Below are 115,343 nucleotides of genomic sequence, written 5' to 3'. Positions count from 1 at the left end.
CAGAATAAAAATCTGCCACCTTTATCTCGTAACAAAAAGAATGGCGCGTCACACGCCACTCCTACAGGAAAAAGCGCATTATGCGCTGTCAGAGACAAACAAGACCCGCTTTCCTTCTTGAATGAAGCAGGAAAACTGGCTTGTGTCTCGCCTGAGGAAAGGGCGTGAAAAGACACGTCATTCTTTTTTTGAGTCAGGTCCATTCTGAATCATAAAATTTCGAGTAACGCATTTTCAGAGCAGACTTGTAACGAAAGCTGTTTTTTCATTCCTTGATCAAATGAAATTTCCAGCACATCGTCAACCAGGTGCAAGACAGTTCCGGGACCAAATGCTGTATGCGAGACACGCATGTTCTCAGTGATCGGAAGTGGAGGAACGCTAGCTCGCGCTGTAACAGCAGTTCGCTTGCGCTCTACTTTTCGTTTTGCAGCATCAGGCGTGACGAGGCGATGGACGTCTTCGACGAATGGTGAGACATCAAATGATTTCGATTTAAAACGATAGGACAGGAGATGTAGTTCGTGTCGCGCCCGTGTCATGCCGACGTAAAACAAACGTGCAGCTTCTTCCATATCATCGAGTTGTCCATTCTTGTACGCCTTGATCGTATCAGCTGATGGAAGAATCCCAGAAACGAGATCAATCATGAAGACGCGATCGAATTCAAGTCCCTTCGCACTGTGAAAGGTCGAAAGGGTGACCGCATTTTGATTTTTATTTTGTTTCGCATCACGCATCAATTGTTCGAGGTGCGTGATCCGTTCACGAAAGGCGAGTAGTGTCGGTACATCACTTGCGATGTTATCGATCGTATTCAATGTTTCAAGCAGGTGATCGAGACTAAAACCGAGACTCTCACTCATTTTTCGCAAATTCTTTTCGTAACCCAGTTCATGACGAATCAGAGAGAGGGCGGCAGAGGGGCGAACGGTTTGGATGGAAGCGAATGTGCGCTTCATTTGTTGAAGTTGTTTCTTTTGATAAAACTTCATCTCGATTTTGTTTATGAGTAGATCAAATACAGATTCACCCGTACCGAACTGTTGCAATTGAGAAAGTTGCGCTTTTGAGATATACCCGGCGAATTTCGTATGAATAGTTGCTAGCACATCGATATCTGTCGGATCTTGTGCGAATGTCATGAAGTTTAAGATATCCTTCAAAATCCAATGACTGAAGAATTTATGATCGACATCCTTAATATAAAACGGAATATTTGCTTGATCCAAAGCATTCATCACATTGATCGATGAGGCATTGTTGCGATATAAGATGGCTACTTCGCGGTAATTCGTCTCTGTCCGTAGTTGATTCAACAGATAGCGGGTCTGATCCTCGTAAGTTGGTAACGTCTCTAAGATAATCGGACGAACAGCAGCGTTCTCCGTGAACATCTGTTTCGGATAACGTGCTTTATTGCGCTGAATGAATTGGTTTGCGACGGATACGATGTCTTGAGACGAACGATAATTTTGTTCCATGTAAAGAATCGTCGCATTCGGATACGTATCTTTGAAGTGCAAAATTTTAGAGGCATCCGCGCCACGCCAACTGTATAGCGTCTGATCATCATCTGCAACGACACAAAGACGGTTATGCGGTAAGGCTAACTTCTCGACCAATTGATGCTGGACGAGCGACGTATCCTGACTTTCATCCGTTAGGATATAGTCGAAGCGTCGCTGATAATGTTGCAACAGACGACGGTCTTGCTCCAAAATCGTATTCGCATACGTCAACATATCATCAAAGTCGAGTAACGGATGTAAGGGATCACGCGACTTGAATTGTTCATATGCCACATAGATATCAGGGAAATGTTTGATCGTCGTCGGTACTGCCTTGATCTCCTTTAAAGAAAGAAGACGGTTCTTGACGAAGGAAATCATCCGCAATAACTCATCCATCTGGTCGTCTGTAATGACACTCCGATTAATTTCCTGGAAAATACGCCGGAGTAACATGCGTTTATGTGGCACATTCGGATGTTGTTGATCCATTGGTCCCTCAATGATCGTATAGGAGAGACGTTGCTGGGATGTATGATCCCGAACGACTTGAAAAGCAAAGCTATGAATCGTCGAGAATGCCGCTGTCGTTCCAATTAATTCGTGAAATAGATGATAAAAACGATCCGCCATCTCGCGAGCTGCTGCCTTACTGAAGGTCAGCCCTAAAATACGATGTGGTTCAATCTTTTTTTGTAAAATCAAATAGGCAATCTTAAAATTAAGCGTCGTTGTTTTTCCAGAGCCGGGTGAGGCGAGTAACAGCAACGGACCATGGTCATGTTCGATTGCCTGTTGTTGGACAGGATTCAGTTGAATGCCGGTCAATCGCTCCATCTGTTCGAAAAAATCTTCATGCATGATACAGTTCACCTCGAGCGTATTTATTTCGCGTTCAATAATCGAACTTTCCCTAGTGTATCATTTTTAGTGTCAGGATTGGATTAAGGAAAGAAGAACCGTGGAATAAAGAGACAAGAGCCTATTGGATGTTATGTAAGACGAGTACCCTGAATGACTAGGCAAATGGACACAAAAACATTAAAATGGGAATAAATGTAAGAGAGTACTCTCTTGTCCTGTACAAAGAGGGAAGGCGGAATGAGAATGTCTGTAGTGAAATTACACATGTATACGAATGAACATTATGAACAATGTGATGCGTTCATTCTTCCTGAAGAACAAGTCCAGTTTACTTCTTTTCCGACGGATGTCGTCGCAGATGCGGTTGCCCATCCAGATAAATTCCCGGTTGTCATCAAAAAAGACGATTTAGTCGTCGGATTTTTTATTCTTCATCTTAATCCCCCTAAAACACATCGAACACATGAACACAGTGTCCTGTTACGTGCCTTTTCCATTGATGTACGCCATCAACACCAAGGATATGCGAAAGAGGCAATGATGCAGTTGCCAGAGTTCGTGCATCATCATTTTCCAGAAGTCACAGCGATCACACTAGCGGTCAATAAAAAGAATATTGCTGCAAAATCACTGTATTTCAAAACGGGATACGTTGATACGTTACAGTCCGTCATGGGTCCAATTGGGGAGCAGCACATCCTTGCATTTGATCTAGAAAAAGAATCACGATTGAAGCATTGAAGCAAAAAAGCATTTTCCTGATTCTATTCAGGAAAATGCTTTTTTATTTAAGATAAATCGTAGAGTGATAAATGCGCACCTGCTTCACCAGAGAAGACAATACCTCGACTGGATGTTTTCGGGAAAATCCGTCCAGATGCAACGGCTTCTCCGTCATTTAGAAAAAGTTCAAACGAAGAACGATCCACGAACAGACGTAATGTATGCAAGTCCTTCGCAAGAATCGTCGATCGCGAAGTGCCGAATGATTCAGCAGGTACTTCTGCACCTGATCGGCTTCGATCGATCGTAAATTGACGTGATACAGCATCGTAATGGAATACGGTTTCTTCTGTGGCGTCTTGACGAATCGAGAAGCGGAACGAGTCCGACGACAGTTTCAAGTCTGTCATCACGAGCTCGAAAATCTCGGCTTCCGCAATTGTCACGTCTTGTTCGAAAAGAATCGTTTCGTCAAACAGCGTCTCTTTTCGTAGCTGTGTCAGTTCATTGACAGGTCGTTGACGAAGTTGTCCCTGTTCGATCGTTAATTCACGAGGCAATGTCAAAGCATGTGCCCAGTTATAGATGTCAGAAGGATAACTGATATCCGGTAACCCCATCCAACCAACAAGAATCCGTCGACCATCTGCCGCCTCAGTTGTTTGTGGCGCGTAGAAGTCAAATCCGAAATCGAGTTCTTGGAACGATTCGTGTGTGAATGTTAAGTCGGGTAAAGCTAACGGTTCGCCGATGAAATAACCGGACTGGAAAATGTTTTGATAGTTCGTACCATCTGGTTCAATCCCTTGAGGGCTAAAGAGGAGGATCCCTTTTCCATCCAGCTCGAAATAATCAGGACATTCCCACATATAACCGAATGTCGAGTAATTCGTCTGTAACTCACCGAGGAATGTCCAGTGCTCTGAATCTTGAGACTGATAGATGACAGTACAACCCGTCAAGTCACTACGCTGTGCACCAATGATGCAGTACCAAATGCCCGATGCATCTTGGAAGACTTTCGGATCACGGAAATGTTCCGTATATCCTTCAGGAACGTTTGGAATAGCAGGTGGTAAATGTTTTTCGATTCGTCCATCCGAGCGGAGATGACCGACGATTTGGCTCGTATGGCGATTCCAATCCGCATCCCGTTTATTACCGGTGTACATGATGTGCACTTGATCATCTTTAATGAAGCCACTACCGGAATAAGCACCGTGTGAATCAGGATCGTTATTTGGGATCAAGGCAGCTCCTTCATCGAACCAATGTACAAGATCTTTTGATGTCATGTGATACCAGTACTTCAGCCCGTGTACGGGTCCGAGTGGAAACCATTGATAAAACAAATGATAGAGACCGTCATGATAGACGAAGCCGTTCGGATCATTCAAAAGTCCGGTCGGAGGTTGAATATGGTAAGAAAATCGCCAAGGAGATGTTCGAACTTCTTCCTTCATCGCTTGGTAGACGCTCGGATCGACATCCGAGAGGGGACGGTATCGTGCTTCACGTGTCCATTGATTCATGTTGACAGCTCCTCGTTGAAAAATTATACGCTTCTCTCGTTCACCTTACGGAGGAGAGCTGCGCTTGTCAATCCTCCGTCCTGAATGGTCAATGAACGGACATACATCCTCTGCCATTTTGCTTCGAACGATAGAGCGCTAAATCAGCGCGATGCATGACTTGTTCGAGTGATTCTCCTGTCACCTGTTCGGCGACTCCGATACTCATCCCGATGTGGACGGTTTGTTCTTCTAAGTGATACGGCATCGAGACGTGAGCGATCCATTGTTCACCTAAGTATCGTGCTTCTGTTAAGGATTGAGTCGTCAAGACGATGATGAACTCATCGCCGCCCAGACGAGCTACGAATCCACCAGGTGGAAGCAACTGTTCGAGACGTTGACTGACCTCGATCAGCAGGAGATCACCTAGCGCGTGACCATACGTATCATTGACTGCTTTAAAGCCGTCTAAATCAAGGCAAAGATAGATAGAATGCGTTTCTGCAGGCAATTGTTCGATGTATTGAGCGAGACCGTTGCGGTTCGCGAGACCCGTCAGGCTATCGCGTTGTGACAAGCGTTCAAACGTTAATTTCTCTTGTTCGGTATGTAGCAAGCGATGAATCAGTCGTTGTAAGGCATCCGTCAGTGTCTCGATTTCTCGGATTCCACGATGATTCGGGAGTGATTTTGAGGGATCATCCTGCATCTGTTGGGCGGCATATGTGATTTTTAATAATGGTCGTGTCAATAACTTCGCTAACATCCATCCGAGTACGGCTGTGATGAAAGAGGCAATCAATCCGGCGATAAAAATCGTTTGACGTAAAGCGTCGGCATCAGCGAAGGCAATCGAAGTCGGTTGACGCACGAGAACCGTCCAACCTAATCCATCGTAATCCTTGTAACCTCGGCTTGTACTTTGACCAGAGACGAATTCTTTCCCTTGCCAAGAAGCGGTCGCAGAAGCATTCGAAGTCAGCGTTACGCTATCAGGTAATGTTTTACCGCTCCATCCGTTCGGTCCAAGCAAAATCGTCTTTCGATCTTGACTAATGATGAAGACATCGACTTGTTGGAGAGAGGACGTGGCGCTCTGAAAACTTTGTTCGATCGCTTTTGCCCATTCGAAGCTGAGATGTGTCGCAAGGACACCAGAAAATCGCCCCTTATCGTACAAAGGTGTACTAATATCGACGAATTGTAACGGTTCACCGCTTGGGTTTGGCAATAATTTTGCGAGTAGAACAGCTTCATGGACATCCCCGATGAATGGTTGTGATAAGGCTTGTTGGAAGACGGGGCGTTCCTTGATCGATGTTCCTTCAAGAATCTGATTCGTTGACGCAACGACTTTGCCTTTCGCATCTAAGCGACCAATCCAAGAAAAGTCAGGAATCTGTCGTTGTAACTCTTCGAGTGTCTGCCGTGTTTCTGCTTTTTGTTCTGTTTGTTGAATCGTTGATAAAGAACCCAGCAATTTTACTTCGGCATAACGTGACCACATGTAATGATCAAGCTTATCAGACAGTTGGTGAGCAGTCGTTGACAGATTCATCCCGACTTCCGATTGGAGTCGGTTTGTTGCATGTTGACTAATGAAAAAAGTTAATCCGAGCGTCATGCTAAAAAATAGCAGGGAAATCAATCCCGCTAACAAAACATCAAAGCGAAGTGAAAGTCTGAACATTGTGCGATACTCCATTCATGCGTTTTCATTTTTTTTACTTACATCATACACGTAGACGTCTACCTGTTGTTCGCGGTTCGAGATACTCGTTCGTACATATCGAAATTCGTGTTTTTCCCAAAAACGACGGGCTCTTAAATTATCGGGTAAGACCGCGAGATGAATGTGAGGTTCCTGACTTAGAAACTGATCACAAAAAGCAGATAGTAACCGACTGCTAGTTCCCGTACCGTGCTGAGAAGCATCCAGTAAAAATAGACTGATTCAAGGTGTACCGTCTTTTGGATGCTTCGGTAGGTAATCAATCAGTAAGACGGGTTCTCCGTCTACATACCCAATCAGCGATACGGTATCGGGATTTAAAAACTCTTCCTGTAAGGTCGAATCAGAGAGCGGGAGCACTCGTTCTTCTAAGAGCGCATATGCAGGAACGCTCGCGTACAACGATTGGATGATCGGAAAGTGATCATGTGTTACTTGTTCAAAGCGAATCATCTAGCGACTCCATTCTTTATTTTTAATATAAAATTTCTGTTGTTACGCCTTTTTAATTGGAATCAGATTACATATTTGTAAGAAATGAAACTTATCCTTTAAAATCACGTACACTAATAGCATAGACAAAATATGAATGAGGAGGAAGAGCAGATGTTAAAGATTGAAAATATCTCAAAGCGTCTCGGAAAAGAGCAAATTTTAAAAGACGTCAGTTTTGAGGTATCCCCAGGAGAAGTGTTCGGCTTCCTCGGACCGAATGGAGCAGGGAAGACGACGACGATTCGGATCATCACTGGACTACTCGAGCAGGATGCAGGGAAAGTCACAGTCAATGGATTTGATGTCGTAGAAGAGCGTTCGAAAGCGCTGACGCAAATCGGAGCAATCGTTGAAAATCCAGCGTTTTATCCTTATCTGACAGGAAAACAAAACTTAGTTCATGCAAAAAATCTCATTCCGGGACTCGGTCAAGTGGATTATGATGCACTAGCACGACTCGTTGGTCTTGAAGGAAAGCTTTCAAAAAAAGTCGGAGAGTACTCACTCGGAATGAAGCAACGACTCGGAATTGCTCGTGCCTTGCTACATAACCCGCGCGTCTTGATTTTAGATGAACCGACGAATGGTCTGGATCCATCCGGAATTGCAGAGCTTCGTGAATATTTACGCCAAATGGCGCGTGAGCAAGATATCGCGATTTTAATTTCAAGCCATATGTTGAGTGAGATGGAACAAATCAGTGATCGTTATGCGATCATCGATCAGGGTGTCATCAAGTCGGTCGAGTCCGTTCGTAATGAAACTGGAGCGAAAATCGCTCTTCGTGTCAATGCAGAAGCGATGACAGAGGTACTCGATGCCCTTCGCGTCGCGAACTACCCATCAGAAGTACTCGAGAATAAAATTATTATCACCGCACCGGAAAGTGAATGTCCAGCTATCGCTCGACTCGTCGTGCCGATTGCCGATTTACATGAACTGACCGTTAAACGTTTGACGCTTGAGGAACAATTCCTGCAAGTAACGAAAAAAGAGGGGGATTCACATGCTTTCGCTCATACAAAATGAATGGATGAAATGGTGGACGACTAAAAAAGCGAAAATCGTTTTAGCACTATATGTCGTTATTGCAGTTGGTATTATCATCGTTGCAAAGACGAATGATTTTGAGTTCACACGTTATGATTATTATTCATCAACGTTCCTTTTACTGACATCTCTATTAGGAATCATCACGATTGTCTTCACGGCAGAAGCCATCGGGAATGAAGTACGTTATGACACGATGAAACACTTATTAATGAGTCCGTATTCCCGAATGACGATTTATTTCTCGAAACTTATCTTTTCGATCTTGATCATGTTGTTCCAATTCGTGTTCATCGCTGCGATCGTCTACGCAGGCTCATTTGCGTTTTCAGAGGCAGGAGATCCAATTCTGTTCCGCGATACGATCGTCGAAGTTGTCAGTCCGATTTTTACAATATTCATGACGTTATTCTTCTCATTGTTGTTCCGTTCTGTTGGAATGATTATCGGCTTCACCGTACTAGCACAGTTCTTTACGAGCATTGCGGGTAACTTACTGGTTGGTTTCAAACCAGCAATCGCTAAGTGGATCGTATTCATGCATTTAGACTGGTCAATGTATTTCAAGGATTCTATGACCTATGGTACGAGTGAAGCGATGGGAACAACTTTGACGTTCTCCGCCCTGTTCGTATTGGCTCATATCATCGTCTTGTTAGGTGCATCGATTCTTGTCTTCCAAAGAAAATCATATACGTAAATGAAAGAGCTGCTATTGATAGATGAATTTGTCTATCAATAGCAGCTCTTTTACAGTATTCAAGAACTTGTCCGTTTAGGTGGACGTGCTGTAATCGGGAACAATCGCTGAAACCATTCGATCAGTGGACCGTTCAATAAGAGAAAAATGAAAGTTCCGACTCCGATGCCGATCAGTTCGCGTTCAATCAGTGAAAAGAGACAAGCAATCAAAAAAGGAATGCCGAGGCTGATTGTTGCTCCGAGCGAGGTACTTTTAAAGCGACTGATCAGTGACTTCATCAAGTAATCCGGTGGCATCAATACGAATCCGATTTGTAGATAGAGAGCGAGTCCAAGTGAAATCAATGGCATGCCGATCAACATGTACACAACGCGCATCCAAAGTCCCTGTGGTGTATAAATCAATTGATGGATCGATAAGAAGAAATCAATCGCAGCGCCGAACAGGACGACGAGTGCGAAACTGAGGACGATCGTCCACCAACTAAATCGACTCCCAAGAGAGAGTGCCGCAATCAAAGCGAGCACATGTAAGACGATGATCGCTAGTCCGACAGTTAAAGGGGAGATGGCCGCAACGGCTTCACTCGCTGATGTCCAAGGTGCACTCCCGATCGAGGCGGTCACCATGAAGCTGTTTCCTAAGGCGTTAATTAAAATAGAGAATAAATAGATGACAATCCGTTTTTGCTGACTCATTGACGTGCACAGACGGTAGGACTGCGCGTTCACCTCCTGAAAAGAAATCGTTTCGTTAAGCTATACCCTAATCGTAGCGCTCTTTTCACTTATTTTCATGAAAAGAGCATTGCCTATTCCTTATGTTTCACGACATACTTAGGACACATTACGAATCAGGGGGAGAACATATGACATATTTTGGACAGAAGATCCTGCCTTCCGTTAGAAAATTAGAAGACTTTGAAAAGATGCTGAAGAGTCCATATGAATATGGGGTCTTACTCGAAATGCATGTATCGCGTTTAAAAGCGGTCTATGAGATGGCGCATCGTTACGACAAAAAAATGTTTTTGCACATGGATCTCGTTCAAGGGTTAAAAAATGATGAATATGCCACAGAATACGTCTGCCAAGAATTGAAGCCGTATGGTGTCATTTCGACGAAGGCGAGCGTCATCTTGAAAGCACGTCAAAAAAAGGTCAAGACGATGCAACGCATGTTCTTACTTGATTCCAGTTCACTCGAAAAAAGTTATCAACTCATGGAACGGACGCAACCTGATTACATCGAAGTGTTACCAGGGTTAATGCCAAAGTATATTCAAGAAGTGAAAGAAAAGACAGGGCGTCTCGTATTCGCCGGTGGACTCATCGATACGGTCGAGGAAGTGGAACAAGCGATTGAAGCAGGTGCCTCAAGTATCACTACATCGAATAAGGACTTGTGGCGTCATTTTGAACCACGCTCTTAAGTTGATTGTGAGGAAAATCATTCGGATTATTTGACAGCGTTTTCACTGATTGTTATAGTGATATCAAGTTGATACAAAGTGACGGAGAAAAGGGAGATTCACGTGTGAGTCCTGCTTGAAGAACATTCAAGTAGGAACTGACGTGGATCTCCTTTTTATGTTGCTTTTTTCACATAACCAAAAGGAGGAACACATATGTCACCCATTTTAGCGGAATTTTTAGGCACAGCTTTGCTTGTCGCGCTTGGGAACGGTGTTGGTGCAGGCGTTAGTTTGACGAAATCGTTTGCGAAGGATGCAGGTTGGATTGTCATCACGTTTGCATGGGGTTTTGCCGTGGCGATTGCAGCGTATGCCGTCGGTCAATTCAGTGGAGCACACCTTAACCCAGCAGTAACGCTTGGTTTAGCCTTTGACGGTTCATTTGCATGGGCAGACGTACCAGGCTATATCGTCGCTCAAATTGCCGGCGGGATACTTGGTGCAAGTCTTGTTTTCGTCCATTACTTACCACACTGGGCGGAGACGAAAGACCCAGCAACGAAACTCGGCGTCTTTGCGACGTCACCAGCGATTCCACATACATTTGCCAATCTAATAAGTGAAATGATCGCGACATTCTTGCTTGTCATTGGGTTGTTATCAATCGGAGCAAATAAGTTCTCAGATGGTCTAAATCCATTGATCGTCGGTTTCTTGATCGTCAGCCTCGGTATGTCATTCGGAGGAACGACAGGATATGCGATGAATCCGGCGCGGGACCTTGGTCCACGTATCGCCCACTTCATCCTACCGATTCATGGAAAAGGATCATCGAACTGGGGGTACTCTTGGATTCCGGTTCTCGGACCAGTTCTCGGTGGAAGTCTTGGCGGATTGTTTTATCGTTCGGTCTTCACAGGGAAAGATACACCGGCTTTTTGGATTGTAGGACTTGTGACAATCGTCATATTAGGCTTATGCTATAGATTCGGTGTTCGTCCGAACAAAACAACGTCAGTGGAGTCAAAGTCAGCTTAACTTATTTAGATACAAAAGGATGGGGAAGAGATGGAGAACTACATTTTGTCATTGGATCAGGGAACGACGAGTACACGTGCGATCCTGTTTAATCGTGCCGGCGAGATCGTCCATTCAGCACAACAGGAATTCACGCAGTATTTTCCGAAACCAGGTTGGGTCGAACACAACGCAAACGAGATTTGGGGAAGTGTCCTTGCTGTCGTGGCGACTTGTCTGACGGAGGCGAACGTAAAGCCGTCGCAGATTGCTGGTATTGGAATCACGAACCAACGTGAAACAGCTGTCGTCTGGGAAAAAGAAACAGGGAAACCGATTCACAATGCAGTCGTGTGGCAATCGAGACAAACGGCTGAAATCTGTGAAGCGCTTCGAGCAGCCGGTCATGCCGAGCTCTTCCGTGAGAAGACAGGTCTATTGATTGACGCTTATTTCTCTGGTACGAAAGTCAAATGGATTTTAGATCATGTCGAAGGAGCACGGGAACGTGCTGAACGTGGTGAACTATTGTTCGGTACGATCGATACGTGGCTCATCTGGAAATTATCCGGCGGAAAAGCACATGTGACCGACTATTCGAATGCAAGTCGTACGTTGATGTATAACATTCATGAATTAAAATGGGATGACGAGTTACTCGACATCTTAGATGTCCCGAAAGCGATGCTTCCAGAAGTACGACCATCTTCTGAAGTGTACGCAGAGACGGCAGGGTATCACTTCTTCGGAGAATCAGTTCCGATTGCTGGAGCAGCGGGCGATCAGCAAGCCGCATTGTTTGGTCAAGCGTGTTTTGATACAGGAATGGCGAAGAACACATACGGTACAGGCTGCTTCATGTTGATGAACACAGGGGAAGAGGCTGTTAAATCAGATCACGGATTGCTGACGACGATCGCGTGGGGCGTCGATGGAAAAGTGGAGTATGCTTTAGAAGGAAGTATCTTCGTCGCAGGATCTGCGATTCAATGGTTACGTGACGGATTACGTCTCATTGATGATGCCAAAGAATCAGAAGGATACGCAACACGCGTCACGTCTTCAGACGGTGTCTACGTCGTACCAGCATTCGTTGGTCTTGGTACACCTTACTGGGATTCAGACGTTCGTGGTGCCGTCTTCGGTTTGACACGTGGTACGGAAAAAGAACACTTCATCCGCGCGACACTTGAATCACTCGCTTATCAGACACGCGACGTCCTATCTGCGATGGAGCAAGATTCAGGCATCGAGATGAAAACGCTCCGTGTTGATGGTGGAGCAGTTAAAAACGACTTCTTGATGCAGTTCCAAGGTGATATCATCCAAGCACCAGTTGAGCGTCCGGAAATCAATGAAACGACGGCATTAGGTGCAGCGTACCTCGCAGGTCTTGCTGTTGGATTCTTTGAGAACCGTGAACAAATTGCGACGCAATGGAAAAAAGAACGTCGCTTCGAGCCGAGCATGGCAAAAGAAGAGACGGATGCGCTCTACGGTGGATGGCAAAAAGCTGTTCAAGCTACGATGTTGTTCAAATGATGTGACGTATGTTATAGTAAGGTCAAGTTAATAAATCGGTCGGAGAATATGGAGAGACCACAGCAGCAGTTGACATAGTCAGCGTGTTTGTTGTGGTCTCTTTTTTTTTTCGAACCTAAACAGGAGGAACTATTCATGGCTAACCAACCATTCTCAAGCAAAAACCGTGCAGATGTCTATAATCGATTAACACGTGAAGAACTCGATCTACTCGTCGTAGGTGGCGGTATCACAGGTGCGGGGATTGCCCTCGATGCAGCGTCACGCGGTATGAAGATTGGCCTCGTCGAAATGCAGGATTTCGCGTCCGGTACGTCTAGTCGTTCAACGAAATTAGTTCATGGTGGTCTACGTTATTTAAAACAATTCGAAGTTCAAATGGTCGCGGAAGTCGGTAAAGAACGTGCGATCGTTTACGAAAACGGACCACACGTCACGACACCAGAGTGGATGTTGCTTCCGATGCACAAAGGCGGTACGTTCGGACCGTTCAGTACGTCAATCGGTCTTCGTGTTTATGACTTCTTAGCAGGTGTTAAACGTTCGGAATGGCGTACGATGTTATCTGCGAAAGAAACATTAGCGAAAGAACCACTCGTCAAACAACAAGGTCTCAAAGGTGGCGGTTATTACGTTGAGTACCGTACAGATGACGCCCGTCTAACAATCGAAGTTATGAAAGAAGCGGTTGAACACGGTGCACGCGTCGTCAACTATACAAAAGCGGAAGAAATCATCTACGATGCTGGAAAAGTCGTCGGCATGCGTGTGACAGACCTCTTGACAGGTGACGTACATGAAATCCGTGCGAAAAAAGTCGTCAACGCGACAGGTCCATGGGTTGATGAATTACGTGAAAAAGATGGCTCTAAAGTCGGGAAACAACTTCGTTTGACAAAAGGTGTCCACGTCGTCATCGATCAATCGAAATTCCCACTTAAACAAGCGGTCTATTTCGATACACCAGACGGTCGGATGATCTTCGCGATTCCACGTGATGGAAAAGCATACGTTGGTACGACAGATACGTTCTTCGATAAAGATACTGCACATCCGAAGTTCACAGTCGAAGACCAAGACTACGTCTTAGACGCGATTCACTATATGTTCCCAGAGGTTAAAGTGACAGCAGAAGACGTTGAATCAAGCTGGGCTGGTGTACGTCCATTGATTTATGAAGAAGGAAAAGACCCTTCTGAAATCTCTCGTAAAGATGAAGTATGGCAGTCTGAGTCAGGTCTCATCACGATTGCGGGTGGGAAATTGACTGGATACCGTAAAATGGGTGAGCACGTCGTTGATCTCGTCGCTAAACTTTTGAAAAAAGAAGAGAACGTCGCGTATGCACGTTGTTCGACGAAAAACATGCCAATGTCTGGTGGACACGTCGGCGGAGCAAAAGGATTTGCTGAATTCTTAAAAGCTCAAACAGCAACGAACGGTCTAACGACAGAAGAAGTTCAATTCCTAGCAAAACGCTACGGTTCGAACTTACCGAAAGTACTGGAATATGCAGCAGCATTCGATGCAGCAACGACAGCTCTTCCACGTTCTGTCTATGCACAACTCCATTACAGTATCGAACATGAAATGGTCGCTCGTCCAATCGACTTCTTCATCCGCCGTACAGGTGCTGTCTTCTTCGACATCGCTTGGGCTCGTGCGCACAAAGATGCCGTCATCGAAGAAATGAAATCTGTCTTGAACTGGACAGCAGAACAAACAGATGCTTATACGAAAGAACTCGATATCGAAATCGAAGATGCAGCACATGCACTCGTGACAGAATAAGCTCTCTAACTCATCAAGGAATCAAGATCAATATGATCTTGATTCCTTTTTTGCATATTCGTATTGGCGCGGGCGGAAAGATTGCAACTCTGTCTAGAGGCGACTATGCTTAATGTATGAAATTACACAAAAGGAGAGAACACAGATGAAAGTAGAAGTATGGTCGGATTACGCATGTCCGTTTTGTTATATTGGGAAGCGTCGCTTAGAACAAGCGATTGCGAACGAAAAGTTAGATGTCGAGGTCGAATTCAAGAGCTTTGAACTCGATCCAGATGCACCAGCAGTACCGACACAAGGCTTATACGAAATTCTTGCGTCAAAATATGGAACGACTCTCGAGCAAGCACGGAATATGTCGCAAGGTGTCGTTGATACGGCACGTCAGGAAGGTTTGCACTACGAGATGGATCGTATCATCCCAGCCAATACATTCGAGGCTCATCGCTTGACTCAATTCGCTAAAAAACATGGTAAGATGAATGCAGTATCAGAAGCCTTGTTTACAGCGTATTTCATGAATGGAGAAGATTTGAATGATTCAGCCATTCTGACACGGATCGCAGTAGATGCTGGACTTGCTGAAGCAGACGTCACAGCGTTTCTTGCGTCAGAAGAGCTGGCGACAGATGTTCGAGAAGAAGAAGCGATGGCACAACAACTCGGAGTTCGTGGTGTACCATTCTTCGTCTTCGACCGGAAATATGCGATTTCAGGCGCACAACCAGTAGAAGCATTCGAACAAGTCTTCGCGAAGATCCGCCAAGAACAAACACTTGAAGTCATCGCTGAAGGTGATGCGTGTGGTGTTGACGGCTGTAACTGATCACATTATGATTCCATCACAAAGGAGCACGAAACCCTTATGAAATTCATCTTCCATCCTGAGATTCGCGATGCGCGAATCAATCTCGCTGTCGAAGAATTCATCTTGAACAACCTGAACGTCAATGAAGAAGACTATTTCTTGTTTTATATCAACGGTCCATCGATCATCGTCGGAAAAAACCAGAACACGAACGAAGAAGTCAATTTGAAGTATGTCGAGGAAAACGGCATCCACGTCGTCCGTCGTCTTTCAGGTGGTGGCGCGGTGTATCATGACGAAGGAAACTTGAACTTCAGTTTCTTGACAAAAGATGACGGTGATTCGTTCAACAACTATAAAAAGTTCACGGAGCCAGTCGTACAAGCGCTGCATAAACTCGGTGTCGAAGCGGAGCTATCCGGACGAAACGATATTCATGTCGGAAGTCGGAAAATCAGTGGGAATGCCCAGTTCACGACGAAAGGACGGATGTTTAGTCACGGTACATTGATGCTCGATTCGAACATCGAAGAAGTCGTCAATGCGCTTGTCGTCAGTGAAGAAAAGATGCGCTCTAAAGGCATTAAATCGGTCCGAAGTCGTGTCGCGAATATCTCGGAATTCCTGTCAGAACCGTTGACGATGGAACAATTCGTCGATCATCTCCTTGCTTCGATCTATGAAGGAAAAGAGATTGAACGGTATATCTTAACCGAAGAGGACTGGGATAAAGTACGTGCCATCTCAGCAGAACGTTATGGCAACTGGGAGTGGAATTTCGGAAAATCGCCGAAATTTGATGTCATTCATAAAAAACGCTTCCCGATCGGTACGATTGATTTCCGGCTGAACGTCAAAAAAGGCATCATTGAAGAAGCGAAGATTTATGGCGACTTCTTTGGTGTCGAGGATGCAGAAGAAATTGCGCGGGCGCTCGAAGGTTCACGCTATGATCGCGCGTCTCTTCGCGAAGTGCTCGGTCGGTACGAATTGAAAAAATACTTCGGCGCTGTCGAACTAGATGAAGTGCTAGACGTTTTAGCGTAAGTCTTTATGGGAAAACTCCTTCTATCAACTGCATAGGGGGAGTTTTTTTCATGGGCTATAATAAAGATAATTTTTTAGAAGGTTCGTTGACGGACTTTATTGATTTTGAACGGATTTCAGAAGGATTACCAAAAACGGAGGATGAACAGCCGTTACCATATTATGAGCGTGATGATTATAAGGCAGCAGGAAAATTAGAAGGAAAAGTCGCGATCGTCACGGGCGGCAACTCTGGAATCGGGCGTGCTGTCTCAATTGCTTATGTCCGTGAAGGAGCAAAAGTCGTCATCGCCTTCTACGGTGATCAAGAAGGAGCGGAAGAAACAAAAGCACGACTTGAGGAATTAGGCGGCGAAGTCCTACTTTCTAAAGGGGATATCGGAGATGCAGATTACTGTGAAACACTCGTCCAAAAAACAATCGATCGTTTCGGTCGCTTAGATATCATCGTCAACAATGCGAGTATGCAAAAACCAGAAGATAGTCTGAAGGACATCACAGACGAGTCGATGGAAAAGACGTTCAAGACGAATATCTTCGGAATGATGCGTCTTGCCCGTGCCGCGCTCCCGCACCTTTCACTCGGTTCTGCCATCATCAATACGACATCGTCGACGGCATACGAAGGAAACGCGCTTTTGATTGACTATTCTGCGACGAAGGGTGCAATCGTCAGCTTCACACGAAGTCTTTCGATGAACTTAGCGAAGGAAGGCGTTCGTGTCAATGCTGTCGCACCGGGTCCGATCTGGACGCCGCTCATCACGGAAACGTTCCCGCATGAATCAGTCAAGACATTCGGGAAAAATACACCGATGGATCGCCCAGGGCAGCCGGCTGAGATGGCATCAGCATATGTTTTCCTCGCGTGTAACGATTCAAGTTATATGACAGGACAAGTCCTTCACTTAAACGGTGGCGTCATCGTCAACGGTTAAAAAGAAACTCTGTGAAAACGTTTCCAAAAAGTGTTACACTATCCATACGGTCGCTTTTGACTACGTATGGATTTTTTTTACGTAAAAAATGAATAGTCATTCATTCGAAAGGGGAATTTTGCTCATGCTTGGATTGATTCAATCCGTCGAAGAAACTGCTCGAACACATCCGGATTCAACGGCGTATGTGTTTGAGGACACGCAAGTCAGCTATCGTGAGTTTGTCGAGAAGTTTCACCGGGCAGCCGGTGCGCTTGAAGCGAACGGGATTCGAAAAGGCGATCATGTCGCGCTGATTTTAGGGAATAGCCCAGCATTCCTAGTGGCATATTACGCCATCATGAAACAAGGGGCAATCGCGATTCCGATCAACCCTACATACACACCGGATGAAATCGGGTATATCCTGATGAACGGTGATGTGAAGGGGATTTTAGGGATTGCACCGCTCGTCGAAGCTGCAAAAGATCGTCTCGTGCATTTACCGAATCTTAAGATTGTCGTCTCTGTTCCTTACGCGGATCAAGAAGGACCAAACGAAACACATCAACAAGTGACGTTCATCACGCTCGATCGCTGGCTCGAAATCGAACATCCCTTGACCGAAGTGACGAATGAACTGGACGACATCGCTGTCATTCTCTATACGAGTGGAACGACAGGAAAACCAAAAGGTGCGATGTTATCCCACCGTAATCTGACGTCGAATGCGCGCTCGATTGGGGATTATCTACATGTATCCAGTAACGACCGGACACTTGCCGTATTACCGATGTTCCATGTCTTTTGTTTGACGGTCGTCGTCAATGCGTCACTCGCACATGGAGCGTCAATCATCATTGCTTCACGTTTTTCACCACAAGAGACGTTTGAGTTAGCGAAAAAAGAACAGGTGACGATTTTTGCGGGTGTACCGACGATGTATAATTTCTTACTGCAAACCGTGAAGGCTCATCCGGAATATGCGACCTATTTTGAATCAACACGTTTGTTCGTCTCAGGAGGAGCGAGTCTTCCAGTGCCGCTCCTTGAAGCATTTGATCGAACATTCCAATGTCATATCCTCGAAGGATATGGTTTATCGGAAGCATCACCCGTCACTTGTTTCAATCCGGTCAATGGTGTTCAAAAACCAGGCTCGATTGGAACATCGATCGTCGATGTCGAAAACAAAGTCGTCGATGAACTCGGACAAGAATTACCAGATGGTCAAGTCGGAGAATTGATCGTTCGGGGACCAAACGTCATGACCGGTTATTACAAGATGCCGGAAGAGTCGCAAGCGACGTTACGCGATGGCTGGTTATATACGGGTGATTTGGCTCGTCGAGATGAAGACGGGTATTTCTATATCGTCGATCGCAAAAAAGATATGATCATCGTCGGTGGGTACAACGTCTACCCGCGTGAAGTCGAAGAAGTCCTCTATCAGCATCCGAACGTCATTGAAGCCGCCGTCATCGGCATACCGGATGAGGAGATGGGCGAAGCTGTCAAAGCATTCGTTGTTGCTCGTGAGACGATGACGGAAGAGGAAACGCAGGCGTTCTGTGCTACATCACTCGCGAAATATAAATGTCCGACACAGATTGAGTTCATCGATCAATTACCTCGTAATACGACCGGGAAGATTTTACGGACCGTGTTGAAGAAACAACCGACGAATTCATGAGTGTCTCAAGAACTTCAGGTTTCTGAAGTTCTTTTTCTGTGCATAGACAAGAAGGAGGGGATACGAATGAATATCGCTTTGATTGCACATGATGAGAAAAAGGATGAGATGATGGGCTTTACACGGGCTTACGCCGCATTCTTTAAGAAAAATACATTATACGCGACAGGAACGACGGGGCAACGGATCATGGAAGCAACCGATCTGCACGTCCATCGCTGTAAGTCAGGTCCGCTTGGCGGAGATCAGGAAATCGGAGCGCTGGTAGCACAAGGAAAAATCGATATCGTGATTTTTTTACGCGATCCACTGACGGCCCAACCGCATGAGCCGGACGTCTCGGCACTCATTCGATTATGTGACGTATACGATTTGCCGCTTGCGACGAATGTCGGAACTGCTGAAATTTTAATCAATGGCCTCGAACAAGGACAATTCGATTGGAAGGAAATCATTCGAAAACGCCATGAACTGGAACAACAAAAGTTTTTAGACGATTAATTTCATGAGAACGCTTCTCATTTTCGTTTGAGCGTGATATAGTCAGTTTGAGGATGATACTGATTATCAATTGCGATGGAAAAGGTGGCGAAGAAAATGGAGATTCTATTAATGACGGGTGTAACGGTATTGCTAGGAGGCGGCGTTGGATTTTTAACGCACGTCGTAAAAATGGAACGTCGTCAACAGGCAACACCTGTGACTTCAAAGAACGAGCAAGTAGCGTATCCAGCGCTCCGTCTCGTCAAATAATAGAAAATTTATGACTTCGCCTTTCTTTTCTTTTGAAAAGAAAGGTTTTTTTGAATTATTATCCACTCTCCCATAATTTTGCGGAATTCCTTTGATACACTGAAACAAAGCACATTAGTCGAGGAGTGAGAGCCATGCATACAATCTATTTAGTTGATGATGAAGTGAACTTGAACCGTGTACTCGTGAAATATTTGGAGCAAGAAGGATGGCAAGTGAAATCATTTACGTCTGGTGAGGCAGCGGCCTCTGCCATCGTTGAAAAGCCTGACTTATGGATTTTAGACATCATGCTACCGGATATGGATGGTTTTCAATTGATTAAACGGATCAAGGCACATGATGAGACGACACCTGTCATCTTCATCTCGGCTCGGGATGAGGACATCGATAAAATCATTGGTCTTGAGATGGGATCAGACGATTACATCGCAAAACCATTCCTTCCGCGAGAACTCGTCATCCGCGTCAAAAAGATTTTGGCACGAACGTATGCGACACCAAAGAGTGGTGTCATCCAATACGGCGATTATATGATTTATCCAGAGAAACGAATCATCGAAGAGAATGGTCAAGAAATCGATTTGACGTCGAAAGAGTACGATTTGTTGATTTTATTCGCTACACAAATTGGGACGCCGATGTCACGCGAGCAGATTCTTGTCAGCGTCTGGGGTGACGATTATTTCGGTTCAGACCGAGTCGTCGATGATCTCGTTCGTCGCGTCCGTAAAAAATTATCGAAGCTTGAGCTCGAAACGATTTACGGGATCGGTTATCGCTTGGTGTCTGCATGAAAAACCGCAGTCTCGGATTCCAGATTTGGGCGATGTTTCTGCTCGTCATCGTCACGCTTTCTGCGGTCATTCTCCTGGTCATCCGTTCATCGATTGGAAATTTCATCGATGAACAGGTCTATGCGACACTTGAGAATAGTGAAGTCTTCTTCTCGAAAGATGCTTCTGTCATCGAGATGTTACAGGATAATCCGATCGAATTCGACCGCCGAAAACAGGAGTCTCGTTCTGTTAACATCTTACTCCTTTCTAAAAACGGAAAGCTCTATTACGGTGGAGCGCCACAACAACTGATCAATCAGATGTACCGTGATGCGATTGATCAAAAAACAGTTACGGCAAAGTATACAACGCGTCTTGATAAAGAAGACGTCTATTACAGTATTCGAAAAATCGAGGATAGTGGTGAAACCTACTATCGTGTCTCTTATGTTTGGGATGCGTATCGGCAAGAACTGATTACGCAGTTATTCTCCAAAATCGGATTCGTCGTCATCATTGGGAGTATCTTTACGTTATTCATTGCCTTTTGGTTAGCGCGACGTTTGACACATCCACTCGTTGAGATCGAGGGAGCGGTTGGGAAAATTGCGGCTCAAAAGTGGGATACACCACTTCCGCTTGACCGTGGGGATGAGATTGGACGACTCGCACGATCGGTCGATGCGATGCGAATGGATCTTGAAAAACAAGATAAGGCACAAAAATCATTACTTCAAAACATCTCCCATGATTTGAAGACGCCGATCATGGTCATCCGAAGTTATGCCCAGTCTATCTCAGACGGGATTTATCCTGATGGTGATTTGACCGGATCCGTATCCGTCATTGATGAAGAAGCGGAACGATTAGAGAAAAAAGTCGCGGCTTTACTCTACGTCACGAAGCTCGACTATTTCGAGCTCGATCGTTCGACGTGGGACAATGTTGACATCGACCGGATGGTGCATCTGTTGAAAAATCGCTTTTCCGGGACGAAGTCACTTGACTGGCATGTCAGTGGAGAAGCAGGAATCGTTCTTGGTGAAGGAGAGCAGTTACGTGTTGCGCTCGAAAATGTCATGGACAATGCGATTCGTTATGCCGAAACACGAATTGATATTCGACTGTCCGGAACAGCGGATCAGGTTCATATCGAAATCGAAAATGATGGACCACCGCTTGACGCCTCCTCGCCACTGTTCCATCAATTCTCACGTGGTAAGGAAGGGAAGTTCGGTTTAGGTCTTTATATTGTCAAACGGATCGTCGAGCGTCATGACGGGACGGTCGCAATCGAGAATCGCTCTGCGGGAAATGGAGTCGGAAAAGTTTGTGTGATTTTTAATTTTCCAAGGCACTTCATCGAACAAATGGAGAATCAAAATGAAAGTAAGACAGAGAAATATTAAAAACGGGATCTTTGGATCTCGTTTTTTTCATTAGGAAATAACTAGCAGGACTAAACAACATAACTGATTATTTGATATAACCAATGTAGTCCAGGAAGGGAGCGAAGAATATGTCATACCCAGTTACGGAAGAAACGTTAGCCTTGATCCCGCAATATGGTCAGTACGGAGAGCCGCAGACACTCGTTATCAAGGAACATTCTGAAAGCATTTTAGATGGTCATCCGATTAAATTAATTGAAGAATCCTGTTTGTATTTTGGTTCGTCGATGCGTGGAAGAATTGAAGCAGCGCGGCATATTCTTGGTCCGAACCGAAAGACACCTGTTTTAGTGGATTGGCAAGCACAGACGATTTTCTTTCCAACGACCGCAAAAGAAAAGGCAGAATGTATTTGGATTAATTTTAAACAGATGAAGACTGTTCAGAAAAAATCGGGAAAAGTACAAGTCGAATTTCAGACCGGGCAATGTATCGATACGGATGCCTCGGCATACAGCATCGAGCGACAACGGATTAAAACGCTGGAACTGGCGTATGAAATGCAACGTCGTTTTCAATTGCCGGAGTTTAAGAATCGGTGAAAAGTGGAAACACATAACAGGAATCTTACTTACGTAAGGAGAAACAGTAGAGAGAGAAATCATAGGGAGGTGAAGCGGTAACTTTTACCGCGACACGATGAATGAATCATACGAATGGTTAAATCGCCGAAAACTACAGCCTGGATTTGGTGCGACTGGAGGCAGACGCTTTATCAGTTCCCGCATCGTACGTCCGGAAAATACACCGGGTAAACGAATCAAAGGAATTAAACGGGCACGACAATTGGTCGTCGATGATGCTGGAAATCGCCGTTGGGTCACGAAACGTATCGTTGTGACGGATGCTGCGAAACACGTCACGATGAACCGTCGGACATCTATCGCCTTGAAGGAGACGAATGAGTCGCGCCTAGAGCAAGTCAAACAAAAACTAGCATCTAACAAAAAGGTCTTATTACCGATCTTAGCGGCAACAGGGATCGCTGTCGCAGGTGGGGTCCTTGCTTACGTCCTTCGTCGGAAGAAAAAACAATCTGATCAATAAAAATAAGCCGTTCTCCAATCGGAGGACGGCTTATTTCATGCATTACAAGAATCGTTTTCGTAAAGAAGTCGAGAGTGCTTTTTCTGCGATTTCTTCTAGTTCCGTCAAGTTTGTCGGATCAAAGCTATCATTGTAGAAACGACCTACGAAGTCGACACGGTCGTAATCGAGTTCCTTGAAAATCAAGTGTTTATGGTCGTCATAAAAAACGACACGATAGTAATCAGATCCGCGTTCAAGGGTTACGAGACCTTTGATGTGATCCAATTTTTTTTGTTCTTCGGTTTGCTCTTCCTCGAGCGTGTCATCCTCGTTCGTCGATGCTTCGGCTTGCTCGATCGCATTCTTTACGAGTTCAGGTCGTTGTTCTTGTTCTTCCGTCATGTTTTATCGCCTCCATTTATTATTTTACATGGAAATGGACAGATGAGAAAGAAAAATCCCTCAGTCCATCTGGTGTGCTTCACAAACGCGTAGTACATTCATCGCGCCAATTCGTAATCGATCGAGTAGTTGAAGTCGTGCTTCTTCATTTGGAATTGTATCAAGAGCAGCTACTTCCATCAGTTCCAACCAACGGATGGCATGTTCTTTTTGAATCGGTAATAACCGGTGAATCATCGCTAAACTCGCCGGCGGTTGATCCGGGTCGCGCGGTCCCCCTGTCAATTGGGTCAAGAAGACGAGTTGTGCCTGTTCGACACGTTGTCGATCGTCAGGGAACAACGGTCGCAACAGTGAATCATGGTAGACTTGATGATAGAACGAGCGAACCAAGGATGTGAGTACATGCTCGCCTCCGATGGTTTCGTAAAGTGACAAGGAGCATCACCTGCCTTACATAGGATGTGTCCTAATTATAGCAAATTTATACGTAGAAGACATGCGCCAAAAACAGTACATTTGTTCTTGTTTGTGAGATACTAAGAGTAAAGAAAAACGAGGAGGAGGTTTTCTTGATGAACCATATGCATATTGGTCGTGCCGGTAGTGGGAAAACGACACAATTGATCGAGCGCGTCGTACAAGAACTCGAGCAACGACCATTAGGGGAGAAGATGTATTTCATCGTTCCAGATCAGATGTCATTTGAAATGGAGCGGCGGATTGCGACAGATGAACGGATAGCAGGTCTTGTTCGTCTTGAGGTCATGAGTCTACGGCGCTTTGCGTTTCATATTTTACGCGATTACGGGAATCAAGCGATTCCATTTCTTGATGAGACGGGGACACAGCTATTACTGCGACAGGTCGTTGAGGAATCAGAAGACGAACTGAAGATTTTTAAACGAACTAAAAACATGCCAGGATTTTTCCAAGGACTTGATGAGCTCATTGCGTCGTTTAAACGTTCGTTGATTGAGCCAGACATGTTGCGTCAAGTGAGTGATCGCTCTCTCGAACGGTCACCGAAATTATACGACCTTGCGTTGATTTATGAGCGCTTTACGGAACGAATTGTCGATAAAGCACTCCATGCAGACGATTACTATACGACGTTACTCGAATTACTTCCCAAAGCGCGACTGGATCAAGCGACGATCATCGTCGACGGATTTTATGAATTTTCGCTCCAGGAACAACAAGTTTTACTCGCCTTGATGCAACAAGTGGCTGAAATGCATATTAGTTTTACAATGGACGCAACGGATCCTTATGCGAAACAAACTTCTTTTGGTGTGTCTCAGCGGTGCTACATGCAATTGATCGGTCAGATGCAGGAACTGTCGATTCCATATGAAGAAATTTTGTATGATCAACCAATCAAGTTTCAATCAGAAGGACTACGACATTTGGAGCAGGCCTTGTTGAAGCCGGGATATCCTCCTGTCGATCATGACATTGAGGGCTTTCAGATGACAGCTGCAGTTAACCGTCAAGTTGAAGCGGAATCAGCCGTGCGGAAAGCGATTCAACTCGTTCGACAAAAAGGGTATCGGTTTCATGAGATGGCATTCGTCGTGCGACATCTTGAGCCGTATGCGGATCACTTGGAACGAGCCTTCCACATGTATGATGTTCCATATTTCTTGGATCAACGTGAGTCGATGGTTCACCATCCGCTCGTTGACTTGATTCAATCTGCTTTAGACATCGTAACGTCGGGTTATCGGGAAGAAACGGTCTTTCGTTTACTGAAGACGGAGCTCTTGCCGATTCCAGCAGAAGATGCGCGTCTAGCGCTCGATCGTTTCGAGACGTTCGTGCTCGAACGCGGCATCAAAGGATCGATGTGGCAACAACCGTGGCAATTAAAGCGACGCCTAGCAGAGGAAGTTCGCTTAACGGAAGAAGAGCTTGCGCAAGAAGAAGAACTGAACCATTTACGAACCTTCGTCGTCGACTTGATTGAACCGTTGCACCGTCGATTGAAGCAGGCAAAGACGATGAGCGCGTATACGAAAGGTCTTTATCAATTCCTTGAAGAACAGAAAATTGCAGAACGTTTAATGGAATGGCGTAAGCAGGCACTAGAGCAGGATCAGTTACTTGTTGCTCGAGAGCATGATCAAGTGTACGAAGCGATACTTCATCTATTCGAACAGCTAGAAGCTGCTGCGCCTGAGCATACGTTATCGACGGATTTGTTCGTCCAAATGGTCGAGACAGGACTTGAGAGCCTTCGTTTTGCACTTGTTCCGCCATCGCTCGATCAAGTCATCGCGACGGACTATGTCCGTGGACGATTACAACGAGTAAAAGTCGTCTTTTTACTAGGAGCGAATGATGGTCTGATTCCGTTCGTTCAAGATCAATCAAAGTTACTGTCTGAAAATGATCATGACTTTTTACATGAGCATGGTATTCCGGTCGGAAAAGCGTCTCTTGATGTGTTTGATGATGAGCTGTTTTACCTGTATCAAGGGATGATGGCTCCAAGTGAAGCATTGTATGTTAGTTACGCACTTGTCGATGAAGAAGGAAAGGCGCTTCAGCCGGCAGCGATCACAAAACAATTAAAGCGACAACTGTTGCTCGATCGTCCGATCAAAACACACTTTGCGGAAGCTGGAGAACACGCACCACAAGAACAACTTGATTTCGTGACGAGTCCAGATCGCGCGGCAGCAGCGACAGCGATTGAACTCCGGCGTCTTCAACGACGTTATCCGATTCAACCGATTTGGTTCGAAGTGTATAACACACTTCTCGAAAACGGACAGGGACGTGAACGGATGGGATTATTCTCGAGTGCCTTGTTCTATCAAAATAAAGCGGAAGCCTTGCCGGAAGGGTTGGCGCATCGTCTATATGGTGATTCACTGCAAGCGAGCGTTTCGCGTTTTGAGACCTATAACGCCTGCTCGTATAAGCATTTTGCTCGATACGGACTTCGTTTACGCGAGCGGAAGCTGTATAAATTTGAAGCACCGGACATCGGGAATCTGTTCCATGGCGCATTAAATGATTTGTCGCTCAGTATTAAAGCTTCTGGACGACACTGGCGAGAGCTCGACGGCGAAACGTGCGGGACACTGGCGAAAGAAGCTGTCGAAAAGGTGACACCGGAAATTCAGAATGCGATTTTGATGAGTTCGAGTCGGTTCGGGTATATCAAGAAAAAATTGACGGATGTCGTGGAGCAAACAGCTAAAATGCTTGTTGAACAAGCAAAACGAACAGACTTTGAACCCGACTTATTTGAAATCAGTTTTGGGAACGCGACGTTCCCACCATTACGCTTTACGTTACCAGACGGAACAGAAATTGAATTCACGGGTCGCATCGACCGGATTGATCAGGCGACGATTGGTGATCAGCTATACGTTCGAATCATTGATTACAAATCGAGTGCTCGAGGACTGGATTTTGCGGAAATCTATTATGGGCTTGCCATTCAGATGCTTCTTTATCTGAAGACGGTCGTGGAACAGTCGGAGTTGCTCTATCAACAGCAGGCGAAACCAGCTGGTGCGTTATATTTCCACGTCAAAAACCCGATGTTACGGGGCGATTTATCGGCTGACGAAGAAGAGCGCAATCAACTGTTACTCGAGTCCTATCAAATGCAAGGCGTCATCCTCGAGAATGACGAGGTACTACGAGCGATGGATCATATTGCGTACGATGAACGAAAAAAATCACCGCTCGTCAAAGTGACATTCACAAAAAACGGACTGCATAAGACGCAGACGAAAGGTGTCGTAAAAGAGGAAGATTTATCAGCGCTGATGGATCATGCATGGGAGGCATTAAAAGACAGCAGTCAAGACATCTATGATGGGGATATCGCCATCAATCCGTTTGATTATCAAGAGCGGACACCGTGTAGTTTTTGTGAGTATCGTTCAGTCTGTCAGTTCGATGAATCGCTTGGGAATCAGTATCGCCCATTAAAACCGATGTCTGAAAAAGAGGTACTGGAACGGTTGAAGGAGGAAGAAGAATGAGCGTGCGTTGGACGGAAGAACAACAACAAGCCATTTCAGCTAGAGGTGGACATATCCTAGTCTCAGCGGCTGCTGGATCAGGGAAGACAGCCGTCCTCGTTGAACGGCTGACGCAACGATTGATTGATCCCGAAGATGAGTTGTCGGCAGATCGGATTCTCGTTGCTACCTTTACGAATGCGGCAGCACGTGAGATGAAGACGCGGGTCATCGAGGTCATGGACCAGCGCATCAAAGAGGCACCTGATGATTTGTATTTGAAAAAACAGCGTCAATTGATGAACCGGGCACAAATTACAACGATTCATTCGTTCTGTTTGTCGATTCTGCGCGAGAATTATTACCGGATTGGTTTAGATCCTGCGTTTCGAATTGCCGATGAATCTGAATTACTGTTATTGCAAGACGATGTCTTAGAAGCGGTCTTTGAGTCCTTTTATGCTTCTGAGGACCCGGGATTCTATGATTTGATTGATAGTTATACGTCAGATCGCGATGATCAAGCGATGCTGACACTGATTTCGAATCTCTATCGGTTTTCCCGTTCCTTACCGGATCCGGAAGCTTTTTATGCACATTTAATCAGTCAGTACGATCAGCCGATTGACCCGGATGATTCTCCACTCATGCAACGACTAGTCGAATTAGAGTGGGAAAGTCTCTCGAATGTATTAGGACGTTACCGAGAACTTGCTTTTGAGCTGGAGCAGTCTGGTTATACGGAAATGGGACAGATGATGCTTCAGGACATTGCTCCTTTTACCTCGCTTGAGACGTCGGCACGCCACTGGTCGATGGTTGCGCTTGCTTTTCAAGCAGTAGAGTTCGGTCGCTGGAAGAGTCCACGCGGGGATGAAGGAATCAAACCGTTTCAAGCAGAGCGGACGCGACTCGTAGCGGAGTTCAAGAAAATGAAAGAGCTGTTCGTCCAAAAGACTGGTGTTGATTACTTGGAGGACTTGCGGTCGCAGCTTCGACACGTGGAGACGATCGTGACACTCGTACGTCAATTTGCAAGCGATTATCTCGAAGCGAAACAACAACGTGGTATCGTCGATTTTTCGGATCTTGAACATTTTGCATTAGAGATTTTGACGGACGAAGGACAACCGTCAGACGTGGCAAAACTTCTGAAGGAACGCTTCGTTGAAGTACTCGTCGACGAATATCAAGATACGAACGAGGTTCAGGAACGCATCATCCAATTGGTCTCGAAAACGGATGAGGCGACAGGAAATCTATTCATGGTCGGTGACGTCAAACAATCCATCTATAAATTTCGTCATGCAGAGCCAGGATTGTTCCTTGAGAAATTCAAACGATTCCAACAGACCGACGTTGGAACACGGATCGATTTAACAAAAAACTTCCGCAGTCGTCTTGAGGTGCTGGATGGAACGAATCAAATCTTCCGCCAAGTGATGGATGAGACGGTCGGGGAGATTGATTACGATGAAGCCGCGCACCTTCGACTCGGGAATCTGAGTTATCTCGAATCGGAGCAAGTGGCGCCTGAATTACTCTTGATAGATCCACTTGATAGTGAAAAGGAAGAGGTTGAAGCACGAGCGATTGCGACGCGAATTTTAGAACTCGTTGATTCGAAGCATCCACATCTAATCTATGATGCGAAAGCCAACCGATTCCGGACCTGTGAATACCGCGACATCGTCGTCTTAGCACGGTCGCGTGGTAAGCGTGTCCAAGCGCTTGTCGAAGTGCTCGAACAGTATGAGATTCCGGTCTATGCGGATACGACAGGTGGATACTTCCAAGCGACGGAAATTCAAATCATGATGGCATTGCTCAAGACGATCGATAATCCGCTTCAAGACATCCCATTCGCGAGTTTGTTACGATCGCCGATTTTTGGGGTGGCGGATCGAGATTTAGGACGGATTCGAGCAAAACAAAAAGAAGGAAGCTTTTATGAGGCAGCGCTCGCAATGGCGGCAGAGGAATCATCACTCGGAATTCGAATGGATGAAATCATCCGTCAGATTCAATCATGGCGAACTGAAGCGCGTGGGAGTGCCCTACCTGCCTTCATTCGATCGCTCTTTGATCAGACCGGCTATTTTGAATACGTCGGCTGTCTCGCCGGAGGCAAAAGTCGTCAAGCCAACTTAAACGCTTTATATGAGCGAGCGAAGCAATATGAGACGTCCGGTTATCGTGGTCTCTATCGTTTCCTTCGTCTAATCAATCGATTAATTGAACGAGGAGAAGACTTCGCAGAAGCCCGTTCGCTTGGAGAAGACGAGGACGTCGTTCGCATCATGACGATCCACCAATCAAAAGGACTCGAGTTCCCCGTGACGATCGTCAGCCAATTGACGAAGCAATTCAACAGACAGGATCAAATGCAGGCGATTCAGTTGCATAAGACGTATGGTATTGCCCTGGATGCGATTGATCCGATTCGTCGTTTGCGATCTGGGACACTCTTAAAAGAAGTCATCCGCCGGGAAATGGATCGAGAGATGAAGGCAGAAGAGATGCGCGTCTTGTATGTTGCGATGACTCGAGCGAAGGAAAAGTTGATTCTCGTCGGGACAGTCAAGGATTTAGAGGATCAAATGGCGACCTGGCAGATGACGCCACCAGATGAAGTCTTACTTCCTGAAAATGACCGGCGCCAAGCGAAGAGTTATGCGGAATGGGTCGTTCCGGCAGTCTTACGCAGCAGTTTACTACGTCCGGATGAGACGGATTGGTCGATTCGCGTGATGTCTTTAGAGGAGTTAGCACCGTATCAAGAAATCTCAACACTCGTGGAGCAACTCGAACATGTTCAGAAGCTTGAAAAAATCGATGTGCCGGTTAATTCGCAAGTCAAAGAAATCGTCGAAGCGGCATTTTCGTATCAGTATCCGCATGCGCTTGCGACAGAGACGGCAGCAAAACAGACCGTCACGGAACTGAAGCGGGCGGAGCAACTGGAACGTGCAGCATTCGAAACGACATATCGCCAGACGACGTATTACCGTACGCCACAATTCCTCGGACCTGTTTTAAGTGGAGCGGAACGAGGGACGGTCTTACACTTAGCGATGCAATTGTATGAACCGGACGAACCGATTTCGCAACAAATCAATCAGTGGGAAGCAACGGAACGCATTACGCCGATTGAAGCGACGACGATGCGGGAAGCAACAGCACAGTTACAAGGGTTCCTCGACTCTGAAATCGGACAATTGTTTAGCGAACGATTACGGACGAACCACGTCTATCGGGAATTGCCGTTCACATATAAGATCGGGGCATCGCGTTTCCGGAAAGACTGGATAGGTCCAGTGGATGACGCAGTCATGCAAGGAATCGTCGACTGTTTGATTCAGGATGGGGAGTCATATATCTTGCTCGATTATAAATCGGATCAAATCGTCACGACAGAAGTCGGACAGACACCTGCTGATGTGTTACGGGATCGATACGCAACTCAGTTGAATCTGTATCAAGAAGCGTTAGAAGCGATTCTTCATATTCGAATTTCACGCAAGGTCATCTATGCGTTTGCTTTAGAAGAAACGATTGATTTAATTTAAATTACTGAGACCTTCCTCATCCTCCTACTTTAGGTAGAGATGAGGGAGGTTTTAGTATGGGTCGAAAGAGGGATGAAGAAGAAGGAGGTAAAATCAGTTTCTGAAGTGATTTCCGTTTCTTATTGTGAAGGAACTGTGTAAAATAAAGAAGATATGTCACTTTGATGATGGATAATTTTGGGAGGTTTTAATAGATGGCGCGTATTTTATTAGCAGAAGACGAAGATGTCTTACGCATGTTAGTACTCGATACACTAGAAGATGAAGGATATACGATTGACGAAGCGACGGACGGTGACGAAGCGTATCAAAAAATCATGAACGCTGAGTATGATCTCGTTTTACTCGATTACATGATGCCTGGAATGACAGGGATTGAAGTCATCGAAAAAGTCCGACAACATCCAGATAAGCAACACTTAAAAATCATGATGTTGACGGCTAAAAGTCAACAATCAGACCGCGAACGAGCAGAAGAAATCGGAGCGAATTACTTTTTCTCGAAGCCCTTTAGTCCGTTAGAACTGATTGATGTCGTGGGAGGAATACTGAGTGATCACCAAGTGGATTAATCGAAAAATCGGACGTCAACTCATGGCCTCCTTTTATGTCGTATTAGCTACATTGATGATTTCATCATTGATCGTCTACAACTACACCGATACGAAACTGCAGGCGACTCGGGCGAAATTAGAAGATATCCGTGACCGGAGTGCACGTGCGGGTGCTTTATGGGAAGAGTGGCAGGATGTCCAGTTCAACATGCGCGGTTATGCCTTGATGGGGAATGGTGATCTATACAATCAAGTCATGGCTCAACAAGATAAGATTGATCAGCAAACAGAATGGTTCGAAAAAAATGCGATTTATGATCAAGGAAAGGCATTCGCCCAGTCCTCGAGAGAATTGTATGGTTATTATTTCGATGCGATTTTGCCGCTTATTCAATCGTATGTCGAAGCGAAAGAATCTGGAGATGTCACGGAATCCTTCTTAAAAGGAACAACACTTGCTGAACTGCCACTTGGTCAGCGATTATTAGCTGAAGGTAAGATTCAATTAGATGCTCAAGGAAACATTGATGTACTCTCGGAAATCAATAAGAGCGAGCTAGCACTCGGCGGTTATCGTGAATTTTTAGAGGATTGGGCACAACGGACGAGTGACCAACTGGAACGGGAAATCCGGACGACACAGCTGATTTGGTTAGCGAATATCGTCGTCTTACTTGCCGTCTTGATTTTCTTTATTTATCCGTTTATCCGCCGCATCACGATGGAATTATTATCTCTCGTCAAGAACAGTCAACGGCTTGCGAACGGTGAAGATGTTTCGAGCGTCAAAGTACCGAATCGTAAAGATGAAATCGGAATTCTGGCGTTATCCTTCAATCAGATGGCAAGTTCGATTTCCGAGAACAAGCAGCATTTATTAGCGAAAAATGAAGAATTACAAGCGCAACAGGAAGAATTGCAAGCACAGCAGGAAGAATTACAAGCACAGCAAGAAGAACTCGAAGAAGCATTAGAGCTGACGATGCGGAATGAGCAACATCTGCAGTATCGGAATGATTTGACAGAAACGCTCGCGGCGCGTGAGTCGTTGACTGCTTATCCGGAAATCATTGAGAAGCTCGTCACGATCACGGATTCTGAGATTGGTGCATTAGTATTTGTTGATGAAGAAGATAGTTATTCTGTCGTTACGTATGGAATGACGGATGAATTGGCAGAACAGCTGCTTCAAAACGATGCGTCTCTCTTAAAACGAGCTGAGTCACTAAAGTCACCTGTTCATTCTTCTAAACAAGTCGCAAGCAATCATCCATTGCCATATCCGTACTATATGTACGAAACAGCTGTACCGATTCTCGACCCCACTGCAGATGACATCATTGCGTACATCTACCTTGTCCGTTACCGCGATCAGTTTACGAACGAACAGATGCGTGATGTCATGTCCTTCTCCCGCCAATTATCGCTATCGCTTTTACGGATGCGGCTGTTTGACGAGATGACGAAAGAGAAAACGAAGACGGAGCGGATTCTTGATTCGATTCGAGAGGCCGTCATCTATCTTGAACCGGGTAAAGAAGAGGTCTTCGTCAATCGACCATTATACGATTTATTCCCGGAGTTGCGTTACGATGTCCAGACTGAACAGGAGACATTGCAAACGTGCTTAGAAGTCATTCGATCCGTCGTCGACGAACCAGAAGTCTTTAGCCGTTATGTTGATGCAGTTCTGCGTGGAGAATTACCGACTGATAGTTTACAGTTCTCGATTCGAAACGAAACGGTATTCATTCAATTTTATGTCGAGGTGATCCACATCCATCACGTACATAAAGGAACGATGCTCGTCATGCGTGATGTGACGAAAGAGACTGAAATGGATCGTTTGAAATCAGAACTCGTTTCAACTGTCTCTCATGAACTTCGGACGCCACTCTCTTCGATTTACGGATTTACAGAACTCATGCTCAACCGAGACATCGAAGAGTCGCGCCAAGATCGATATTTGCGGACGATCCATTCCGAAACGGAACGTCTTGCGAATCTCGTCAATGATTTCTTAGATGTCCAGCGCATGGAGTCGGGCACACAATCGTATAAAAAAGCATCCGTGAACATCTATACGATTGCTGAAGAAACGACACAATTTTATGCGGCTTCGACACAAGCTCATCGGATTACGTTCCGTCACGAGGGAAATCAGTTGCCTGTCATTGAAGCAGACGAAGAAAAAATCAGACAGTTGCTCAATAATTTATTGAATAATGCGGTGAAATATTCACCATCTGGTGGTGCGATCGATGTCGTACTCACGACATCACTTGATCAAGTCATTCTTCAAGTTCGAGATGAGGGAATCGGGATTCCAGAACAATCGCTGAGTCGTCTATTCGAAAAGTTCTATCGCGTCGATAACTCGGATAGTCGAAAAATTGGTGGGACTGGTCTAGGACTAGCTATCTGTAAGGAAATCGTCACGGGTCATGGTGGAGAAATTCATGTCGAGTCAGTCGTGAAGGAAGGTAGTCTTTTTACCGTCAAATTCCCACTTGTCCAGTCTACACATGTGACAATCTCCTGAAAAAACCATATATCAACAAAATAATACTAGGTGTTCGTCCTGAAATCAGATACGATGAAATAGGAAAAGAAAGGAGGAAATGAAATGCCAATCACAGCATTCGTTCACACACACGTCTTACTTTGGGTACTTTTATTGGTTACGTTCTTCGTCGCTTTTTCGATGTACAAGAACAACAAAAAAGCTGCAAAAGGGATTCATATGGCGTTCCGTCTGTTGCTCTTATTGACGTTCGCGACAGGTCTTTATCTGTACATCAAAATTATGGGGATGTCTGAAAATCCAGACCCACTCTACCATGCGAAGATTACACTTGGCTTACTATCGCTCATCTTCGGAGAGTTGACACTTGTTCGACTTAAAAAAGGAAAAGCTTATTCCGGTTTCGTCATCGGATTCATCGTGCTCGTCCTTGTGACAGTATTCCTAGGCTATTCACTCCCATACGGTATGAAATTCTTCTAAGTTCATGCGGGATCAAAGAGTCCTTTTCGACCTCATAGGTTGAAAAGGACTCTTTTTGTCATGTTCGTTAGTAATTTTTGTTTACAAGTGGTTGTTATTTGGGAAAAGGGATGTATTAAACAGTAGAGAGGGGAACGCTTGTGGCACAGTTGAAGGAATGGACGAAAGTTTTCCGAGCACGAAAATGGATGAAACGCGCAGAACCGGTGTTACCACTTTGGCATGGGTATATCGGTTATAAATATGGATTATTCGATGCTCTTCAAACAGGAGCAACACAAGCAGAGGCACAGCTACGGATGCAGCGTCCGCTGACACAGGAAGCGTTATCCCGCTGGTTCGAAGTCGGCGTTGCAGTCGGTCACTTGAAGAAAAAAGATTTACGCTATACAGCGACTCGCCATGTTCTTCCGGAACTCTCTCAATCAGACGATCGGAGTATCGGATTCATGTTATCGGAAATGATGGAGTTGCACTTGCCAGCATTATTCTCTTATCCTCAATTTTTAGAAGAGGGTCAACAAAAGACTTTTAATGGAGAGGAACATGGAGACATCGTAGCTGAAACTTCAGCTCTCGTTGAGACTGTTGCTTTCCCAGCAGTACGCCATATCATTCGGAGTCGTAATCTGACCTCACTACTTGATATTGGTTGTGCTTATGGTGGGTATCTCCGTAAAATCCATGAGGCATTGCCGGACTTACGACTTGCCGGAATCGATATTGAAGAATCCGTCATCGCAGAAGCAAAACGACGAGATACGAGCGGAGAGATTGATTTTGTCGTTGGAGACATCAAAACGTTTGATGTGAAAGAGACATATGACGGTGTCATGATGAATAATATTTTGTATTACTTCCCGCAACTGGAACGCCTTGCACTATTAAAAGGAGTTCGTCGTTTCGTCAAGGATGATGGAACAGTCATTCTCGTCACACCATTACGTGACAGTTCACATGGTGCACCTTTCTCAGCAGCATTCAATGCCTTCATGACGTTGCATGAGAATCTGTATCCATTACCAAGTAAGGAAGAATTGAAAGAAGATCTAACGAAAGCTGGGTTTGAAAACATTTCGATCACACCATTCTTAAAAGAAGGTGCCTGGTATATCGTCACTGCAAACGCCACTTCCTAAGCGAAGTCTGGCGTTTTTACAGTTGGAAGACAGTTTAAATTTGTTGCTTTTACTATGTGCTTAGTATAATAGTTGAAACGATGAGAGATAAAAAGGAGAGATTTGGGTGAAGCGACGCGTAGCAGTGATTGGAGCAGGACCTGGGGGACTTGCATGTGCCTTGTTATTAGCAGGAAAAGGAGTAGACGTCACCGTTTACGAAAAACAAACGCAAGTCGGTGGACGAACTTCTGCCGTCAAGCTAGGTGACTATACGTTCGATCGAGGACCAACATTCCTTAATATGCCGCATATTTTAGAAAACGTTTTTCACGAAGCCGGTCTTCGGTTAGAAGATTATTTAGATTTAAAGGCACTTGATCCGATGTATACACTCTATTTCAAAGGAGGAACAGAGGAGTTTACGATGACGACGGATCGGGACCGGATGAAAGAGGCAATCGAACGACAATTTCCTGGAAACGGAGAAGGGTACGATCGATTCATGGCAGAGCAAGCACTTAAGCTTGGAAAACTCATGCCAATCTTACAGACACGTCACGATCGGCTGACGGATTACTTATCACCGCGTGTCTTAACGGCACTGCCACGCCTATCGCTCGGACGATCGCTTTATGATGTTTTATCCGATTACTTCACGAGCGAAGAATTGAAGTATTCCTTTACATTCCAAGCGAAATACTTAGGCATGTCAGCTTGGGAATGTCCGGGTGGTTTTTCGATCTTGTCTTACATGGAACATGCTTACGGTGTCCACCATCCGATTGGTGGGATGCATCAAGTACCGCTTGCAATGCAACGTGCGATTGAGGAGCTAGGCGGAACCGTACAGTTGGGTGCGGGCGTCGAACAATTGATTTTAAACGGAAAAGCTGTCGAAGGAGTCATCCTCGAGTCAGGTCAACATGAGTTATTCGATGAAGTCATCATCGGCGCCGATTTCGCACATGCGATGAATCATCTGGTGCCGGAAGGGGTTTTGAAAAAATGGTCCCGACCAAAAATTGACCGCAAAAAATTCTCGTGTTCGACGTTCATGTTATACCTTGGTGTCAACCGGACGTTCGATGCACCACACCATACGATTTACTTTGCAGAGGATTATGAGAAAAACGTTCGCGAGATGACGCAGACTTTAGAATTGTCGGATGACTTTTCATTCTATGTCCAAAATCCATCCGTGATTGATTCAACGCTAGCACCTGAAGGCAAGTCTGCTATGTATGTCCTAGTGCCGGTACCGAACAATTACTCGGAACTTGATTGGTCGATCGAAGGACCAAAGCTACGTCGCCGTGTTCTGGACGCTCTTGAAACGCGTTCACCATATCAAGGGATTGAAGCGGCAATCGAAGTCGAAGAGATGTTCACGCCAAACGACTGGGAAGCGATGGGGATCCATCAAGGCGCGACATTCAATCTCGGTCATCAGTTGACACAGATGATGTATTTCCGACCGCATAATCAATTTGAAGAGCTCGATCATCTGTATCTCGTCGGAGGTGGCACACATCCGGGTAGCGGATTACCGACGATTTTCGAATCCGCGCGTATTACGGCAGAACTCGTGCTCAAAAAAGAAGGGGTGCGGACATGAAGATAGGATTCGTAGGAGCCGGTGTCGGTACACTGCATGCAGCGCTTTTGCTGACAGCAAAACATCCTGGAGTCGAGATTACGATTTTTGAAAAAGAAGCGCATGTCGGTGGTCGATTACGATCCGTCGATTTTGAATCGGGTGGCCGCATCGATGAAGGTCCGACGATCGTTCTGATGCCAGGCAAGTTAAAAGAGCAGTTGGCAGAAGCCGGAGTTACGGGAGTAGAACTTGAACGGGTCGATCCATTGTATGACCTTCACTTCGACGATGGTACGGTCGTTACGAAAGTAGCCGATGTCGTGGATCAAGCGATCGCGATCGAACGTCAATTCGGTGAAGGTCGTGGATTTTATGAATTCATGCATCAAAAAGAAAAGGATTATGAGACGAGTGTATCGAAATTTTTAGAACGTGGTTATCGTCGGAAGACGGAGTTGTTGCACCCAGACATGATGCGTCCATTATTACAGATGCATGCTCTAGAGACTGCACATGACCATTTGAAGCGATACTTCAAGAGTAAATATTTGCGCATGGCATACAGTTTTCCGACATTTTATATCGGCGGAAACCCTTATACAACACCATCGATTTACGGTTTGATTCCGTACCGGGAACAAGCAGAAGGTGTCTGGTATGTAAAAGGTGGCTATTTCTCGCTTGCTGAACGCATGTACGACACATTAGTCGAACGTGGTGTCCGATTCGTCTTCGAAGCACCCGTTGAACGAATCGTCATCGACCAAGGACAGGCGAAGGAAATCGTCTTACAAGATGGCACACAGGAAGCATTCGATCAAATCGTATTAAACGGAGAGTTTCCATTGATGGAACGTCTTGTAGAAGGTAAACAACCTAAGACCTATACGCCTTCAGGCGGTACGCTACTGCTGTATTTCAAGATGAAAGGGAAAGTCGATTTACCGGTGCATCGCTTTTTGATGCCAAACGACTTGGAACCGCTCATGACGAATATCTTTAAAAAAGGACGATTACCAGAACATCCGGCAGTCTATCTGTTCCATCCGAGTCGGATTGACCGTAGCTTAACAGGAACAGACGATAGTGTCGTCTACTCATTAATTCCTTCTCCGCGAGGCTATGGTGTAGAAGATTATGAAGAAGTAGACTTCATTGAGACTGTACTTGAAAAAATCGAGCATCATCATCCGGGATTCCGGGAAAAGATACAAGAAATGAAGATTCGTACACCGAATGATGCACAGGCCTTTGGATTATATCAGGGAGGTAGTTTTGGGATTGCGCCGACGATTCGCCAATCGGCTGCCTTAAAGACACAGGCAAAACCGTATCCGGATATCGATCGATTATATGCCGTCGGTGCATCGGTGCATCCGTGTGGAGGAGTACCAGTCGTCATGATGGGCGCAACGATACTCGTAAACCGAATGGAACAAGAGATGGGGTGGAAACATGAATTCAGTGACGATCCAGAACGCGTATATCAAATGTGAGGAAGTCATTCAGTCCGGATCTAAGACGTTCTATAAAGCCTTTTCACTCTTACCAAAAGCAGATCGACAAGCTGTTTATGCCATCTATACATTTTGCCGGTTCCTCGATGATACCGTCGATGAGTCGGATACGCCGAAAGAGAGTTTACTAGCTTTCTTGAATGAATTCAAACGATTCCGTGATGGCGAAGTATTAGATAAACCGTTATGGATTGCGTTGGCAGACGTATTTGAACGTTATGAAATGGATGAGACACCATTCCTTGAGCTCGCGGAAGGGATGCGTTGGGATATCGAGAAAAATCGTTATCAGACGCTTGAAGAGACAGAGCAATACAGCTACTACGTAGCGAGTACGGTCGGTTTGATGTTGTTGCCCATCCTTGCACCGCAACAGCCTGATCTCCGTAAGTCTGCTATCGATCTTGGAATCGCGATGCAATTAACGAATATTTTACGAGATGTTGGTGAAGATGCAAAACGCGGCCGTATCTACTTGCCTCATTCATGGATGGAGACATACGGTGTCACAGCGGAGTCGTTACTCGCTGGTCGTCCTTCAGGAGACTTCATCGGTCTCTGGGAAGAGGTTGCACTTCGAGCAGAGCATCTGTATGACGCGGCGATTCCATCGTTTGAACGGTATCCACGAGAGAGTCGGCGTGCTCTTAAGGCTGCTGCCTTCCTGTACCGTGGTATACTCGATGCAGCGCGGGATAATCACTATGACGTCTTTACAAAACGGGCATACGTCAGCCGTTGGCAAAAAATGAAGTTACTTGCTACGATTTAATACATGACCATAGAAAAAAGACCTTGGCGGGGACCAAGGTCTTTTTTCTATGGTCTGAGACCGGGGAGTCTCAGATTACTTCTACACCAGAGCGAACATCTGGACTACGAGATAGGTCTGTTTCGACCACGGGGATGGTCTTTTCTTTATCGAGCTATCTGTGGACCAAACGGATGAGACGATCTAAGGGGGAACGTCGTAAGTCATGCGAATGGACACACGATGAGTCACGTGATGAAATGGGTGGGTCCCATTTGATTTCGCTGGTTAGAAAAAGTAAGTTCTTCAACGCTCTTGACTCGGGGAAGTCACCTTGCGCTTGATTGAGGATGTGGGGTCAATCACTACCTCTTGAACTCGAAGTAATCGTATCAAATCTTAGTTGTCCGTACAAGTGATTGATATGCAATTCACATAACGTTCACAGGGTAGCGGCGACAGCAGAGACGATTCGTTCACTTGCTAGTTTTCCTGAAAGCGTCACCATTGGACTACCACCACCAGGATGCGTTGATCCACCGGCAAAAAACAAATTGTGAACATTCTTTGAACGGTTGCTCGGACGGAGGAAAGACGACCGGATGCCATTGGATGACAAGCCGTACAATGAGCCGTGATAGGCAAAGAAGGTTTGTTCGATATCCTGTGGCGTGACCCGTTGCTCAAAGACGACATCGGACGAAATATCAATCCCAAAGGACTGCAATCGTTGATTGATCAGTTGATCATACGTATCAAAATCAATCGCATGTCCAGTATCCGTTGCAGGTGCATTGACGAGCACGAATAAGTTATCACCCGCTTGTCCCATTTCTGGTGCTGTGACGGAAGAATTCGAGATATAGATCGTCGGCTCCTCAGCGTAACGTTTTTCATCAAAGAGTGCCTTGAACTCAGCTTCGTAATCTGAAGAGAAGAAGACGTTATGATGAGCCAGCCCTTCGATCCGACGTGAGAGACCGATACATCGAACATAGGCAGAAATCGACGGTTCGACTTGAGCAGGTGTCGGATTTTTAAAATCAGGTCGTGCCGTTTCTGAGATCAGACGTGGATATTGTGTCAACAAATCACCGTTCATGACGACGAAGTCAACCGGTAGATATTCCAAGTGATTCAATTCAATTTCCGTTGCTTGTCCATCGACGACTTCGATCTGTGTCACTTCATCGCCAAGACGGAAGACGACACCTAGTTCTTTTGCACGTCGGGCGAACCCTTCTGCGATTGCTGTATTACCGCCATTTGTGAAGTAGACACCGTCATTTAGTTCTAAATGAGCGATTAAACTGAAGGTAGCGGGTGTTTGATACGGACTACTCCCGATATACGTCGCATAACGATCGAGTGCCTGAATTAACCCTTTATCCTTAAAGTAGTGCTTATGCAACCCATGAAGGTTTTGAAAGGGATGCACTTTCAACATGTCTCGCCAGAGGGAGGGGCGGATATACGAATCAATATTCGTAAAGAATTGTTGTTTTGCGATCGTATGCAACTTCGCCACTTCTTCTTGGTAACCTGTAATATCGTTCTTCGCCAACTGACCGTTCGTGAAACGATCTACTTCTGTCCGCATCGCTTCGCGTCCAGACGAGAATGTTAATGTTCTTCCGTCGGAAAAGTGATTGACCGTATGACGCTCAAGTTTCGTGAATGTAAAGTACTCATCGGGATCCGCACCGGATTCAAGAATGACAGACTGAAAAACTTCCGGCATCGTGATCGTGTTCGGACCAAAATCGAAGCGATGTCCTTCTGTGACGATCGGCATCATTTTGCCGCCGATATGTGTATTGCGCTCGATGACCGTGACGCGAAATCCTTTTGCTGCTAATGAGATAGCAGCGCTGAGTCCACCAAGACCGGCTCCGATGACAGCTATATGTTTCATGCTACTGATTCCTCCTTATGAATAGGTCCTACCCTTCCATGTGATTTCCCGTTTCCTAAAGCTTCGAATCATCGCACTTGCTAGCAAGATGACATAAAGGAATACCGCCAGTGGATGGAGCCACCAAACATGTCGGATTCGTGCCGCACGATCGATCCGGAATCGTGCTAAATAAAGAAGAATCAGTGCGAAACCCATCTGCCAGGATGGGTGGAGGATGAGATAAGGTAGGACACTTGCTTGAACCAAGTAAAAGAGTAGAAAGTATGATCCGACGATATAAGAATCGTTCATCCCACGAAAGACATTCTTTAGAAAACCTTGCCAGACTTCTTCGTTCGTGGCGTACATATCACAAGAGACTGCTGGGGCGACTTCGACGAGCGTCGTCGTCAACCCATGTTGTTTAAACGTACGACAAAGTTCTAAATCGTCAACGAGAGCCGATTGGATGCTTTCATGTCCACCGACTTGGTCATACGCGTGTCGTTCGACGAGAACGACCATGCCGTTGGCTGCAGCAAAAGCTGGATGCTTCACTTTGCGAAACGGAATCGGAAGATGTTGCGCGATAAGAACATGTTGCATTGGAATCAAACACTTTCCGAGAAACGTCGGTACAGGAAAGGACGGGAAACCGGAAAGGAAAACGGCTCGTTCTGTTCGTAACGTTCCGTATAAGCGACAAATCGCATCAGGTGTCAGTGTTACATCAGCATCGAGAAATAACAGATAGTCCTCTGTCGTTCGTTTCGCGAGTTGATGACATGCATGAACCTTTCCTGCCCAGCCTGCTGGTAAGGGAAGACCATCAATCACTGTAAAACGGTCGTCTTGACCAATCCGATCGAGCAATAACTCACGCGTCCGATCGGTCGAGCGGTCTTCATATAAGTAAACGTGCATCCCTGGTGTCAGAGCAGGTTCTAATGCGTCTAATAATTTTCGTACATTACGTTCCTCATTCCGTAACGGGATACAGATTGCTAGACTATCTGGTTGAACGGGATCCGTTAATCGTGGTAGAAAAGCTAAATTGATCCATGTATAGAGACAGACAGCTAGAGCGAAGAAGAGAAAGAACCAACTCATGAGCGGAGTGCCCGTAACCAGCGCTCCGTTCGTGCAGGAAGTGGTTCCCTTCGGGTAGAGATACAGCGATACAAATCAACACGTTCCGCAATTGCATCTGCTCGAATGTCGTCGTATAAATCAGTTAGTTCTGCTGTCAGTCGTTTTGCCTGAGCACTTGACCGTTCGTCAGGTAATGGATGAAAGCGACGCGTCCGGATATAGACGTCCGGTTGCTGTTCATGACCATATGAATAATAAAAGGCGACGAGAGACACGTGATCCGTATGACGCGTCAAATGTGTGGCACCACTTGCTAAGCGAAGCGGACGGTCCTCTTGATGACGTTCTTCGCCTTGAGGAAACATCCAGACGCTGCTGCCATTTTGAAGTCGTTCTTTTGCATAATGAAGGCTTGTCTTGATATCAGCGAATGATGTCCGGTCAACAGAGAAAGCTCCGAGACGGGAGAAAAACGGGAAACGAGCAAGCCCTGCTTGATCAATCATGACATAGGGGTCGTGATGGAAACAGGTCTGATCCAAATGAAAAAGAATCATACCGTCCCACCAAGAACTGTGTGTAGCAAGCATGAGACCCGGGACAGGTAAATCGTCTGCTCGATATAAAACACGGTGGAAATGACGTCGGATCAAAGCATGATCGACATACGTATGAAATACGGATTCAGCTAATTTGCTTTTGTTTGCTTCTTTCAACGATAACCCCTCGTTTCACAATGAAATAGACGATGAATGCACTTAAGCTGACCAAAGTGATGCCATAGAGACCAGCAACTCCTGCTGTTACACCGAATAAAGTGTGCAACATCAAAAAGAGATACTGATTGTTTTGTTCGAGTGCGGCATCCGTCGCCTTGACTTGATATCGATTGATGAAAAAGGAAAAGACGAGCGCCGTTCCATACCACCCGAAGAAATTCTGTGTCGGAATATCGTAATACCAGCCACCGTCTTGCCAAAGCCAATACGATTTCACGTTAGCAGCAACAGGATCGATCGCTAAATCGAGCCAGACGGCAAACAATGGAACGAGAATCAATGTACTATAGCGAAACGAGAACAAACGGGAGAAAGCGAGACTCGCCCCCATGACCGATAGCCATGCAGCCCCGATCGTAATCGGTACACCTAATAATTTGACACCGAAATCCGACTCGTAACGATATGTTCCGAACGGCCAACCGGTATGGACCCCAATCGACTCAATGATGATCGAACCAAAGAAGATAAAGGGGATGACAAGACGCCCCTTCGGTAAGACATGCCAAAAATAGAGAGCTGCGTATAAGCCGGAAGCGAATAAAAAGACGGCATTGGCCCACTCGAGCCAAGGGGGAAGTAACGAAAAACCGACTAAGATCAAGCCGATGGTGAACCAAATCGAAAAGAAAATCCAAAGACGTTTATGAAACTGCTCCATGCGTGACATTCCTCCATTTCCAAAATAGCTTCTGTCATAAGTATACCCATATATCTTGAAAACGAGCGAGGGAGAAGCGGTCTTATAAAAAAAGTGGTCCGGCTTCTCGCAAGAGAAACCGAACCACTTCCTATCATCATCCGTTTGAATGTTGTTTTTGCTTCTTCTTTTTGATGAACGAGAAAAGGAGAAACGCGATATACAACGGAACAGCAACGAACCAAAACGTCGACCACTCATTGCTACGCGCAATCATGACATACGTCACGTACAGCAACGTAAAGGTGATGACGAACGTATGGCGCGGAACGGGAATGTCTTTAAAACTTGGAATCTTGACACGACTGACCATCAAGAAGGCAAGACCTGTAAAGACGAGTGGAACCATCAAGTCGTTCATTCGTCCGCTAAACAACGTGACGACGGCCAAAATACCACCTGCCGCTGTAATCGGTACACCTGAAAAATAAGCAGATGCCACATTCGTTGCCGATAAATTAAAACGAGCAAGACGAAATGCGCCAAACAACGGGAACAGAGCAGAGATTAGTAAACCAACTTCTCCGAATTCATAGAAATACGTATAGTAGGCCATCATTGCAGGTGCGACACCGAATGTCACGATATCTGCTAATGAGTCCAGTTCTTTTCCGAAGTCGCCTGCTACACCAAGCATCCGAGCAAGACGTCCATCCAGACTATCAAGCATCATCGCGATGACGATTAGTAAGGTGGCATTTTGAAAATCACCTTTTGCTGCCATGACGATGGCTAAAAAACCACAATACAGATTTCCGAACGTAAATAGGTTGGGTATTGAATTACGAACACGATCTTTCCACAAAATGATTCCTCCTGCCACTTCATCGATACTACTCATCATACCATAATTAGGAGATGGAATTCAGCCGTTCGTAAAGAGAATCCCCTGAGTGAAAGATAAAAAATCATGAGGATTCAACCGAACTTGATGTCCACGTTTTCCAGCGGATATGATGATGAATGGTTCATGGATAGCACGATCCGATAAGAGAACCTGAAAATTCTTCTTAGCACCGATTGCAGAGACACCGCCTCGAATATAGCCAGTCAGGCCTTCTAACTCCTTCATCGGAACAAGCGCGACTTTTTTCGAATGCAATGCTTTAGCCGCTGCCTTTAGAGAGAGTTCTTCTTCCCCCGAAATGACGACGAAGACATATTTATTTTCGACCATTTTCAAAACAAGGGTTTTAAAAATGGTCGAAAGGGGGTAATTAATCTTTCTAGCGACGGCTTCAGCAGATAAATCATCAAGATCAACAGGATAATTGAGGGATTCGAAGTCAATCTTAGACTGCTTCAGAAGCCTCTCGACGTTCGTTTTGCTCATGTGTTTCTCCTTTGACGAGTGAGTATTGGACCCATTTCCGTCCATGCCAACGCTTCATGGCGAAAATGCCACGGAACCATTCGTCAGCAGAGAAGGCAATCCAGATTCCAAGTAATCCAAGACCGAAACCAAGACCAAGCGTATAACTGAGGACGACCGCGATTCCCCACATCGATAGAATACCGATGGCGACAGGGAAACGAACATCTCCTGCCGATTTAAGAGTTCCCATGAGCACGATGTTCATCGCGCGACCTGGTTCAAGAATGACGCTTGCCCAGAGTAGTGGGATACCGATTGCAATGATTTCAGGACTCGATGTGAACACTGATAGAATCGATGAACCGAATGAAGCAAGAGCGACAGCTGAGATGAAGCTTGCGAAAACAGCAATCTTCAATGTTTTCACAGCACGTCCATATGCTTGTTCAAATTGTTGCGCACCAACTTGGCGTGCGACGAGTAACTGCGTTCCTTGAGCGATGGCAAGCGTGAATAGGAAACAAAGCATCGTGATGTTTGATACATAAACACGAGCAGACAACGCTGCTTCACCAATTGTTGCGATGAATCCTGTGATGATGAGTTGTGAGAATTGATAGGAGATCCCTTCACCAGCAGATGGGATTCCGATGTTCATGATTCGTTTCACATCTTCACGATTAAAATGAATCAAGTCTTTTACTGTAAAACGTAAAGAAAGTTTGCGGTAAACGACAAAGAACAACACAAGGACAGCGATTGTCCGGGCGACGACAATCGACCAAGCGACACCAGCAACACCGAGAACGGGAATGCCGAAGAGTCCAAGAACAGCGATGACGTTACCAAAAGCACTAACGAAATTCATGAGTAGCGTGACGTACATAGCATTTTTAGTGAATCCATGACTCCGGAGAATCGCACCCAGTGTCAATGAGATGGCTTCTAAGAAAAGGAATAGACCAACGATCTTAATGAACGTTTCGCCATAGACGAGCGTCTCTCCTTCTAACGAGAAAAATCCAAGAAGTTGTCTTCCGAACAACACGACGGTCAGAGAAACGATGAGACCGGTATACAAATTAATCGCAAAAGCAGAACGAGCCGTTTGACGAGCGTTTTGCGTCTTTCTTGCACCGAGGTACTGACCAATGATGATCGTTGCACCGACCGAGGTGATGTTAAAGAGAATAATGAAGATATTCAAAATTTGATTGGATACACCGACTGCTGCAGCAGCGCTATCCGAGTAATAACTTAAAATCAACGTTGCAATGATCCCGAGGCTCATATGCAATGCAATCTCAATGAATAATGGCCACGTAATGTGGAATAAGCTTGGTTGCTTGACTGTTTTCATAAATAAATCCCCTTTGTTTCATAAAACGAATAGTGTTTCTTTATCTTTTTGAAACTATACGCCTTCGATTTTCATAATGAAAGAGGGTTTTTTGTCTTTCATCGAAAAAAAAGAGATTTAAAAGGATTTTCATAAAATATCACGAATACATCATAATGAACAATCATTCATTTTTTAAAGGTAGGGGAATCCGATGAAACGAGAAATGCATTATGTCGTCAAGGATCAAATCGCAACGCTAACGCTAGCTCGACCTAAACAACTGAATGCATTAACGTCGAATTTACTAGAAGAGTTGGCAGACGCTCTAGAAGAAGCGAATCAGGATGAGGAAGTACGTGTCATCGTCTTGACTGGTGAAGGACGTGGTTTTTGTGCAGGACAAGATTTGAAAACCGTCTCGCCTGAGCTCGATCATGGTGAATATCTACAACAGTATTATCATCCTGTCGTTCGGGCGCTCGCTAAATCGAAAAAACCGACGATCGCTGCCATCAATGGTGTAGCGGCAGGTGCCGGTTTGTCACTAACGCTCGCCTGCGATTTCCGGCTCGTCCACGCTGAAGCGAAATTATCGCTCGGATTCATCAATATCGGTCTTGTCCCGGATGCAGGAGCGCCGTATTTCTTACCCCGGCTAATCGGTGCGGCAAAAGCAACGGAGCTTGCGTTACTCGGTGACACGATTTCAGCAGAAGAAGCCGTTTCGCTCAACCTAGCAACACGAAGTATCGAATCAGAGAAATTTGTAGAAGAGGTCACAGCGTTTGCTCGTCAGCTGGCAGATCGTCCGACAAAAGTGATCGGGTACATCAAGCAGCTGCAAGCAGCGAGTTATGAAAATAACTTGGAGGAAATGCTTGCTCAAGAAATCATCTATCAGTCACGTGCTGGAAAAACGGAAGACCATCGCCATGCTGTTGAATCCTTCATCGAAAAAAAACGCCCTGTTTTTGTCGGACGATGAATCGAGCATACTTTATAGAAGAAAGACGTCGGAAACGCACGATGCGCCGACGTCTTTTTAATTCAATTTCTTTTTGATTTTTCGTGCGGTCGCATGTGTACGGTTCGTCAATCCTGTAGAGATACGGAATAGTAGAATTCCAAGAAAAGCAGAAACAAAAATGTATATCCCGGTCAACGTCACGAATGCACCACTAGCGAGCGTGATGAAAAGTATCGAAAATTCACCACGTGGACCCAGACAAAAGCCAGATTCGATCGCATGATAATTCGATAAACCAAAGGACCTTCCGCCGAGGTAACCGACTAAAAATTTAGAGACGACTCCCCAAATGACAAGAGCGAAGAAAAATAGATCAATCGGTAATCCGTCAGTCAACTCGAATGACATTCCGAACGTGATAAAGAACAATGGTAATAATAAGTCTTGGAACGGAGTGACTAGTCGTCTAAGATAACGCGTCTCATCCAGTTCGGTTAACAGAATACCGATGATGAAGGCGCCAAGTACTTCTGACAATCCGAATAAGATACCGATACCGGAAAATAACAAGATTAACCCGATGATTCCGATGCCGGCATCAGGATGACGGTAGAGTGAATCGACGAGACGTTTCCGTCTTCGGATGAATAACGTCATGATGATTAAAGCAATGAATAAGAAGGCGAACCCGAGAAAGATGATGCTGATTTTGGCAACCGAGAACATCTCAGTCCCTAAAACGAACGGGGCCGTTGTCAGTAGGATTGGTGCCATCAAATCTTCGAAGACGAGTAAGGACAGCACGAAGCGATTCACATCCTGATGTTTATCCGGTTCCCGATCGAGCAGCCGAGCAGAAATCGAAGAACTCGTCGCATATAAGACACAGCCAATCAAAAACGATTCGGCGACTGAAAAGCCAAACGATAGGGTCAACAGGATAGTCCCACCAAACGAAAGTAGAATATCGATGACTCCTGCTTTCCAAATGGAACGGAGCTGAATCAGCAAGTCCGCCACTGAAAATTTTAGACCAAGTAAAAAGAACAGGACGATGATGCCCGCTTCTCCTCCGAGTTTCAGCTCTTCGGGAGGGTCATAATAAAATCCAAGGACGATTCCGATCAAGATGAAGGCCAGAATACTCGGAACATGGAATCGTTCACTCAAATAACTGATCGTAAATAAGCCGATGAGGATGAGACCGGCGTAAAAGAAAATTTCCATGGAGGATGTCCTCCTTTCTGTACCCTATACCCTAATTCGCTGGCATTCATTAACTCGTTTCTCTCCTGGAGAACGGATACAGAAAAAAGCCTGGACACAAAACTTCTTTTTCAGAAGGTGAGTGTACAGGCTTTTAAATGGTTATAAGACTTGAACGATCGTTCCAGAATACGCAGGGAGAGAGACATCAAGCGTCTGCTGGTGCGTGTTCGTCAATAAATCAAGCCCCCGACCAGCTTGTGGAGCGGTCAACGAAACGGGAGCATCTGAATTGTTGAAGTAGATATAATATAATCCTTCCGGGCTCATGCGACGCATGATGATTGTATTCGTCTCATCATTCGCGTGAACGAAAGAGATATGTCCTTTGTTCGCAAGCGTCTTATGTTGCTTTCGAAGCTGTAGCAAGTGTCGTGTATAGGCGAATAACTCCTGATCCTGCTCCTCTGGATCCCACGGCATACATTTTCGGCAGCCTGGATCTTGATCGCCATCGAGACCGATCTCATCACCATAATAGATGACCGGACTACCCGAGAACGTCAACATCGATAACAAGAGAAGACGAAGCTTCTGTTTGTTATTCCCAGCACGTGTCAACGCACGCGGTGTATCGTGTGATCCGATTAGATTGAAGGTCACTTCATTGACATTCATCGTGTTTGAGAACAACACATGCGACATATCGTTCGCATATGAGCTTGCTTTAGTCTTATCTAAGGCAAAGAAGTTCAAAGCGGCATTCGTAAATGGATAGTTCATGACGGCGTCAAACTGGTCACCGAGCAACCATTCCTGTGAGTCATGCCAAATTTCACCAAGGATATACGTGTCAGGGTTGACTTCCTTGACGACTTGACGGAAATCACGCCAAAATGCGTGATCGACCTCGTTGGCGACGTCGAGTCGCCAGCCATCGATTCCGAATTCTTCGACCCAGTAGCGGGCGACATGGAGTAAGTATGACTTTACTTCATCGTTCTCGGTATTGAATTTTGGCATCTCAGGTACAAAAGCAAATGTATCGTAGTTCGGTAGCGGCTCGGTCACGAGTGGGAAATCGCGCAGATGGAACCATTCTTTATAGGTGGAACGACTACCATGTTCACGAATATCAGCGAATGCTTTGTGGTGGAAGCCGGCATGATTGAAAACGGCATCTAGCATGATACGAATGCCATGTGCGTGTAACAAATCGACCATTTCCTTGAATTTCTCTTTCGTACCGAACTGTGGATCAATTTCTAAGTAATCGATTGTGTCATATTTATGATTCGATTTCGCCAAGAAGATAGGGCAGAAGTAAATACCAGTGATACCAAGTTCAACGAGATAATCGATGTGATCGATGACCCCTTGGAAATCTCCACCGAAAAGATTCGTCGTCGTCGGTGCTGTACTATTCCATGGGAGTGTACCAGCTGGATCATTCGTCGTATCGCCATTTGCGAAGCGATCTGGGAAGATTTGATACCAAACCGTATCCTGGACCCAATCTGGTGCAGTGAATACGTCGACTGCATTAAGAAAAGGAACGCAGAAATAGTAGCCAGTATCATCGAGCGGTTTTTCGTCGAACCATCCACGTTCCGTGAATACATGACTCGTTGAACCGTCATGGAGACGGAAACCATATCGTAGACGACGGAAGGGAGGTACGACATCGATGAACCAATAATCGTATAACTCATCTGATCCACTTCGCTTCATCGGTGTTTCAAATGTATTCCAGTAGTTTGATTTTGAGGGATCGAAGTTCCAATCGGCAGCATCCGGATTTTCAGTATGCCAATCGTATGGATCGCCCCATATCAAATCGACGCGATCAACGTCATTTTTTTTCGTTTGTAAACGGATGTGGATTGTTCGCTCATCATATTTATAGACGAACGGAGACATCGCACGGTGAAACACAGCTTCTTTGAACATGGCAGTCACTCCTTAACGCAATCGCTTGCATCATATTGATTATGTCTTCGACCTAAGAATAGTAAAGCGCTTTCTTAAAGTCAATTCCAATCCAGTGAAATCAAGGATTCCTGATAAAAGTCGAGAGTATGATGCAATCGTTTGCATCATGTTGTGCAAACAATAAAAATGAAAACGTTTTCTTTTTATGCACTTATTCTATCTAGCATTTGATTCAAATAATGAAATCAAAAATAAAAAGTTTTTGAAATGTAAGAAAATAATTGAATAAAAGGACTTGTCAAAAGGATTTTAGATTGTATAATAAAAATGTAAAGGTGATGCAAACGTTTTCATAAAACGCTTACAACCACTCGGTTGTTATCATGAGAAAATGGTTGTGCCTTTATGCAAACGTTGTGCATTAAAACTTATCATTCATAAGTTAACTTGGGGAGGAAATTTCAATCATGGAAATGAAAAAATTCGTAGCAGGTCTCTCTGTATCTGTCATGGCAATCGGTGCACTTGCAGCATGTGGCGGTGGATCAGACTCTGAATCATCATCTTCAGATTCAGGTAGTAAAAAACCAAGCAAGATCGTCATCTGGGAAGACACTGAAAAAGCTGAAACGACTAAAGCAGCAGCTAAAGCGTTCGAAGAAAAAGAAGGCGTCAAAGTCGAAGTCAAAGAAGTTAAGATGACAGATCAGCAGAAGAAAGTAGCACTTGACGGACCAGCAGGTAAAGGACCGGATATCATGCTTCTTCCACACGACCAAATCGGTACAGTCGTTGACCAAGGCTTGATCGCAGAGCTCAAGGATGGCGAAAAAGCACTTGAGCCATTCATCGATACAGCGAAATCAGCAGTAACGTTTGACGGTAAAGTCTACGGATATCCGAAAGCAGTTGAAACACCAATCCTCCTTTTCAATAAAGATGAATTAAAAGAAGCACCAGCTTCAATGGACGATCTGTACAAGATCTCAACAGAGCAAAAGAAAGACGGCAAATACGGATTCCTCGCGCTTTGGGATAACTTCTACTTCGCACACGGTCCAATTGGTGGCTACGGCGGATATGTCTTCAAAGACAACGGTGGCAAATTGGATCCAGCAGATATCGGCTTGAACAACAAAGGTGCTGTCGAAGGTATGGATTACATCGGCAAGTGGTACAAAGAAGGTCTCTTCCCGAAAGGTCTTATCGGTGGTGGCGGTGGTCAAGCACTTGACCAACTCTTCGGCGATAAAAAAGCTGTTGCTGTCATGAACGGTCCATGGGCAGTTGCGAGCTATAAAGAAAAAGGCATCAATCTTGGAGCTTCAGCACTTCCGAAACTTCCAAACGGTGAGCCGATCAAAACATTCGTTGGTGTAAAAACATACGCGATTTCAGCATACTCGGAAAATGCAGAGTGGGCTGAGAAGTTCTTGGCATCACTCACAGGTGAAGAAAACGCTAAAGCAATGTTCGAAAAATACAATGAAATCCCACCAGTTACTGCTCTTCAAGAAGATGCAGCAATCAAGGATAACGAAGTCGCAGCAGCAGTCTTCGCACAATCACAAAACGGTGTGCCAATGCCGAACATCGCTGAGATGGGTCAAGTTTGGGAACCAATGGCAGCAGCACTTCAGCTTGTTGCAACAAACAAACAAGACGCACAAAAATCAGCTGATGATGCTGTCAAACAAATCAAGCAACAAATCGAAGCTAACAATCAATAAGCGTAAATGGAACGCGTGAATCCATGAAAAAGAGATAAAGAGAGGGGGATCTTGGATTCCCCCTCATCTTTATGGTTGGAAGAGAAGCCTGAGGTCAGACATGACCTTTGGAAAGGAGAACGGACGATGGCTGCGATTGCAACACCACACCCGACGAATCCAACGCCTGAAAAAAAGACGAACCACCGCACGATTGCGGCGCTGATGTCGATCATTCCAGGAGTAGGACAACTATACAATAAACAATTCCTTAAAGGCGCGACATTTTTTGTCGTCGTACTATCATATTTTCTCGTCAACTTTGAACTGTTCTTCAAAGGAGCCGGAAATGGTCCTGGCGATCGCGGAGCGGTCTGGGGCTTGATTACACTCGGTGAGGTACCAGGCGTAAGGGGGGATCACTCGATCTTTCTAATGGTCGAGGGCATCATTGCCTTGATTTTACTTGTCTTTGGTATCGCCATTTACGTCTGGAACTTTATCGATGCGTATCGAATCGGTAAGTTGCGCGACATGAACCTCGAAGTACCTTCCTTGAAGATGCAACTACGGAATTTCCGTGATAATGGATTCCCGTATGCGATGTTGATTCCTTCATTAGTACTTTTAGTGTTCACAGTCGTCTTACCGTTGATTTTTACTTTCTTGATTGCTTTTACAAACTATAAGTTCAACAACTCGCCTCCAGCGAAATTGGTCGACTGGATCGGGATTCAAAACTTCTTGAATATCTTCACGGTTGATATTTTCCGCGACACATTCGTCAGCGTTCTTGGTTGGACGCTTGTCTGGACCGTCGCTTCGACGACAGGTGTCATCGCGATCGGTATCGGACTGGCAGTCTTACTGAACCAAAAAGGACTCAAAGGAAAACGGTTCTTCCGTTCCATCTTGATCCTGTCATGGGCAGTACCAGCCTTCATCACGATCTTGATCTTCCGCTCGATGTTCAATGAGACATTCGGTGTCTTCAATACGACGTTATTACCAGCAATCGGTCTTACTGACGGTGTCGACTGGATGACAGATCCGACGTATACGAAGCTTGCCTTGATCGGGATTCAGTGGTGGTTAGGTTTCCCATACATCATGACACTGACGACGGGAATCTTGCAGTCGATACCAGAAGATCTTTATGAGGCAGCAACAATCGACGGAGCGACAGCAGGAGAGAAGTTCCGCTTGATCACATTGCCGATGATTCTTTTCGCAACAGCACCGATCTTGATCACGCAGTATACGTTCAACTTCAATAACTTCAATATCATCTATCTCTTCAACAACGGTGGACCGGCAGTACCAGGTCAATCGGCTGGTGGAACGGATATCTTGATTTCGTGGATTTACAAATTGTCGCTTGGCGCGAACCCGCAGTATGGATTCGCAGCAGCGATCACGCTTGTGTTGTCGTTCTTCATCATGACGATTGCCGTCATTCAGTTCAAGCGTTCAAAATCATTCAAAGATGAGGATATGATCTAATATGAGAAAACAAAACCGAATCAACATGGCGTTGTCATATCTCATTTTGACGGTCGCCTCCATCATTATCGTCTATCCACTCCTTTGGGTTGTTGGTACTTCACTCAACCCAGGGAAAAGTATTACATCGGATATCTTCCCAAGTAATCCGACTTTGATTCACTACTTCGATTTGTTCGATCCATCAAAAACGGATTATGGCATGTGGTATTTAAACACAATCAAGATTGCCGTCATCACGATGGTCGTCTCCGTCGCTCTAATCACGTTAACAGGATACATTTTTTCACGCTATCGCTTCGTCGGTCGGAAAAATTCACTGATCTTGTTCCTCGTGTTGCAGATGGTACCGCAATTCGTTGCCATTATTGCGATTTATGTCTTGCTTAATATGTTAGAATTGTTTGATACGCATCTGGCGCTTATCCTACTCTACTCGGGTGGAGCGATTCCAATGAATACGTATCTTGCAAAAGGATATTTCGATACGATTCCAAAAGAACTCGATGAGGCGGCGCGGATGGATGGTGCCGGTCACTTACGAATCTTCTGGCAAATCATCTTACCGCTCGCAAAACCGATGGTCGCCGTCATCGCGTTGTTCAACTTCATGGCACCATTCAACGACTTCATTTTAGCATCGCTCGTCCTGCGTTCTCCTGAGAAACAGACACTTGCGGTCGGGTTGTACAACATGGTGTCGGAGCAGTTCGACAATAACTTCACGTTATTTGCGGCAGGTGCCGTATTATCAGCAGTTCCAATCGTTCTTCTCTTCTTCGCATTCCAGCGCTTCTTCGTGTCTGGATTGACGGCTGGTGGAACAAAAGGATAATCATAAGGGGGAAATCAGCGGCATGAGACGAGGCATAATGCTTCTCCTCTTGCCGCTTCTCTTGTCTATCGGGCTTCAACCGATGACGGGTGAAGCAGCAGGTTGGGAAAAAGAACGAATGTATTTCATCATGGTCGACCGGTTCGAGAATGGCGATCCGAGTAATGATAAAGAGGCGGATCCTGAAAATCCAAAAGCGTTCCAAGGTGGCGATTTAGCAGGCGTGACGAAACGTCTCGATTACATCAAGGAAAAGGGATTCACTTCGATTTGGTTAACGCCGATCTTTAAGAACCGTCCGAACGGTTATCATGGATACTGGACGGATGATTATTACGAGATTGATCCGCACTTCGGAACAAAGGAAGAGTTTAAACGTCTCGTCAAAGAAGCGCATAAACGGGATATCAAGGTCGTCCTTGATCTTGTCGTCAATCATTTAGGACCAAATCATCCGATGGTGAAAGAAAAACCGGAGTGGTTCCATAAAAATCAACCGATCATGAATTGGAATAACCCGTCGGAAGTCGAGAATAACTGGCTGTTCGATTTACCGGACTTCAATACGGAAAATCCAGAAGTCGTCGATTATTTAGTTGATGTCGCGAACTACTGGGTCGATGAAACGGGTATAGACGGATACCGGCTCGATACAGTTCGCCATGTGCCAGCCTCATTTTGGGAAACGTTTATCCCAGCAGTCAAAGAAAAGCATCCAGACTTATTCTTGTTGGCTGAAGTATTCGATGGAGATCCGCGAAAAATCGCGTCCTATTCAAAATTAGGTTTTGATTCCGTGACGAACTTCCCGTTTTATTATGGAGTCAAGGATCAGTTTGCCCGCAAAAATGGTTCAGCGGAAGAGCTCGATTCAGTTTATAATCGAGATACTACGTTTAATCCGAATGCCAAGGGACTTGCAACCTTCATTGATAATCATGATGTCAAACGCTTCATCACGGAAGCAAAGATTGGTGGAGCAGACGAAGAGGAGCGGCAGCTTCGGTTGGCGCTGTTCGCACTCTATGCTGCCCCGGGGATGCCAATCGTCTACCAAGGAACAGAGGTAGCGATGCCAGGTGGCGAGGATCCTGGAAACCGGATGATGATGACATTTGATCAAAACAAGAAGATGCAACAGTACGTAAAAACGTTGAACGAGATGCGTCAGGATTACCCAGCGTTTGCAACAGGGAAGCAACGCTTGATCGCAAAAACCGATCATATGGCAGTCTACTCACGGGAGACGAAACAACAACAAGTCGTTTACGCGATCAATCTTGGAGAAAAAAAGACGAGCTTACGCGTGTCTGCGAAAGAAATCGGTGATGACCAGCGTTTAAGAGGACTTTTATTCTCAGACTTGGTGCGTCAAGATGGTGACGCCTATGAGATCACACTTGATGCAAATAGTGCGAATAGCTATGTCATCGAAAAGTCACAAGTCAACTGGTGGTCGATCATTGCCATTGGTGCGATCGCTCCGATTTTAGCGCTCATACTTCTTCTCGTTCACCGTAAACGCATGCAACGTCAAACAAAATAAAATACTTAACTAGGGGAAATGTGAGGTGAAGGGGATGCAGGTAACAATCAAGGATGTAGCACGGGAAGCGAATGTCGCACCCTCGACGGTATCACGCGTCATTGCGAATAGTTCACGCATCAGTCAAAAGACGAAGGAACGGGTGCGCCAGGCGATGGATGAGCTCGGATATTATCCGAACGTTCATGCTCGCAGTCTAGCGAATCGAACGACACAAGCGATCGGTCTCGTCATGCCAAGTGCTGCAACAAAAACGCTACAAAACCCGTTCTTTTCGGAGGTCATTCGAGGAATCAGTACAAAAGCGCATCAAAATGGATATTCGCTCTATATGACGACAGGTGTCTCGGAAGAAGAAGTATATGAAGGTGTCGTCTCGATGGTTCAGGGCCGTCGTGTCGATGGTGTCGTCGTACTGTATTCCCGTACGGATGACAAAGTCGTTCAATTTCTACAAGACTCGAAGTTTCCGTTCGTTGTCGTCGGAAAACCATTCAGTGATTCATCACATGTCACGTATGTCGATACGGATAATTATCTAGCCGGTCGCGAAGTGACGAAGTACTTGCATCAACTTGGGCATGAGTGTATCGCATTCGTAGGAGGCGCACAGGACCTAGCTGTGACGCAAGAGCGTGTCGGTGGCTACAAGACGGCTCTCATGGAAGAGGGCATTCCGATTCAAGAATCCTACATCGTCAGTGCACCATTCATGACGACAGGAGGAGCTGAGGCAGTCAAGCGACTGATGTCGCTTGAACATCCGCCGACGGCTGTCGTCGTTAGTGACGATATGATGGCACTTGGTGTCATGAGTACACTGAATGAGATGGGTATCGGTGTGCCGGATCAAATGGCCGTCGTCAGTTTCAATAACTTGTTCATCGCAGAATTCTCAAGCCCACCGTTGACTTCTGTTGAAATCAATATTTTTGGACTTGGTTTTGAAGCGACGAATTGTTTGATTGAACAAATCAATGAAGATGCGACCCCTTATGGAAAACGCGTCATCGTTCCGCATTATCTCGTCGTCCGTCAGTCTTGTGGCGGAAAATCTGAAGCATGAAATGATAGTCTATTTTTAAGCCGATTGGTTTGAAAATAGACTTTTTTTGATTCAAATGGCTATCGATTTCTAGTAAAAGGAAGCGGTTGCAGAAAAAGAAATTTATTTTCGTGCAAACGATTGCATTGATGCTTTTTATGTGTACAATAAAGAATGTATAGTATAGATGAAACGCTTACATGATCAGGGTGACCGACATGCGTAGCATAAAAAGGAGCGACTTGACGATGAAACGACTTTTTGAGGTCAATGAGTGGAAAATTACAGAGCTTGGTTTTCATCCAGAAGATAATCGATTGGCAGAATCGATGACATCGATCGGAAACGGTCATATGGGAATGCGCGGGACGTTTGAAGAAGAATACACAGGGGACACGCATCAAGGCATGTATGTCGCAGGTGTTTACTATCCGGATAAGACACGTGTCGGCTGGTGGAAAAACGGTTATCCGGAGTACTTCGCGAAAGTACTCAATGCTGTCAATATCATGGGATTGAAAGTATCCGTCAACGGAAAAGCTGTTGACTTGAACACGTGGGAAGTCATCGACTTCAAACGCGAACTTGATATGCAACACGGTGTGTTGACACGGACGATGCTATTGAAGAATGGTGTAGAAGAGACCAAGGTCGAATCCAAGCGTTTCTTCTCGATCGTCGATAAAGAAATCGCTGCTTTGCAATATACGGTGACGCCTGTCAATTTTGAAGCAGAAATCGTCATTGAATCGTATCTCGATGCAGATGTTGAAAATGAAGACTCGAACTATGACGAGAAGTTCTGGCTTCCTGTCGAACACGGAATTGAAGAACGGTTTGGTTATGTCACATCAAAAACGAAAAAGCTCGATTGGCATGTGACGGCAGCGATGATCACGGACGTCGAAGGCGCACGGTGTGAGGTCGTCGATGGCAATACGCAGTACGTCGCGAATCGTTTCACGAAACAAGCCGCAGTAGGTGAGGGTGTCACAGTCGAAAAATTCGTCGCACTCGTAACGAATCGTGACCATGACATCGATGCGTTACTGGAGCAAGCGATGAAACGGGTTCACGTCGCATTCGAATCAGGCTTTGAACCATTGCTTGCGACACATGAAGCAGCGTGGTTGCACCACTGGGAAGAAGCGGACGTGAAAATTGAAGGTGATGTCGAGGCACAGCAAGGGATTCGTTTCAACATCTTCCATATGTTCCAGACCTACACAGGTGAAGATTCACGCCTCAACATCGGACCAAAAGGATTCACGGGCGAGAAGTATGGTGGTGCGACGTATTGGGATACAGAAGCGTACTGCTTGAACTTCTACCTTGCGACGTCGAAACCGGAAGTGGCTTGGAATTTACTCAAGTATCGCCACAATCAATTACCGCAAGCAAAAGAAAATGCGGATAAGAATGTCGGCATGAAGGGTGCACTTTATCCGATGGTAACGATGAACGGAGAAGAGTGTCACAACGAGTGGGAAATCACACATGAAGAAATTCACCGGAACGGTGCAATCGCGCATGCGATTTATAATTACACGAATTACACGGGAGACACATCGTACCTCGGACAATACGGATTTGAAGTATTAGTCGAGATTTCTCGCTACTGGGCAAGCCGTGTCAATTACGTCGCGCATAAGGACGTCTACATGATTCTTGGCGTGACGGGACCAAACGAATACGAGAACAACGTCAACAACAACTGGTATACGAACCTGATTGCGGCATGGTGTCTCGAATATACGCAGACCGTCCACCGTCATTTGGCACAAGAAGAGCCAGAACGTCTGCAAGAACTTATGCATCAATTAGCGTTGACGGATGAGGAACTGGCGAAGTGGGCAGATATCGACTCGAAGATGTATTATCCAAAAGATGAGGCAGCACCAGGAATCTTCATGCAACAGGATGGCTTCATGGATAAGGAACAAATCTTGGTCGCTGATCTCGATCCAAAACATCTCCCGCTAAACCAGAATTGGTCATGGGACCGGATCCTTCGCTCTGTCTTCATTAAACAAGCAGACGTCTTACAAGGTCTTTACTTCTTGACGGATCGCTTCAGTGTAGAAGAGAAAAAAGCGAACTTCGATTTCTATGAACCACGCACGGTTCATGAATCGTCATTATCACCATGTATCTACTCAATCATTGCGGCGGAAGTCGGTTATGAGGAAAAAGCGGTCGAACTGTACCAACGTTCAGCACGACTTGACCTCGATAACTACAACAATGATACGGAAGACGGGTTACACATCACGTCGATGGTTGGATCATGGATGTCGATCGTCCATGGATTCGCTGGATTACGGGTGGCAAACGATACGTTATCCTTTAAGCCGATGTTGCCAAAAGGCTGGACGAGCTATACGTTCCGGATGCAATGGCGCGGTCATCATATCCATGTCCATGTACAGCCAAATGCCGTCGAAATCGCTCAAACAGAAGGCGAAGCATTCAGCTTAAACGTTCATGGAACAACTGTAGAAGTTCCGGCGGGAGGACAGATTACAGTTCCTGCTTCGATGACAGTATAAGAGATTAAACAGAACCGATTTTTTAGTCGGTTCTTTTTTTGTGTGTAACAAGAAGCAGGACACCTTTGTCACAAATGAAAACGCCATCATGAAAAAGAACATCAATCTTTGGAAATCTTGACTATCCGACGACATTTGAATGTGCTAAAGTGTTTCAAGATAGTTATGAATGAGAGGAGAACGGCGTGTGACAGCAGTAGTAAAGGAAAGTATGTTAAAAGTGATCGTGGCTTCGATTGGGGGATTCGTCATTGCCGTTGCCATGAACTGGTTTTTGATTCCGAGTGGTGTCTATTCGACTGGATTTACAGGACTTGCCCAAATCCTGACGCAAGTCCTTCAAAATACAGCATTTGCGTTTGGTGAAAACGTCTGGTTCTTGGCGTTGAACATCCCTTTGATCGTGCTCGCATGGATCATGTTAGGTCGGAGTTTTACAATCATTACGTTGGTTTCGGTATTGGCAACGACGATTTTCATTGGTCTTATTCCTCAATATGCTGTCATACCAGGTGATCAAACACTGAATGCAGTGTTTGGAGGGGTCTTGCTTGCGATCGGTACCGGTATAACGATTAAGTTCGGTGCTTCGACAGGTGGTTTCGATATCGTTGCCCTCATCTTTGCTCGTTTCTCCGATCGTAGTGTCGGCTTGTATCTGTTCGTCTTGAATTTCTTAATCGCATTATTAGCAGGCGCATTGTTCGGTTGGTCGACTGCTTTATACACGATCGTCTTCATCTACGTGACGTCTAAGGTCGTCGATGAGATTCATACGAGCAATCAGCGCCTGACGATCTTCATCGTCACGAATCATGCGGATGACATCACGACGGCTTTGCATCAGCATATCATCCGAGGAATCACGCAAATTCCTTCGATTGGAACGTATTCGCGAGCTGAAAAAGCGACGTTGATGATGGTCATCGAGCGTCACGAATTGCGGGACATTGAACGAATTTGCCGGGAAGCGGACGAGACAGTATTCATCAACGTCGTCGCAACGGACTCGGTCGTCGGATACTTCCGAAAAGGATAATGAGAAAGGCACTTGCTCTGCGATATGCAGCAAGTGCCTTTTATCTGTTATCATGCGAGTCCAAGAACGTGTCTCAAGTAATACGCGATCCCGTCATCCTCATTTCGCTTCGTCGTGCCGTTTGCCAGATGCTTCAGCGCGGGGATGGCATTACCCATCGCGACACCATGTCCAGCATACTCGATCATCTCTAAATCGTTTTCCTCATCACCGAACGCAACGATCTGTCGCGAATCAATTCCAAGGTGGTGTGCGATATGAGCAAGACCGACCGCTTTGCTTGTACCTTTTCGCATCACTTCGACCATGAATTCAGGCTTCACCCATTGACGATTGAGTACCGTCTCAGCATGGATGCCAGATAGTTCGGAGCGGATCTCGTCGACGTGTTCTCCTTTGGCATGAATCAAGAGAGACGTTGGTTCATGCATAAGCACCTTTCGTAAATCTCCGGTCGTGACAGATAAGGCATGGTCGGTATAAAATTCGTAAATGCCGACTGGGTCATATTGAAAATAGACATGATCCGTGACTTCGCAGACAATATTTTGTGTTTTCGTCTCAGCGACGGATTCTAAAATATGTTGAACAGTTTTTAATGGAATCGGATGATGCTGGACTTCAAAGTGATTATCTTGCGGGTGATGAACGAGACCACCGTTAAAATTAACGATCGGTGTCGTCAAACCGAGCTGTTCGTAATATTTCCTGGCGTGACGAAATGGTCGTCCAGTTGCGATGACGACTTCGTGACCGTTCGCACGCGCACGCTGGAGCGCAGCGATATTCGCAGCGCTGATTGTCTTATCATCTTTTAAAAGGGTGCCGTCGAGATCGACAGCAATTAAGTGACGGGTCATAATGAAATCCTCCGCTTTCTTTTCGTTAATTCTACTGTAGCATATGAAGCGATTGTCCTTCGTATGAAACGATTAAGTTTTTCAAGGAAAAGAAAGCGCTTGAAAAAATTAGAGAAAAGCTGTTGCTTGGATTAAAAAATGGTATACTACAAATCGTAGGATAACTCTATAGTACGTTATGGAAACGGAGGGGAAATCATGCGTTTTCTCGTTACATTCTTTTGGTCATTCTTACTCGTGAACACGGCTGTGTTCATCGTATCGGCAGTTGATGCAGTAACGTATAGCTTCGGATTCGCGACAGCTATGTCTGTCGTCACTTCACTTGTCGTCTTCGCACTCGATGCCGTCAATGAAGATTTAGGTCTTGGTCAAGGGACTAAGGCAGAATAAGGAAAAGCGAGATGTCGTCATATGGGCGATAGGCTCGCTTTTTGTCTTAAGGAGGAATGATTGATGATCGTCATCGAACAGGTTCTGTGGCAAGAGATGCCGCAAAATGTCTACATCGCAGGAAACCAGATCATCGGAATCGGTTCCTACACCATAGATGAAGCACTGATTACGCACCGGATTGATGGTCGCAACAAACGGCTAGTCCCCGGATTCATCGACGGACACTTACATCCGATCGGTGGAGGAGGAGAAGGCGGATTTGCCACGCGAACGGCACCGTTGACTGTTCGTGACATATTCGAAGGTGGTGTCACGACGGTTGTCGGATTGCTCGGAACGGACGGCTGGACGCGAACTGGAATCGATCTACTGGCACATATACGGGGATATGCTGCATCTGGTATCCGTCCCTTTCTATTAAGCGGAAGTTATATGGTTCCGCCGGTCTTCCTGACGCAATCGACAGGACATGATATCGTCCTCATCAATGAAGTGATTGGCATCGGAGAGATTGCCATCAACGATCACCGATCGACACAACCGACGGCTCATGAACTCGCGCGATTAGCGTCAGAAGCCCGAATTGCCGGCATGGTCAAAGGAGTGTCGGGAACGATGAACGTCCATATCGGAGACGGGAAACAAGGGCTCGATCTGTTACATGAGGTGATTGATACGACGGACCTCCCCATCGGACAATTCCTTCCGACGCATATCAACCGAAGTGAACGAATCTTTGAAGCGGGACTTGCCTGGGCGAAACGAGGAGGACGGATCGATTTCACGACGTGTACGACGGAAACTTTCATTGCGGAAGGCGAGATTCCAGCAGGACAGGCTGTCGCCCGTGCTTTAGCAGCGGGAATTCCACTCGAGCAGATCACGATGTCGAGCGATGCTGGCGCAAGTCTTCCGGCGTTTGATGAGGCAGGTCGATTAGTGCGAATTGATACAGGAAAACCCTCTTCCTTGATGCAAGCCGTACGCGATGCAGTGGAGCAGGGTGTTGCTTTTGATCAGGCAATCGCGACGATTACGCGGCATGTCGCGGATGCATATGGTATACCGGGCGGGCGAATCGCGGTTGGAGAACGAGCGGATCTGTTACTGATTGATGACGCTTTGCAAATCGATACGATTCTTGCGAATGGTCATGCTATAATGATTCAGAAAAAATGGCTAATACCAGAATGACGGAGGGATAGACGTGTCAAAGAAGTCGAAACGAAAAAACACGAAAAAACCGCAATCCAAGGCGAATTGGATTACAGCGGGAGTCATCGCCTTGATCGTATTGGTTGGGGGGTTACTGCTCGTCTTCACGGATCGAGAAGATTCTGCATCGAAGAATGGCAATCTAACGGCTACACAAGTCGCAGATAAAGTGAAATCCGGTGATGAATTCTATACGTATTTCTATCAAACGGGATGCGTCCACTGTGAAAAAGTAAAACCATATCTCGTTCCGCTTGGTGAAAAACAAGACATTCCATTCGAACAGATCGATCTTGCTGTCGAACAGTCGGCTTGGGACACGTTTGGCATCGAGGGTACACCGACGGTCGTTCACTTTAAAGACGGTAAGGAAGTCGGACGCGTAGCAGGTGAACAAACAGAAGACAGCTATAAAGAGTTCTTCGCTGGAAAAGACGTAAAGGACTCAAAAGAAGAATCATCTGGTGATCTCAATGATTAAAAAATGGTTTTACTCTCGCGTGTTCGAATTAAATGGACACCCGCTTGTTGCTAAACAACTGAAACGGTTTGCGATGAGCCGTATCAGTCGTCCGTTCATCCGTCCGTTCGTTCAGGCATACGATTTAAATATGACAGAAGCGACTCAGAATTTAGAAGCGTATTCGAGTTTACATGACGTTTTCATTCGTCATGTCAAACCGGAAATGCGACCGATCGATCAAGCAGAAGGTGCATTCGTCAGTCCGTGTGACGGTGTATTGTCTGTCGTTGACGATTTGACGGCTGATAGCCGCTTTACTGTCAAAGGACAATCGTATACGGTATCCGAGTTACTCGGTTCCCATCATGAAGCACAGCAATATGTTGGTGGACGTGTGATGATCTTTTACTTAAGTCCGCAAAACTATCACCGGGTTCATGTGCCGATGGATGGAACAGTCCGGACGAGCTATACGCTCGGTCGCGATTCGGCACCGGTGAATGAGATTGGTCTTACACATGCGCTTCGCCCGTTGACACGTAATTACCGTCGCGTGACGCGCATCGTCCAAGGGAAACATGCACTTGAACATGTCATGGTCGGTGCACTGAACGTTAACTCGATCGTTCGGACGAACGAGTCGAAGGACCTTCGTCGCGGGGATGAGTTTGGATACTTCTCATTCGGTTCGACGGTCGTCCTGATTTGTCCGAAAGATGCATTGACGTTAGACAGCCAAGCGATTGGACCGGTTTTAATGGGGCAACGCCTCGGACAATGGCATTCATGACAGCGAGGCGCCCGTTATGGGCGTCTCCTTACATTTAGGAGGAATGAATCATGCCGGCACTGGCATTAGCAGAAATCGGAAGTACGCAGGTCCAAACGTATATCGCACTCATTATTTTTTTAGTGACCTATGGCTTCATCATCAGTGAAAAAATTAGTCGAGCAATCGTTGCCTTACTTGGAGCGCTCGCGATGGTCATCATCGGCATTGTGGATCTCGAGACTGCATTGTTTGAATATATCGAGTGGGGAACAATCGTCTTATTGATTGGGATGATGATTCTCGTCACGATTGCCAATCAATCTGGCTTGTTCGAATACATCGCGATCCGCGCTGCGAAGACGACAAAAGGTGATCCGATCAAGGTATTGGTTTTACTGTCCGCATTGACAGCACTCGGATCTGCATTCCTTGATAACGTCACGACGGTTCTATTGATCGTTCCAATCACGTTTTCGATTACGAAGATACTGAAGATCGCGCCGTTTCCATTCTTGCTCGCAGAAGTCCTATTTGCGAATATCGGTGGAACAGCAACGTTGATCGGGGATCCACCGAACATCATGATTGGTGCTGCGAATCCACACTTGACGTTCAATGCCTTTTTAGTGAATCTCGCACCAATCATCCTCGTCATCACGGTCGTAACGATCGGCATTCTTTACTTCGTCTTCCGGAAGCAACTACATGTTGAAGCGGAAGATCGGCAGAAACTGATGGAAATCGATGAGAAGAGTTATATCGTCAGTCGAAAATTGGTCGCACGAAGCAGTATCGTCCTCGTCAGTACGATTGCGCTGTTCGTACTGCATCCGGTGCTTGATCGCATCGGACTCCATCTCGAAGCACCGGCGATCGCGATTCTTGGAGCGACAATCCTGATGTTGCTGACGATTGAAAACGATCATCAGCTAGAAGGAATCTTTGCTCGTGTTGAATGGACGACGATCTTCTTCTTCGCTGGACTATTCGTGCTCGTCGGCGGGATTCAAGAAGCAGGTATCATTCGCTACCTTGCTGAAAAGACGATTGATCTGACAGGCGGTGACATTCAGACGACAGCGACTGCTGTTCTTTGGTTGTCTGGTATCGCCAGTGCGACGATCGATAATATCCCGTTCGTTGCGACGATGATTCCACTCATCAATGATGTAGCTGCTGGAATTGGATTATCACCAGCAGATGCGAAAGTGGACGTATTATGGTGGTCCCTCGCACTCGGTGCCTGTCTCGGTGGTAACGGAACATTGATCGGTGCATCGGCGAACGTCATCGTCGCGGGTCTCGCGACACGACAAGGTGAAAAATTCACCTATATGCGCTTTTTGATTTACGGAGCACCGATCACGATTGTGACGTTGATTCTATCCCAACTCTATTTGTGGATTCGGTATTACTAAGAAAACGGAAGGTCCGCCTTCCGTTTTCTTTTGTGCGTCGCTCTTACTACCTGATTGTGCTATAATCGAACGATAAGAGCATAACTGTTTCTTAAACTTAACTATAGAGCTAGACCATTATCTGGAGGTTTTATTCTTGTTCAAACGACTTTATCCGAAACATTTCGTGGCTTCGATCTACGATATCGACCTTGAAATGCTCAAACGAAACGGTGTCAAAGCGATTTTGACCGATCTTGATAATACGCTCGTCGCATGGAATATCGCAGATGCTCCAGACGAATTGGTTGCTTGGCTGGATATGGTGAATAATCAATATGGTTTCGACGTCATCATCGTATCGAACAATAACGGAGACCGCGTCAAGAAGTTTGCGGATCCACTCGGATTGCATTATATTGCGCCTGCTCGAAAACCGCTTCCTATCGGGTTTAAACGGGCATTGACGGAATTCGGTTATCACGCGAAGGAAGTTGTCTTCTTAGGAGACCAACTCTTCACGGATGTACTCGGTGCAAACTCCGTTGGAATCGAAGTCATCCACGTTCAACCTGTCGTTAAGACGGACGGTGTCGTCACGAAATTCAATCGCCTGATGGAACGTGTCATTTTCCGCCGGATGAAACGCAAAGGAATCTATAAATTGACACAACGCGTCAAGGAAGATCCTTCTGCACTGGAGCATCCGATCGAAACACTTCGTCAGGATAAGCAACAATAACCCTGTCAGATCGGTAGATGAAAGGGAAGGCAGCAGTCGCAACATGTACGGCGAGAGGTCGGAAGTTACGCTCTTGGAGTAGCGAGCAGGGCGCTACGGTGAAAAGAGAAGGGATATCGTTCCCGCATGCGGCTCAACATAATATGATCGAAGAAATCCACTGCGCTGGCTGTGGTGTCGCCATTCAAACGGAAGACACGAAAGCACCAGGATACGCACCTAAATCTGCACTTGATCGTGAAATGGTCATTTGCCAACGTTGCTTTAAATTAAAGCACTACAATCAAATTCAAGATGTATCGTTATCGGACGATGATTTCGTTAAAATCTTAGACGGAATCGGTCAAAAAGATGCACTTGTCGTTAAAATCGTTGATATCTTCGATTTTAATGGAAGTTGGTTACCGGGCTTACATCGGTTCGTCGGTAAAAACGATGTCTTACTCGTCGGGAACAAAGCCGATTTATTACCGAAGTCACTCAACCCGAACCGCCTCATGAACTGGATGCGTCAAGCATCGAAAGAACTTGGATTACGTCCAGTCGACGTTCATCTGATCAGTGCGAAAAAAGGGCACGGAGTCGATGAACTCGCTGAAAAAATCGATTATTATCGAAAAGGTCGCGACGTCTATGTCGTTGGTTGTACGAACGTCGGGAAATCGACACTGATCAACCAAGTCATCAAACGCTTCGGTGAAGAAGATGAAGCCGTCATCACGGTCAGTCACTTCCCAGGAACGACACTAGACTTGATCGACATTCCACTCGACGATAACTGTAACCTGTATGATACACCGGGGATCATCAATCATCACCAGATGGCTCACTATGTTGATGCAAAGGACTTGAAGCTGATCACACCGAAAAAAGAGATCAAGCCACAAGTCTTCCAAATCCATCCGCAACAGACACTCTTCTTCGGAGGTCTTGCACGATTGGACTATATGGAAGGGAACAAGCGTTCATTCGTCATCTACATGTCGAACGAATTGAAAGTTCACCGGACGAAGCTTGAAAAAGCAGACGATTTATACGCGAACCACAACGGTGAGCTGTTGTCTCCGCCAAACGAAAAGACGCGGGAGATGCTACCGCCGCTTGTCCGTCATGAATTCAGCCTCCGCGACAACATGAAGACGGATATCGTCTTCAGTGGACTCGGGTGGGTTGCGGTTCACGGAAAAGGTGGACGTGTCGCTGCTTATGCCCCGAAAGGTGTCGCTGTATCCTTACGTGAGGCGCTCGTCTGATGCGCTTTGCCGTCATCGGTCATCCGATTGCCCATTCACTTTCACCTGAGCTGCATACAGCTTGGCTGGAAGCGGCTGGGCTTTTCGGCTGTTATGACCTCATCGATGTAACGGAGCAGCAATTGCCGCAAATCATTACAAAATTACGCACACATCAGCTAGACGGAATCAATGTGACGATTCCACATAAAACAGCAATTATCCCGTATCTGGATCGGCTAGAGCCGGCAGCTCAAAAAGCAGGCGCCGTGAATACGGTATATCGGCAGGATGGGCAGTTGATTGGTGCGAATACAGATGGAATCGGATTCGTCCGCGCATTGATAGAACGTCGTCCGTCATTTCAAAAGACGCTCGTTCTTGGTGCGGGCGGTGCGGCGCGAGGCATCATTGCTGCGTTGCCCGGAGATGTGACGATCACGAATCGTACAGAAGAACGCTCTAAGGCAGTTGCCGATGAATTCGGAGCAACCGTTCTACCATGGCAAGAAACATTTGATTTAACGAGTTACGACGTCATCATCAATACGACTTCTGTCGGGATGGCGCCACATATCGAGGCACGTCCGATCGAATTGACGGAGACGCACGCCTTGATTTGTGATATTATTTATCGACCGACGCCGACCCGTCTATTGCGTGAAGCGACCGAAAAAGGTCTCGACACACTTGACGGCGTCCCGATGTTCGTCTTACAAGCGGCTGAAGCATTTGAACGCTTCACCGGACAAGCACCTGACCTTGCACTTGGCGAGCAGGTGATACGAAAGCAATTGGAGGAATTTTAATCATGTTAACAGGTAAACAAAAACGTTTTTTACGCGCGACAGCTCATGACTTAAACCCGATTTTCCAAGTCGGTAAAAATGGAGTCGGCGAAGCGATGTGCGCTGATTTGATGGATGCGCTCGAAAAACGGGAACTCTTGAAAGTACAAGTATTGCAAAATTGTGCGGACGCACCGAAGGATGTCGCACAAGAACTCGTCGCAGGAACGAATGCTGAACTCGTTCAAGTCATCGGAAAAGTCATCGTTCTCTATAAAGAATCAAAAGAGAACAAGACGCTCGAATTGCCACGATGAAAATCGGACTGATGGGCGGAACGTTCGATCCTCCGCATATCGGTCATCTCCTGATTGCCGAACAAGCGCAGGAACAACTCGAACTCGATGCGGTCTGGTTCGTACCAGCGAATGTGCCACCGCATAAACAACGTACAGTCACAGACGCAACCAAGCGTTTACGCCTTGTAGAAGAAGCAATTGCATTGAATCCTGCTTTTTCCGTCTCAGCAATCGAGTTTGAGCGCGAAGAGCCTTCTTATACGTATGATACGATTCGTGCACTCAAGCACCGGTACCCGGAGCATGAGTTTCTATTTCTCATTGGAGCAGATTCACTCGTGAGTCTCGATACGTGGTATCAAGCCGAACAGTTATACGAGGAAGTCGTCTTTGGTGCCGTCGCTCGACCGGGCAGTCGGTATCTGATTCCGCGTGGTGCCCGTGTGAAAGCGGTCGATATGCCATTGCTAGAAATTTCTTCGACGGATATCCGGCAACGGGTCGCGCGTGGACGGAGCATTCGCTACCTTGTACCGGAAGCCGTTCGACAACGGATTGAGGAGTGGAATCTATATGCGCCTTGAAGAAGCACGTCAAATCATTGAGCGTACGTTGCCTGAGCGACGCTATGTGCACACATTAGGTGTCGTTGAGACAGCACGACACTTGGCTCTTAAATATGGTGTTGACGAAGAAGAAGCAACACTTGCTGCTATGCTTCATGATTATGCGAAATACCGCGATACGAATGAGATGCGTTCGATTGCCGTTGAATTGAATCAACGGGTTTTACTCGATTATGATGACGAACTGCTTCATGCGCCAGTAGGTGCGGAGCTTGTCCGTCGAGAACTTGGTCTTGATTCAGACGTGATTTATCAAGCGATCGCAAATCACACGACGGGGGCACCCGGTATGCCGTTGCTCGATCAAATCATCTTCGTCGCGGATGCGATTGAACCAAATCGCAGTTATCCAGGTGTCGAAGCGCTTCGTGAAGTAGCGGAGCAGGATTTGACGGACGCCGTCATCGCAACACTCAGTCAGACGATTCATTTTTTATGTAAAAAACAAGCCATCATCTTTCCGCGAACGATTGAGACCTATAATGCCTTCGTCGCGGCCAAACGAAAGGGGACCGTCCTATGACAGTCGAACAAGAATTACAATTAATCGTAAATGCCATCGACGATAAACGCGCTGAAGATATCGTCGTCCTGAATATGTCGAGCATCTCACCAGTTGCCGACTACTTCGTCATCTGTGAAGGGAATTCAGAAAAACAAGTACAGGCAATCGCACGTGAACTCAAAGAAGTCGCGCACGAACATAACCTGCCGATCAAACGTCTCGAAGGATTCGATGCGGCACGTTGGGTGTTAGCGGATCTTGAAAACGTCGTCGTTCACGTCTTCCACCGTGACGATCGTGATTACTATAATCTCGAAAAACTCTGGGCAGATGCTCCAAAGGTTGAAGTCGAGGTCAACTAATGGCATACGAACAGTTCGCCTACATCTATGATGAATTGATGCAAGACGTCCCGTACGATCAATGGGTCGACTGGGTCAAAGCATACGTTCCGACTGGCAGTACGATTGCTGATATCGGATGTGGAACGGGTACGGCGACGCTTGCATTAGCGGCACACTATGAGATGCTCGGAATCGATTTATCGGAAGAGATGCTCGAAGTCGCGCAGGAAAAAGCGATGGAAGAGGGATTACGCATTCAATTCTGGGCGCAAGACATGCGCGAAATCGAATTGCCGACACCTGTCGATGCCGTGACGATCCTATGCGACTCCTTGAATTATCTCCGGACGGAAGAGGATGTCAAACAGACGTTTACACATGTAGCAGCAATCCTCAAAGAGGGTGGACGTCTCTTATTTGATACACACTCTCCATACAAGATGGAAACGTTGTTCAATGGAAAGACATATGCGACACATGCGGAGCAAAGTTCGTATATCTGGTTCGCGGATCCTGGTGAAGCACCGCTTTCTGTCGTCCATGAACTGACTTTCTTCATCGAGGAAGAGGACGGTCGCTATGAGCGTGTCGATGAAACGCATCATCAGCGGACGTATCCTCCAGCACAGTACGTGACATGGTTACGCGACGCCGGATTCCGGGTCCTCGCGGTCACAGGCGATTTTGGACCGGATGCTCCTTCTGAGACAGCCGAGCGGATTTTCTTCGTTGCTGAAAAAATGTAAAAGTGATCTCATCCGTCTTCTTTAAGTGATACACATTCGTGTTGCTTAAAGGAGACGGATTTTTTGTTCGTCAAACAGATGCTAATTCAAAGTAACGGCATGGATGGTATGACCTTTATCCGACATAACACACCGTATCATGTTGTAAAAGAGTGGTTAGTGTGTATTCCTTCGTTTCCTGAAGTCCGTAGCGACCTGTTAGAGTCGTGGAAAAAGGAGGGATTCGTCTTGACCGTTCCACGTTTGCAACAAATCGCAGGTCTCGTCGTCGTCCTGCTACTCATCATTTTATTGTTCGTACCATTACCCTCTTGTTCGAATGAAGCGATGGTCGATCAACCGTCCTTAACAGATAAACAACAAGAGGCAAAAGCAGAGCCAGCAGAAAAGGAGACCTCGATTCGTGACAAACTCATCATGGTCGACATAAAAGGGGCGGTAGAAGCACCTGGACCCTATCAATTCCACCTCGGTGATCGAGTGAAGGATGCAATCGAAAAAGCAAAGACGACTGAGAAAGCTGACATTCGACAAATGAATCTCGCGGCACGTCTCATTGATGGACAGGAAGTCATCGTGCCGGTAAAAAAGACGAAAGATCAGCCGAAACCAACGAAACGCTCAAAAGCAGAGATACCAAAAGGACTGATTGACCTCAATGCGGCAACGGCGGAACAGTTGATGGAGGTTCCGGGAATCGGTCCTGCCAAAGCAGAAGCGATCTTGGCCTACCGTGAGGAGAAGGGGGGATTTGCGACGTATGAATCACTCGGAGATGTGAAGGGCTTTGGGGAAAAGACGTTAGAATCGCTTAAATCCTACCTGATCGTCTACTGATGCCACTTCATACGCTGTTCGTTCTCTTACTCATTGTCGCCATTAAAGAATCGATCTGGTGGTTAGTGTTCCTGATGCTCTTTGCAATCATGAAGTCATGGTCTTTTTCAATCAGTCGTCTTTTCTTTTTGTTCATTCTGAGTTGTCTATTCATCGGAATGGGTCATCTGTCACCTGAACCGCACGACGTCTCGTCTGTTGACATCTTATCAGGTAAGCGTAATGGGGATCGAATTCGCTATGATGCGGAGAGCAACGGTCAATCGATTCTATTGACGGCAACGATTGCAGAAGATGAGACAGGATACGAACGAATCGGTTACTCCTGTCACGTCGATACGGAACCGCTCGATGTCCGTCAACAATCGAATGCGGGAGGTTTTGACGAACTGCAATTCATGCATACGAATCGTTACGCTGGAAAGTGGGAAGTACGTTCATTTGATTCCTGTCATCCGACACTTGGATATGCGGCAGAAGGAAGACGGGTACGTGAAGCATGGTTGAAACGGATAGAAGACTTGTTACCACAAAAGCAAGCATTCTACGTCGAAGCACTTGTATTTGGTGAGGATCGATTAATGGATCAAGTGACGCTCGAACGGTTTAAGAAATTCGGCTTATTACATGCGATCGTCATCTCAGGATCACATATCGCTTTTTTAGTGTTTAGTCTGCTGTACGTCTTACGAAAAATCAGGATGACAAAAGAAAAACGACTTGATATCGTTCTGATCTTACTGCCGATTTACGGATGGTTGACGGAGTGGAGTCCTCCAGTCACTCGGGCTGTGCTCGTCGCGATGATTCTGCTGCTCGGTCGTCGTTTCCACAAACCGTTAGATCCGGTGGAGGTCATTGCGGGGGTCGCGGCTTTTCAATTAGCGATTCAACCAACTGTCATTTACGATATCGGATTTCAATTGACGGTCGGACTGACGCTGTTTCTTGTGCTGTCGAGACGACTCATGGGTTCGGTTCGTCGTCCTTGGAACTGGCTACTTATCAGTGCGTGGGCACAATTCGGAACCCTTTTGTTTTTACAGGGGATTGAACAAACAACGGTTTCAATCTGGTCTCCGTTGTTGAATTTATTAATTGGTAGCTGGATTGAGTGGGTGATTCTGCCAGGATCGTTCCTCCTTGCGACGCTTCCATTTTTACCGCTCAGTTCGACGTTTCAGATTGCGCATCAGTACGCGATTCAATGGATGGACCAAGCATTACAGCTAGCGGAACATCTGCCGTTAGCAATGGTTGCCGTTCCAACATTTTCTCCGATCGTCTTGACAATCGTCGTTGTCGGAACGGGAATCGCTTGGTTCATTGCTGAACGGAGATGGTGGGGGCATGCTCTCCCATTGGTCCTTTTGCTTACGGCATGGGGTTACACGGAGTGGCACGTACCTGAACAAATCACGTTTTTAGATGTCGGGCAAGGGGATAGTATCGTACTTGAGAAAGCAGGAGAGACGTTCGTCGTAGACACAGGTGGTGTTTATCAGCAAACGACGCATCCACTGCTTCGTCCGTTTGATCCGGGTGGTCATATCGTCGCGCCCTTTTTATTCACACGAGGAGAAGCAGAAATCGACGGTCTCATCGTGACACATGCTGATCACGATCACGTCGGTGGACTGCTAGGATTACTGCGTCAAGTTCGTGTGAAAACCATTTATTTAGGGGCGTATGACAACACGGATGAGAAGCGAAACGATTTGATTCATTCGATCGAAGCAACTGGAACGCATGTCAAGTTCGTTCAAAAGGGACAAACGATTCGTCCTTGGTTACATGTACTTGCACCGACTGGACGAGAAGAAGAAGAGAACGATCGGTCTATTATATTACTTGCACAGATTGCCAAACAACGTGTTTTACTGACGGGTGACGCTGGCCTAGCAATCGAGGACGAATTAACGATTGGTCCGATCGATATTCTAAAAGCAGGTCATCATGGTTCGAACACGTCGACCGGTGAAGAACTCTTGCAGAAGACAAATCCGAAGATTGTCATCTTATCAGTCGGACGAAAAAATCGATACGGGCATCCGCATCCGGACGTGCTTGAGCGGATCGGGACAGATCGGATCGTCTTTCGAACGGATGAGGACGGGAGTGTAACTTGTTCTTCAGCGGGCTGTGAACCTATGATAAAATAAAAAAACAGCAACCCCCCAAGGTTGCTGTTTTACTGATTATAGACTTAAGAACTTAATTGCGACACCGATGATGAACAAGACTGCGAAGAAGCCGAATGATGCACCAAAACCAACGGCAGAGTCGAGCGCATCGTTGCGTTTTGATTGAATATCGTTCTCGAACGCGTTTTCACTTGGTGGGCGTACTGAATGTGCCATGCTGCATTCCCCCTTAATAGATTCCGCTTCTAGTATAGCGGAATAAAAGAGGATTATCTATGATGAAGTTAAGAACAAACTGTGAAATGTGGTGGGAATGATGAAAACTCCTTGGCTCGTCAATGGAAAATTAGCGAATTTATACTTATTATATGGAACAGAACGACACTTGTTAGAAGAATGGGAACGTGAAATCGTAAAAGCGGCTCTTCCGGACGGAGAACGCTTTGATTATATGAAAATCGATTTGAACGACCAATCGCTTGATGCGGTACTCGATGAAGCGGAGACGGTACCCTTTTTAAGCGACTACCGTGTCGTCGTTGCAAAACCTGCAACGTTTCTGACAGGAGCGAAAGATAAAAAACAACATAATCTCGAACGGTTAGCAGATTATATCCTACAACCGGCAGACTACGCGGTGGTTGTCTTGATCGTCGAAGCAGAAAAGCTCGATGAACGAAAAACCGTCGTCAAACGATTGAAGGAGCGCGCGACGGTACTAGAGGCAAAAAAACCGACGACCGAAGAGTTGTTCCGCTTCGTTCTGGATGCTGTCAACGACAAAGGATACCGGATGGAACGTCCAGCAATCGAGCGACTCATTTTCTTGACTGCTGAGATGTGGGGGACATTAGCCCATGAACTTGAGAAGTTGATGTTGTTTGCAGGAGATCGCCCGACGATCGAAATCGAGGATGTCGATTTGCTTGTTCCGCGGACATTAGAGGACAACGTCTTTCAATTAACGGACTACTTGATGAAGCGTCAACTCGAACCAGCGATCCGCTTGATTCGCGACCTTGAAAAACAAGGACAGGAAGTGTTGGCTCTCCTTGGACTGATGGCACGCCAATACCGGATGATGTTGCTGTCGAAACGATTAGCAGAACAAGGATACGGAGAACGACAAATCGCATCAAAAGTCGGAGCTCATCCGTATGCGATCAAATTGGCACTCCAGTCTGCCAAACGGTTTACGTTTGCGCAGCTCGAGCAAGCACTCATCGCCATCACGACGACGGATGAAGGTATGAAAACAGGACGCGGTGATAAGAAGATTTTATTCGATGCGTTGATTGTTCGCTTAGCGACGCTATAAGAGGAGGCAAACGATGATGGAAGTCCAGATCATTACAGCAGAAGAGGTCATCCCATTACGGCATGATGTGTTACGTCCCCATCAACCACGTGAAGCATGTATCTACCCAGACGATGCGCTTGCATCGACGTTTCATCTCGGCGGGATAAAAGCACAACAAATCGTCGCAATCGGTAGTTTCTCGGAACAATCTCATGCACAAGCGCCAGGAGCGACGTATCAGCTTCGTGGTATGGCGTCGAGTGAAGACGTGCGTGGTGAAGGGTATGGTCGGGCGCTGATTGAAGAAGCCCGTCGTCTATTGAAAGAACGACAAGTGACAGCATGGTGGTGTAACGCCCGCGTCACGGCACTTCCTTTTTATGAGCGCCTCGGACTGGAACGTGTTGGAGAACCGTTCCTCATTGAAGGGATCGGTCTTCACTATGTCATGATCGATCGTCTAGACGACAAGTAAGACAAGAAATGGCGGACGAAGGAATCGTGTAAAACGATTCCTTCGTCCGCCATTTTAGATCATATAAAAAATCGCCACTGGAGAACCCTCCTAGTGGCGACCCATCACCGTATTCTTCGGAAAGAATTAAAGTGCGTTTACGAGTTTAGCGAGACGTGATTTGTCACGACCAGCTTTGTTGCTGTGGATGAGACCTTTAGCAGCAGCTTTGTCGATTTTTTTAGAAGCTGTAGCGAAAGCAAGGACCGCTTGGTCTTTGTTACCTTCAGCTGCGAAAGTTTCGACTGCTTTAATCGCTGAACGCATTGCCGATTTACGTTGTACGTTAGCGACGCGGCGTTTTTCAGCTGTTTTAACGCGTTTGATTGCTGATTTAATGTTAGCCATGGATGATTCACCTCCAATAAAACTCATTCGAGATTTATATTCGCATATCTGCAGTTATCGTTCAACAGAACAAACACAATTGTAGCAAACGTTTTTCTTAAAAGCAATACGACGTCTAGGGAATCTTCACATTTTGTTTTTCGGGTAAAACAAAACGAGATAGTACAGTGAAGCGCTTTTTGGTATAATGAACCGTATGTACGTTTGAAAATAAGGTAAGGTGACTCTAAACATGACGAATGAAGACCGTTTAAAGCGGCAGAAGAGTATTCGTAACTTCTCGATCATTGCCCATATCGATCACGGGAAGTCGACACTCGCTGACCGAATTTTAGAAAAAACTGGCGCGTTGACATCGCGCGAAATGAAAGATCAGACACTTGATGCCATGGATCTCGAACGTGAGCGTGGCATCACGATTAAACTCAACGCTGTTCAATTGAAGTATACAGCAAAAGATGGGGAAGATTACATTCTTCACCTCATTGATACACCTGGACACGTCGACTTCACATATGAAGTCTCGCGTTCACTTGCAGCTTGTGAAGGGGCTGTCCTCGTCGTCGATGCGGCGCAAGGAATCGAAGCGCAGACGCTTGCGAACGTTTACTTAGCACTCGACAACGATCTCGAAATCCTTCCGATCATTAACAAAATCGATTTACCTTCTGCGGATGTCGAACGCGTCCGTCAAGAAATCGAAGATGTCATCGGACTTGATGCATCTGAAGCCGTTCCGACTTCTGCGAAGGCAGGGATCGGTATTGAAGAAATTCTCGAACAAATCGTCGAGAAAGTACCAGCGCCGACGGGTGATCCGTCTGCACCACTCGAAGCATTGATCTTTGACTCCTATTATGACGCTTACCGTGGTGTCGTAGCATCGATTCGAATCGTCAACGGAACAGTTAAAGTCGGCGATAAGATTCGGATGATGTCGACAGGTAAGGACTTTGAGGTTCTGGAACTTGCCGTTGCGACACCAAAACCATTACGTCAGCAAGAATTGACGGTCGGTGATGTTGGGACCTTGTCTGCTTCGATCAAAACGGTCGGCGACGTACGTGTCGGGGATACGATTACGCTTGCGAAACAGCCAGCTACTGAAGCACTGCCAGGATACCGTAAGATGAATCCGATGGTATACTGTGGACTCTATCCAATCGATGCTGCGAAATACAACGATTTACGAGAAGCGCTTGAAAAACTACAACTTAGTGACGCGGCGCTTGAGTTCGAACCAGAGACATCACAAGCACTCGGATTCGGATTCCGTTGTGGATTCCTCGGGATGCTCCACATGGAAATCATCCAGGAGCGAATCGAACGTGAATTCAACATCGATATGATCACGACGGCACCATCGGTTATCTATCACGTGACGACGACAGCGGGTGAAGTCTTGCACGTCGATAACCCATCGAAGATGCCGGATCAGCAAAAAGTCGAATTCATCGAAGAGCCGTTCGTTAAGGCTGCTGTCATGACACCGAATGATTACGTTGGTGCGATCATGGAGTTGTGTCAAAAGAAGCGTGGGACATTCGTTGACATGCAATACATCGATACGACACGTGTCAAAATCACGTATGAGTTACCGTTATCTGAGATCGTCTACGACTTCTTCGATCAGTTGAAATCGAGTACGAAAGGGTATGCGTCACTTGATTATGAATTGATCGGCTACCAACAGTCGCGTCTCGTCAAGATGGACATCCTGCTCAACAACGAGAACGTCGATGCGCTCAGCTTCATCGTTCACCGTGACTTTGCGTACGAACGCGGGAAAGTCATCGTTGATAAGTTGAAAGAATTGATTCCGCGGATGCAGTTCGAAGTGCCGATACAGGCCGCTGTCGGAACGAAGATTGTCGCTCGTTCGACGATCAAGGCATTACGGAAGAACGTTCTCGCGAAATGTTACGGGGGAGATATCTCTCGGAAACGGAAGCTGCTCGAGAAGCAAAAAGAAGGTAAGAAACGCATGAAGATGGTAGGCTCAGTAGAGGTACCGCAAGAAGCCTTCATGTCCGTTCTATCCATGGACGAAGATTAAACAGGTGGGGGGCGCTTGCGTCCCCTTTTTGGTTTTTATAGAGAAAGGATGAGGCGAAATGGGAATACGCGCCGCATATGTCCACATCCCTTTTTGTGAACATATTTGTTATTACTGTGATTTCAATAAAGTCTTTTTAAAGAATCAGCCCGTCGATGAATACCTCGATGCGCTCGAACGCGAAATCGAAATGACGTTGAAACAATACCCGACGGATCATCTCGAGACGATCTTCATCGGTGGCGGAACACCAACCGCTTTAAATGAACCACAGATGCAACGGTTGATGGAAATCATCCAGAAACACTTGTTGCCCCTGACAGGCGATGATTTAGAGTATACAGTCGAGTCGAACCCGGACGGTGTATCAGAAGAGAAGCTCGATATCATGAAGGCGGGCGGTGTCAATCGCGTCAGTTTTGGTGTCCAATCGTTTGATGACGGTTTGCTCGAACGCATCGGTCGGACGCACCGGGAAGCAAAAGTCGCGCAGACGCTCGATGCAGCGGCAAAACGGTTTGATAACATCTCCGTCGACTTGATGTTCGGCTTACCGAATCAGACGCTCGATCAGGTCCGCTACGACGTCTCGCGGGCACTTCAATTACCGATCACGCATATCTCCTCCTATTCGTTGATTTTAGAACCGCACACGGTCTTTGCGATTCAAGAGCGAAAAGGAAAGTTACCGCTACCGACGCAAGATCTCGAGGCAGAGATGTATCAAGTGATGATCGATACGATCGAAGCAGGTGGATATGCGCAGTATGAGATCTCGAACTTCGCGCAAACAGGAAAAGAGAGTCGTCATAATCGCGTCTACTGGGAAAACGATGAGTACTACGGATTCGGTGCAGGATCACACAGCTATATCAATCAGACGCGTCGTGCGAACATCGCACCAATTCCGCACTATATCAAGGCGGAAGGGTTACCGGTTCGAAAAGAGACGCCGTTGACGAACGTCGAGCGGATGGAAGAAGAGATGTTCCTCGGACTTCGAATGAAGGATGGCGTATCACTCGAACGTTTCCAGACGAAATATGGAGTAGCGTTTAAAGATGTGTTTGGTGAAGTCATGAAACGTTTATTGCCAAACGGTCTCGTCGAACAGACGGAGACACATATCCGTTTGACGCCTGCTGGAGTTCCATTAGCGAACGAAGTCTTTGCGGAGTTCATCGGTGAAGCGCAGGTTCAATGAATCTTAAATAAATGAAAGGAAGCGGTGTTCCCTAAAAAAGAGGAAGACCGCTTCTTTTCATTTTTTGGATTTCCTTAAAAAATAGGCAGTCGTTCCGATGACCGCGATGAACAGCCAGACAAAGACTCCTGCCATTGCCAATAATTCAATCATCCGATTCATCCTTTCCATTCTTTGTTTCACTGTATCGCAGAATGGGAAACTGTTCAAAGGGTCATGCAATTCGGTTGACATCGGACGGACAATTCCTTATAGTAAAAGATGTAATTAGCACTCGTTAAAAGTGAGTGCTAACAAAATAAGGTGGTGAAGAAGGTGCTGACGGATCGTCAATTGTTGATTTTACGTGCAATCGTCGATGATTACATCAAGACTGCTCAACCCGTCGGCTCACGGACGCTCTCCAAGCGAGACGACGTGACGTTCAGTTCCGCGACCATTCGTAACGAGATGGCGGACCTCGAAGAGATGGGTCTGATTGAAAAGCCACACACTTCCGCAGGACGGATTCCTTCCGAACTCGGATATCGTTTTTATGTCGACCATCTGATTCGTCCGGAAAGCATCACACCAAAAGAAGCGCAGGCATTGAAATCACTCTTTGCCCATTCCGTGAATGAGAATGATCGGTTGATTCGGCACACAGCAGACCTGTTGAGCGATTTAACCCATTACACGACGCTTGTACTTGGACCAAAAGAAGAGGGACAACGCTTGCATCATCTGGAATTGATTCCTCTTGCTGAAGGTCGTGTCGTCATCGTTCTCGTCACCGAGACGGGACATGTCGAACACAAGACTTTGCAATTGAATCAAGCGTTATCCCAGGAAGCAGCGAGCCGACTGATGGAACGTCTGAATCAGACGTTACGCGGTACGCCACTCTCAGCCTTGCGCAGTCGTCTGCTCGAGGAAATCCGTCGCTTCCGTTCAGAGCATTCTGAACAGACGGTGTTGCTCTCGAAGGCACTTGATCTCGTCTTGACGGATCAAGAGGAGCGACCGTTCATCTATCTGGGCGGGAAAGCTAACATGTTCGATCAGCCTGAATTTCAGGACGTCGCAAAATTACGACCTGTTCTCGAGTTGATCGAACAGCAAGAAGCCGTTCTCGATTTCCTCCGACCGAATCTCGATAATCAAATCCTGATTACGATCGGGAGTGAGAACAATGTGGATGCATTAAAAGATTGTAGCGTCATCCGGGCCCATTATTCGGTCGACGGTGTCTCGATCGGGACACTCGCCTTGATCGGACCGAAACGGATGGATTACAACCGGGGAATCAACTCGATCATCCATCTACTTCAAGCATTCCAAACCGAATTGCATAAGAACAATTTGGATTGAATATAGAAAGGGGCTCGATTCAGAGTGGAAGAAAAAGAACAGAATCAAAACCTCCAACAAGAAGAAAACGTGACAGAGCCGACTGAAACCGTCGAAGTCACAGAAGAAGAAGTCATTCAAGCGGATCTCGTCGAAGACGAGAAACCAGACTTCGAAGCACAACTCGCAGAAGCAAAAGCTTCAGAATTACGCCTCCGTGCGGATTTTGAGAACTTCAAGCGTCGTAACCGTGTCGAAGCAGAGAATCGCGCGAAGTATTCTTCACAAGCGATCGTCGAAAAGCTGTTACCACTCGTCGATAACTTGGACCGTGCGCTCCAAATCGAGACGGAAAACGAGGAGACGAAATCCGTCTTGACGGGTGTTGAGATGGTGAAACGTCAACTCGTCGAAACGCTTCAAAATGAAGGCGTCGTCGAGATTCCAGCAGTCGGTGAAGCGTTCGATCCGAACTTACACCAAGCTGTCGTTCAAGAAGCGAGCGAAGAACACGAATCAGGTGTCGTCATCGCTGAATTCCAAAAAGGGTACAAATTGCACGATCGTGTGATTCGTCCGAGTATGGTTAAAGTAGCTGAGTAATCAGCTTGCACTTTATTATTCCAATCATTGAAAGCGAGGAAATAGATCATGGCAAAAATCATCGGTATTGACTTAGGTACAACGAACTCATGTGTTGCAGTAATGGAAGGTGGCGAACCTGTCGTCATCGCTAACGCAGAAGGAAACCGTACGACACCATCTGTCGTCGCATTCAAAAACGGCGAGCGTCAAGTAGGGGAAGTCGCAAAACGTCAAGCGATCACGAACCCGAACACGATCATGTCGATCAAGCGTCATATGGGTACGGACTATAAAGTAGAAGTCGAAGGCAAAGACTACACACCACAAGAAGTCTCTGCGATCATCCTTCAAAAACTAAAAGCGCAAGCAGAAGACTACCTCGGTGAAAAAGTCACAGAAGCTGTCATCACAGTACCTGCTTACTTCAACGATGCAGAACGCCAAGCGACAAAAGACGCTGGTACGATTGCTGGTCTTGATGTAAAACGGATCATCAACGAGCCTACAGCGGCAGCACTCGCATACGGTCTCGAAAAAGGCGAAGATCACACGATCCTCATCTATGACCTTGGTGGCGGTACGTTCGACGTGTCGATCCTTGAACTTGGTGATGGCGTCTTTGAAGTTGTTTCAACTGCTGGTGACAGCCGTCTTGGTGGAGATGATTTCGACCAAAAAATCATCGACCATCTCGTAGCAGAATTCAAAAAAGAAAACGGCATCGATCTTGCTCAAGATAAGATGGCGCTTCAACGTTTGAAAGATGCAGCTGAAAAAGCGAAAAAAGACCTTTCAGGTGTTTCTTCAACACAAATCAGTCTTCCGTTCATCACAGCTGGCGCATCAGGTCCACTTCACTTGGAAATGACGCTCTCACGCGCGAAATTCGACGATCTCACAGCAGATCTCGTTGAACGTACGATGGAACCAACACGCCGTGCTATGAACGATGCAGGTCTGACACCAGACAAAATCGACAAAATCATCCTCGTTGGTGGTTCGACTCGTATTCCTGCAGTTCAAAAAGCAATCCAAGACTTCACTGGTAAAGAGTCGTTCAAAGGGGTTAACCCGGATGAAGTCGTTGCCCTCGGTGCAGCGGTTCAAGGTGGCGTATTGACAGGAGACGTTAAAGACGTCGTTCTTCTCGACGTAACTCCACTCTCACTCGGTATCGAGACAATGGGTGGCGTGATGACGAAATTGATCGATCGTAACACAACGATCCCAACTTCGAAATCACAAGTCTTCTCGACTGCAGCAGACAGCCAACCAGCTGTTGACATCCACGTCCTCCAAGGGGAACGTCCAATGGCAGCAGATAACAAAACACTTGGTCGCTTCCAATTGACGGACATTCCGCCAGCACCACGTGGTGTGCCACAAATCGAAGTTAAATTCGACATCGACGCGAACGGTATCGTTAACGTTTCTGCGAAAGATCTCGGAACGAACAAAGAACAGTCGATCACGATTCAATCATCAAGCGGTTTGACTGAAGCGGACATCGAGCAAATGGTCAAAGATGCAGAAGCAAACGCGGACGCAGACAACAAGCGTAAAGAAGAAGTCGAATTACGCAACGAAGCAGACCAACTCGTCTTCGCAACAGATAAAGCAATCAAAGACCTCGGTGAGCAAGTCGCTGACGCTGATAAAGAAAAAGCAGAAGCTGCAAAAGAAAAAGTAACAAAAGCTCTCGAAGGAACAGACATCGAAGCAATCCGTTCTGCAAAAGACGAATTGTCGACAGTCGTCCAAGAGTTGACACAAAAAGTCTACGAGAACATGGCACAGCAACAAGCGGGCGCTGAAGGCGCACAAGCTGGTGGTCAAGATGACAACGTCATGGACGCTGAGTTCGAAGAAGTCGACGAGAAAGACAACAAGTAATTCATCCGACCGATTTTTCGGGCGCTAGAGAGAGCCAAAGCGTATCCGCGCTTTGGCTCTTTCCATGTCGCACGAAGTTCGGTAAAATCAAACAGTATGAAATGAATCGGAATAGAGAGAGGAAGACTGCACGTGGAAAAACGCGATTATTATGAAGTACTAGGCGTCGCGCGCGATGCCTCATCAGCGGAAATCAAACGCGCGTACCGTAAGCTTGCCCGGACGTACCACCCGGACGTCAACAAGGAAGCGGATGCGGATGCGAAATTCAAGGAATTATCGGAAGCGTATGAAGTGTTATCCGATGACAATAAACGAGCACGTTACGATCAATTCGGTCACCAAGATCCATCGCAAGGTGGCGGTGGATTCAGTGGAGCTGAAGGATTCGGAGACATCTTCGACATGTTCTTCGGTGGCGGACGTCGTCAAGATCCAAATGCACCACGTAAAGGACAGGATTTACAATACGTCGAGGAAATCGACTTCATGGAATCGGTCACAGGTGTCGAGAAGACGATCACGATTCCAGTCGAAGAAGATTGCGGGACATGTCACGGTTCGGGTGCTAAACCAGGAACACATCCGGAAACATGTAAACGATGTGGTGGTTCGGGTCACATCAACGTCGAACAAAACACGATGTTCGGTCGTGTCGTCAACCAAACGACATGTTCGACATGTCATGGCCGTGGACAAATCGTCAAGGAGCCATGTGAAACATGTCGTGGAGCCGGTCGCGTCCGTAAAAACAAAGATGTCCGTGTCAAAATTCCAGCAGGGATCGACAATGGGCAACAAATTCGTTTAGCAGGTAAAGGGGAAGCCGGTGTCAACGGTGGACCAGCGGGTGACTTGTATGTCGTCGTTCGTGTTGCAGCACACGAACTATTCGAACGTGTCGATGATCATATCGTCATGGATATGCCACTGACATTCGCACAAGCAACACTCGGTGATGAGATTGAAGTACCAACCGTTCACGGTAAGGTCAGTCTGAAGATTCCAGCCGGCACACAGACAGGATCGCGATTCCGTCTCCGCGGAAAAGGGATGCCGAACGTTCGGTCCGGTCACCATGGCGACCAGTACGTCAATGTCGTCGTCATTACACCGAAGAATCTGACGGAACGTCAAAAAGAACTCTTACGGGAATTCAATGAAATCAGCGATGAAAAAGGTGTCGAAGAGCAACACGAAGGTGTCTTCAGCCGGATCAAGACATTCTTTACAGGGTGATCACTACAGAGGAGCGTGACAAGAAATGAAATGGTCAGAGATCTGTGTCCATACGACACAAGAAGCCATCGAAGCAGTTTCAAACATCTTACATGAAGCGGGAGCAAGCGGAGTCGTCATCGAGGATGTCGAAGATTTCGAGATGATGTCCCACCGCGAAGATAACTTCGGTGAAATTTGGGATGAGACGAAACGAGACGAGTATCCGACACAAGGTGTACTCGTGAAGGCGTATCTTGCAGAAAGCAGCGATTTGACGGACACGATCAAAGGCATCGAACATGACATCCAACAGTTGACGAACTTCGGTCTGTCGATTGGCACGGGTGCTGTCACGCTGACTCAAGTAGATGAAGAAGATTGGGCTCATTCATGGAAACAATTCTATAAGCCAGTCAAAATCAGCCGCCATCTGACGGTCGTCCCAATGTGGGAAGACTACACGCCACAACCGGATGAAAAAATCATCGAGCTCGATCCAGGTATGGCATTCGGAACGGGAACACACCCGACGACGGTCCTCTGTATTCAAGCGATTGAGAATTACTTGCAAGAGCAAGACCGTGTCGTCGATGTCGGAACGGGATCCGGTGTCCTCGCGATCGCAGCTGCGAAGCTTGGGGCAAAGGATGTCTTTGCACTCGATTTAGACGAAGTCGCTGTCAAATCAGCGACGGAAAACGTCGCTTTGAACGAAGTCAGTGAGCAGATCACAGTCCGCCAAGGCGACTTGATGAAGGAATTGAGTGAGCCGGTCGAGTTGATCGTCGCAAACATCTTAGCGGAAGTCATCCTCCTCTTCGTCAAGGATGCCTATACGTTGACGTTACCAGGCGGTCATTTCATCGCTTCCGGTATCATTAGTCAGAAGAAGGATATGGTCGTCCAAGCGATGCAAGAAGCAGGATTTACGATCGTCGAGACAACGAAGCTTGAGGACTGGGTCGCGATCATCGCGAAACGGGAGGCGTAAACATATGCAACGGTATTTCGTCGAGCCCTCGATGCGTCAGGGAGAGGTGTTTCATCTCTCGAAAGACGACGCACACCATATGAAAAACGTCATGCGGATGGAAGTCGGCGGAGAGATTCTCGTACTCGACGGGACAGGTCTTTACCGGTGCCGTCTGGAAGCACTCGATAAACAAGCGGCTTCTGCCCGGATCGAAGAGACGCTACCGATCGAGACGGAATTACCGATTCGTGTGACGATCGCCCATGGATTGCCAAAAGGCGATAAGATCGAACTCGTTGCCCAAAAAGCAACGGAACTCGGGATCCATCATCTACGAATTTTCGAAGCCGATCGTTCCGTCTCGAAATGGGATCAGAAGAAGGTTCCGAAAAAGATTGAGCGACTCGAAAAAATCGTCAAGGAAGCAGCCGAACAATCGTACCGTGCCCACTTGCCGACAGTCGACTTCGTGGCGTATGATGAAGTCTTACAGGATGCATCGAACTATACGGCTTGTCTGGTTGCCTATGAAGAATCAGCAAAACAAGGGGAGGCCTCCGTCCTCGCTACGACGCTTGCTGGATTGCAAGAAGGTGATTCCCTTCTTGTCGTCATCGGACCTGAAGGTGGGTTCGCTGAAGCAGAAATCGCACGTTTGACGGATGCCGGTTTTAAAAAAGCCGCTCTAGGGCGTCGCATCTTACGGACGGAAACGGCACCATTTTATGTCCTTTCCGCCGTCTCGTATCATTTTGAATTGAAAGGGTGAACGAAATGGCAACTGTTGCCTTTCAAACGCTTGGCTGTAAAGTCAACCATTACGAAACAGAAGCTGTCTGGCAACTGTTCAAGGACGCTGGCTACGCACGCGTTGATTTTGCGGATCATGCGGACGTGTATGTCGTCAATACATGTACGGTCACGAATACCGGAGATAAGAAAAGTCGCCAAGTCATCCGACGGGCGATTCGCCAAAATCCGGATAGTGTCATCTGCGTAACGGGTTGTTATGCTCAAACGTCTCCTGCTGAGATCATGGCGATTCCTGGCGTCGATGTCGTCGTCGGAACACAAGATCGGCATAAAATGATTGGATACATCGAACAATTCCGTGAAGAACGCATGCCAATCAATGCGGTCGGAAACATCATGAAAGCAAAAGTCTATGAAGAACTGGATGTACCGGCCTTTACGGACCGGACACGGGCTTCGCTGAAAATTCAAGAAGGTTGTAACAACTTCTGTACGTTCTGTATCATCCCATGGGCGCGTGGTCTCATGCGGTCTCGTCAACCGGAAGATGTCTTGAAGCAAGCACAACAGCTCGTTGATGCGGGTTACAAAGAAATCGTCTTGACGGGAATCCATACAGGTGGATACGGAGAAGACTTGAAAGACTACAACTTAGCAAAATTACTTAAAGCACTCGAATCCGTCAATGGACTTGAACGCTTGCGCATTTCGTCGATTGAAGCGAGTCAAATCACGGACGAGGTACTTGATGTCCTGAAGGATTCGCCGATCGTCGTTCGTCACTTGCACGTTCCGATCCAGTCTGCATCCGATACGGTCCTTCGCCGAATGCGCCGCAAGTATACGATGGCGGAATTCGGAGAACGAATCACACGTCTGAAGGAAGTCCTGCCTGACTGTGCAATCACGTCGGATGTCATCGTTGGTTTCCCAGGTGAGACGGAAGAAGAGTTCATGGAAACGTTCAACTTCATCAATGATCATAAGTTCAGTGAATTGCATGTTTTCCCGTACTCGAAACGGACGGGAACACCAGCTGCGATGATGGACGATCAAGTCGAGGAATCAATCAAAGAAGAACGCGTCGCGCGCTTGATCGCATTATCAGATCAACTCGCGAAGGAATATGCTTCGAAATACGAGGGAGAACTGCTTGAGATCATTCCGGAAGAATTTTCGGAAGAAGCAGGCGGTCGTCTCGTCGGTTACACGGATAACTATCTGCGTGTCGCAATCGAAGGCGATGAGTCAATGATCGGACAACTCGTTCGTGTCAAAATCACGAAAGCCGGCTATCCGATGAATGATGGTCAATTCGTCCGCATCATGCAGACATTAAAAGACGCTGCGGTCTAATCGAAAGGGCAAAGGAAACCTCTGGTTTTCTTTGCCACTTTTTTTGTTTTCATTTCAGGAATGCGCTACACTGAATACAGTTCAATTAAGGAAAGAGGCTATCATTCATGCGAATCAACAAATTCATTAGCGAAACGGGTTTTTGCTCAAGACGTGCTGCCGATAAACTGATCGATGCAGGTCGTGTGACGATCAACGGTCTGACAGCAGAACTCGGCTCGCAAGCTGAAGAAACGGACGTCGTCGAAATCGACGGTCAGCCGCTTCAGACAAAACCAAAACCTGTCTACATCGTCTTAAATAAACCAGTCGGCATCACGTGTACGACAGAGCTTGATATCGAAGGAAACATCATCGATTTCGTCAATCATCCGAAGCGGATTTTCCCAATCGGTCGCCTCGATAAAGATTCAGACGGCTTGATTCTGTTGACGAATGACGGTGATGTCGTTAACCGGATCTTACGAGCAGAAAACAATCACGACAAAGAATATATCGTAACCGTCGATGCACCAATTACGGATACGTTCATTCAAGGGATGGCGAGTGGTGTTGACATTCTCGGTACGACAACGAAGGAATGCATCGTTGAACCACTTGAGACACGGACATTCCGGATCATTTTGACGCAAGGGTTAAATCGTCAGATTCGCCGTATGTGTAAAGAGTTCGGCTACCGAGTTAAGCGTCTCCAACGCGTCCGGATCATGAACATCGAGCTTGGCGATTTACCGATTGGTTCTTGGCGAGATTTGACAGAAGAGGAATTACGCGAGTTGTTTACGACGCTTGACGGGCAATAAGGTTCAATGAAAGTCGCCACTGGCGGCTTTCTTCATACATAAGGGGGATGACCGTGGATAAACGGGGTATGAGTGCGACATTCGTCGCCTACGTGATTGGTGGACTGTTGCCGATCTACAAAGTATTTGCTGCTGGTATTCCAGCATGGACGGTCGTTTCAATTCGGATATTGAGTGCGTTCATCTTCGTGACGTTGTTACTACGCCTGACGAAGAAATTCCAATTCGTTCGTCAATTATGGCAAAACAAACGCCAGCGCTATACCGTGCTTGCGGCAGGGCTCGTATTAGGTGGGAACTGGTCGCTCTATCTTTACGCCATCGGGGAAGGGTATATCGTTGAGTCGTCACTCGGGTATTACATCAATCCGCTCGTCAGCGTCTTGTTCGGTTTGATCTTTTTTAAGGAACGATTGACGCGTCCGCAAGTGATTGCGATTTTATCAGCAATCATCGGTGTGATGATTTTAACGCTCGGTTATGGTCAATTTCCGATTATCGCCTTTTCACTTGCCGTCTCGTTCGCATTTTACGGTGTACTAAAGAAAAAGGCAGCAGCCGAACCATTATCCGGATTATTTTTAGAGACACTGGTCACGCTCCCGTTCGCTCTCTTGACGCTTGGTGTGACAGATAGTCAACCGCTTGCGATGCCGACGAGTGCGCTGGTTGCGATCATCATGCTCGGGATCGCAACAGCAGTCCAATTGATGTTATTCGGATACGGAATGCCGAAAATCCCGTTTGTCTACGTCGGGATTCTCCAATACATTGCCCCGACCCTGACGCTACTCCTTGGAATTTATCTATTTAATGACGTCTTTACGACGATTCACTTCATCGCTTTCCTGTTCATTTGGATTGCTGTTGCTCTCTTTACGATCAGCGGTTTATCGGCAGGAAAAATGCGAATGAAGAAGGTATCATAATGAAAGAAGGGATTACGTGAATCTACCAGGATTCTTTGCGACACTTGTCGCGTATATCATTTGGGGACTCTTACCGCTCTACTGGAAGATGCTCGCCAACGTACCGAGTGAAGAGATACTGGCACACCGGATCATCTGGTCATTCTTATTTCTGCTCATCTTATTATCATTTCAAAAAGCACTTGGGAAGTGGAAAACGGCGTTACGCGATCCGTTCACGCGGCGACTCTTTTTCTTAAACGGACTGATCATCAGTCTGAACTGGTTCATCTATATCTGGGCCGTCAATCATCAATTCATTGTCGAAGCGTCGCTTGGTTATTACATCAATCCGCTTGTCAGCATCGTCTTTGGTGTCGTATTCTTTCGGGAAAAGCTTTCACGGATCGAGTGGATCTCGATTGTCCTTGCGACGATCGGTGTCTTGATTTTGACGATTGGCTACGGCGAGTTTCCATGGATTTCGATCGCACTTGCCTTAAGCTTCGGCTTTTACGGCGTCGTCAAAAAGCGGCGACCACTCGAATCAACGGTCAGTCTGACGCTCGAGACTATGGCGCCGCTTCCGCTGGCTTTGATTTTCCTAGGCTATTGGCAAGTACAAGGGACGTCTTCGATGACCGAATCTGTCGGTACGACGACCGGACTCATCTTGACCGGGATTGTCACCGCTGTTCCACTTTTGTTATTCGGATTCGGGGCACAACGGATTCCGTTCACGTGGGTCGGATTCCTGCAATTCGTCGCACCAACCTTGTCGCTTGGACTCGGTGTGTTGCTGTATCACGAACCATTTACTAAAACGCACATGGTGGCGTTTACATGTATTTGGACAGCAGCAATCGTCTTTACGCTCAATGGTGTCTGGATTCGGAAAAAACAGCTCCGAAAAGTCGCGTAAAAAGATAGAAGTCTGACCTCTTGCGTGATAGAATAAAAACAGAGTCTAAGGGATACCCTTAAGGAGGACAACAAACATGAATTTAGCAGGAATGATCGACCATACGGCACTGAAGCCAGAAACATCACGTGCTCAGATCGAAACACTCTGTAAAGAAGCATTAGAATACAAATTCGCAAGCGTCTGTGTTAACCCAACATACGTCGCGTTAGCAGCAGAACTCTTAAAATCAGATGATGACGTCAAAGTATGTACAGTCATCGGCTTCCCACTTGGAGCAAACACACCAGAAGTAAAAGCATTCGAAACAAAGGATGCGATCCAAAACGGTGCAACTGAAATCGATATGGTTCTCAACATCGGCGCATTAAAAGATGGCGATCTTGAGTTAGTAGAACGTGACATTCGTGCGGTTGTCGAAGCGGCAAACGGTACACTCGTTAAAGTCATCTTCGAAAACTGCCTTCTTACAAAAGAAGAAATCAAAACAGCTGCTGAACTTTCAGTTAAAGCAGGTGCTAACTTCGTGAAGACATCGACTGGTTTCTCAACAGGTGGTGCAACTGTCGAAGACATCCGTCTCATGCGTGAGACAGTTGGTCCTGACATCGGTGTTAAAGCATCTGGTGGCGTTCGTGACTTCGAAGGTGCAAAAGCAATGATCGATGCAGGTGCATCGCGCATTGGCGCATCAGCAGGAATCGCAATCGTTACAGGTGGTACTTCTGATAGCGACTACTAAGAATATCTCAAATGTCCCTCTTTTTTTGAGGGGCATTTTTTTGTTATGGAATTATTCTGAATTTAAATTTTGTATTAAGAAGTCAGACATCGCTTCCGATAATCAGATGTAGAATGTCGGAAGGATGTGGAATGAATGAAACGGTGGAGTGGAATCATACTGGCATCGACACTTAGCCTCGCAGGGTGCGGCAGTGTCATCGATGATCCAGAACGGGCAGTCAAGGAACGAAAGGAAATGGCAGTCGTCTTGTCGGATGTGGGTCTTGGCGATCAATCATTCAGCGATGCGGCGATGAGCGGTATGGCGTTGTTACGCGAGAAGGAAGGTTGGTCAATCGATTACCGAGAGTTGAACGAAACGAAGACCTATAAAGTAGCATTCGAAGCGTTAGCGAAGAAGAAGCCGACCGTCATCGTCGGACTCGGATTCATGGGACAGACGGATCTTGAGACCGTTGCTAAAAAATATCCGAAACAACAATTCGCCTTGATTGATGCTGTATCGACGTTACCGAACGTACTCTCGGTTACGTTCAAAGAGGACGAAGGAAGCTATTTAGCGGGTGCGGCTGCAGGTATCCAAACGAAGACGAATACGATTGGTTTCGTCGGTGGGATGAAGTCACCTCTGATCGAAAAATTCGAAAAAGGATACATAGCTGGCGCAAAAGCCGTCAATCCAAAAACAAAAGTACTCGTCGAATACGCAGAGGACTTTGCAGCGCCTGAAAAGGGACGGACGCTCGCAAACGAAATGATGCAGAAAAAGGCAGACGTGTTATACGCAGCAGCGGGGTTGACGGGAAGCGGTGTCCTTGAGGCAGCGCAAACGAAGGGGAAAAAAGCGATCGGTGTCGATAGCGATCAGACCCCGATCGCACCTGACGCTGTCATGACGTCAATGCTAAAACAAGTTGATCTTGCGATCACGAAAATCGGACAAGATGTGGCTGCGAAAGGTCTACAGTCCGGACAAGTCGTCCTGGGTGTCAAAGAAGGGGCAATCCAGTTGGCTCCAATCCGAAACACGAACTTTACGGACGGGGAACGAAAAAAATTAGAGCAGCTACAACAAGACGTGCTCGAAGGTAAGGTGACGATCCAATGACGTTACGGAAACGATTTTTACTCTCCACGTTAGTGACGATTTTGAGTGTCGTCATCTTGATGGGATGGACTTTGTTCCAACTCCGTCAAATTCAGTCCTATAACGAAGATTACGGGAAACAGCTCGTTGAGATCTCAGAGCTTGAAACGAAGCTCTTATATGAACAGGCAGCATGGAACCGACTGGCAAGCCAACCGTCTGAAAGTCAGGCGGAGCAAGTACAGGCACTTAGCAAAAAGAACGAACAAGCCTTGAACCAGTTACAAAAGACGTATTTGATTCCAGCATTTCAAGAAGAGTTGAACCGGGCGGATATGAAATATAAGACGCTTGCTGCGAAACGGACGGAACTGACGGACGCGATGAATCCGATTGAGATTCGCTCCCATGCCGCACGAATCGAAGGTGTGCTCAGTGATCTCTATACGTTACATACGAAAAATGGAGAGTTTTATGATGTCTTACAACGTGAAGCAAAAGACGAGACATTGAACCTGACGCGGACCGTCATGATTGCGACATTCATTCTCCTGATTGGTCTTGCGTTATACAACTGGTACTTCGCACGTAGCATCACGCGACCAATCAGCCGTGTCGTCCGGACAGCAGAACAGATTTCGGACGGAGACTTATCGCAGGAATTAGTCGTATCCGGTCGAAAAGATGAGATTGGTCGACTCGAGACAGCGGTTGCGCAGATGCAAGGAACATTGCATGAGGTCATCGGAACGATCAGTCGTTCGTCGAATACGATTCGTCAGATGAGTACGGAAGCGACGACGGAGAACGCGAACATCGTTGAAGTTTCTGGTAACATGACCCATGCGATCAATGAGATGGCGAGCGGGACACAAACGGTGTCGGACGATATCCAGACGACAGTCAGTACGATGTCCGATATGCAACAGCTCTTTGAAGAGAGTGAACAACGTGCACAAACGGCTTATGCAGAAGGACAGGCGGCCGATCACGTGATGGTTCAAAGTAGTTCCATCATGGAACAACAGGCCGCATCACTACGTGCATCAACAGAACAAAATCGCGAACTTGGTCAGAAACTGGAAGGTTTCTTAGAGCAGACGCAACAAATCGAACAGATGGCGCAACTCGTCGCTGGAGTTTCTGCACAGACGAATTTATTATCACTTAATGCGGCCATCGAGGCGGCGCGGGCTGGGGAAGCCGGTCGTGGATTTGCCGTCGTAGCAAGTGAAGTTAAAAAGTTAGCGGATGAGACAAATGAGGCGACGCGCTCAATCTTCTCACTCGTTCGTTCGATTCGTCAGGATGGTGCTGTCTTACAAGAAGCACTCGTGCAAGCGGAGCGGGAGCAGACGAATCAGGTCGAGAACTTCACACACGTTCAAGAAGCATTCGGTGAGACGCGTCAAAAGGTAGCAAGTGTGACGGAAACGCTCGATTACGTGACGAAACAACTCGTTCATTCGAAACAACAAGCCCGTCATGTCGTTGGTCAAGTCAGTACAGTCAGTGGCGTCATGGAAGAACTTGCAGCCGGAAACGAAGAAATTGCTGCTTCGATGCGTGATCAACAGGCATCGTTCGAACAGATTCATCAATTGATGCAAGAACTCGAATCGACGACGACGTCGCTTGACAGTCAGACACATCAATTCAAAATTTAATGAACACAGCAAAAAGTGCACGCTTTCTCAGGAAGAGAAGGCGTGCACTTTTTCTTGAATCGACTTATTAGACTTATTAGAAGAAGCTTTCTGGATCGAGCTCATTCGTCCGTCCATTCGCATCATACTGGTATCCACCATCGTGGATTTCAAAATGCAAGTGTGGACCAGTTGAGTTACCGGTGCTTCCGAGAACACCGATTTGCTGTCCTTGTTTGACTTGTTGTCCCTGTTTAACGTTTAAGGCATTCATATGAGCATACACGGTCGTATATGTTTTCCCGTCGATATTATGAGAGATATAGACGTGATTTCCGTAAGGACCACCTGAACTTGCTAAGATGACTGTTCCGCTTGCAGACGCAACGATTGGCGAGTTGAGTGGACCAGCGAAGTCTGTTCCGTTGTGGTACGCATAACCATTACTTCCGCTTGCTGCACCCATTCCTTGCGAAACAGAGCCTTGAGCAGGTTTGATGAATTTACCTTTTGCTTTTGAGATGACTTTCGTACTGGCCTTGCTAACAGATGCTGGCGCTGCCGATTGTTTCGCGGCTTTTGCGGCAGCTGCTTTTGCAGCACGAGCTGCCGCTTTTTCAGCTGCTTCCTGTGCCTTCAGTTGGGCCGATGCCTCTTTCAGGCTGAGGATATTGGATTCTATTTTTTTCTTTTGTGACGTCAAGCGTTTCAAAAGGGCTGTTCGTTTTTGTTTCTCTTCTTTCAGTTCACGTTGTTTCTTTTTTAAAACATTACGATCTTCAATCAAGTCTTGGCGTGTCTGCTTCAATTCTTCTTTCGCAGCTGCCAGTTCTTTTTTGTTTGATTCGTAATCTTTTAACAAAGAAGCATCGCTTTCCGCAATCGTATTGAAGGCATTGAAGCGGCTAATCATATCACCGACATCTTTTGCGCCGAAGACGGCTTCAAGCAGCGGGGCATTATCGGCTTTAGACTGACGAACTGCCAGGCGATCACCGAGCATTTTTTCTTGCTTCTTGATTTTCTTTTGTAACTTTTCGATTTTATCTTCTAATCGAGCAATCTGTTTCGTGTTTTCGTCGATCTTCTTTTGATTTTCGACGACTTGTAATGTCAGCCCGTTAATCTGTTGATCCAGGGCGTAGACTTGTTGCTGTGCTTTAGATAATTGATTATTTTTTTGAGACAACGCCTCGCGTTGCTTCGATTGTTGTTGCTGGTTTTGTTGTTGCTTTTCTTTATATGAGCTTGCCGCGTCGACGGGAGTTGTCGTCATGAGCGGACTTGCGAGTAAAGTGAGTGTCATGAGCGATAGCCCGAGTGACTTTCCGAAAGGTCGTTTCATAAACTAAGCGTCATTCCTTTCCCTTGTGAAGTGTTACCTATCCCACTCTAACAAGAAAATCGAAAAATCCACTTTACAATTCTTTTAAAAAAATACAAGAGAAACTAGCAGAAAGTATGAAGAATTTATGAAAATAACGATAGAGAAGTAAAAGGACATGCTTGAATCGTTGATATAGAAGGAAAAATTGAGGAACGATTGATTGATTTCCGAATGATGTCATAGGATATATTTTTGTAACATCATATAAATAGAACGTTTATTAATGTTTGAAAAAGGTATAAGTATAGTTTTTGTGAAATGAAAAAGTGCCCCGAAAGGCACTCAGCACGAATCATTCTTCATAAATCATCTTTCGTGTCATTCCACCGTCTAGGACCAATGTTTCGCCCGTCAAGAAATCGTTATCTGGGTGTGTCAGATAGAGAGCCGCACGAGCGACATCACTTGGTTTTCCGACGCGACCAGCTGGATGTTGACTATGATCTTCAGGTGATAATTCTTGATAGTCACCGGTTTCAATCCAACCAGGAGCAATCGCGTTGACGAGAATTCCGTCTTCTCCAAGTGAGACAGCAAGTGCATGGGTCAGAGCAAAAATGCCACCTTTCGTCGACGCATAGGATTCCGTATGCGGTTCCGACATAAAGGCGCGGGTCGAAGCAAGGTTGATGATTCGACCACCACTTTTACTTTGTTTCAAATAGGGTGTAGCCGCCTTAGTTGTCAAGAAGATGCTACGCAGATTCGTATGATGAACTCGGTCCCATTCCTCAAGCGATAATTCGAGTAATGGTTTTCGAATCATAATACCAGCGTTGTTGATGACAATGTCGATGCGACCAGTATGTTCAATCGCTTTTTCAATCAACAGTTGAACGTCTTTTTCATGTTGGATATCGAGATGATAGAAGTAAGCCGTACCACCATCTTCTTCAATTTGTTGGACCAATTCGTCTCCTGTCATCTGATCGATATCAGCAAGAACGACATTTGCGCCATGCGCAGCATAGGTGCGGGCGAGTTCTGCACCAATTCCATTCGCAGCTCCTGTAATGATGACGGTTTGATTAACATGATTCATAAAAATCATCCTTTCTGTAACGCTTCTCTCCCTTTTTTACCGTTCCATCATATCCTGAAACCTGACAGGATTATCATCCGTAGGAACAGGGAAATAGAAAAGCGTTGAAGTTACTTTAGAATGGGGGAAAATAGGAATGAAATTCTCGAATCAACAATTAGAAAAACAACAAAATCAATATGCCGAAGATGCAAAAGATTATATCGATCGTCCGAAAAAGACGAATTCGTTGTTACAACGAGCAACTGCAAAGGTAAACAGTAACTCTCGTTTGTCCGTCGTCTTCTCACCGTTGACGTTATTCGTCGATATGATTCGCGCGTACCAGTCAGGTGAATATCGCAACATTCGTCGTACGACGATCTTAAAAGTAATCGGAGCGTTGATTTACCTCGTGTCACCGATTGACCTCGTACCTGATTTCGTACTCGGATTTGGTTTCGCAGACGATATCGCGGTCATCCTTTTCGTCACGAAAACAGTCTTTGAAGAATTGACACGTTTCAGTGACTGGCAAGATGAACAACAAAAGCGCCGTACGCAACCAGTACAAAGTGAGGATGCGTATTAATCAAATAGATGATCCGAGCGACTTCACTATGAGAAGTCGCTCTTTCTGATGTAAAAAGAGCCGTTTCCTGTACGCCTTCTTGAAAGTTCGATACACTAGAAATAGTTAGTAAAGGGGGAGGAGGGACGAAGATGGGACATCACTGGATGGAGTCATACGGTTATATTGGCATCATGATGACGCTCATGTTTCCATTCATACCGAGCGAAGTGCCGCTAGCGTATGCCGGATATCTCGTCCACACGGCACAGGCGAATCTGCTATTCATGTTGTTCCTCGCTGTAGTGAGCTTCGTCATTAGTCAGAACCTCTTCTTTACGATTGGTCAGTTCGGGAGTGAACGGTTATTGAACCGTTTATTCAAATGGTTTCGGATTTCGGAAACAAAAATGCTTCAGTTTCAGACACAAATGGAGACGAAGGGACGCTATATTCTCCTTCTGTCCCCGATGTGGCGCATCGGATTTGCGATTGGTGCCGGTCTGACTGGTGTTTCACGCTGGACGTTTACCGTCGTGACGACGATTTCCTTTTTCCTTTGGTCGGCGATCTTCATTTGGGGCGGGAAAGCCGTCGGGCATGAATGGCGAAAATTGCACCATCTCAATCATCCAATAGTTTGGATTGGTTTAGGTGTGTTGATTACGGTTGGCTACTTGATTCAAAAAAAGAGAAAAGCAAAAAAAGAAATCTAAAAGGAGTGGGAACATGGCAATTATCTTATTCGATATTGACGGTACATTGATCGATTCAACTGAACAGATGACAGAAGCAATCCATCGGGCGATGGAGGACATGCCGCATCTTCCAAAACCTTCTAAAGCTAGTGTACAAGCAAGTTATGGTTTAGCAGGAAGTGCCTTTTGGCGTAAGGCGATTCCGGAAGCCTCAGAAGAGGATATTCGGTTGATTCGTAAAAAAAGACATGGTCATCTAGAAGCGACGATGGCAGAACAGAATGTCTTGTTTGATGGAATTCGATCCTTATTAGAAGCGCTAGTGTCTGCAGGACATACCATTTCAACAGCGAGTAATTGTGGCAACCACTATCTTAACCTTGTGCTGGATAGTCAAGACATTCGTTCGTTTTTCACGAGTCCGAAATGCTTAGAATCCGTCAACGGGAAAGAAAAGGCGGATATTTTACGAGCGCACCGTGAGGAGTTTGGGGAAGAGTCCTACTGGATGATCGGAGATCGGTCTTCCGATGTGGAAGCGGCTCGTAAGGAAAAGATGCCGGTCGTTTTATGCCAGTACGGTTTTGGGACACAATCCGAGTGGGATTCGGCAGACCATGTCATCGAGTCACCGCTTGACTTACTGACAGTGATCAAATAAATGCACCAAAAAGCCAAACTCGATCCGTCGATTTTTTAGACGGTCGGCTTGGCTTTTTGTGTGATGAGAGAACGATAACGATGAACTTACTCGAAATCCAGTCGGTATGGTTCTGCACTCATCCATGGACGGAATCTCCGGAAGAGTAGGTGGAACACTAGACAAAGGATGACCGGCAAGAAGATGAATAATCCCAGAACAAATGTCATGTTGAACAATGTCCAGCCTCCTGACATCAGATGTAACGCATTGATCGGACCGATTAATCCAGACATTCCGAAGCCGGCACTAAACGGTGTACCTTGGACGCCGAGCATTCCTGCTAGTGCGCCAAGGATAGCAGCACTACACATGACAGGAAGAATCATCAAGGGATTACGGATGAAGTTCGCCATCTGGATTTTAGGAGAACCAAGAAAATGAGCAATCGACGTTCCGCGCGAATTGGCTTGCCACCCGGCAATCGCAAGACCGAATCCAGCGGCACAGACGCCTAGATTTGCAGCTCCGGCGGCAACACCCGATAGACTGATGGCGGTCGCAATACCGACCGTTGAAAGCGGAGAGACGATCAGTACGGAAAAAGTAATCGCAATCAGAATACCCATTAAGACGGGTTGAAGTGCCGTAAAGTCTGAGATGACATGTCCGATCGCTGTCGTGATCCGTGTCACGAACGGATACGTCAAAACACCAATCCCACCGGCACCGACAATCAAAATCGTTGGCATGACAAGCACCGTATACGTCTTGAAACGTTCACCGATCAATAAGACGATTGCCGTCGCAACAGCTGCCGTCAATCCGGCATTGATGACGTCGCCCGTGCCGACGAAAACGAAGGTCGCATCTGCACGAGTTGCAACGCCTGAGCCAACGACCGTCGCGAGTCCAATCGACGTGGTCGCAATCGGTGTCACTTTAAATTGCATGGCTACGGCAACACCAATCACCATCGGCAAAAGGCGCATCGCGAGTGTAGTGGCATCTAAAACATGCTGGGCTCCGGATACGTATGGCAACAACGCCTTAGCGAGTTCACCGAGTAGTGCTCCCGGAATGAGGGCAACAAGAATTCCGATACTGAGTCCGTTTAAAACATGAACAGCGAATTGACGTGGCTGACGCAAAATAGATGAATCCATACAAGTCCTCTCCTTATGTAATGCTTTTGTGCATAACAGTATAAAAGTTATGAATTGTGTTTTATCTTACGGTAAGAACAGAAGGACGTCAAGAAAAAGTTAGAAAATTCCAAACAAGCAAAGGATTCGTCTTTCAGAAACGGAATTGTTACAGTGAAGAAGTACATTGAATGAGGAGGTCATGAATCATGTCAGAACAACGTATCGTATTAGCAGCACGACCAAACGGAAAACCAACAGGGGAAACATTCCGCTATGAATCATTTGAGTTAACAGAGCTGAAGGAAGGACAAGTCGCACTGGAGTCACTCTATATCTCGGTCGATCCATATATGCGGGGTCGTATGAACGATGCGCGTTCTTATTCGCAACCATTTGAGATTGATGAACCGATTCACGGAGGTGTCGTAGCACGTGTCATCGAGTCTAAAAGTGAAGGGCTCAAGTCAGGTGATGTCGTTGTCGGGATGCTCGATTGGGCAACAAAAGTAGTCGTCGATGCGAAAACCGTTCGTAAAATCGATGAGCAAATCGCACCGATTTCAACAGCACTTGGTGTTCTCGGAATGACAGGGATGACAGCGTATTTCGGATTGCTTGATATCGGGAATCCACAACCAGGGGAAACGGTCGTCGTATCGGCAGCAGCAGGGGCTGTTGGATCGATCGTTGGTCAAATCGCTAAAATCAAAGGCGCACGTGTCGTCGGAATCGCAGGAAGTGACGAAAAGCTACAACACTTGAAAGCAGATCTTGGTTTTGATGAAGTCATCAATTATAAAACGGAAGACATCCGGGAAGCGTTAGACCGGACATGTCCAGACGGCATCGATGTCTATTTTGAAAACGTCGGTGGGGAAATCGGTGATGCAGTTCTTGATCGACTCAATCCATTCGCGCGGGTACCAGTCTGCGGTGCCATTTCTGGATATAACGCACAACAGGACATCGGTCCACGTGTTCAATCGAAATTAATCATCGCGCGTGCGCGCATGCAAGGTTTCTTAGTGGGCGATTATGGCAAACGATTCAAGGAGGCGGCTGAGCAACTCGGTCAATGGGTTAGTGAAGGAAAGTTACAATACGAAGAAACGATCTTTGAAGGATTCGATCGTGTACCAGATGCTTTCCTTGGCTTGTTCGATGGGTCGAACACGGGGAAACTATTAGTAAAAGTGAAGTAAATATGCCAAAAGAGGTTGCGGAATCATTTCCGCAACCTCTTTTTCAATGGCGTAAGATTCATGAATCTTTTCGATCGCGCTCGAGCTCTTCAGGATCAGGATCCGGATGTTGTGTTTCCGCAGGCTTGATTCCGGGATCGGATGTCTCAGCTGGATCAGGATCCGGGTGAAGACCAACGTCTGCCTTTTCATCTGGTAAATCATGATTTTTTTCGTTTAACATGTCCAGTCATCTCCTTTTATCAATACGTAGTAATGTTTCCCCGTTTTTTAAATCCAAAACAATCAGGGTGCATAGGATTCGTTTTTGAAAACATGTGAATGACTTCCACGGACAAGAAAGTGAAAGCGGTCGATTTCCTAGGAAATACAGGTTGACTGAACTGGAATGTAAGGAAAATCCAAAAAAGCTTCATGAAGTCTTTACAAAAACCTTGCAAGTCCTTCAAGTAGCCTTTGAACTGCTTCCGTAGACTAAGAAAGAGTTGAAAAGAGGAAGGGTGTTTACGTGTGAGTGATCAAAAATGGAAACGACAAATCATGCAACAACTGAACTGGGTCCGCGAAGAGAAAAAACGGCTGACGAGCGCGACGACCGCAAGTAAAGATGCACTCGAAAAACTCCGTCAGTTAGACGTCTTGCGACTGCCGACGGTTCGAACTTCTAATAACACGACGACACGTTACCGACAAAATAGCCAAGCGTCACTACTAGATCAATTGGATGTCTCACATATACCGATCCGGACGACGACGCGTTATTATGAAAAACGATCAATCGAAATAGCCATCGTCTGTTCGGAATTCATGTATGCCTACTATGAAGATGCGGCTCATCTTCATTACGTTAATTCTGATACGTTTGAGGATGTCTTCAAACGCCCAATTGATCTATTTTTAGTTATTTCGTCTTGGAAAGGACTCCAAAATGATGATTGGAAAGGTGTCGCCACACCGAATTCCAAGAAGCGAAACCGATTACTTGCGATGATGCAAGAAGTGAGAGATAAAGGCATTCCAGTCGTTTTTCAATCGACAGAAGATCCGAGCAATCATGAACGTTTTCAAGACGTGGCGCAAGCTGCGGATTACGTTCTGACTTCAGATGAGGCGATGATTCCTGAATACCGTGTCTTATGTGGACACGATCGGATCATGGCGATGCCGTTTGGTGTCAATCCACTGATTCATAATCCAATCGGGGCGACACGTAGCCGAAAGAAGGGCGTCTTATTTGCCGGTAGCTGGATGGCGAAATATCCGGAACGTGTGAAAGATACGGAAATGTTATTTGATGGGGTGATGCAATCCTCGCACGAACTCGATATCGTGGACCGAAATTATCATCTCGACTTACCAGCTTATCAGTTTCCGGAGCGCTATCAATCACGGGTCGCACCAGCGATTCCTTATGATGCCTTACAACAAGTCAGTAAATGTTATGACTGGGTTTTGAACTTGAACAGCATCAAATACAGCAAAACGATGTGTGCCCGTCGCGTTTATGAATCACAAGCACTCGGGAATTTGATTCTGTCGAATTACAGTATCGCCGTCAATAATGAATTTCCGAATATTTTTACCGTGCATGACGCACAAGAGGCGACGGCAATCGTGGAGCGCACGTCGCAAGAAGAAATCGAACGGTTACGAGCAGAAGGACTTCGTGCCGTCATGACGGGGCATACGGTCTTCGAGCGGATGGATCAGATTCTAGCGTTCATCGGGCGCATACCTGAGACACAAAAACATCGTTTACTAGTCGTCGTCGCTCAGGACGGAGAAGACATCCGTAACGTAATCGATCGCCAAAGCCTCACACCCGACGCAATCGTTTCTGTGGATGCATTAACGGAGCAACTTTACAATCAAGCAGATCTCGTTGCTTGGATGGATGGACAGGAATCCTATGGTGAGTATTATCTAGAGGATCTTGTGAATGGTTTTAAATACAGTGATGCCAGCATCGTTCGCAAAGGAAGTGAGTATCCGTATCATGTACAAGAGATGAGCGGTAGCCGAAACGGTGCGATTGTTTGGCGGTCAGCTATCGGATATGACATGTTCCAGGCAGATGAACTGAACGGAAAAACACTGTTGCTCGATCAATTTGAGTGGAACGAGCAGACGGTAGTTCCGACGAATCAGACTCCGCAACTGTCGGTCGTCGTTCCAATCTATAACAATGGAAAACACCTCACGTATAAATGTTTCGCCAGTCTCACGCGGATGGATCGATTCATGGAGTCAGAGATTTTACTCGTAGATGATGGATCGACGGACAGAGCGACACGTCAAGCCGTAGAGCGTCTCGCACGACGTCATGAAAATGTCAGAACCTATTTCTTTGAGACAGGTGGAAGCGGTAGTGCTTCACGTCCGCGTAACAAAGGAGTCGAGATGGCACGAGCTGACTACGTGACGTTCCTTGATCCGGATAACGAGGTGCTCAGTGATCGATACGCCTTTTTGCTTCAAGAACTAGAAAAAGATCCATCACTTGATTTTGTGGCAGGGCATATGAAAAAGCTTGCCGAGAAGACAAGTATCATCGCCTTACCGACGATTCGTAAACAAGGACGAACGGTTTGCGAGGATCCGAAAGCTTTTCTATTGAAACATCGGTTTGCGGTACAAAGCATTCAAGCACTCGTCGTCCGTCGCACCTTCTTGCTTAAACATCAATTGGAACAGGTCGTCGGTGCGGTTGGTCAGGACTCCTTGTTCTTCCAAGAATTGATGCTTCGCGCGAACCGTGTCTTACTCGTCAATCGAGTTATCCACTATTACTACGCAGCTGTTGCGGGGTCGACCGTGAATGCATTGACGGTGAAGTTCTTCGAACGAAGTGTCGTCCGAGAGCGGGCACGTGCTGAGAAATTCGCTCGTTATGGAGTGCTAGAGGAATACAAGGAAACTCGATTCGAGCATTTCTTTGAGCATTGGTATCTTGTCAAATTACGCTACTGCAGTGATAAGGATTTTGCACCGAGTGTCGCATTGTTGCGAACAATCATCGGATTCTATGAACCCATCACGTTGACGAACCCATTGATCCGTAAGTTCATAGAACTTGCGGATCGACAGGAGACGGATCGACTTCAACACTTATTACTCGAGGAGGTGCAGAAATGACGGCATCGATGAAAACAGCACGCCCCAAGGATCAAATCCGAGCTGCCTACTACGATCAGTTAGGTGGTGGATTCGGTAAAAAAGTTCGCGCACGTGTTCACTGGATCGTTCGACAAGCAAAAGGGGAGCACATTTTAGATATCGGGTGTTCGGGTGGAGTCGTTCCGATTTTACTTGGACGGGAAGGGAAACACGTCGTCGGAATCGATGTACTACCGGAAGCAATCATCGAGGCCAAACAAGCCTTACTGGAGGAACCAACATCCGTTAAAGAAAAGGTGGAATTACATGAAGCAAATGTCATGACATACACACCTGACATTCAATTCGATACAGTCTTGATGACGGAAGTACTGGAACATATCGGAGAGCCAGAGCGCTTTATCGCCCGTGCCGTCTCGTTCATCGCACCAGAAGGACGACTCGTCATCACAGTCCCATTCGGAGTAAACGATTATGCGGATCATAAACGGACATACTATTTAAATCAATTGCTTGAGCAGTTGACACCCTTCGGTAAAATCGAGACGATCGAGCGGATTGATAAGTGGCTCGGGGTCACGATCCAAGTCTATCCGGAACCTCGAGAGGGTCGAGCAATTTTACCAGCGGAAGTCGAATGGCTCGAGGATGCCTTTGAAGAGGTGGAACGATTGCATCTGGCAACGATCCTTGATTTAAAACGCAAGCAACAGAATCTAGAACGGAAAGTGCAACGGTTAGGAGAACAAACGGAAGAATTGGAGCATATTCGAGCAGAATCGCTACGTCATGAACAGCAACTGCAGGAACAGCATGAACAATACAAGATGCTTGAAGAACAATATGCCGCACTGCTTGATCGATTCGAAGGATCACTGGTGACAAATCTGGAATTGTTGGAGGCGAATGCATCATGGAAATCAAAATACCGCTCACTCGCGCGCTCAAAACTCGGAAAAGTCGTCGTCCGCTACTGGAAGTTCCGACGTCAACTCAAACAACACCGGAGTCGTCGATGAACGTCTTGATGATTTGTCAAAATTTCTATCCAGAAATCGGTAGTGCGGCAAACCGAATGAAGAATATCTTCAAGCGGATGGAACAAGCGGGAAATGATGTCCATGTGCTAACGTCAGAACCGCTCTATCCAACGGCAGAACTCTATACGGACTCGATGTTCTGGGATGAACCGAGCCTCGATACGGCTCATGTGACCCGTATTCAGCCGCGTGACGTCCGGGCAACGAATAATTTATGGCGACGTCTTCGTTTATTCGTCGAACAATTCGTGCTCGCGATTAAAGAGGTGCGGCATGATCCAAAATCCTATGCCTACATCTATGCGACGACGCCATCCATCTTCATGGGACTCGTCGGGGTCGTCGCGAAACATGTCAAAAAGGCTCCTTTGATTCTCGATGTACGTGACTTATGGCCGGAATCGTTGATTGGCGTCGGCATCACAAAATCGCGTCTCTTATTGACTCCGCTCTATTGGCTTGAAAAATGGATGTATCGTCAGGCAGATCAATTGGTCATCAACAGTGAAGGGTTCCGATCGTATATTGAAGGACGAGGCATTGCACCGGAAAAAATTCATTATATTCCAAACTCGATTGAGGAAAATGAGTGGTTGATCAAACGTCGAAAAGTATCGGAACAAGTCCGCGTCGTGTATACAGGAAATATCGGTCTCGCACAAGATGTGTTCTTGTTGCTTGACGTCGCACAGGAACTTCAACAAGAGGAGGATATCTGCTTTCAAGTCGTCGGTTACGGCTATCACAAGCAAACGTTCGAACGACTCGTCAAGGAACGTGGATTGACGAATATCGAGTTTCTTGACGCGATGCCACGCTGGGATGCGTTGAAACAACTCGCGAAGAGTGACATCGCCTTTGCGACACTCGTCGAGAGTACAGCGTTCGATACAGTGACACCAGGCAAAATCATCGACTACATGGCGATGGGCTGTGCCATCGTCGGTGCGGTATCCGGTCATGCGGCGCATGTCATTGAAGAAGCAGGAGCCGGTTATGTGTCTGTCCAGCGGAAAAAAGAGGAGATCGTTGATCATATTCTCGAGTTATCACGAAATCCAGAGAAACGTGCAGCGATGGGACGGGCGGGTGTGGATTACGTCCAACGCCATTTCGATTGGGAACAAAATGAACAGCGCTTGTTTGAAGCCATCGAACAAACGCAGTCACGAAAGGCGGTCGCAGAATGAAGCGCATTGGAATGTTTGTTTGGAATCCGTTTACGAATGATGCCCGTGTCTTACGTGAATGTACGGCACTTGTCGAAGCAGGACACCGCGTAGACCTATACTGCTTAAATGACGGAACACTTCCAGAAGTCGAATACCCGATGTCTGGGTTTCGCGTCATTCGAATCGACCGGACGCCACCTTTTGCGAGGTGGCTCCCGTTCTTTCGCAAACGGAAAAAACGGACCCTTGTTATCGGATTGATGGGTGCGCTTCTTGCGCCATGGCTTATTCCCGTGATGCTCGTGCTCTTTTTACTCATGCGAAGTCGATTCATCCGTTACGCCCTATATAACAGTTTCGGCATTCTTCGTATGACACGTACTGCCCGGAAGCATGATTATGACGTCATGCATGCGAACGATGTCAATACGTTACCACAAGCGATTGGGGCGGCGCGTGGTGCCCAAATCGTCTATGACTCGCATGAAGTCCAAACCGATCGGACAGGATACGGAAGCATGCAAGGGAAATTAGAACGCTGGCTGCTTCGATTCGTCGACCAGACGATCGTTGAAAATGACACGCGTGCAGATTATCATCAAAAATTATATGGAACCCGACCATCCGTCTTGCACAATTATCCGTTTTACGAACCGATTGTTCCGCAACCGCGACCGTTACGCGAAGAGTTAGCACTCGTACCAGACGAGCCGATTTTGTTGTATCAGGGCGGGATCCAAGAAGGACGTGGCCTAGAGCGACTTATTGAAGCGATGCCGTTCATCGATCGAGGAACACTTATTTTCGTTGGAGATGGAAAGTTAAAAGGGAAACTCATGCAACTGGCTACGCAATCATCGGAAAAGTCTCGAATCCGCTTCATTGAGAAGGTTCCGCTTGCTGAACTACCCAGTTACACGGCAGCGGCGACGGTCGGATTTCAAGTCCTTCAGAACGTTTGTTTCAATCATTATTCCGCTTCTTCGAATAAACTATTCGAATACATGGCGGCGTTGATTCCTGTCATCGCGGCCGACTTACCAGAAATCCGTCGTGTCGTCGAGACAGAAGGAGTTGGATTAATCGTCGATGTCGAATCCCCGCAGAGTATTGCTGCAGCGGTCAATCGTCTAGTGAAGGATGAGAGCTTGCGACGGGCGATGCAGGAGCGAGCAAGCGTAGCAAGGAGACAATACAACTGGGAGCAAGAAAAAGGTCGCCTTCTTGCTGTCTATGACTCGATTTTCATGGAATCTGGCGCAAAATAAGAAAAATAGACAACGACTCGAAGGGAAATCCACGTGAAATGAAGGCGGATTCCTGACGAGTCGTTTTGTTTCATTCGAATAGACACGAAGGATTCGCGAAAGCTTCATAAGATTTACAAAAACGATAGAAAACACTGGAAATGTAAGGTCTGTGAAGAATGGTTTAAGAGATGGTTAGAAGCATTGGAAAGCAAAGGAAATGTCGTTATGGTCTAGTTACAGCCAAGCCACAGACCGTTCGTTGGCTAGTATGACTAACTCGATGGAGGAATGACAAAATGAAACTTTGCACAATCGGACTAGGATATATTGGATTACCTTCTTCTGCGATGTTCGCGGATCATGGCACGGAAGTCGTAGGTGTCGACATCGATCCACAAATCGTCAATCTTCTGAACACGGGAACGATTCATATTGAGGAACCAGGACTCGAGGAGGTCATCAAACGGGTCGTCGCGAACGGAAAATTCCGAGCGACACTTACGCCAGAACGAGCCGATGTTTTCTTAATCGCCGTTCCAACTCCTAACTTAAACGATACGTATAAATCATGTGATTTGAAATATGTCATTTCAGCGGTCAACAACATGCTGCCATTCCTTGAAAAAGGAAATGTCGTCATCGTCGAATCGACGATTGCACCACGTACGATGGATGATCATGTCCGTCCCTTAATCGAAGCAGCTGGATTTACGATCGGTGAGGACATTTATGTCGTCCATTGTCCCGAGCGTGTCTTGCCAGGACAAATCTTACATGAACTTATCCATAATAACCGAATCGTTGGTGGATTGACGCCAGCGTGTGCGGAGGCAGGGGCTGCCGTCTACGAAACATTCGTTCAAGGTGAAATCGTCCGGACAGATGCCAAAACAGCCGAAATGTCGAAGTTGATGGAGAATACGTTCCGCGATGTCAACATTGCTCTCGCAAATGAATTAACGCAAGTATGTCATCAACTAGAGATCAACGTCTTAGATGTGATTGAGATGGCGAACATGCACCCACGGGTGAACTTGCATCATCCGGGACCGGGAGTGGGTGGTCACTGTCTCGCAGTCGACCCGTACTTCATCGTCGCAAAAGCCCCATCGCTTGCACGCATCATTCATACGGCACGACAAACGAACGTTCAGATGCCGCAATTCGTTGCCGATCAAGCGGCTCGCCTCGTCGGTTCCCGTGTTCGTCCAAAAATCGCCGTCTTTGGTGTCACGTATAAAGGAAACGTCGATGATATGCGCGAGAGTCCAGCTGTCGAAGTCATTGAACAATTGCTCGACCGTGGACTTGACGTCGCTGTCTGTGATCCACACGTCGAACGTTCGATTTCGACACGTTTCGAACTCGTTGATGAGCTGGAAGCGATTCAAGGCGCTGATTTAGCGCTTGTCTTGGTCGATCATGATGAATTCAAACAATTCGATTCACGTCGTCTCGCAAACTACATGCGGACACCGTTGCTCTTCGATACGAAAGGGATCGTCAAAGCGCTCGACGCTGTCAAAGTCCTGAACTTCGGTAATTTGCATACGCACCGCGTGACGGAAGTGGATGCGAAAGCGATATGAACGCGTTACGAACGATTGGGGGAGAGTTGAAGGATCATCTATATCTGATCTTTCGGCTCTCGCTTTATGAAACAAAGAGTCAATATAGCATGCAATACCTGGGTTGGTTTTGGGAGATCATGACGCCACTACTCCAAATCGGTGTCTACTGGGTCGTATTCGGCTTCGGGATTCGTGGTGGGCATCCAGTCGATGGAATTCCGTTCGTTTTTTGGCTCGTCAGCGGATTGATTGCTTGGTTCTTCATCGGCAGTACGATTCCAAGTGGTTCCCGGTCGATTTATGGTCGGGTCGCCCTCGTCTCGAAGATGCATTTTCCATTGAGTACGATTCCGGCGTATGTCATTTTGGCACAATTCTACCGTCATCTCGCGATGATTGCTTTGACGATCATTTTAGGGTGTGCCTTCGGTTACTTCCCGGGATGGCATACGTTTGAACTCCTATATATCGTACCGGCGGGCGTCGTATTCCTCTATGCGGTTTCCTTATTGTTATCCGCACTTGCGACGATGATTCGAGATGTGCAAAACATGGTGACATCTGCGATTCGCATGCTGATGTATTTAACACCAATCATGTGGATTCCGCCAGATCACTCGTTATTTAAGATGTTGTTGATGTTAAACCCACTCGTTTATTTGATTGAGGGATATCGGTCCGCACTCATCGGAACGGGTTATCTGCTCGATCATATGTGGTACGGCGTGTATTTCTGGTGTATGACGCTCGCAATCTTACTTGTTGGAGCATCGATTCACATTCGATTCCGACGCTATTTCATCGATTACGTATAGGAGGGAGAACGATGGGTCATGTCGTGTTTGAGAATGTATCGAAACGGTACATGCTCTATGCCCGACCGATCGACAAGCTAAAGGAAGTGTTGTTCGGTAAGGTGAATGGAAAATCGTTCTATGCTCTGAAGAACGTCTCCTTTTCTGTGGAAGAGGGAGAAATCGTCGGTGTCGTTGGCATCAACGGAAGTGGGAAATCGACACTATCGCATCTGCTTGCTAACGTGACACCACCGACGTACGGTCGGGTCACATTGGGTGGGAAGTCAGCATTGATTGCCATCTCTAGTGGATTGAATAGTCAACTGACAGGGCGAGATAACATTGAATTAAAAGGGCTGATGATGGGCTTGACGAAACGTCAAATCGAGACGATTACTCCAGAAATTCTAGAGTTCGCTGATATCGGGGAGTTCATCGATCAGCCAGTCAAGACATACTCGAGCGGCATGCGAGCTCGAATTGGTTTTGCGATCTCGATTCATATTAATCCAGATATCTTGATCATCGACGAAGCGCTCTCAGTCGGAGACCAAACGTTTACTGAAAAGTGTCTCGATAAGATGCGTGAATTCCGCGATCAAGGGAAAACGATTTTTTTCGTCAGTCATTCGCTCAGCCAGGTAAAGAGTTTCTGTACAAAAATCCTTTGGTTGGAATACGGGGAAGTACGTCTATTTGGTCCGACGAACGAAACGTTGGCTGAATACAATAAATATCTATATTGGTACAAACAGTTATCAAAAAAGCAAGCCTCCCATTACGTAGCTAAGAAACGAACGGAACGGATCGGTTCCGTGGATCAGCAAATGATGGGCGAGACGATTGAACAATCGTCATGAAATGAGATAGGGGATGAAGTAAATGAAACGTGTCATGCTTGTATTCGGAACACGACCAGAGGCGATCAAAATGGCGCCGGTCGTCAAAGCACTTGAAAATCGTCAGGACGTCGAACCAATCGTCGTCGTTACAGCACAGCACCGAGAGATGCTCGATCAGGTCCTTGAACTGTTCGAGATCACTCCGGACCATGACTTGGATTTGATGCGTCCGCGTCAGACGTTAGAGGAAATGACGGCGCGTATTTTAAACGCGATGCGTCGCGTCCTCGAAAAGGAACAGCCGGATCTCGTCCTTGTCCATGGGGATACGACGACGACGTTCGCTGCTTCTTTAGCGGCGTTCTATCAACAGATTCCAGTCGGTCATGTGGAAGCAGGACTACGGACATATGAAAAGTATGCGCCGTTCCCAGAAGAGATGAATCGTCAATTGACAGGTGTGTTGGCGGATTATCATTTTGCACCGACTGAACAGGCCGCAATGAACTTACGTGCTGAGAACAAGCAGACGCCAATCATCGTAACCGGTAATACGGTCATCGATGCGTTGAAGACGACTGTATCACCGACATATACACATCCTGTCCTATCGCGCCTAGAGAAGTCGGGACGAAAGCTCGTTCTTTTGACGGTTCATCGCCGTGAGAATCATTTACAACTGGCAACGATTTTTGAGGCGATCGAACGGTTAGCAAATGATCATCCAGAAATCGAAATCGTCTATCCGGTTCATCCGAATCCGGTCGTACTAGAAGCGGCAGCTCGCTTGGAGCATCATCCGCGGATTCAATTGATCGAACCGCTTGATGTATTTGACTTCCATAATCTTGCGGCTCGGGCATCCTTCATTCTGACCGACTCAGGTGGGATTCAAGAGGAAGCACCTTCGCTCGGCGTGCCTGTCCTTGTCTTACGGGAGACGACAGAGCGTCCAGAAGGGGTCGAAGCTGGAACGTTGAAGCTCGTCGGGACGAATCCAGAGATGATTTATACGATGAGTCATCAATTGTTGACGGATCAGGTGTTCTATCAATCGATGGCACAAGCGGCGAATCCTTATGGCGATGGACAAGCGGCGGAGCGAATCGTCGATGCCATCATGAGTGAGGTACCTGTATGAGTCAACGTATTCCTCCAGCGATTTATCAATTCTTTCCATTCGGAACGCAGGAAAAAATCTTGCTTGAGGATGCTACAGATGGTGTCTATTTTGATTTTCAAGAAGCGACGGCAGACGACAAATTGTACATTCAGTTGTTTGATCAAGGATTTCAACATCCGCCTTCAAAGTTATACCGATCAGACGCAACGATTACAGGAGATCTCATCGAGGTGACCTGTCATTTCGAAGTCGATGCACCATGTGTCGTTCAGTTATTCAAGATGCAATATGGACAGAAAAAACGGATGGGATCGGAAACGGAAACCGTCACATTGACGAATGCGACAGTCGTTCATGTACAGATGAAACGAGTACCAGGAGCGAAGTATTTCAAGGTGGCATGGAAGTTCTTGCAAGAGGGGAGCTTCCGGGTCCATCTCCGGGACATTCAGATTGTGCAACATGTCACGGCAGGGGAGGAAGCGACGTATGCTATTTAGTTCGACGATATTCTTATTTCTGTTCTTACCGACTGTGTTGATCGTCTATTACCTACTCCCACGCAGCTTCCGAAATGGCTGGTTATTAGTGACGAGTCTATTCTTTTATGCATTCGGAGAACCGCGTTTTGCATTGCTGATGCTACTGAGCGTCACAATCAACTACTTCTTCGCCTTGTTCGTCGATCTGTATCGACACCGAATTGGCGTCAAATGGATCATGTTCAGCATGATCGTAGTCAATCTGGGGTTACTCGGCTGGTTCAAGTACAGCGGATTTTTTGTTCGTTCAGTCAACGAGACATTCGGATTAGGATGGTTCGTACCAGAAGTCGTCTTGCCACTCGGGATCTCGTTCTATACGTTTCATGCGATGAGTTATGTCATCGACATCTACAAAGGGAAGGAAGCGGTGCAAAAGAATCCGCTTGACCTCGCCCTTTATATCGCGTTCTTTCCCCAACTCGTCGCGGGTCCGATCGTTCGCTATAACACGATTGCGAGCCAAATCGAGTCACGAGAAGAGACGGTTTCCGATTTTGCCCGAGGGGTTCGTCGGTTTACGATCGGCTTAGCTAAAAAACTGATTCTTGCCAATGGATGTGGTCAGGTCGCGGATGCCATCTTCAATATGAAAGATCTTTCGATGGGGCTTGCTTGGATCGGCATCATCGCCTACGCCTTACAAATCTATTTCGATTTTTCGGGATACAGTGATATGGCGATTGGACTAGCTTTGATGTTCGGATTTCATTTTCTTGAGAATTTTAACTATCCCTACATTTCAAAGTCAGTTTCTGAATTTTGGCGTCGTTGGCATATTTCGCTTGGATCGTGGTTCCGGGATTATGTCTACATCCCGCTTGGTGGAAATCGTGTCTCACCATGGTTACAGTATCGCAACTTAGCAATTGTCTGGATGCTGACAGGTCTTTGGCATGGTGCGAGTTGGACGTTTGTCGCGTGGGGAGCGTATTACGGAATCTGGATCATGCTCGAGAAAGCATTTCTCGGGAAATGGTTGGAGAAAATGCCAGTCTTCTCGACCGTTTGGACACTCGTACTCGTGTTGGTCGGTTGGGTATTCTTCCGTTCCGAGACGTTCCCAGAAGCCGTTACGTACATTCAAGCGATGTTCGTACCAGATGTGATCTGGGATGAACGCGCGAGCTATCAGCTTGTCCAAAATGGTGTTCTATTGCTTGTCGCGTGTATCGCAGCGACACCGATTCCGAAAATCATCGGAGAGCGATTAGTCGTGTCACTCGGAAGAATTGGTACGACGATGCAGTATGGGTATGCGATGTTGCTACTATTTTTGGCGACATCAGCACTTGTTGCAAGTACGTTTAACCCATTCATCTATTTCCGCTTCTAAAAAGGAGGTCTACTGATGGCACAGCCACTTGAAACAGAAAATAAGCAGGGACAAAAACGGACGACTTCTTTTGAACGGATCATGATGTGGGTGACGACGATTAGTTTTTTACTCATCTTGTTAACGATTGGTGTCGGAACGATCGTCCGAGAGGATCGTGTGCGTTCCCAACTCGAAAATCGTACACTCACTCAATCAGTTGAACCAACGATCGAAGGAATCGCGACTGGAAAAGACATGCTGAAGATGGAGACGTATTTCACGGATCAACTGCTGTTGCGGGGGACGTTCGTTGAGATGCAGGCACTGCTATCGAAGGATGTCTTCAGGCAGCCTTTTCGTAATGGGATCTATACAGCTAAAAATGGCTATATGATCGAACCGAGTGCCTCGACTCAAGTTCAGATTCCGAACGCGTTTCAAAAATTCGTTCAAGAAGTCGACCGTCCGGTTTATATGGCACTAGCTCCATCGAAGACGGTCATTGCTGAACGCGATCAGTTGATTCCATCGTATGTTGCTTCGAACGCACGGACACGTTACGCAGGAATGATTCGTGACTTCAAGGCTGCCGGGATGACGAATTTGTCACTTGATCAATTAAAGTTAACGGATTACTTCAAGACGGACCATCACTGGAATATCGACGGGGCAGCGTCGGCGTATCAGACGATTACGAAAGGGATGGACTTACGACCAGTCACACCATCAAAAGCCAATCGTAAAGAGGATGAACATGCCTACTATGGTTCATTGGCACGAAAGACGACACTTGCGTACGCGACGTCCGGTGATCAGTTAGCTTATTATGGACCAGCATTCTTTAAAGGGATCGATGTCTGTTACGACGGGGCATGCGATCGCCCGGTGATCGATGAATCCTTCGTTCAGCAGGAGGGAGATTACGTCGATCGATATGAAGTATTCTTGCGCGGGAATCACGGCGTCATGTCGATGAAGGAGAAGGCGAAGAATGATCGCCCAACGATTCTCGTCTTAAAGGATTCATTCGCGAATCCCGTCTTACCGTTCCTTGCTAAAAGTGCCAATCTGGAAGTCGTCGACGTTCGTTATGTGCCAAAATCATTCGACGTCTCGCAGTTCGCTAAACAAAAACAAGTCGACTCCGTATTGTTCCTGCATAACTCGAACATTGCTGGATTGATGAAGACGTATGAAAACACACTATGAAGGAGTTCATGACATGAGATCCCGAATGGCGAAAAGAAAACCACGCCTTGTTTGGCGCGTATTGAGTGCGCTCCTACTAGGGTTCGTTCTGATTGCTAGTACATCAGCTGGTTTAGCTTTTTTAAAAGTGAAGCAAACGGCAGACGCGTTCTTAACACCGTTAGATGGAGAGCGGCCGAAGCCACTCGAATCGATGAAGCCGGTCAATGTCTTATTACTAGGCGTGGATGAACGGAAAAACGATAAAGGACGTGCCGATGCCATCATGCTTCTTTCATTCAATCCAAAAACGAGACAAGCGACTTCCCTGTCCATTCCAAGAGATATGCAGGTAACCGTGCCGTCTGGCGAAAAGACTAAAATCAATCATACCTATGCCTATGGGGGGGTGAAAGAGACAGTCGAGACGGTGGAGCAGACGTTTGAGACCGATATTCCTTATTATGCGAAAATCAACATGGATGGATTGATTGAGTTGGTCGATGCTGTTGGGGGTGTCACGGTCGACAATCCATCTGCCTTCAGTTGGAACGACCGTCGTCTTCAAAAGGAGTATGAGAAAGGGAAAATTCATCTGACGGGTCTTGAAGCGAGTGGTTACGCTCGGATGCGAAAGCAAGATCCACTCGGCGATATGGGACGACAAATTCGCCAGCGTCAAGTGCTAGAAGCCGTCGGAATGAAGCTTGCTGGACCACAGTTGTTGACGCAACTCGAAAAGATTACGGACGTCATGAAAAACAACTTTACGACGAATATTGGACTCGATGTCGCAGCGCAACTAGCGCAGGAAAATCAGCGGGGGTTCGAACAATTAAAGCCGCTGAAAATCGAGGGAGAAGGATATATCGCAAGTGATGGTGTCTGGTATTTCTTTGCATCGGACGAATCAAT

104 protein-coding genes and 1 pseudogene (1 of these 105 only partly in view) are annotated in these 115,343 nt (G+C 46.4%); 82 read left to right on the top strand and 23 right to left on the bottom strand.

Annotation, left to right across the window (positions count from 1 at the left end; translation table 11 throughout):
* Window positions 1–209: 209 nt before the first annotated feature.
* Complete coding sequence (locus NOM72_RS11110; RefSeq protein ID WP_023467360.1) at window positions 210–2,372, bottom strand: ATP-dependent helicase; 2,163 nt, start codon at window positions 2,370–2,372, stop codon at window positions 210–212.
* 246 nt (window positions 2,373–2,618) lie between these two features.
* Here NOM72_RS11110 and NOM72_RS11105 point away from each other — a divergent pair, with 246 nt between their 5' ends.
* Entirely contained in the window at window positions 2,619–3,116 is a 498-nt protein-coding gene (locus tag NOM72_RS11105) for a GNAT family N-acetyltransferase (protein WP_023467362.1), read from the top strand.
* 47 nt (window positions 3,117–3,163) lie between these two features.
* Here the strand turns inward: NOM72_RS11105 and NOM72_RS11100 are convergent, their stop codons facing one another.
* From NOM72_RS11100 to NOM72_RS11090, 3 genes are all read right to left on the bottom strand, one after another.
* Complete coding sequence (locus NOM72_RS11100) at window positions 3,164–4,630, bottom strand: glycoside hydrolase family 32 protein (protein ID WP_255999170.1); 1,467 nt, start codon at window positions 4,628–4,630, stop codon at window positions 3,164–3,166.
* Window positions 4,631–4,718: 88 nt separating this feature from the next.
* Window positions 4,719–6,302 (bottom strand): diguanylate cyclase domain-containing protein, encoded by a 1,584-nt coding sequence (locus NOM72_RS11095; RefSeq protein ID WP_023467365.1) that lies wholly within the window; start codon window positions 6,300–6,302, stop codon window positions 4,719–4,721.
* Between the two features lie 264 nt (window positions 6,303–6,566).
* On the bottom strand, window positions 6,567–6,797 hold the full coding sequence (locus NOM72_RS11090) for a hypothetical protein (protein ID WP_255999169.1): 231 nt from the start codon (window positions 6,795–6,797) through the stop codon (window positions 6,567–6,569).
* Window positions 6,798–6,950: 153 nt separating this feature from the next.
* On the opposite strand from NOM72_RS11090, the gene NOM72_RS11085 reads away from it, so the two are divergent.
* A complete protein-coding gene (locus NOM72_RS11085; RefSeq protein WP_023467367.1) occupies window positions 6,951–7,868 on the top strand; it encodes an ABC transporter ATP-binding protein in 918 nt (305 codons plus the stop codon).
* Window positions 7,846–8,589, top strand: coding sequence for an ABC transporter permease (locus NOM72_RS11080; RefSeq protein WP_023467368.1), 744 nt, complete (start codon window positions 7,846–7,848; stop codon window positions 8,587–8,589). The genes NOM72_RS11085 and NOM72_RS11080 overlap by 23 nt, the downstream gene beginning before the upstream one ends.
* Before the next feature lie 59 nt (window positions 8,590–8,648).
* Here NOM72_RS11080 and NOM72_RS11075 read toward each other — a convergent pair whose 3' ends face one another.
* Window positions 8,649–9,290 carry a YczE/YyaS/YitT family protein gene (locus tag NOM72_RS11075; RefSeq protein WP_023467369.1) on the bottom strand — a complete coding sequence of 214 codons (642 nt, stop codon included), beginning with the start codon at window positions 9,288–9,290 and terminating at the stop codon, window positions 8,649–8,651.
* Between the two features lie 170 nt (window positions 9,291–9,460).
* Here NOM72_RS11075 and NOM72_RS11070 point away from each other — a divergent pair, with 170 nt between their 5' ends.
* From NOM72_RS11070 to NOM72_RS11005, 14 genes are all read left to right on the top strand, one after another.
* Complete coding sequence (locus NOM72_RS11070) at window positions 9,461–10,024, top strand: glycerol-3-phosphate responsive antiterminator (protein WP_023467370.1); 564 nt, start codon at window positions 9,461–9,463, stop codon at window positions 10,022–10,024.
* A gap of 195 nt (window positions 10,025–10,219) precedes the next feature.
* Window positions 10,220–11,044 carry an MIP/aquaporin family protein gene (locus NOM72_RS11065; protein WP_255999168.1) on the top strand — a complete coding sequence of 275 codons (825 nt, stop codon included), beginning with the start codon at window positions 10,220–10,222 and terminating at the stop codon, window positions 11,042–11,044.
* Between the two features lie 30 nt (window positions 11,045–11,074).
* Complete coding sequence (glpK, locus tag NOM72_RS11060; RefSeq protein ID WP_023467372.1) at window positions 11,075–12,565, top strand: glycerol kinase GlpK; 1,491 nt, start codon at window positions 11,075–11,077, stop codon at window positions 12,563–12,565.
* A gap of 135 nt (window positions 12,566–12,700) precedes the next feature.
* Window positions 12,701–14,356, top strand: a complete 1,656-nt coding sequence (locus NOM72_RS11055) for a glycerol-3-phosphate dehydrogenase/oxidase (RefSeq protein ID WP_023467373.1) — start codon at window positions 12,701–12,703, stop codon at window positions 14,354–14,356.
* A 145-nt stretch (window positions 14,357–14,501) separates the two neighbouring features.
* Window positions 14,502–15,182 carry a DsbA family oxidoreductase gene (locus NOM72_RS11050; protein ID WP_255999167.1) on the top strand — a complete coding sequence of 227 codons (681 nt, stop codon included), beginning with the start codon at window positions 14,502–14,504 and terminating at the stop codon, window positions 15,180–15,182.
* A 39-nt stretch (window positions 15,183–15,221) separates the two neighbouring features.
* The gene (gene lplA, locus NOM72_RS11045) at window positions 15,222–16,211 is read left to right on the top strand and encodes a lipoate--protein ligase (protein WP_023467375.1); all 990 of its coding nucleotides are present in this window, start codon (window positions 15,222–15,224) and stop codon (window positions 16,209–16,211) included.
* A 50-nt stretch (window positions 16,212–16,261) separates the two neighbouring features.
* Entirely contained in the window at window positions 16,262–17,149 is an 888-nt protein-coding gene (locus tag NOM72_RS11040; protein ID WP_255999166.1) for an SDR family oxidoreductase, read from the top strand.
* Between the two features lie 124 nt (window positions 17,150–17,273).
* The gene (locus NOM72_RS11035; protein WP_023467378.1) at window positions 17,274–18,821 is read left to right on the top strand and encodes a fatty acid--CoA ligase family protein; all 1,548 of its coding nucleotides are present in this window, start codon (window positions 17,274–17,276) and stop codon (window positions 18,819–18,821) included.
* 66 nt (window positions 18,822–18,887) lie between these two features.
* Window positions 18,888–19,322: a methylglyoxal synthase gene (mgsA, locus tag NOM72_RS11030; RefSeq protein ID WP_023467379.1), complete on the top strand. Its 435-nt coding sequence runs from the start codon at window positions 18,888–18,890 to the stop codon at window positions 19,320–19,322.
* A gap of 96 nt (window positions 19,323–19,418) precedes the next feature.
* Complete coding sequence (locus tag NOM72_RS11025; protein WP_023467380.1) at window positions 19,419–19,574, top strand: hypothetical protein; 156 nt, start codon at window positions 19,419–19,421, stop codon at window positions 19,572–19,574.
* A 134-nt stretch (window positions 19,575–19,708) separates the two neighbouring features.
* Entirely contained in the window at window positions 19,709–20,371 is a 663-nt protein-coding gene (locus tag NOM72_RS11020; protein WP_023467381.1) for a response regulator transcription factor, read from the top strand.
* A complete protein-coding gene (locus NOM72_RS11015) occupies window positions 20,368–21,762 on the top strand; it encodes a HAMP domain-containing sensor histidine kinase (RefSeq protein ID WP_058712901.1) in 1,395 nt (464 codons plus the stop codon). The genes NOM72_RS11020 and NOM72_RS11015 overlap by 4 nt, the downstream gene beginning before the upstream one ends.
* A gap of 110 nt (window positions 21,763–21,872) precedes the next feature.
* On the top strand, window positions 21,873–22,346 hold the full coding sequence (locus tag NOM72_RS11010; protein WP_035398461.1) for a competence protein ComK: 474 nt from the start codon (window positions 21,873–21,875) through the stop codon (window positions 22,344–22,346).
* A 97-nt stretch (window positions 22,347–22,443) separates the two neighbouring features.
* Window positions 22,444–22,851, top strand: a complete 408-nt coding sequence (locus NOM72_RS11005; protein WP_023467385.1) for a hypothetical protein — start codon at window positions 22,444–22,446, stop codon at window positions 22,849–22,851.
* A gap of 42 nt (window positions 22,852–22,893) precedes the next feature.
* Here NOM72_RS11005 and NOM72_RS11000 read toward each other — a convergent pair whose 3' ends face one another.
* Both NOM72_RS11000 and NOM72_RS10995 read right to left on the bottom strand, forming a co-directional pair.
* Window positions 22,894–23,235, bottom strand: a complete 342-nt coding sequence (locus NOM72_RS11000; RefSeq protein ID WP_023467386.1) for a hypothetical protein — start codon at window positions 23,233–23,235, stop codon at window positions 22,894–22,896.
* 60 nt (window positions 23,236–23,295) lie between these two features.
* Window positions 23,296–23,673 (bottom strand): truncated hemoglobin, encoded by a 378-nt coding sequence (locus NOM72_RS10995; RefSeq protein WP_035398458.1) that lies wholly within the window; start codon window positions 23,671–23,673, stop codon window positions 23,296–23,298.
* Window positions 23,674–23,810: 137 nt separating this feature from the next.
* On the opposite strand from NOM72_RS10995, the gene addB reads away from it, so the two are divergent.
* The 9 genes from addB (at window position 23,811) to NOM72_RS10950 (ending at window position 39,358) form a co-directional block, all read left to right on the top strand.
* Window positions 23,811–27,242 (top strand): helicase-exonuclease AddAB subunit AddB, encoded by a 3,432-nt coding sequence (addB, locus tag NOM72_RS10990; RefSeq protein ID WP_035398456.1) that lies wholly within the window; start codon window positions 23,811–23,813, stop codon window positions 27,240–27,242.
* Entirely contained in the window at window positions 27,239–30,790 is a 3,552-nt protein-coding gene (gene addA, locus NOM72_RS10985; protein ID WP_255999165.1) for a helicase-exonuclease AddAB subunit AddA, read from the top strand. The genes addB and addA overlap by 4 nt, the downstream gene beginning before the upstream one ends.
* A gap of 194 nt (window positions 30,791–30,984) precedes the next feature.
* Window positions 30,985–31,362 (top strand): response regulator, encoded by a 378-nt coding sequence (locus tag NOM72_RS10980; protein ID WP_023467390.1) that lies wholly within the window; start codon window positions 30,985–30,987, stop codon window positions 31,360–31,362.
* A complete protein-coding gene (locus NOM72_RS10975; RefSeq protein WP_035398451.1) occupies window positions 31,343–33,886 on the top strand; it encodes a HAMP domain-containing sensor histidine kinase in 2,544 nt (847 codons plus the stop codon). The genes NOM72_RS10980 and NOM72_RS10975 overlap by 20 nt, the downstream gene beginning before the upstream one ends.
* 84 nt (window positions 33,887–33,970) lie before the next feature.
* On the top strand, window positions 33,971–34,351 hold the full coding sequence (locus NOM72_RS10970; RefSeq protein ID WP_023467392.1) for a DUF1516 family protein: 381 nt from the start codon (window positions 33,971–33,973) through the stop codon (window positions 34,349–34,351).
* Between the two features lie 188 nt (window positions 34,352–34,539).
* Complete coding sequence (locus tag NOM72_RS10965; RefSeq protein WP_255999164.1) at window positions 34,540–35,490, top strand: class I SAM-dependent methyltransferase; 951 nt, start codon at window positions 34,540–34,542, stop codon at window positions 35,488–35,490.
* Window positions 35,491–35,596: 106 nt separating this feature from the next.
* A complete protein-coding gene (locus NOM72_RS10960) occupies window positions 35,597–37,087 on the top strand; it encodes a phytoene desaturase family protein (protein ID WP_255999163.1) in 1,491 nt (496 codons plus the stop codon).
* Window positions 37,084–38,565: a phytoene desaturase family protein gene (locus NOM72_RS10955; RefSeq protein WP_255999162.1), complete on the top strand. Its 1,482-nt coding sequence runs from the start codon at window positions 37,084–37,086 to the stop codon at window positions 38,563–38,565. Before NOM72_RS10960 ends, NOM72_RS10955 begins: the two co-directional genes overlap by 4 nt.
* Window positions 38,525–39,358, top strand: a complete 834-nt coding sequence (locus NOM72_RS10950; RefSeq protein WP_055966987.1) for a phytoene/squalene synthase family protein — start codon at window positions 38,525–38,527, stop codon at window positions 39,356–39,358. Before NOM72_RS10955 ends, NOM72_RS10950 begins: the two co-directional genes overlap by 41 nt.
* Window positions 39,359–39,779: 421 nt before the next feature.
* Here the strand turns inward: NOM72_RS10950 and NOM72_RS10945 are convergent, their stop codons facing one another.
* The 7 genes from NOM72_RS10945 to NOM72_RS10915 form a co-directional block, all read right to left on the bottom strand.
* Window positions 39,780–41,252, bottom strand: coding sequence for a phytoene desaturase family protein (locus NOM72_RS10945; RefSeq protein WP_035398446.1), 1,473 nt, complete (start codon window positions 41,250–41,252; stop codon window positions 39,780–39,782).
* A 15-nt stretch (window positions 41,253–41,267) separates the two neighbouring features.
* Window positions 41,268–42,344 (bottom strand): glycosyltransferase family 2 protein, encoded by a 1,077-nt coding sequence (locus NOM72_RS10940; protein WP_255999161.1) that lies wholly within the window; start codon window positions 42,342–42,344, stop codon window positions 41,268–41,270.
* Window positions 42,341–43,042: a lysophospholipid acyltransferase family protein gene (locus NOM72_RS10935; protein WP_023467399.1), complete on the bottom strand. Its 702-nt coding sequence runs from the start codon at window positions 43,040–43,042 to the stop codon at window positions 42,341–42,343. Before NOM72_RS10935 ends, NOM72_RS10940 begins: the two co-directional genes overlap by 4 nt.
* Window positions 43,011–43,766, bottom strand: a complete 756-nt coding sequence (locus NOM72_RS10930; RefSeq protein ID WP_255999160.1) for a carotenoid biosynthesis protein — start codon at window positions 43,764–43,766, stop codon at window positions 43,011–43,013. Before NOM72_RS10930 ends, NOM72_RS10935 begins: the two co-directional genes overlap by 32 nt.
* A 136-nt stretch (window positions 43,767–43,902) precedes the next feature.
* Entirely contained in the window at window positions 43,903–44,649 is a 747-nt protein-coding gene (gene pssA / locus NOM72_RS10925) for a CDP-diacylglycerol--serine O-phosphatidyltransferase (protein ID WP_174316042.1), read from the bottom strand.
* Between the two features lie 21 nt (window positions 44,650–44,670).
* Window positions 44,671–45,138, bottom strand: coding sequence for an aminoacyl-tRNA deacylase (locus NOM72_RS10920; protein ID WP_023467402.1), 468 nt, complete (start codon window positions 45,136–45,138; stop codon window positions 44,671–44,673).
* Entirely contained in the window at window positions 45,098–46,480 is a 1,383-nt protein-coding gene (locus NOM72_RS10915; protein ID WP_055966974.1) for an MATE family efflux transporter, read from the bottom strand. The genes NOM72_RS10920 and NOM72_RS10915 overlap by 41 nt, the downstream gene beginning before the upstream one ends.
* A gap of 193 nt (window positions 46,481–46,673) precedes the next feature.
* Between NOM72_RS10915 and NOM72_RS10910 the strand changes: the two genes are divergently transcribed.
* Window positions 46,674–47,447, top strand: a complete 774-nt coding sequence (locus NOM72_RS10910) for an enoyl-CoA hydratase/isomerase family protein (protein WP_035398437.1) — start codon at window positions 46,674–46,676, stop codon at window positions 47,445–47,447.
* Between the two features lie 57 nt (window positions 47,448–47,504).
* Here NOM72_RS10910 and NOM72_RS10905 read toward each other — a convergent pair whose 3' ends face one another.
* Both NOM72_RS10905 and NOM72_RS10900 read right to left on the bottom strand, forming a co-directional pair.
* Complete coding sequence (locus NOM72_RS10905) at window positions 47,505–48,656, bottom strand: cation:proton antiporter (RefSeq protein WP_255999159.1); 1,152 nt, start codon at window positions 48,654–48,656, stop codon at window positions 47,505–47,507.
* A 141-nt stretch (window positions 48,657–48,797) separates the two neighbouring features.
* Window positions 48,798–50,585: a glycoside hydrolase family 13 protein gene (locus tag NOM72_RS10900; RefSeq protein WP_075642001.1), complete on the bottom strand. Its 1,788-nt coding sequence runs from the start codon at window positions 50,583–50,585 to the stop codon at window positions 48,798–48,800.
* A gap of 455 nt (window positions 50,586–51,040) precedes the next feature.
* Between NOM72_RS10900 and NOM72_RS10895 the strand changes: the two genes are divergently transcribed.
* From NOM72_RS10895 to NOM72_RS10865, 7 genes are all read left to right on the top strand, one after another.
* Window positions 51,041–52,297 carry an extracellular solute-binding protein gene (locus NOM72_RS10895; protein ID WP_174316741.1) on the top strand — a complete coding sequence of 419 codons (1,257 nt, stop codon included), beginning with the start codon at window positions 51,041–51,043 and terminating at the stop codon, window positions 52,295–52,297.
* A gap of 126 nt (window positions 52,298–52,423) precedes the next feature.
* Entirely contained in the window at window positions 52,424–53,779 is a 1,356-nt protein-coding gene (locus tag NOM72_RS10890; protein WP_255999158.1) for a carbohydrate ABC transporter permease, read from the top strand.
* 1 nt (window position 53,780) lies between these two features.
* Entirely contained in the window at window positions 53,781–54,614 is an 834-nt protein-coding gene (locus NOM72_RS10885) for a sugar ABC transporter permease (protein ID WP_023467409.1), read from the top strand.
* 22 nt (window positions 54,615–54,636) lie between these two features.
* On the top strand, window positions 54,637–56,160 hold the full coding sequence (locus NOM72_RS10880; RefSeq protein ID WP_035398431.1) for an alpha-amylase family glycosyl hydrolase: 1,524 nt from the start codon (window positions 54,637–54,639) through the stop codon (window positions 56,158–56,160).
* A gap of 34 nt (window positions 56,161–56,194) precedes the next feature.
* Window positions 56,195–57,226, top strand: coding sequence for a LacI family DNA-binding transcriptional regulator (locus tag NOM72_RS10875; protein ID WP_035398727.1), 1,032 nt, complete (start codon window positions 56,195–56,197; stop codon window positions 57,224–57,226).
* 227 nt (window positions 57,227–57,453) lie between these two features.
* Window positions 57,454–59,754, top strand: a complete 2,301-nt coding sequence (locus NOM72_RS10870; protein WP_255999157.1) for a glycoside hydrolase family 65 protein — start codon at window positions 57,454–57,456, stop codon at window positions 59,752–59,754.
* A gap of 187 nt (window positions 59,755–59,941) precedes the next feature.
* Window positions 59,942–60,793 carry a YitT family protein gene (locus NOM72_RS10865; RefSeq protein ID WP_023467413.1) on the top strand — a complete coding sequence of 284 codons (852 nt, stop codon included), beginning with the start codon at window positions 59,942–59,944 and terminating at the stop codon, window positions 60,791–60,793.
* Between the two features lie 50 nt (window positions 60,794–60,843).
* On the opposite strand, the gene NOM72_RS10860 is transcribed toward NOM72_RS10865, so the two are convergent.
* Window positions 60,844–61,653 carry a Cof-type HAD-IIB family hydrolase gene (locus tag NOM72_RS10860; RefSeq protein ID WP_035398424.1) on the bottom strand — a complete coding sequence of 270 codons (810 nt, stop codon included), beginning with the start codon at window positions 61,651–61,653 and terminating at the stop codon, window positions 60,844–60,846.
* A gap of 198 nt (window positions 61,654–61,851) precedes the next feature.
* Here NOM72_RS10860 and NOM72_RS10855 point away from each other — a divergent pair, with 198 nt between their 5' ends.
* The 15 genes from NOM72_RS10855 to NOM72_RS10785 all read left to right on the top strand — a co-directional run bounded on the left by NOM72_RS10855 (window position 61,852) and on the right by NOM72_RS10785 (window position 74,177).
* Window positions 61,852–62,046 carry a YjzD family protein gene (locus NOM72_RS10855; protein WP_023467415.1) on the top strand — a complete coding sequence of 65 codons (195 nt, stop codon included), beginning with the start codon at window positions 61,852–61,854 and terminating at the stop codon, window positions 62,044–62,046.
* Between the two features lie 63 nt (window positions 62,047–62,109).
* Window positions 62,110–63,243 carry a beta-aspartyl-peptidase gene (iadA, locus tag NOM72_RS10850; RefSeq protein ID WP_023467416.1) on the top strand — a complete coding sequence of 378 codons (1,134 nt, stop codon included), beginning with the start codon at window positions 62,110–62,112 and terminating at the stop codon, window positions 63,241–63,243.
* A gap of 13 nt (window positions 63,244–63,256) precedes the next feature.
* Window positions 63,257–63,745, top strand: coding sequence for a thioredoxin family protein (locus NOM72_RS10845; protein WP_023467417.1), 489 nt, complete (start codon window positions 63,257–63,259; stop codon window positions 63,743–63,745).
* Entirely contained in the window at window positions 63,738–64,517 is a 780-nt protein-coding gene (locus tag NOM72_RS10840; protein WP_051353617.1) for a phosphatidylserine decarboxylase, read from the top strand. The genes NOM72_RS10845 and NOM72_RS10840 overlap by 8 nt, the downstream gene beginning before the upstream one ends.
* 50 nt (window positions 64,518–64,567) lie before the next feature.
* A complete protein-coding gene (locus tag NOM72_RS10835; RefSeq protein ID WP_023467419.1) occupies window positions 64,568–65,917 on the top strand; it encodes an ArsB/NhaD family transporter in 1,350 nt (449 codons plus the stop codon).
* A 136-nt stretch (window positions 65,918–66,053) separates the two neighbouring features.
* The gene (locus tag NOM72_RS10830; protein ID WP_023467420.1) at window positions 66,054–66,638 is read left to right on the top strand and encodes a YqeG family HAD IIIA-type phosphatase; all 585 of its coding nucleotides are present in this window, start codon (window positions 66,054–66,056) and stop codon (window positions 66,636–66,638) included.
* 143 nt (window positions 66,639–66,781) lie between these two features.
* Window positions 66,782–67,891, top strand: coding sequence for a ribosome biogenesis GTPase YqeH (yqeH, locus tag NOM72_RS10825; protein ID WP_023467421.1), 1,110 nt, complete (start codon window positions 66,782–66,784; stop codon window positions 67,889–67,891).
* Window positions 67,891–68,679, top strand: a complete 789-nt coding sequence (aroE, locus tag NOM72_RS10820; RefSeq protein ID WP_035398421.1) for a shikimate dehydrogenase — start codon at window positions 67,891–67,893, stop codon at window positions 68,677–68,679. The genes yqeH and aroE overlap by 1 nt, the downstream gene beginning before the upstream one ends.
* Window positions 68,680–68,681: 2 nt before the next feature.
* Entirely contained in the window at window positions 68,682–68,975 is a 294-nt protein-coding gene (gene yhbY / locus NOM72_RS10815) for a ribosome assembly RNA-binding protein YhbY (RefSeq protein ID WP_023467424.1), read from the top strand.
* On the top strand, window positions 68,972–69,541 hold the full coding sequence (gene nadD / locus NOM72_RS10810; RefSeq protein ID WP_064300344.1) for a nicotinate-nucleotide adenylyltransferase: 570 nt from the start codon (window positions 68,972–68,974) through the stop codon (window positions 69,539–69,541). Before yhbY ends, nadD begins: the two co-directional genes overlap by 4 nt.
* Entirely contained in the window at window positions 69,531–70,106 is a 576-nt protein-coding gene (yqeK, locus tag NOM72_RS10805; RefSeq protein WP_023467426.1) for a bis(5'-nucleosyl)-tetraphosphatase (symmetrical) YqeK, read from the top strand. The genes nadD and yqeK overlap by 11 nt, the downstream gene beginning before the upstream one ends.
* Entirely contained in the window at window positions 70,103–70,450 is a 348-nt protein-coding gene (rsfS, locus tag NOM72_RS10800; RefSeq protein WP_023467427.1) for a ribosome silencing factor, read from the top strand. Before yqeK ends, rsfS begins: the two co-directional genes overlap by 4 nt.
* A complete protein-coding gene (locus NOM72_RS10795) occupies window positions 70,450–71,178 on the top strand; it encodes a class I SAM-dependent DNA methyltransferase (protein WP_058704798.1) in 729 nt (242 codons plus the stop codon). Before rsfS ends, NOM72_RS10795 begins: the two co-directional genes overlap by 1 nt.
* Before the next feature lie 228 nt (window positions 71,179–71,406).
* Complete coding sequence (locus tag NOM72_RS10790; protein ID WP_064300428.1) at window positions 71,407–72,015, top strand: helix-hairpin-helix domain-containing protein; 609 nt, start codon at window positions 71,407–71,409, stop codon at window positions 72,013–72,015.
* Window positions 72,015–74,177, top strand: coding sequence for a DNA internalization-related competence protein ComEC/Rec2 (locus tag NOM72_RS10785; protein ID WP_255999156.1), 2,163 nt, complete (start codon window positions 72,015–72,017; stop codon window positions 74,175–74,177). Before NOM72_RS10790 ends, NOM72_RS10785 begins: the two co-directional genes overlap by 1 nt.
* Before the next feature lie 36 nt (window positions 74,178–74,213).
* Here the strand turns inward: NOM72_RS10785 and NOM72_RS10780 are convergent, their stop codons facing one another.
* A complete protein-coding gene (locus tag NOM72_RS10780; RefSeq protein ID WP_023467431.1) occupies window positions 74,214–74,375 on the bottom strand; it encodes a YqzM family protein in 162 nt (53 codons plus the stop codon).
* A gap of 100 nt (window positions 74,376–74,475) precedes the next feature.
* On the opposite strand from NOM72_RS10780, the gene holA reads away from it, so the two are divergent.
* Window positions 74,476–75,477 carry a DNA polymerase III subunit delta gene (gene holA, locus NOM72_RS10775; RefSeq protein WP_255999155.1) on the top strand — a complete coding sequence of 334 codons (1,002 nt, stop codon included), beginning with the start codon at window positions 74,476–74,478 and terminating at the stop codon, window positions 75,475–75,477.
* A gap of 13 nt (window positions 75,478–75,490) precedes the next feature.
* A complete protein-coding gene (locus NOM72_RS10770; protein ID WP_041255011.1) occupies window positions 75,491–75,934 on the top strand; it encodes a GNAT family N-acetyltransferase in 444 nt (147 codons plus the stop codon).
* Between the two features lie 126 nt (window positions 75,935–76,060).
* On the opposite strand, the gene rpsT is transcribed toward NOM72_RS10770, so the two are convergent.
* On the bottom strand, window positions 76,061–76,321 hold the full coding sequence (gene rpsT, locus NOM72_RS10765; protein WP_023467434.1) for a 30S ribosomal protein S20: 261 nt from the start codon (window positions 76,319–76,321) through the stop codon (window positions 76,061–76,063).
* Window positions 76,322–76,553: 232 nt separating this feature from the next.
* On the opposite strand from rpsT, the gene lepA reads away from it, so the two are divergent.
* The 15 genes from lepA to NOM72_RS10690 all read left to right on the top strand — a co-directional run bounded on the left by lepA (window position 76,554) and on the right by NOM72_RS10690 (window position 93,822).
* Window positions 76,554–78,377, top strand: a complete 1,824-nt coding sequence (lepA, locus tag NOM72_RS10760) for a translation elongation factor 4 (protein WP_023467435.1) — start codon at window positions 76,554–76,556, stop codon at window positions 78,375–78,377.
* 58 nt (window positions 78,378–78,435) lie between these two features.
* A complete protein-coding gene (hemW, locus tag NOM72_RS10755) occupies window positions 78,436–79,581 on the top strand; it encodes a radical SAM family heme chaperone HemW (RefSeq protein ID WP_075642004.1) in 1,146 nt (381 codons plus the stop codon).
* 315 nt (window positions 79,582–79,896) lie between these two features.
* Window positions 79,897–80,931 carry a heat-inducible transcriptional repressor HrcA gene (gene hrcA, locus NOM72_RS10750; protein WP_023467439.1) on the top strand — a complete coding sequence of 345 codons (1,035 nt, stop codon included), beginning with the start codon at window positions 79,897–79,899 and terminating at the stop codon, window positions 80,929–80,931.
* A gap of 24 nt (window positions 80,932–80,955) precedes the next feature.
* The gene (gene grpE / locus NOM72_RS10745) at window positions 80,956–81,513 is read left to right on the top strand and encodes a nucleotide exchange factor GrpE (RefSeq protein ID WP_023467440.1); all 558 of its coding nucleotides are present in this window, start codon (window positions 80,956–80,958) and stop codon (window positions 81,511–81,513) included.
* A 48-nt stretch (window positions 81,514–81,561) separates the two neighbouring features.
* Window positions 81,562–83,388 carry a molecular chaperone DnaK gene (dnaK, locus tag NOM72_RS10740; protein WP_035398411.1) on the top strand — a complete coding sequence of 609 codons (1,827 nt, stop codon included), beginning with the start codon at window positions 81,562–81,564 and terminating at the stop codon, window positions 83,386–83,388.
* 132 nt (window positions 83,389–83,520) lie between these two features.
* Window positions 83,521–84,627: a molecular chaperone DnaJ gene (gene dnaJ / locus NOM72_RS10735; protein WP_023467442.1), complete on the top strand. Its 1,107-nt coding sequence runs from the start codon at window positions 83,521–83,523 to the stop codon at window positions 84,625–84,627.
* A gap of 25 nt (window positions 84,628–84,652) precedes the next feature.
* Window positions 84,653–85,600: a 50S ribosomal protein L11 methyltransferase gene (gene prmA / locus NOM72_RS10730; RefSeq protein WP_029341002.1), complete on the top strand. Its 948-nt coding sequence runs from the start codon at window positions 84,653–84,655 to the stop codon at window positions 85,598–85,600.
* A 4-nt stretch (window positions 85,601–85,604) separates the two neighbouring features.
* Window positions 85,605–86,351: a 16S rRNA (uracil(1498)-N(3))-methyltransferase gene (locus NOM72_RS10725; protein WP_075642007.1), complete on the top strand. Its 747-nt coding sequence runs from the start codon at window positions 85,605–85,607 to the stop codon at window positions 86,349–86,351.
* A gap of 5 nt (window positions 86,352–86,356) precedes the next feature.
* Window positions 86,357–87,691 carry a tRNA (N(6)-L-threonylcarbamoyladenosine(37)-C(2))-methylthiotransferase MtaB gene (mtaB, locus tag NOM72_RS10720; RefSeq protein ID WP_023467445.1) on the top strand — a complete coding sequence of 445 codons (1,335 nt, stop codon included), beginning with the start codon at window positions 86,357–86,359 and terminating at the stop codon, window positions 87,689–87,691.
* 107 nt (window positions 87,692–87,798) lie between these two features.
* Window positions 87,799–88,494 carry a 23S rRNA pseudouridine(2604) synthase RluF gene (gene rluF, locus NOM72_RS10715; RefSeq protein ID WP_023467446.1) on the top strand — a complete coding sequence of 232 codons (696 nt, stop codon included), beginning with the start codon at window positions 87,799–87,801 and terminating at the stop codon, window positions 88,492–88,494.
* Between the two features lie 53 nt (window positions 88,495–88,547).
* Window positions 88,548–89,423 (top strand): EamA family transporter RarD, encoded by an 876-nt coding sequence (gene rarD, locus NOM72_RS10710; protein WP_023467447.1) that lies wholly within the window; start codon window positions 88,548–88,550, stop codon window positions 89,421–89,423.
* A 16-nt stretch (window positions 89,424–89,439) separates the two neighbouring features.
* Window positions 89,440–90,324, top strand: a complete 885-nt coding sequence (gene rarD, locus NOM72_RS10705; RefSeq protein WP_023467448.1) for an EamA family transporter RarD — start codon at window positions 89,440–89,442, stop codon at window positions 90,322–90,324.
* A gap of 76 nt (window positions 90,325–90,400) precedes the next feature.
* A complete protein-coding gene (deoC, locus tag NOM72_RS10700; protein WP_023467449.1) occupies window positions 90,401–91,066 on the top strand; it encodes a deoxyribose-phosphate aldolase in 666 nt (221 codons plus the stop codon).
* 135 nt (window positions 91,067–91,201) lie between these two features.
* Window positions 91,202–92,176, top strand: coding sequence for a BMP family lipoprotein (locus NOM72_RS10695; protein WP_023467450.1), 975 nt, complete (start codon window positions 91,202–91,204; stop codon window positions 92,174–92,176).
* The gene (locus NOM72_RS10690) at window positions 92,173–93,822 is read left to right on the top strand and encodes a methyl-accepting chemotaxis protein (protein WP_023467451.1); all 1,650 of its coding nucleotides are present in this window, start codon (window positions 92,173–92,175) and stop codon (window positions 93,820–93,822) included. The genes NOM72_RS10695 and NOM72_RS10690 overlap by 4 nt, the downstream gene beginning before the upstream one ends.
* Window positions 93,823–93,898: 76 nt before the next feature.
* Here NOM72_RS10690 and NOM72_RS10685 read toward each other — a convergent pair whose 3' ends face one another.
* Together NOM72_RS10685 and NOM72_RS10680 are read right to left on the bottom strand one after the other, a co-directional pair.
* Window positions 93,899–95,146 carry a murein hydrolase activator EnvC family protein gene (locus tag NOM72_RS10685; protein ID WP_035398401.1) on the bottom strand — a complete coding sequence of 416 codons (1,248 nt, stop codon included), beginning with the start codon at window positions 95,144–95,146 and terminating at the stop codon, window positions 93,899–93,901.
* Between the two features lie 334 nt (window positions 95,147–95,480).
* Entirely contained in the window at window positions 95,481–96,230 is a 750-nt protein-coding gene (locus NOM72_RS10680; RefSeq protein WP_023467453.1) for an SDR family NAD(P)-dependent oxidoreductase, read from the bottom strand.
* Between the two features lie 136 nt (window positions 96,231–96,366).
* Here NOM72_RS10680 and NOM72_RS10675 point away from each other — a divergent pair, with 136 nt between their 5' ends.
* The 3 genes from NOM72_RS10675 to NOM72_RS10665 all read left to right on the top strand — a co-directional run bounded on the left by NOM72_RS10675 (window position 96,367) and on the right by NOM72_RS10665 (window position 98,139).
* Complete coding sequence (locus NOM72_RS10675; protein ID WP_023467454.1) at window positions 96,367–96,801, top strand: YkvA family protein; 435 nt, start codon at window positions 96,367–96,369, stop codon at window positions 96,799–96,801.
* A gap of 131 nt (window positions 96,802–96,932) precedes the next feature.
* Complete coding sequence (locus NOM72_RS10670; RefSeq protein WP_035398399.1) at window positions 96,933–97,496, top strand: DedA family protein; 564 nt, start codon at window positions 96,933–96,935, stop codon at window positions 97,494–97,496.
* 13 nt (window positions 97,497–97,509) lie between these two features.
* A complete protein-coding gene (locus NOM72_RS10665; RefSeq protein WP_035398397.1) occupies window positions 97,510–98,139 on the top strand; it encodes an HAD family hydrolase in 630 nt (209 codons plus the stop codon).
* 86 nt (window positions 98,140–98,225) lie between these two features.
* On the opposite strand, the gene NOM72_RS10660 is transcribed toward NOM72_RS10665, so the two are convergent.
* Window positions 98,226–99,284, bottom strand: a complete 1,059-nt coding sequence (locus tag NOM72_RS10660) for a PTS sugar transporter subunit IIC (protein ID WP_058265069.1) — start codon at window positions 99,282–99,284, stop codon at window positions 98,226–98,228.
* A 188-nt stretch (window positions 99,285–99,472) separates the two neighbouring features.
* Here NOM72_RS10660 and NOM72_RS10655 point away from each other — a divergent pair, with 188 nt between their 5' ends.
* Window positions 99,473–100,468: an NADP-dependent oxidoreductase gene (locus NOM72_RS10655; protein ID WP_023467457.1), complete on the top strand. Its 996-nt coding sequence runs from the start codon at window positions 99,473–99,475 to the stop codon at window positions 100,466–100,468.
* Window positions 100,469–100,526: 58 nt separating this feature from the next.
* Here NOM72_RS10655 and NOM72_RS10650 read toward each other — a convergent pair whose 3' ends face one another.
* Window positions 100,527–100,691, bottom strand: a complete 165-nt coding sequence (locus tag NOM72_RS10650) for a hypothetical protein (RefSeq protein WP_023467459.1) — start codon at window positions 100,689–100,691, stop codon at window positions 100,527–100,529.
* Window positions 100,692–100,978: 287 nt separating this feature from the next.
* On the opposite strand from NOM72_RS10650, the gene NOM72_RS10645 reads away from it, so the two are divergent.
* The 12 genes and pseudogenes from NOM72_RS10645 to NOM72_RS10590 all read left to right on the top strand — a co-directional run.
* A complete protein-coding gene (locus NOM72_RS10645; RefSeq protein ID WP_255999154.1) occupies window positions 100,979–103,603 on the top strand; it encodes a glycosyltransferase in 2,625 nt (874 codons plus the stop codon).
* Window positions 103,600–104,604: a class I SAM-dependent methyltransferase gene (locus NOM72_RS10640; RefSeq protein WP_035398389.1), complete on the top strand. Its 1,005-nt coding sequence runs from the start codon at window positions 103,600–103,602 to the stop codon at window positions 104,602–104,604. The genes NOM72_RS10645 and NOM72_RS10640 overlap by 4 nt, the downstream gene beginning before the upstream one ends.
* The gene (locus NOM72_RS10635) at window positions 104,499–105,815 is read left to right on the top strand and encodes a glycosyltransferase family 4 protein (RefSeq protein WP_255999153.1); all 1,317 of its coding nucleotides are present in this window, start codon (window positions 104,499–104,501) and stop codon (window positions 105,813–105,815) included. Before NOM72_RS10640 ends, NOM72_RS10635 begins: the two co-directional genes overlap by 106 nt.
* Complete coding sequence (locus tag NOM72_RS10630) at window positions 105,812–107,065, top strand: glycosyltransferase (RefSeq protein WP_255999152.1); 1,254 nt, start codon at window positions 105,812–105,814, stop codon at window positions 107,063–107,065. The genes NOM72_RS10635 and NOM72_RS10630 overlap by 4 nt, the downstream gene beginning before the upstream one ends.
* A 278-nt stretch (window positions 107,066–107,343) precedes the next feature.
* The gene (locus tag NOM72_RS10625; protein ID WP_214860960.1) at window positions 107,344–108,636 is read left to right on the top strand and encodes a nucleotide sugar dehydrogenase; all 1,293 of its coding nucleotides are present in this window, start codon (window positions 107,344–107,346) and stop codon (window positions 108,634–108,636) included.
* Window positions 108,633–109,433: an ABC transporter permease gene (locus tag NOM72_RS10620; protein ID WP_023467468.1), complete on the top strand. Its 801-nt coding sequence runs from the start codon at window positions 108,633–108,635 to the stop codon at window positions 109,431–109,433. The genes NOM72_RS10625 and NOM72_RS10620 overlap by 4 nt, the downstream gene beginning before the upstream one ends.
* 11 nt (window positions 109,434–109,444) lie before the next feature.
* Window positions 109,445–110,185, top strand: a pseudogene (gene tagH / locus NOM72_RS10615) (teichoic acids export ABC transporter ATP-binding subunit TagH); the annotation flags it as partial.
* A 112-nt stretch (window positions 110,186–110,297) separates the two neighbouring features.
* Window positions 110,298–111,398, top strand: a complete 1,101-nt coding sequence (gene wecB / locus NOM72_RS10610; protein WP_023467472.1) for a non-hydrolyzing UDP-N-acetylglucosamine 2-epimerase — start codon at window positions 110,298–110,300, stop codon at window positions 111,396–111,398.
* Window positions 111,395–111,880, top strand: coding sequence for a hypothetical protein (locus NOM72_RS10605; protein ID WP_035398384.1), 486 nt, complete (start codon window positions 111,395–111,397; stop codon window positions 111,878–111,880). Before wecB ends, NOM72_RS10605 begins: the two co-directional genes overlap by 4 nt.
* Window positions 111,870–113,258: an MBOAT family O-acyltransferase gene (locus NOM72_RS10600; protein ID WP_023467476.1), complete on the top strand. Its 1,389-nt coding sequence runs from the start codon at window positions 111,870–111,872 to the stop codon at window positions 113,256–113,258. The genes NOM72_RS10605 and NOM72_RS10600 overlap by 11 nt, the downstream gene beginning before the upstream one ends.
* Window positions 113,259–113,273: 15 nt before the next feature.
* On the top strand, window positions 113,274–114,449 hold the full coding sequence (locus NOM72_RS10595) for a DHHW family protein (RefSeq protein WP_255999151.1): 1,176 nt from the start codon (window positions 113,274–113,276) through the stop codon (window positions 114,447–114,449).
* Window positions 114,450–114,462: 13 nt separating this feature from the next.
* Window positions 114,463–115,343, top strand: the 5' portion of a protein-coding gene (locus NOM72_RS10590) for an LCP family protein (RefSeq protein ID WP_023467480.1). 46 nt of this gene lie beyond the right edge of the window; 881 of the gene's 927 nt are visible here — the first part of the coding sequence; it begins with the start codon at window positions 114,463–114,465; its stop codon lies off the right edge, out of view.

Origin of the sequence: Exiguobacterium sp. LL15 (assembly GCF_024436095.1) — a bacterium.
GTDB classification, from domain to species: domain Bacteria; phylum Bacillota; class Bacilli; order Exiguobacteriales; family Exiguobacteriaceae; genus Exiguobacterium_A; species Exiguobacterium_A indicum.
Note: the sequence above shows the minus strand (reverse complement) of the source record. Positions and strands in the feature narration are given on the sequence as shown.

Bases quoted from the DNA above. Each gene is read 5' to 3' on its own strand.
- addB (WP_035398456.1), top strand. From the start codon at position 23,811: ATGAACCATATGCATATTGGTCGTGCCGGTAGTGGGAAAACGACACAA.
- NOM72_RS11080 (WP_023467368.1), top strand. From the start codon at position 7,846: ATGCTTTCGCTCATACAAAATGAATGGATGAAATGGTGGACGACTAAA.
- NOM72_RS10910 (WP_035398437.1), top strand. From the start codon at position 46,674: ATGAAACGAGAAATGCATTATGTCGTCAAGGATCAAATCGCAACGCTA.
- NOM72_RS11005 (WP_023467385.1), top strand. From the start codon at position 22,444: ATGAATGAATCATACGAATGGTTAAATCGCCGAAAACTACAGCCTGGA.
- yqeK (WP_023467426.1), top strand. From the start codon at position 69,531: ATGCGCCTTGAAGAAGCACGTCAAATCATTGAGCGTACGTTGCCTGAG.
- NOM72_RS11010 (WP_035398461.1), top strand. From the start codon at position 21,873: ATGTCATACCCAGTTACGGAAGAAACGTTAGCCTTGATCCCGCAATAT.
- NOM72_RS10685 (WP_035398401.1), bottom strand. From the start codon at position 95,146: ATGAAACGACCTTTCGGAAAGTCACTCGGGCTATCGCTCATGACACTC.
- NOM72_RS10695 (WP_023467450.1), top strand. From the start codon at position 91,202: ATGAAACGGTGGAGTGGAATCATACTGGCATCGACACTTAGCCTCGCA.
- NOM72_RS10920 (WP_023467402.1), bottom strand. From the start codon at position 45,138: ATGAGCAAAACGAACGTCGAGAGGCTTCTGAAGCAGTCTAAGATTGAC.
- NOM72_RS11000 (WP_023467386.1), bottom strand. From the start codon at position 23,235: ATGACGGAAGAACAAGAACAACGACCTGAACTCGTAAAGAATGCGATC.
- NOM72_RS10665 (WP_035398397.1), top strand. From the start codon at position 97,510: ATGGCAATTATCTTATTCGATATTGACGGTACATTGATCGATTCAACT.
- NOM72_RS10595 (WP_255999151.1), top strand. From the start codon at position 113,274: ATGGCACAGCCACTTGAAACAGAAAATAAGCAGGGACAAAAACGGACG.
- NOM72_RS10605 (WP_035398384.1), top strand. From the start codon at position 111,395: ATGAGTCAACGTATTCCTCCAGCGATTTATCAATTCTTTCCATTCGGA.
- NOM72_RS10785 (WP_255999156.1), top strand. From the start codon at position 72,015: ATGCCACTTCATACGCTGTTCGTTCTCTTACTCATTGTCGCCATTAAA.
- rsfS (WP_023467427.1), top strand. From the start codon at position 70,103: ATGACAGTCGAACAAGAATTACAATTAATCGTAAATGCCATCGACGAT.
- NOM72_RS10625 (WP_214860960.1), top strand. From the start codon at position 107,344: ATGAAACTTTGCACAATCGGACTAGGATATATTGGATTACCTTCTTCT.
- NOM72_RS10770 (WP_041255011.1), top strand. From the start codon at position 75,491: ATGATGGAAGTCCAGATCATTACAGCAGAAGAGGTCATCCCATTACGG.
- rluF (WP_023467446.1), top strand. From the start codon at position 87,799: ATGCGAATCAACAAATTCATTAGCGAAACGGGTTTTTGCTCAAGACGT.
- holA (WP_255999155.1), top strand. From the start codon at position 74,476: ATGAAAACTCCTTGGCTCGTCAATGGAAAATTAGCGAATTTATACTTA.
- NOM72_RS11070 (WP_023467370.1), top strand. From the start codon at position 9,461: ATGACATATTTTGGACAGAAGATCCTGCCTTCCGTTAGAAAATTAGAA.
- NOM72_RS11040 (WP_255999166.1), top strand. From the start codon at position 16,262: ATGGGCTATAATAAAGATAATTTTTTAGAAGGTTCGTTGACGGACTTT.
- yhbY (WP_023467424.1), top strand. From the start codon at position 68,682: ATGTTAACAGGTAAACAAAAACGTTTTTTACGCGCGACAGCTCATGAC.
- NOM72_RS10630 (WP_255999152.1), top strand. From the start codon at position 105,812: ATGAAGCGCATTGGAATGTTTGTTTGGAATCCGTTTACGAATGATGCC.
- NOM72_RS10860 (WP_035398424.1), bottom strand. From the start codon at position 61,653: ATGACCCGTCACTTAATTGCTGTCGATCTCGACGGCACCCTTTTAAAA.
- rpsT (WP_023467434.1), bottom strand. From the start codon at position 76,321: ATGGCTAACATTAAATCAGCAATCAAACGCGTTAAAACAGCTGAAAAA.
- hemW (WP_075642004.1), top strand. From the start codon at position 78,436: ATGGGAATACGCGCCGCATATGTCCACATCCCTTTTTGTGAACATATT.
- pssA (WP_174316042.1), bottom strand. From the start codon at position 44,649: ATGATGAGTAGTATCGATGAAGTGGCAGGAGGAATCATTTTGTGGAAA.
- NOM72_RS11085 (WP_023467367.1), top strand. From the start codon at position 6,951: ATGTTAAAGATTGAAAATATCTCAAAGCGTCTCGGAAAAGAGCAAATT.
- NOM72_RS10600 (WP_023467476.1), top strand. From the start codon at position 111,870: ATGCTATTTAGTTCGACGATATTCTTATTTCTGTTCTTACCGACTGTG.
- NOM72_RS10655 (WP_023467457.1), top strand. From the start codon at position 99,473: ATGTCAGAACAACGTATCGTATTAGCAGCACGACCAAACGGAAAACCA.
- NOM72_RS10640 (WP_035398389.1), top strand. From the start codon at position 103,600: ATGACGGCATCGATGAAAACAGCACGCCCCAAGGATCAAATCCGAGCT.
- NOM72_RS10895 (WP_174316741.1), top strand. From the start codon at position 51,041: ATGAAAAAATTCGTAGCAGGTCTCTCTGTATCTGTCATGGCAATCGGT.
- NOM72_RS10680 (WP_023467453.1), bottom strand. From the start codon at position 96,230: ATGAATCATGTTAATCAAACCGTCATCATTACAGGAGCTGCGAATGGA.
- NOM72_RS11035 (WP_023467378.1), top strand. From the start codon at position 17,274: ATGCTTGGATTGATTCAATCCGTCGAAGAAACTGCTCGAACACATCCG.
- dnaK (WP_035398411.1), top strand. From the start codon at position 81,562: ATGGCAAAAATCATCGGTATTGACTTAGGTACAACGAACTCATGTGTT.
- yqeH (WP_023467421.1), top strand. From the start codon at position 66,782: ATGATCGAAGAAATCCACTGCGCTGGCTGTGGTGTCGCCATTCAAACG.
- nadD (WP_064300344.1), top strand. From the start codon at position 68,972: ATGAAAATCGGACTGATGGGCGGAACGTTCGATCCTCCGCATATCGGT.
- prmA (WP_029341002.1), top strand. From the start codon at position 84,653: ATGAAATGGTCAGAGATCTGTGTCCATACGACACAAGAAGCCATCGAA.
- NOM72_RS11090 (WP_255999169.1), bottom strand. From the start codon at position 6,797: ATGATTCGCTTTGAACAAGTAACACATGATCACTTTCCGATCATCCAA.
- iadA (WP_023467416.1), top strand. From the start codon at position 62,110: ATGATCGTCATCGAACAGGTTCTGTGGCAAGAGATGCCGCAAAATGTC.
- NOM72_RS10835 (WP_023467419.1), top strand. From the start codon at position 64,568: ATGCCGGCACTGGCATTAGCAGAAATCGGAAGTACGCAGGTCCAAACG.
- NOM72_RS10795 (WP_058704798.1), top strand. From the start codon at position 70,450: ATGGCATACGAACAGTTCGCCTACATCTATGATGAATTGATGCAAGAC.
- NOM72_RS11095 (WP_023467365.1), bottom strand. From the start codon at position 6,302: ATGTTCAGACTTTCACTTCGCTTTGATGTTTTGTTAGCGGGATTGATT.
- lepA (WP_023467435.1), top strand. From the start codon at position 76,554: ATGACGAATGAAGACCGTTTAAAGCGGCAGAAGAGTATTCGTAACTTC.
- NOM72_RS11075 (WP_023467369.1), bottom strand. From the start codon at position 9,290: ATGAGTCAGCAAAAACGGATTGTCATCTATTTATTCTCTATTTTAATT.
- mgsA (WP_023467379.1), top strand. From the start codon at position 18,888: ATGAATATCGCTTTGATTGCACATGATGAGAAAAAGGATGAGATGATG.
- NOM72_RS10980 (WP_023467390.1), top strand. From the start codon at position 30,985: ATGGCGCGTATTTTATTAGCAGAAGACGAAGATGTCTTACGCATGTTA.
- NOM72_RS10620 (WP_023467468.1), top strand. From the start codon at position 108,633: ATGAACGCGTTACGAACGATTGGGGGAGAGTTGAAGGATCATCTATAT.
- NOM72_RS10915 (WP_055966974.1), bottom strand. From the start codon at position 46,480: ATGAAAACAGTCAAGCAACCAAGCTTATTCCACATTACGTGGCCATTA.
- NOM72_RS10690 (WP_023467451.1), top strand. From the start codon at position 92,173: ATGACGTTACGGAAACGATTTTTACTCTCCACGTTAGTGACGATTTTG.
- NOM72_RS10675 (WP_023467454.1), top strand. From the start codon at position 96,367: ATGAAATTCTCGAATCAACAATTAGAAAAACAACAAAATCAATATGCC.
- NOM72_RS11105 (WP_023467362.1), top strand. From the start codon at position 2,619: ATGTCTGTAGTGAAATTACACATGTATACGAATGAACATTATGAACAA.
- aroE (WP_035398421.1), top strand. From the start codon at position 67,891: ATGCGCTTTGCCGTCATCGGTCATCCGATTGCCCATTCACTTTCACCT.
- NOM72_RS11050 (WP_255999167.1), top strand. From the start codon at position 14,502: ATGAAAGTAGAAGTATGGTCGGATTACGCATGTCCGTTTTGTTATATT.
- NOM72_RS10930 (WP_255999160.1), bottom strand. From the start codon at position 43,766: ATGGAGCAGTTTCATAAACGTCTTTGGATTTTCTTTTCGATTTGGTTC.
- NOM72_RS10780 (WP_023467431.1), bottom strand. From the start codon at position 74,375: ATGGCACATTCAGTACGCCCACCAAGTGAAAACGCGTTCGAGAACGAT.
- NOM72_RS10900 (WP_075642001.1), bottom strand. From the start codon at position 50,585: ATGTTCAAAGAAGCTGTGTTTCACCGTGCGATGTCTCCGTTCGTCTAT.
- NOM72_RS10635 (WP_255999153.1), top strand. From the start codon at position 104,499: ATGGAAATCAAAATACCGCTCACTCGCGCGCTCAAAACTCGGAAAAGT.
- NOM72_RS10660 (WP_058265069.1), bottom strand. From the start codon at position 99,284: ATGGATTCATCTATTTTGCGTCAGCCACGTCAATTCGCTGTTCATGTT.
- NOM72_RS10855 (WP_023467415.1), top strand. From the start codon at position 61,852: ATGCGTTTTCTCGTTACATTCTTTTGGTCATTCTTACTCGTGAACACG.
- NOM72_RS10870 (WP_255999157.1), top strand. From the start codon at position 57,454: ATGAAACGACTTTTTGAGGTCAATGAGTGGAAAATTACAGAGCTTGGT.
- NOM72_RS10650 (WP_023467459.1), bottom strand. From the start codon at position 100,691: ATGTTAAACGAAAAAAATCATGATTTACCAGATGAAAAGGCAGACGTT.
- NOM72_RS10965 (WP_255999164.1), top strand. From the start codon at position 34,540: ATGAAACGCGCAGAACCGGTGTTACCACTTTGGCATGGGTATATCGGT.
- NOM72_RS10840 (WP_051353617.1), top strand. From the start codon at position 63,738: ATGATTAAAAAATGGTTTTACTCTCGCGTGTTCGAATTAAATGGACAC.
- NOM72_RS11055 (WP_023467373.1), top strand. From the start codon at position 12,701: ATGGCTAACCAACCATTCTCAAGCAAAAACCGTGCAGATGTCTATAAT.
- addA (WP_255999165.1), top strand. From the start codon at position 27,239: ATGAGCGTGCGTTGGACGGAAGAACAACAACAAGCCATTTCAGCTAGA.
- NOM72_RS10725 (WP_075642007.1), top strand. From the start codon at position 85,605: ATGCAACGGTATTTCGTCGAGCCCTCGATGCGTCAGGGAGAGGTGTTT.
- lplA (WP_023467375.1), top strand. From the start codon at position 15,222: ATGAAATTCATCTTCCATCCTGAGATTCGCGATGCGCGAATCAATCTC.
- NOM72_RS10880 (WP_035398431.1), top strand. From the start codon at position 54,637: ATGAGACGAGGCATAATGCTTCTCCTCTTGCCGCTTCTCTTGTCTATC.
- NOM72_RS10890 (WP_255999158.1), top strand. From the start codon at position 52,424: ATGGCTGCGATTGCAACACCACACCCGACGAATCCAACGCCTGAAAAA.
- NOM72_RS10670 (WP_035398399.1), top strand. From the start codon at position 96,933: ATGGGACATCACTGGATGGAGTCATACGGTTATATTGGCATCATGATG.
- NOM72_RS11015 (WP_058712901.1), top strand. From the start codon at position 20,368: ATGAAAAACCGCAGTCTCGGATTCCAGATTTGGGCGATGTTTCTGCTC.
- NOM72_RS11020 (WP_023467381.1), top strand. From the start codon at position 19,709: ATGCATACAATCTATTTAGTTGATGATGAAGTGAACTTGAACCGTGTA.
- NOM72_RS11065 (WP_255999168.1), top strand. From the start codon at position 10,220: ATGTCACCCATTTTAGCGGAATTTTTAGGCACAGCTTTGCTTGTCGCG.
- NOM72_RS10945 (WP_035398446.1), bottom strand. From the start codon at position 41,252: ATGAAACATATAGCTGTCATCGGAGCCGGTCTTGGTGGACTCAGCGCT.
- NOM72_RS10955 (WP_255999162.1), top strand. From the start codon at position 37,084: ATGAAGATAGGATTCGTAGGAGCCGGTGTCGGTACACTGCATGCAGCG.
- NOM72_RS10940 (WP_255999161.1), bottom strand. From the start codon at position 42,344: ATGAGTTGGTTCTTTCTCTTCTTCGCTCTAGCTGTCTGTCTCTATACA.
- NOM72_RS10970 (WP_023467392.1), top strand. From the start codon at position 33,971: ATGCCAATCACAGCATTCGTTCACACACACGTCTTACTTTGGGTACTT.
- NOM72_RS11025 (WP_023467380.1), top strand. From the start codon at position 19,419: ATGGAGATTCTATTAATGACGGGTGTAACGGTATTGCTAGGAGGCGGC.
- mtaB (WP_023467445.1), top strand. From the start codon at position 86,357: ATGGCAACTGTTGCCTTTCAAACGCTTGGCTGTAAAGTCAACCATTAC.
- deoC (WP_023467449.1), top strand. From the start codon at position 90,401: ATGAATTTAGCAGGAATGATCGACCATACGGCACTGAAGCCAGAAACA.
- NOM72_RS10885 (WP_023467409.1), top strand. From the start codon at position 53,781: ATGAGAAAACAAAACCGAATCAACATGGCGTTGTCATATCTCATTTTG.
- NOM72_RS10875 (WP_035398727.1), top strand. From the start codon at position 56,195: ATGCAGGTAACAATCAAGGATGTAGCACGGGAAGCGAATGTCGCACCC.
- NOM72_RS10950 (WP_055966987.1), top strand. From the start codon at position 38,525: ATGAATTCAGTGACGATCCAGAACGCGTATATCAAATGTGAGGAAGTC.
- NOM72_RS10905 (WP_255999159.1), bottom strand. From the start codon at position 48,656: ATGGAAATTTTCTTTTACGCCGGTCTCATCCTCATCGGCTTATTTACG.
- glpK (WP_023467372.1), top strand. From the start codon at position 11,075: ATGGAGAACTACATTTTGTCATTGGATCAGGGAACGACGAGTACACGT.
- NOM72_RS11110 (WP_023467360.1), bottom strand. From the start codon at position 2,372: ATGCATGAAGATTTTTTCGAACAGATGGAGCGATTGACCGGCATTCAA.
- NOM72_RS11100 (WP_255999170.1), bottom strand. From the start codon at position 4,630: ATGAATCAATGGACACGTGAAGCACGATACCGTCCCCTCTCGGATGTC.
- wecB (WP_023467472.1), top strand. From the start codon at position 110,298: ATGAAACGTGTCATGCTTGTATTCGGAACACGACCAGAGGCGATCAAA.